This is a genomic window from Nevskia soli DSM 19509 (genome assembly GCF_000711955.1).
GTDB lineage: Bacteria > Pseudomonadota > Gammaproteobacteria > Nevskiales > Nevskiaceae > Nevskia > Nevskia soli.
Window position 1 is genome coordinate 1 of sequence record NZ_JONR01000018.1, and the last position, 115343, is coordinate 115343.

The 115343-nt window shown below is 65.8% G+C and carries 100 protein-coding genes and 1 riboswitch (1 of these 101 running past the window's edge); of the genes, 55 read left to right on the forward strand and 45 right to left on the reverse strand.

The genetic code is table 11. The features are described from left to right. Nucleotides 1-331: 331 nt before the first annotated feature. Nucleotides 332-652 (forward strand): GIY-YIG nuclease family protein, encoded by a 321-nt coding sequence (locus BP26_RS0110400; protein WP_029920517.1) that lies wholly within the window; start codon nt 332-334, stop codon nt 650-652. Nucleotides 653-722: 70 nt separating this feature from the next. Here the strand turns inward: BP26_RS0110400 and BP26_RS0110405 are convergent, their stop codons facing one another. Genes BP26_RS0110405 through BP26_RS0110420 form a run of 4 tightly spaced genes read right to left on the reverse strand, consistent with a single transcriptional unit; the run spans nt 723 to nt 7990 of the window. Further along, nucleotides 723-2210 (reverse strand): hypothetical protein, encoded by a 1488-nt coding sequence (locus BP26_RS0110405; RefSeq protein ID WP_051748820.1) that lies wholly within the window; start codon nt 2208-2210, stop codon nt 723-725. Nucleotides 2211-2256: 46 nt separating this feature from the next. Further along, on the reverse strand, nt 2257-3486 hold the full coding sequence (locus BP26_RS0110410; protein WP_084182990.1) for an efflux RND transporter periplasmic adaptor subunit: 1230 nt from the start codon (nt 3484-3486) through the stop codon (nt 2257-2259). Further along, entirely contained in the window at nt 3483-4820 is a 1338-nt protein-coding gene (locus BP26_RS0110415) for a TolC family protein (protein WP_029920520.1), read from the reverse strand. Before BP26_RS0110415 ends, BP26_RS0110410 begins: the two co-directional genes overlap by 4 nt. Further along, complete coding sequence (locus tag BP26_RS0110420; protein ID WP_029920521.1) at nt 4817-7990, reverse strand: efflux RND transporter permease subunit; 3174 nt, start codon at nt 7988-7990, stop codon at nt 4817-4819. The genes BP26_RS0110415 and BP26_RS0110420 overlap by 4 nt, the downstream gene beginning before the upstream one ends. A gap of 185 nt (nt 7991-8175) precedes the next feature. Here BP26_RS0110420 and BP26_RS0110425 point away from each other — a divergent pair, with 185 nt between their 5' ends. The 11 genes from BP26_RS0110425 to BP26_RS26595 all read left to right on the forward strand — a co-directional run bounded on the left by BP26_RS0110425 (nt 8176) and on the right by BP26_RS26595 (nt 21555). Then, nucleotides 8176-10956, forward strand: a complete 2781-nt coding sequence (locus tag BP26_RS0110425; protein ID WP_084182991.1) for a protein kinase domain-containing protein — start codon at nt 8176-8178, stop codon at nt 10954-10956. Between the two features lie 431 nt (nt 10957-11387). Further along, nucleotides 11388-13676, forward strand: a complete 2289-nt coding sequence (gene mrcB / locus BP26_RS0110430; RefSeq protein ID WP_245611768.1) for a penicillin-binding protein 1B — start codon at nt 11388-11390, stop codon at nt 13674-13676. Next, nucleotides 13673-14254, forward strand: coding sequence for a tetratricopeptide repeat protein (locus tag BP26_RS27535; RefSeq protein ID WP_051748823.1), 582 nt, complete (start codon nt 13673-13675; stop codon nt 14252-14254). Before mrcB ends, BP26_RS27535 begins: the two co-directional genes overlap by 4 nt. 123 nt (nt 14255-14377) lie before the next feature. Next, complete coding sequence (gene lepB, locus BP26_RS0110440) at nt 14378-15049, forward strand: signal peptidase I (RefSeq protein ID WP_029920525.1); 672 nt, start codon at nt 14378-14380, stop codon at nt 15047-15049. Beyond that, nucleotides 15046-15528: a DUF5063 domain-containing protein gene (locus BP26_RS28470; protein ID WP_169740685.1), complete on the forward strand. Its 483-nt coding sequence runs from the start codon at nt 15046-15048 to the stop codon at nt 15526-15528. The genes lepB and BP26_RS28470 overlap by 4 nt, the downstream gene beginning before the upstream one ends. After that, on the forward strand, nt 15525-17450 hold the full coding sequence (gene yoaA / locus BP26_RS0110445) for a DNA repair helicase YoaA (RefSeq protein WP_029920526.1): 1926 nt from the start codon (nt 15525-15527) through the stop codon (nt 17448-17450). The genes BP26_RS28470 and yoaA overlap by 4 nt, the downstream gene beginning before the upstream one ends. Further along, a complete protein-coding gene (gene tsaB / locus BP26_RS0110450) occupies nt 17447-18151 on the forward strand; it encodes a tRNA (adenosine(37)-N6)-threonylcarbamoyltransferase complex dimerization subunit type 1 TsaB (protein ID WP_029920527.1) in 705 nt (234 codons plus the stop codon). Before yoaA ends, tsaB begins: the two co-directional genes overlap by 4 nt. Before the next feature lie 462 nt (nt 18152-18613). Beyond that, nucleotides 18614-20398 (forward strand): acyl-CoA dehydrogenase C-terminal domain-containing protein, encoded by a 1785-nt coding sequence (locus BP26_RS0110455; protein ID WP_029920528.1) that lies wholly within the window; start codon nt 18614-18616, stop codon nt 20396-20398. A gap of 203 nt (nt 20399-20601) precedes the next feature. Continuing rightward, a complete protein-coding gene (locus BP26_RS0110460) occupies nt 20602-20823 on the forward strand; it encodes a DUF433 domain-containing protein (RefSeq protein ID WP_029920529.1) in 222 nt (73 codons plus the stop codon). An 8-nt stretch (nt 20824-20831) separates the two neighbouring features. Continuing rightward, nucleotides 20832-21194, forward strand: a complete 363-nt coding sequence (locus tag BP26_RS0110465) for a DUF5615 family PIN-like protein (RefSeq protein ID WP_029920530.1) — start codon at nt 20832-20834, stop codon at nt 21192-21194. 88 nt (nt 21195-21282) lie between these two features. Further along, nucleotides 21283-21555, forward strand: a complete 273-nt coding sequence (locus BP26_RS26595) for a hypothetical protein (RefSeq protein WP_036516554.1) — start codon at nt 21283-21285, stop codon at nt 21553-21555. A gap of 44 nt (nt 21556-21599) precedes the next feature. Here the strand turns inward: BP26_RS26595 and BP26_RS30860 are convergent, their stop codons facing one another. After that, on the reverse strand, nt 21600-21728 hold the full coding sequence (locus tag BP26_RS30860; RefSeq protein WP_281172715.1) for a hypothetical protein: 129 nt from the start codon (nt 21726-21728) through the stop codon (nt 21600-21602). A gap of 214 nt (nt 21729-21942) precedes the next feature. Between BP26_RS30860 and BP26_RS0110480 the strand changes: the two genes are divergently transcribed. Then, nucleotides 21943-22974: a M14 family zinc carboxypeptidase gene (locus BP26_RS0110480; protein WP_029920532.1), complete on the forward strand. Its 1032-nt coding sequence runs from the start codon at nt 21943-21945 to the stop codon at nt 22972-22974. Continuing rightward, a complete protein-coding gene (locus BP26_RS0110485; RefSeq protein WP_029920533.1) occupies nt 22971-23768 on the forward strand; it encodes an alpha/beta fold hydrolase in 798 nt (265 codons plus the stop codon). The genes BP26_RS0110480 and BP26_RS0110485 overlap by 4 nt, the downstream gene beginning before the upstream one ends. Here the strand turns inward: BP26_RS0110485 and BP26_RS0110490 are convergent. Beyond that, entirely contained in the window at nt 23755-24771 is a 1017-nt protein-coding gene (locus BP26_RS0110490) for a CE1 family esterase (protein WP_029920534.1), read from the reverse strand. The two genes, BP26_RS0110485 and BP26_RS0110490, sit on opposite strands and share 14 nt — an antisense overlap. A gap of 271 nt (nt 24772-25042) precedes the next feature. Continuing rightward, nucleotides 25043-25729, reverse strand: coding sequence for a hypothetical protein (locus BP26_RS0110495; RefSeq protein WP_029920535.1), 687 nt, complete (start codon nt 25727-25729; stop codon nt 25043-25045). A 72-nt stretch (nt 25730-25801) separates the two neighbouring features. On the opposite strand from BP26_RS0110495, the gene BP26_RS27540 reads away from it, so the two are divergent. Both BP26_RS27540 and BP26_RS26605 read left to right on the forward strand, forming a co-directional pair. Beyond that, entirely contained in the window at nt 25802-26413 is a 612-nt protein-coding gene (locus BP26_RS27540; protein WP_029920536.1) for a TetR/AcrR family transcriptional regulator, read from the forward strand. A gap of 184 nt (nt 26414-26597) precedes the next feature. Next, a complete protein-coding gene (locus BP26_RS26605; RefSeq protein WP_211254890.1) occupies nt 26598-26825 on the forward strand; it encodes a hypothetical protein in 228 nt (75 codons plus the stop codon). A gap of 25 nt (nt 26826-26850) precedes the next feature. On the opposite strand, the gene BP26_RS0110510 is transcribed toward BP26_RS26605, so the two are convergent. Next, the gene (locus BP26_RS0110510; protein WP_029920537.1) at nt 26851-27219 is read right to left on the reverse strand and encodes a GFA family protein; all 369 of its coding nucleotides are present in this window, start codon (nt 27217-27219) and stop codon (nt 26851-26853) included. Nucleotides 27220-27395: 176 nt separating this feature from the next. Between BP26_RS0110510 and BP26_RS0110515 the strand changes: the two genes are divergently transcribed. Next, nucleotides 27396-27713: an AI-2E family transporter gene (locus tag BP26_RS0110515; RefSeq protein WP_281172717.1), complete on the forward strand. Its 318-nt coding sequence runs from the start codon at nt 27396-27398 to the stop codon at nt 27711-27713. 265 nt (nt 27714-27978) lie between these two features. On the opposite strand, the gene BP26_RS0110520 is transcribed toward BP26_RS0110515, so the two are convergent. Continuing rightward, the gene (locus tag BP26_RS0110520) at nt 27979-30084 is read right to left on the reverse strand and encodes a PQQ-dependent dehydrogenase, methanol/ethanol family (protein ID WP_169740688.1); all 2106 of its coding nucleotides are present in this window, start codon (nt 30082-30084) and stop codon (nt 27979-27981) included. Between the two features lie 611 nt (nt 30085-30695). Here BP26_RS0110520 and BP26_RS0110525 point away from each other — a divergent pair. Further along, a complete protein-coding gene (locus BP26_RS0110525; protein WP_169740686.1) occupies nt 30696-32510 on the forward strand; it encodes a cellulase family glycosylhydrolase in 1815 nt (604 codons plus the stop codon). Nucleotides 32511-32681: 171 nt separating this feature from the next. Here BP26_RS0110525 and BP26_RS0110530 read toward each other — a convergent pair whose 3' ends face one another. Continuing rightward, nucleotides 32682-34175, reverse strand: a complete 1494-nt coding sequence (locus BP26_RS0110530; protein WP_029920541.1) for a hypothetical protein — start codon at nt 34173-34175, stop codon at nt 32682-32684. 10 nt (nt 34176-34185) lie between these two features. Next, complete coding sequence (locus tag BP26_RS27545) at nt 34186-34620, reverse strand: cupredoxin domain-containing protein (RefSeq protein ID WP_051748826.1); 435 nt, start codon at nt 34618-34620, stop codon at nt 34186-34188. Nucleotides 34621-34755: 135 nt separating this feature from the next. Here BP26_RS27545 and BP26_RS0110540 point away from each other — a divergent pair, with 135 nt between their 5' ends. Further along, a complete protein-coding gene (locus BP26_RS0110540) occupies nt 34756-36906 on the forward strand; it encodes an amidohydrolase family protein (protein WP_157572474.1) in 2151 nt (716 codons plus the stop codon). A gap of 119 nt (nt 36907-37025) precedes the next feature. Then, the gene (locus BP26_RS0110545; RefSeq protein WP_029920544.1) at nt 37026-37730 is read left to right on the forward strand and encodes a glutathione S-transferase N-terminal domain-containing protein; all 705 of its coding nucleotides are present in this window, start codon (nt 37026-37028) and stop codon (nt 37728-37730) included. A 20-nt stretch (nt 37731-37750) separates the two neighbouring features. On the opposite strand, the gene BP26_RS0110550 is transcribed toward BP26_RS0110545, so the two are convergent. From BP26_RS0110550 to cyoA, 8 genes are all read right to left on the reverse strand, one after another. Beyond that, nucleotides 37751-38077 carry a hypothetical protein gene (locus BP26_RS0110550; RefSeq protein ID WP_157572475.1) on the reverse strand — a complete coding sequence of 109 codons (327 nt, stop codon included), beginning with the start codon at nt 38075-38077 and terminating at the stop codon, nt 37751-37753. A gap of 124 nt (nt 38078-38201) precedes the next feature. After that, complete coding sequence (locus BP26_RS0110555; protein WP_029920546.1) at nt 38202-38753, reverse strand: response regulator transcription factor; 552 nt, start codon at nt 38751-38753, stop codon at nt 38202-38204. Further along, nucleotides 38737-40065: an ATP-binding protein gene (locus tag BP26_RS0110560; RefSeq protein WP_051748847.1), complete on the reverse strand. Its 1329-nt coding sequence runs from the start codon at nt 40063-40065 to the stop codon at nt 38737-38739. Before BP26_RS0110560 ends, BP26_RS0110555 begins: the two co-directional genes overlap by 17 nt. 68 nt (nt 40066-40133) lie before the next feature. After that, nucleotides 40134-40919: an SURF1 family protein gene (locus BP26_RS0110565; RefSeq protein WP_029920548.1), complete on the reverse strand. Its 786-nt coding sequence runs from the start codon at nt 40917-40919 to the stop codon at nt 40134-40136. Beyond that, on the reverse strand, nt 40919-41365 hold the full coding sequence (gene cyoD / locus BP26_RS0110570; protein WP_029920549.1) for a cytochrome o ubiquinol oxidase subunit IV: 447 nt from the start codon (nt 41363-41365) through the stop codon (nt 40919-40921). Before cyoD ends, BP26_RS0110565 begins: the two co-directional genes overlap by 1 nt. Further along, nucleotides 41362-41988: a cytochrome o ubiquinol oxidase subunit III gene (gene cyoC / locus BP26_RS0110575; protein WP_051748827.1), complete on the reverse strand. Its 627-nt coding sequence runs from the start codon at nt 41986-41988 to the stop codon at nt 41362-41364. Before cyoC ends, cyoD begins: the two co-directional genes overlap by 4 nt. Nucleotides 41989-41990: 2 nt before the next feature. Further along, a complete protein-coding gene (gene cyoB, locus BP26_RS0110580; protein ID WP_029920551.1) occupies nt 41991-43994 on the reverse strand; it encodes a cytochrome o ubiquinol oxidase subunit I in 2004 nt (667 codons plus the stop codon). A gap of 30 nt (nt 43995-44024) precedes the next feature. Continuing rightward, on the reverse strand, nt 44025-45110 hold the full coding sequence (gene cyoA, locus BP26_RS0110585) for a ubiquinol oxidase subunit II (RefSeq protein ID WP_051748828.1): 1086 nt from the start codon (nt 45108-45110) through the stop codon (nt 44025-44027). Nucleotides 45111-45340: 230 nt separating this feature from the next. On the opposite strand from cyoA, the gene BP26_RS0110590 reads away from it, so the two are divergent. After that, nucleotides 45341-46681 (forward strand): MFS transporter, encoded by a 1341-nt coding sequence (locus tag BP26_RS0110590; protein WP_029920553.1) that lies wholly within the window; start codon nt 45341-45343, stop codon nt 46679-46681. Nucleotides 46682-46709: 28 nt separating this feature from the next. On the opposite strand, the gene BP26_RS0110595 is transcribed toward BP26_RS0110590, so the two are convergent. From BP26_RS0110595 to BP26_RS0110650, 11 genes are all read right to left on the reverse strand, one after another. Then, nucleotides 46710-47861, reverse strand: a complete 1152-nt coding sequence (locus tag BP26_RS0110595) for a HupE/UreJ family protein (protein WP_051748829.1) — start codon at nt 47859-47861, stop codon at nt 46710-46712. A gap of 116 nt (nt 47862-47977) precedes the next feature. Then, complete coding sequence (locus BP26_RS0110600) at nt 47978-49147, reverse strand: hypothetical protein (RefSeq protein ID WP_051748830.1); 1170 nt, start codon at nt 49145-49147, stop codon at nt 47978-47980. Between the two features lie 83 nt (nt 49148-49230). Beyond that, a complete protein-coding gene (locus tag BP26_RS0110605; protein ID WP_157572476.1) occupies nt 49231-50520 on the reverse strand; it encodes a tetratricopeptide repeat protein in 1290 nt (429 codons plus the stop codon). 5 nt (nt 50521-50525) lie between these two features. Continuing rightward, entirely contained in the window at nt 50526-51176 is a 651-nt protein-coding gene (locus BP26_RS27550) for a DUF4331 family protein (protein ID WP_051748831.1), read from the reverse strand. Between the two features lie 26 nt (nt 51177-51202). Beyond that, nucleotides 51203-51865: a DUF4331 family protein gene (locus BP26_RS0110615; protein WP_029920557.1), complete on the reverse strand. Its 663-nt coding sequence runs from the start codon at nt 51863-51865 to the stop codon at nt 51203-51205. A 45-nt stretch (nt 51866-51910) separates the two neighbouring features. Then, nucleotides 51911-55810: an LVIVD repeat-containing protein gene (locus BP26_RS26615; protein ID WP_036516560.1), complete on the reverse strand. Its 3900-nt coding sequence runs from the start codon at nt 55808-55810 to the stop codon at nt 51911-51913. 2 nt (nt 55811-55812) lie between these two features. Continuing rightward, nucleotides 55813-57987 carry a FimV/HubP family polar landmark protein gene (locus BP26_RS0110630; protein WP_051748832.1) on the reverse strand — a complete coding sequence of 725 codons (2175 nt, stop codon included), beginning with the start codon at nt 57985-57987 and terminating at the stop codon, nt 55813-55815. Then, entirely contained in the window at nt 57984-59927 is a 1944-nt protein-coding gene (locus BP26_RS0110635; RefSeq protein ID WP_029920559.1) for a heme-binding protein, read from the reverse strand. The genes BP26_RS0110630 and BP26_RS0110635 overlap by 4 nt, the downstream gene beginning before the upstream one ends. Further along, nucleotides 59924-61678, reverse strand: coding sequence for a cytochrome c3 family protein (locus tag BP26_RS0110640; protein ID WP_029920560.1), 1755 nt, complete (start codon nt 61676-61678; stop codon nt 59924-59926). The genes BP26_RS0110635 and BP26_RS0110640 overlap by 4 nt, the downstream gene beginning before the upstream one ends. Before the next feature lie 5 nt (nt 61679-61683). After that, nucleotides 61684-62652 (reverse strand): hypothetical protein, encoded by a 969-nt coding sequence (locus BP26_RS0110645; RefSeq protein ID WP_029920561.1) that lies wholly within the window; start codon nt 62650-62652, stop codon nt 61684-61686. Then, entirely contained in the window at nt 62649-65051 is a 2403-nt protein-coding gene (locus tag BP26_RS0110650; RefSeq protein WP_029920562.1) for a cyclic nucleotide-binding domain-containing protein, read from the reverse strand. Before BP26_RS0110650 ends, BP26_RS0110645 begins: the two co-directional genes overlap by 4 nt. Nucleotides 65052-65148: 97 nt before the next feature. Between BP26_RS0110650 and BP26_RS27555 the strand changes: the two genes are divergently transcribed. Together BP26_RS27555 and BP26_RS0110660 are read left to right on the forward strand one after the other, a co-directional pair. Continuing rightward, nucleotides 65149-66468 carry a multiheme c-type cytochrome gene (locus BP26_RS27555; protein WP_051748833.1) on the forward strand — a complete coding sequence of 440 codons (1320 nt, stop codon included), beginning with the start codon at nt 65149-65151 and terminating at the stop codon, nt 66466-66468. Between the two features lie 81 nt (nt 66469-66549). After that, nucleotides 66550-66960 (forward strand): SRPBCC family protein, encoded by a 411-nt coding sequence (locus BP26_RS0110660; RefSeq protein ID WP_029920564.1) that lies wholly within the window; start codon nt 66550-66552, stop codon nt 66958-66960. Between the two features lie 34 nt (nt 66961-66994). Here BP26_RS0110660 and BP26_RS0110665 read toward each other — a convergent pair whose 3' ends face one another. After that, the gene (locus BP26_RS0110665) at nt 66995-67624 is read right to left on the reverse strand and encodes a hypothetical protein (protein WP_029920565.1); all 630 of its coding nucleotides are present in this window, start codon (nt 67622-67624) and stop codon (nt 66995-66997) included. Nucleotides 67625-67910: 286 nt separating this feature from the next. Here BP26_RS0110665 and BP26_RS0110670 point away from each other — a divergent pair, with 286 nt between their 5' ends. From BP26_RS0110670 to BP26_RS0110755, 17 genes are all read left to right on the forward strand, one after another. Further along, on the forward strand, nt 67911-68939 hold the full coding sequence (locus BP26_RS0110670; RefSeq protein WP_029920566.1) for an SPFH domain-containing protein: 1029 nt from the start codon (nt 67911-67913) through the stop codon (nt 68937-68939). A gap of 129 nt (nt 68940-69068) precedes the next feature. Then, a complete protein-coding gene (locus tag BP26_RS0110675; protein ID WP_029920567.1) occupies nt 69069-70637 on the forward strand; it encodes a DUF4178 domain-containing protein in 1569 nt (522 codons plus the stop codon). 146 nt (nt 70638-70783) lie between these two features. Next, nucleotides 70784-72307, forward strand: a complete 1524-nt coding sequence (locus BP26_RS0110680; RefSeq protein ID WP_051748835.1) for a polyamine aminopropyltransferase — start codon at nt 70784-70786, stop codon at nt 72305-72307. A 10-nt stretch (nt 72308-72317) separates the two neighbouring features. Next, complete coding sequence (locus BP26_RS0110685) at nt 72318-74024, forward strand: FAD-dependent oxidoreductase (RefSeq protein WP_211254891.1); 1707 nt, start codon at nt 72318-72320, stop codon at nt 74022-74024. A gap of 205 nt (nt 74025-74229) precedes the next feature. Continuing rightward, nucleotides 74230-76953 carry a DNA gyrase subunit A gene (gene gyrA, locus BP26_RS0110690; protein ID WP_029920570.1) on the forward strand — a complete coding sequence of 908 codons (2724 nt, stop codon included), beginning with the start codon at nt 74230-74232 and terminating at the stop codon, nt 76951-76953. Between the two features lie 32 nt (nt 76954-76985). After that, the gene (gene serC / locus BP26_RS0110695) at nt 76986-78068 is read left to right on the forward strand and encodes a 3-phosphoserine/phosphohydroxythreonine transaminase (RefSeq protein ID WP_029920571.1); all 1083 of its coding nucleotides are present in this window, start codon (nt 76986-76988) and stop codon (nt 78066-78068) included. A 136-nt stretch (nt 78069-78204) separates the two neighbouring features. Next, nucleotides 78205-78804 carry an LOG family protein gene (locus BP26_RS0110700; protein ID WP_051748836.1) on the forward strand — a complete coding sequence of 200 codons (600 nt, stop codon included), beginning with the start codon at nt 78205-78207 and terminating at the stop codon, nt 78802-78804. A gap of 83 nt (nt 78805-78887) precedes the next feature. Next, entirely contained in the window at nt 78888-80060 is a 1173-nt protein-coding gene (locus tag BP26_RS0110705; RefSeq protein WP_029920573.1) for a phosphoglycerate dehydrogenase, read from the forward strand. 9 nt (nt 80061-80069) lie between these two features. Beyond that, complete coding sequence (pheA, locus tag BP26_RS0110710; RefSeq protein ID WP_029920574.1) at nt 80070-81167, forward strand: prephenate dehydratase; 1098 nt, start codon at nt 80070-80072, stop codon at nt 81165-81167. Then, entirely contained in the window at nt 81167-82306 is a 1140-nt protein-coding gene (gene hisC, locus BP26_RS0110715) for a histidinol-phosphate transaminase (RefSeq protein ID WP_029920575.1), read from the forward strand. The genes pheA and hisC overlap by 1 nt, the downstream gene beginning before the upstream one ends. Nucleotides 82307-82421: 115 nt before the next feature. Continuing rightward, nucleotides 82422-83306, forward strand: a complete 885-nt coding sequence (locus BP26_RS0110720; protein ID WP_029920576.1) for a prephenate dehydrogenase — start codon at nt 82422-82424, stop codon at nt 83304-83306. 118 nt (nt 83307-83424) lie between these two features. After that, nucleotides 83425-84738, forward strand: a complete 1314-nt coding sequence (gene aroA / locus BP26_RS0110725) for a 3-phosphoshikimate 1-carboxyvinyltransferase (RefSeq protein WP_029920577.1) — start codon at nt 83425-83427, stop codon at nt 84736-84738. Nucleotides 84739-84740: 2 nt separating this feature from the next. After that, nucleotides 84741-85427, forward strand: coding sequence for a (d)CMP kinase (gene cmk, locus BP26_RS0110730; protein ID WP_029920578.1), 687 nt, complete (start codon nt 84741-84743; stop codon nt 85425-85427). Nucleotides 85428-85585: 158 nt separating this feature from the next. Next, nucleotides 85586-87265: a 30S ribosomal protein S1 gene (rpsA, locus tag BP26_RS0110735; RefSeq protein ID WP_029920579.1), complete on the forward strand. Its 1680-nt coding sequence runs from the start codon at nt 85586-85588 to the stop codon at nt 87263-87265. A gap of 203 nt (nt 87266-87468) precedes the next feature. Continuing rightward, a complete protein-coding gene (locus BP26_RS0110745; RefSeq protein WP_029920580.1) occupies nt 87469-87807 on the forward strand; it encodes an integration host factor subunit beta in 339 nt (112 codons plus the stop codon). Further along, nucleotides 87807-88106 carry a LapA family protein gene (locus BP26_RS0110750; protein ID WP_029920581.1) on the forward strand — a complete coding sequence of 100 codons (300 nt, stop codon included), beginning with the start codon at nt 87807-87809 and terminating at the stop codon, nt 88104-88106. The genes BP26_RS0110745 and BP26_RS0110750 overlap by 1 nt, the downstream gene beginning before the upstream one ends. Next, nucleotides 88106-89251 carry a tetratricopeptide repeat protein gene (locus tag BP26_RS0110755; RefSeq protein WP_029920582.1) on the forward strand — a complete coding sequence of 382 codons (1146 nt, stop codon included), beginning with the start codon at nt 88106-88108 and terminating at the stop codon, nt 89249-89251. The genes BP26_RS0110750 and BP26_RS0110755 overlap by 1 nt, the downstream gene beginning before the upstream one ends. A gap of 97 nt (nt 89252-89348) precedes the next feature. Here the strand turns inward: BP26_RS0110755 and BP26_RS0110760 are convergent, their stop codons facing one another. Beyond that, nucleotides 89349-90809, reverse strand: a complete 1461-nt coding sequence (locus BP26_RS0110760; RefSeq protein WP_051748837.1) for a M48 family metalloprotease — start codon at nt 90807-90809, stop codon at nt 89349-89351. Nucleotides 90810-90969: 160 nt separating this feature from the next. Between BP26_RS0110760 and BP26_RS0110765 the strand changes: the two genes are divergently transcribed. The 7 genes from BP26_RS0110765 to BP26_RS0110795 all read left to right on the forward strand — a co-directional run bounded on the left by BP26_RS0110765 (nt 90970) and on the right by BP26_RS0110795 (nt 96981). Beyond that, nucleotides 90970-91500 carry a CvpA family protein gene (locus tag BP26_RS0110765; RefSeq protein ID WP_169740687.1) on the forward strand — a complete coding sequence of 177 codons (531 nt, stop codon included), beginning with the start codon at nt 90970-90972 and terminating at the stop codon, nt 91498-91500. 4 nt (nt 91501-91504) lie between these two features. Further along, nucleotides 91505-93022 (forward strand): amidophosphoribosyltransferase, encoded by a 1518-nt coding sequence (purF, locus tag BP26_RS0110770; protein ID WP_029920585.1) that lies wholly within the window; start codon nt 91505-91507, stop codon nt 93020-93022. 109 nt (nt 93023-93131) lie between these two features. Then, nucleotides 93132-93383, forward strand: coding sequence for a hypothetical protein (locus tag BP26_RS0110775; protein WP_029920586.1), 252 nt, complete (start codon nt 93132-93134; stop codon nt 93381-93383). A 212-nt stretch (nt 93384-93595) separates the two neighbouring features. Then, a riboswitch (SAM riboswitch) is annotated at nt 93596-93672 on the forward strand. A gap of 48 nt (nt 93673-93720) precedes the next feature. Next, nucleotides 93721-94908 (forward strand): O-succinylhomoserine sulfhydrylase, encoded by a 1188-nt coding sequence (locus tag BP26_RS0110780; RefSeq protein ID WP_029920587.1) that lies wholly within the window; start codon nt 93721-93723, stop codon nt 94906-94908. Between the two features lies 1 nt (nt 94909). Further along, nucleotides 94910-95551 (forward strand): CoA pyrophosphatase, encoded by a 642-nt coding sequence (locus BP26_RS0110785; RefSeq protein WP_051748839.1) that lies wholly within the window; start codon nt 94910-94912, stop codon nt 95549-95551. Next, on the forward strand, nt 95544-95918 hold the full coding sequence (locus tag BP26_RS0110790; protein ID WP_029920589.1) for a MazG nucleotide pyrophosphohydrolase domain-containing protein: 375 nt from the start codon (nt 95544-95546) through the stop codon (nt 95916-95918). The genes BP26_RS0110785 and BP26_RS0110790 overlap by 8 nt, the downstream gene beginning before the upstream one ends. A 124-nt stretch (nt 95919-96042) precedes the next feature. Then, complete coding sequence (locus tag BP26_RS0110795) at nt 96043-96981, forward strand: DegV family protein (RefSeq protein WP_029920590.1); 939 nt, start codon at nt 96043-96045, stop codon at nt 96979-96981. A gap of 68 nt (nt 96982-97049) precedes the next feature. On the opposite strand, the gene BP26_RS0110800 is transcribed toward BP26_RS0110795, so the two are convergent. Then, entirely contained in the window at nt 97050-97811 is a 762-nt protein-coding gene (locus tag BP26_RS0110800; protein WP_029920591.1) for a ParA family protein, read from the reverse strand. A 261-nt stretch (nt 97812-98072) separates the two neighbouring features. Between BP26_RS0110800 and ppnP the strand changes: the two genes are divergently transcribed. Next, nucleotides 98073-98357 (forward strand): pyrimidine/purine nucleoside phosphorylase, encoded by a 285-nt coding sequence (gene ppnP, locus BP26_RS0110805; protein ID WP_029920592.1) that lies wholly within the window; start codon nt 98073-98075, stop codon nt 98355-98357. 157 nt (nt 98358-98514) lie between these two features. Here ppnP and acnA read toward each other — a convergent pair whose 3' ends face one another. Then, the gene (gene acnA, locus BP26_RS0110810) at nt 98515-101166 is read right to left on the reverse strand and encodes an aconitate hydratase AcnA (protein ID WP_029920593.1); all 2652 of its coding nucleotides are present in this window, start codon (nt 101164-101166) and stop codon (nt 98515-98517) included. A gap of 78 nt (nt 101167-101244) precedes the next feature. Between acnA and BP26_RS0110815 the strand changes: the two genes are divergently transcribed. Further along, complete coding sequence (locus tag BP26_RS0110815) at nt 101245-102567, forward strand: serine hydrolase domain-containing protein (protein ID WP_157572478.1); 1323 nt, start codon at nt 101245-101247, stop codon at nt 102565-102567. Here BP26_RS0110815 and mnmA read toward each other — a convergent pair. From mnmA to gspG, 11 genes are all read right to left on the reverse strand, one after another. Then, the gene (gene mnmA, locus BP26_RS0110820; protein ID WP_157572479.1) at nt 102564-103661 is read right to left on the reverse strand and encodes a tRNA 2-thiouridine(34) synthase MnmA; all 1098 of its coding nucleotides are present in this window, start codon (nt 103659-103661) and stop codon (nt 102564-102566) included. The genes BP26_RS0110815 and mnmA overlap by 4 nt on opposite strands. Further along, a complete protein-coding gene (locus BP26_RS0110825; protein ID WP_157572480.1) occupies nt 103658-104113 on the reverse strand; it encodes a hypothetical protein in 456 nt (151 codons plus the stop codon). Before BP26_RS0110825 ends, mnmA begins: the two co-directional genes overlap by 4 nt. A gap of 7 nt (nt 104114-104120) precedes the next feature. Beyond that, the gene (locus BP26_RS0110830) at nt 104121-104570 is read right to left on the reverse strand and encodes an NUDIX hydrolase (RefSeq protein WP_029920597.1); all 450 of its coding nucleotides are present in this window, start codon (nt 104568-104570) and stop codon (nt 104121-104123) included. 10 nt (nt 104571-104580) lie between these two features. Continuing rightward, nucleotides 104581-105375 (reverse strand): type II secretion system protein N, encoded by a 795-nt coding sequence (gene gspN, locus BP26_RS0110835; RefSeq protein WP_029920598.1) that lies wholly within the window; start codon nt 105373-105375, stop codon nt 104581-104583. Next, nucleotides 105372-105920, reverse strand: a complete 549-nt coding sequence (locus tag BP26_RS0110840; RefSeq protein ID WP_029920599.1) for a type II secretion system protein M — start codon at nt 105918-105920, stop codon at nt 105372-105374. Before BP26_RS0110840 ends, gspN begins: the two co-directional genes overlap by 4 nt. Further along, nucleotides 105917-107146, reverse strand: coding sequence for a type II secretion system protein GspL (gene gspL / locus BP26_RS0110845; protein WP_029920600.1), 1230 nt, complete (start codon nt 107144-107146; stop codon nt 105917-105919). The genes BP26_RS0110840 and gspL overlap by 4 nt, the downstream gene beginning before the upstream one ends. Nucleotides 107147-107174: 28 nt before the next feature. Then, the gene (gene gspK, locus BP26_RS0110850) at nt 107175-108245 is read right to left on the reverse strand and encodes a type II secretion system minor pseudopilin GspK (protein ID WP_029920601.1); all 1071 of its coding nucleotides are present in this window, start codon (nt 108243-108245) and stop codon (nt 107175-107177) included. After that, on the reverse strand, nt 108242-108970 hold the full coding sequence (gene gspJ, locus BP26_RS0110855) for a type II secretion system minor pseudopilin GspJ (protein WP_051748840.1): 729 nt from the start codon (nt 108968-108970) through the stop codon (nt 108242-108244). Before gspJ ends, gspK begins: the two co-directional genes overlap by 4 nt. Then, nucleotides 108967-109389: a type II secretion system minor pseudopilin GspI gene (gene gspI / locus BP26_RS0110860; protein ID WP_051748841.1), complete on the reverse strand. Its 423-nt coding sequence runs from the start codon at nt 109387-109389 to the stop codon at nt 108967-108969. The genes gspJ and gspI overlap by 4 nt, the downstream gene beginning before the upstream one ends. After that, complete coding sequence (gene gspH, locus BP26_RS0110865; protein WP_029920604.1) at nt 109386-109937, reverse strand: type II secretion system minor pseudopilin GspH; 552 nt, start codon at nt 109935-109937, stop codon at nt 109386-109388. Before gspH ends, gspI begins: the two co-directional genes overlap by 4 nt. Before the next feature lie 140 nt (nt 109938-110077). Then, entirely contained in the window at nt 110078-110524 is a 447-nt protein-coding gene (gene gspG / locus BP26_RS0110870) for a type II secretion system major pseudopilin GspG (RefSeq protein WP_029920605.1), read from the reverse strand. Nucleotides 110525-110562: 38 nt separating this feature from the next. Here gspG and rrtA point away from each other — a divergent pair, with 38 nt between their 5' ends. From rrtA to BP26_RS0110900, 6 genes are all read left to right on the forward strand, one after another. Next, nucleotides 110563-111189 carry a rhombosortase gene (gene rrtA, locus BP26_RS0110875; protein ID WP_245611770.1) on the forward strand — a complete coding sequence of 209 codons (627 nt, stop codon included), beginning with the start codon at nt 110563-110565 and terminating at the stop codon, nt 111187-111189. Between the two features lie 64 nt (nt 111190-111253). After that, nucleotides 111254-112198 (forward strand): ACP S-malonyltransferase, encoded by a 945-nt coding sequence (fabD, locus tag BP26_RS0110880; protein ID WP_029920607.1) that lies wholly within the window; start codon nt 111254-111256, stop codon nt 112196-112198. Further along, nucleotides 112195-112953 carry a 3-oxoacyl-ACP reductase FabG gene (gene fabG, locus BP26_RS0110885; protein ID WP_051748843.1) on the forward strand — a complete coding sequence of 253 codons (759 nt, stop codon included), beginning with the start codon at nt 112195-112197 and terminating at the stop codon, nt 112951-112953. Before fabD ends, fabG begins: the two co-directional genes overlap by 4 nt. Before the next feature lie 110 nt (nt 112954-113063). Next, the gene (gene acpP, locus BP26_RS0110890) at nt 113064-113309 is read left to right on the forward strand and encodes an acyl carrier protein (RefSeq protein WP_029920609.1); all 246 of its coding nucleotides are present in this window, start codon (nt 113064-113066) and stop codon (nt 113307-113309) included. 49 nt (nt 113310-113358) lie between these two features. After that, complete coding sequence (gene fabF, locus BP26_RS0110895) at nt 113359-114600, forward strand: beta-ketoacyl-ACP synthase II (RefSeq protein ID WP_029920610.1); 1242 nt, start codon at nt 113359-113361, stop codon at nt 114598-114600. Between the two features lie 33 nt (nt 114601-114633). Further along, nucleotides 114634-115343, forward strand: the 5' portion of a protein-coding gene (locus BP26_RS0110900; RefSeq protein WP_029920611.1) for an aminodeoxychorismate synthase component I. It continues 616 nt past the right edge of the window; the window shows 710 of its 1326 coding nt (coding positions 1-710); the start codon lies at nt 114634-114636; its stop codon lies off the right edge, out of view.

The following is a 115343-nucleotide window of genomic DNA, read 5'->3' on the forward strand; positions in this document are numbered from 1 at the left end:
CGGCTGGGCGATCACCACGGTGTCCTTGGCCACGTCCACACCAATATCCAGAATTTGCATCCGCCAGCCTCCGCAGTTAGGGTCATTGGGCTGGGGTGGACCCCCGCATTAGCGTGAGCTTGCAACTCATCGGCGGTCTTAAAAGCCGCTAGATTCCTCATCGACGCTCAAATGCGGGCGGGGGATGTCTCAGGAAGTCTGTGCCTCTTGTCCAGGCCAGATGCGCAGCGATGTCCCTCCACCCCAGCGCTTCTACTTTCGCAGAAACGCTGAATGGACCATACAAGCGTAGCGAAGGATCTGGCCGTCGCGCTACGACTCTCGGGAAAGCATGGGAAAGAAACACCGCTATTTCGTCTATATCCTGACGAATAAGTCGCGCGTCCTATATATCGGCGTGACTAATGATCTGATTCAGCGCCTCTACCAGCATCGGAACAAATTGGTTGAAGGGTTCACCAAGAGATACAACATCACTGAGCTTGTCTACTTCGAGGAAACCTCGAATGTGGTTGATGCAATTGCGCGTGAGAAGCAGTTGAAGGGTTGGCTGAGGGCGAAGAAAATCGACTTGATTGAGGCGAGCAACCCGGAGTGGAGGGATCTTGGGAGCGAGTTGTGCGGGCCAGATCCTTCGCTTGGCTCAGGATGACAAACAATAGAGTTCACGCATAAAAAAACGGGGCCGCATCAGCGGCCCCGTTTTACTGTTGCTGCCAGGCTTACTGGAACGGGTAGTAGCGGAACGAGGCCATGACGATGGTGTCGTTGCCGCGGCCCACGTTGCCCTTGCCGTCGTCGAAGCTGGCGTTGGTCAGGTAGCCGCCTTCGGCACCGGCCATCAGATAGCCCAGCGAGCCCTTGTAGAACTTCCACCAGAAGCCGCCGGTGATCTCGCGCGTGGTACCGACGACGCCCGAGCACTTGCCGGTGGGGCTGTCGGCGTAGTTCACGTTGCAGCCTGAATTGTCGCTGATGCCGTAACCATAGGCCGACTTCTGGTGCTCCATGCCGCCGTACACGTACAGATCCAGGCTTGAGGCCGGATGGCCGACGAGGCCGACCATCAGTTGCTGTTCCTGCAGCGCCGCTACCGCACCGTTGTTGGTGTTGTAGGTCGAATCCGCCAGCGAGCCGGAACCATAGCGGCCGTTGCCGCGGCCGATGATGCCGGACACCTGCAGGTCCAGCATCTTCGGCACCAGCGGCAGGATGGCGCCGCCGCCGATGCTTTCCGCCACCGTGGTCTGGTTGGCTTCGGTGGAAATGGTGCCCGGCGTGGACGGCGCGCGGTCGTGGAAGAAGCGCGTCAGGCTGTACACCTCGTAATGGCCGTAACCCGGATCGAACGCGGCCTTGACCACCACGTCCGGCGCGATGTCGGTGGAGTAGGTGGCCGTGCTGTTGTACAGGCTGCCGCCGGCGTTGCCGCTGTCGACGTTGGCCGGCGCGGTGCCCTTGATGATGTTGGTCGGGTTTTCCAGCGACAGGCCGACGGCGGCGAAGCTGCCGAAGTCCTTCACCACGCGGATTTCGGCATTACGGGTCCAGTTGAAGCCGGGCACGTACTGCGCGTCGATGGTGAGCGGCACGTTTTCCTGGCGCGGCGTCAGCCCGCTCTTGTACATCGTCGCCAGGCTCCAGCTCTGGCCGCCGAGCACGTAGAAGTCGTACTTCGTGTTGATCCACTTGGCATAGGCCTGCCGCACACGCAGCGTATAGCTGTTGCTCTCGTTTGAGTTCGAGGTCACGCCGGCGCTGAGGAAGTCCGTTTCGAAATAGGCTTCCGCCTGGTTTTCCATGTCGCTGGGGCCCTGCACCAGCAAGGCCAGGCGGCTCTGGCGACCCGACTCGCGGAACTCCGAAGTGTAGTAGTTCGGATTGTTCGGCATCGGTGCGCCGTTGAAGCTGGAGCCCACGTCCGCGGTCTGGTTGCGGCTACGGAAAATGCCGGCCAGTTCGGTGAAGCCGCCGACGGTGAACTTCAGCGGTCCGGCCTGGTAGCTGGCTTCGCGCTTCGGTGCCGGTGCGGTGGTTTCAGTGCCGCTGCCGCCGGACTGCATGCCCCCCGAAGTCGACGCCACCATCGTCTTCTCATGCGTGAGATCGTTCACGCCCAGATCGTCCGCCAGCACGTCGGCGTTGACCACCCCATTGACGCCCGCGCCGACACATACGGCCAATACCCTGCCGCAAAGCAGCTTGTTCATGACAACTCTCCTGTCTCGATTGGAATACCTTGGTTTGGCGTTCGCATCAGCCCTTGTTCATGTCTTCATTCACCAACTTCGCCGCGTAGCGAACGCCTTTTTCGAGACGCGGCGTGACATCGACAACCACCAACTCGCCGGCATCGAGGCCGGTCTTGATTTCCACATGATTCGGTCCCGCCAGTCCGACGCTGACCTGGTGCGTCTGCACCTGGCCGTCCTGGTCGAGTACGTAGACTTTTCCGGTGTCGCTGTCGGAGGCGTGGTCGTGCAGCGCGGACAGCGGAATGGCCAGGACTTGCGAGCGGATCTTCAGCGGCAGTTCGACCTGGGCATACATGCCCGGCGCCACCAGGCCTTTCGAGTTGTCGAAGTCGATCTCGACATGCATGGTGCGGGTCGACTCGGCCAGTTGGTGGCTGATGCGTGATACCGGGAGGTCAAAGCCGGATTGCAGCGCCGATACGGTGACCCTGGCGATATTGCCGACGGCGACGTCGGGCACGGTGGATTCCGGCACTTCCAGAACCAGACGCAACTTGTTCATTTCCGAGATATGGAAGATGGCGTTGCCGCCGGTGCCGCTGGCCGCCCCAACCAGCGAGCCTTCATCGCGCAGGCGGGCGGTGATGACGCCGTCGAAGGGGGCATAGATCTTCGAGTAGGCCTCGGTGTCGCGAACCCGCGTCTGTTCCGCCGTCGCCTGCTTGATGCTCGCCTCCGCCGCGGTCTGCGCCGCCAGTGAGCCGTCGGCCTTGGAGCGGGCCTGGTCGATGTCCTGCTGCGCGATCAGATCGGGGCGTTCATGCATCACGCCGAGCAGGCGCTGATAGATGGCCTGGTCGTCGTCATGCTGCGCCCGCGCGCGTTCGGCCTGCTGCCGCGCCACGTTCACCGCCGCATCGGCGCTGCGCAGGTCGTCGGCCAGTTCGGGAATTTCCAGCTCGGCCAGCACCTGGCCTTTCTTCACCGTGTCGCCGATGTCTACATGCAGTTTGCTGACGTAGCCGCGCACCTTCGCGTCCACGTCCACTTCCTGGTAAGGCCGGAATTCACCCGGCACCTCGATTTGTTGACGAATGTCGCGGCGGCCGACTTCCGCCACCGGCAGGCTTTCCCTCGCCGCTGCGCCATCAACGGCCGCCAGGGCCGGCGGCGACTTCAGCAGAAAGCCCGCGCCGCCCAAGACGAGTACAGCGAGCGCGATGGAAACGGCAAGGGCGGGTCTGGAACGGATGCGTCTCATGGTCTGGGTCACTGCCTGTAAGGGATTCATGCGCCAGCGCCCGCTGCGCCAATGCGGGCGCCGATCTGGTAGGCGAGCTGCGCGGCGCTGATCTGGTATTCGTAAAGCGCCTTGACATAGCCGATCTCCGCGTCCATTTCGTTGAGCTGGGCGCGGTTCAGCTCGACGATGGAACTGAGGCCGAGGCGGTAGCGCGAGGCGGCGAGTTCCAGGGCGCTTTCGGCGTTGGCTCGCAGGCGGCGCGACACCTCGATGCTCTGATAGGTGGTGCGCGCGCCGAGCCAGGCCATGCGTACGTCGCGCGTCATCGCCAGCTGCGCCGAGGCAAGGGCGTCGGCGGCCTGTTGCGCCTTGAACGCGGCCTCGTTGGCCTGGGCCCGCAAGCGCCCGCCCTCGAAGATCGGGATGCTCAGGTTGACCGCGCCTGCGATGTAGTTCTCCGGCAGGCGTGTATCGCCATAAGGCGCGGTGCCGGCGGCGCCGACCAGGCTCAAGGTCGGGTTGCCCAGTTCGCTTTGCGCCTTGGCGTTGGCGCGCGCGGCGTCGAGGTTTTCTTCCAGACTCTTCAGTTCCGGTCGGTGTTGCCGTGCCTGCTCCAGCAAGGGCGCCAGTTCGCCCGGGGGCGCCAGTTCGCTGGCACCGTCGTCGGCCAGCAGCAGGCTGTCGTTGGCGGGGATGCCGATGTCGCTGCACAGCTGCGCCATGGCATCGTCGACGGCGTTCTGCTCCTGCAGCAGCAGCAGCTTGGACTGGTCCAGGCTGACGCCGGCGAAGCCCACGTCGAGTTCGGACTTGAGCTTGTTCTTCTGCAGCAACGAGATCTGGTCGAAGAGCAGGGAGCGTTCTTTCAGCACCTTGTTGGCGACCTGCAAGGCCGACTGCGCCTCGCGGGCGCGGAAATAGTCCGCGGTGACCTGCAGCAGCAGCAGTTGCCGGCGATCCTCGTAGCGGTCCTGCTCCGAACTCAGCGTGGCGCGCGCGCTGTCGACCAGGTGGCCGGTGTGGCCGAAGTCGGTGAGCTTCTGACTGACGGTGATGCCGGCCGCAGCGCGGTCGTAGACGCTGGAGGCATTGATGGCGCCGGCAGCAAGGCGTGGATCGAGTTTTCCGGCGGGCGCGCCATCGCGGCGACCATAACCCTGCGAGCCGGCCGCGGTGACATTGGCGTCGATGCTCGGCAGGTAGTTGGCGCGCGCCATGCTCAGGTCCGACTGCGCCAGGCCGATATTCTGGTAGTCGGACTGCAGCTCGGGATTGTGCTCCAGCGCCTGGCGCTTGGCGTCTTCCAGCGTCAGCACCGATTCCTGGGCTTGCGTCAACGGCGCGGCCAGCAGCAGCGCCAGCATCAGCAGCGGGAGCTTCATGACACGGCCTCCGCTCGCGTCGCGGCCTTGTTGCGATAGGCCAGGAAGTAGGCCACCGGCACCACGAACACGGTGGTGACCACCGAGGCGCTGAGGCCGCCGACGATGGCTCGGGCCAGCGGTGCGTAAGCCTCACTGCCTTCGCCGAGCTTCAGCGCCATCGGGATCAGGCCGATGATGGTGGCGAGCGAGGTCATCAGGATCGGACGCAGGCGTGCCTGGCAGGCTTCGATCACCGCCTCGCGCAGCGGATGGCCGTCGGCGATCAGGCGCCGGGTGAATTCGACGATGAGGATGCTGTTGGAGACGACGATGCCGACCATCATCACCACGCCCATCAGCGACATGACGTTGAGCGTGGTGCCGGTGAAGAGCAGGGTCAGCACCACGCCGGTCAGTCCGGTGGGAATGGCCAGCAGGATCAGGAAGGGATCCTTGAACGAGGCGAACTGCGCGACCAGGATCAGGTACACCAGCAGGGTGGAGAGCAGCAGTCCGGTGGCGAAGCTGGCGAAGGAGCTGTTCATGCTCTTCACCGAGCCGTGCAGCTGGATGCGGATGCCTTCCGGCAATTTCGTAGTCGCGACGATCTTCTGTACCTGGCTTTCGACCCGCGACAGGTCTTCGCCCGAGGTGGCGACATAGACGTCCACCACCTTGCGCAGCTGGTAGTGATCGATCTCGGTCGGCGCCAATACCGGTTTGAGCTTGGCCACCGCGTCGAGGGTGGTGTCCTGCTTGCCGTCTTTCGAGCGCAGCGGGATCTGGCGCAGGTCGATCTGGTCCTTGATCTGGCTTTCCGGGTACTGCACCGTCAGCAGGTAGGCGTTGCCGCTCTTCGGATCGATCCAGTAACCGGGCGCGATCATGGCGTTGGAATTGAGCGCGGTGATGATGTTGGCCACCACCTCCTTCTCGGTCAGGCCCAGCTGGGCCGCCTTGACGCGGTCGACGTCGACATACAGCGCCGGGGCATCGACGTCCTGCGGCACCAGGGTGTCGCTGACGCCGGGCAGGGCGTGGATCTGGCGCGATAGCTCGTCCGCCACCTGGTGCACCGCCGTCAGGTCCTTGCCGCTGACCTGCACGTCGATCGGCGTCGGCAGGCCCAGGTTGAGTACGGCGTCGACCAGGCCGCCGGACTGGAAGTAGCTGGTCACCTGCGGCAGCTGCCGGTGGATCTGCGCGCGCACGCGGTCCATGTAGGCGTAGCTTGAGATCTTGTGGCCTTCCTTCAGGCCCACCTGGACGAAAGCCGTGTGCGAAGCGGAGTTCGGCGTGTACAGCGAGGAGAAGCCGGGTGTGGCGCCGATGTTGGACAGCACCAGGTCGAGGTCGCCCGGCTCGACTTCCTTGCGCACGATGTCCTCGATCTGCGCGACGATCGCGTTGCTGCGCTCCATGCTGGTGCCGGTGGGCGCCTTGACGTTGATCAGGAACTGGCTCGGATCGGTGCGCGGGAAGTAGGAGAAGCCCATCAGCGGCATCAGGCCGATCAGCAGTACGCCGATGCCGAGGATCAGCAGCAGGCTGCGCGCTGGCCTGGCCAGCGCCAGCACCAGGCTGTTGCGGTAGCGGCCGAGGAATTGCTGGAAGCGGAGGTTGAACCAGTGGTTGAAGCGCCGCATCCAGCTGCCGCGGCCGCTGCTGGCGCCGATCGGATCCAAATGGTGGTCGCTCAACTCGTGGCTGGCGACGTCCGAGGACTTGATCAGCTTGGCGCAGAACAGCGGTACCACCGTCATCGCCACGAGGTAGGAGGCGAACAGCGAGATCACCACCGACAGCGCCATGGCCGAGAACAGGAACTTGCTGACGCCGGTGAGCAGCGTCACCGGGAAGAACACGATGGCGGTGGTCAGGGTCGAGGCCAGCACCGGCAGCGCCACTTCCTTGCCGCCGATCTCGGCCGCTTCCTGCGGTGTCTTGCCCAGTTCCAGGTGGCGGTAGATGTTTTCCAGCACCACCACCGAGTTGTCGATCAGGCGCGAGAAGGCCAGGGCCAGACCACCCAGCACCATGGTGTTGACGGTGCTGTCGCCCAGGGACAGCACGAAGAAGGTGGCCAGCGCCGACAACGGCACCGACAGGAACACCGCCAGCGTCGCCTTGAAGTTGCCGAGGAAGATCAGGATCATCAGGCCGGTCAGCAGCATGCCGATGCCGGCTTCGTGGATCAGATTGTGGATGGCACTCTTGACGAATACCGATTGGTCGAACACCACCTTGGTGATCAGCTGCTTGGGAATGTCGACCAGCTTGCCCACCGCATCGCGGATGCCGTCGACCACCGCGATGGTATTGGCGTCGCCGCCCTGCTTCAGCACCGGCAGGTAGACCGAGCGCTGGCCGTCGATGCGTACCAGGCTGGCCTGGATGGCGCTGGCGTCCTTGGCCCGGCCGACGTCGCCGATCAGTACCGGTGCGTCGCCGACGGTCTTGAGGGGGATGTTGTCCAGGTCCTGCATCGAGTCGACCTGGCTGTTGGTGTAGAGCGAGTAGTCGTAGGGGCCGATGACCACGTCGCCCGCCGGCAGGATCAGGTTGGAGTCGTTGACCGAACGCACCACGTCCATCACGCTGAGTTGATGCGCCTGCAGCTTGAGCGGGTCGACGTAGACCATGATCTGGCGGTATTTGCCGCCGAAAGGCTGGGGCACCGAGGCGCCCGGTACGCTGGCCACCTGGTTGCGCACGTCGTACTGGGCGAGATCGCGCAGCTTCGCCTCGCTGAGGCCCTCGCCCTTGAGGGTGATCAGGCACACCGGCATGCTGGAAGCGTCGAACTTGAGGATCACCGGCGGCAGCGTTCCCGGCGGCAGGCGGCGCAGGTCGGCCATGGCCAGGTTGGAAACCGAAGACAGGGCGGCGTTGGGATCGGTGCCGGGCTGGAAGAAGATCTTGATCAGGCTGACGCCGGGCAGCGAGCGCGATTCGATATGCTCGATACCGCTGCCGAGGGTGAAAAAACGCTCGAACGGACCGGTAATCTTGTTTTCCACCTCTTCCGGCGGCATGCCGTTGTAAAAGGTGGCGACGACGACGATAGGGATTTTTACTTCCGGAAACAGGTCTACAGGCAGCTTCTGCAAGCTGGTGAGGCCGATGACTGCCGTGATCAGGCAGGCGACGATGATGAAAAACGGGTACCGGATTGAAAATCGGGACATGGACGTTCGGAAGTGAATGGCGCCGGCTGGCTGTGGGGCCAGACCACCCGGCTGCAGCAATGCCCCGGGCAGGGGTAAAGTGCGGGCCTTGCAGCGCTGTGGACGGGAGTGTCGGCGCTCTGACCGGCGCTTAGCAGGGCAAAGTCCACACGAAATTCCCACGATGCATATGTGTTGATAAGTACATGACTGAAAAAGAAAATTTGAAGCCCGCCGAAGCCGGGATCGCGCTCTGGAAATTCGCCGGCGCGGAATTCGACGAGCAGAAGTGGGAGTTGCGCGTGGCCGGCGCGGCGATCGAGCTGGAGCCGCGGCCGCTGGAGATCCTGCTGTGCCTGCTGCGCCATGCCGGCGAGACGGTGACGAAGGAGGAATTGCTGCAATCGGTGTGGGGTCACGCCTACCTCAGCGAGAACGCCCTGAGCAATGCCATCGGCAAGCTGCGCAAGGCCCTGCGCGATGACGCCCAGTCGATCATCGTCACCACCTACAAGGTGGGTTACCGCCTGGCGGTACCGGTGCTGCGGCGCGAACCGCCGTCCCGGCCGCAGGCGCGCCTCGGTCTCAAGCCCGGCGATGCCGTGCCCGGCCGGCCGGCCTGGCTGCTGGAAAGAGAGTTGAGCGTCACCCCGGGCAGCGAGGTGTGGCTGGCGGCGCCGGCCCCGGGCACGGACGGTGCCGTGAGCGAGGGCGCGCGACGGGTGTTCAAGTTCAGCCCGGACGGCTTGCGCCTGTCTTCACTCAAGCGCGAGGCGGCGCTGTCGCGGCTGCTGCAAAGTACCCTGGGCGAGCGCGAGGACCTGGTGCGGGTGCTGGACTGGGGTTTCGACCGGCCGCCGTTCTTCATCGAATGCGAATACGGCGGTCTGAGTCTGCCGGAGTGGGCGGAGGCCCGTGGCGGCATTACCGGGCTGCCGCTGGCCCTGCGGCTGGAACTGGTGGCGCAGGTGGCCGAAGCGGTGGCGATGGCCCACTCGGTCGGCGTGCTGCACAAGGACCTGAAGCCGGCCAATGTCCTTATATATGAGGACGCGGAGGGTGCGCCGAAAGTCCGCCTGACCGACTTCGGCAGCGGCACCCTGACCGATCCGGCGCGGCTGGCGGAGTGGGGCTTCACCCGCATGGGCACCGTGAACACGGTGCAGTCGGTCAGCGGCACCCCGCTGTACATGGCGCCGGAGCTGCTGCTGGGGCATTCGCCGACGGTGCAGTCGGATCTTTATGCCCTGGGCGTGATGCTGTACCAGCTCGCGGTGGGGGATCTGCGTCGTCCGCTGGCCGCCGGCTGGGAGCGCGAGATCGTCGACGAGCTGCTGCGCCAGGACATCGCCGACGCCGCCAGCGGCACGCCGGAGCATCGCCTGACCTCGGCCCACGAACTGGCCGAGCGGCTGCGTCACCTCGGCGACCGCCGGCGCCAGCATCGGCTGGCGCGGGAGCAGGAAGCCGCCGCCGTCGCCGCGCGCGCGGTGCTGGAACGGGCCCGCATGCGCCGGCCGCTGTTGATCGCCGCCGGCGCGGCGCTGAGCATCGGCCTGCTGACCAGCTTGTTCTTCTTCCGCCAGACCTTGCTGTCGCGCAACGAGGAGCGCGGCGAGGCGGAGATGGTGCGGGCGGTCAACGGCTTCCTCGACAATGACCTGCTGGCGGCGGCCAACCCCAATGTCGGCGGCTCGATGGAGGTATCAGTGCGCGACGCCATCGCCAAGGCCAGCGGCCGGATCGACGCGCGCTTCGCCAGGTCGCCGGCGATGGCGGTGGCGCTGCACCAGACAGTGGGCGGCGCTTACCGCACGCTCGGCCAGTACGCCGATGCCGAGCGCGAGTTCCGCAGCGCGCGGGTGACAGCGTATTCGGCTTTCGGCGCTGGCGCCGATATTTCCATGACCAGCGACCTGATGCTGGCGCAGGACCTTGCCTACCAGAACAAGTACGACGAGGCGCTGGCGCTGCTGGCGCCGATCGACAGCCTGGTCTGGAGCAAGCCCTACACCGACCAGATGATCCGGGTGCGGCTGTGGGACGTGCACACCCTGCTTGACGGACACCATAGCAACCTGCTGGCCGCGGCGGCTGACGCGGAACAAACGCAGACGGCGTTGAACGACATGCGCAAGCTGCATGCGCGCACCTACAAGTCCAACCTCGACTACTTCTACCTGGCCGAGCTGCACGTCGGCACCGCCTTCGAGCAGGCCGGGCAGAGCCGGCAGGCGGAGGAAATCGAGCGGGAACTGGTGACGCAGCTCACCTCCGAGCGCGGTGCCGGCGATCCGCTCACCATCCAGGCGCGGGAAAAATGGCTGACCAGCCTGATCAGCCTGGGCCGGATCGACGAAGCGGCCGGTTATCTGCCGGCGCTGGACCGCGATATGCGCGCCCTTGGCGGCCACGAAAGCCCGCTGCAGCTTGAGTTCGTGCGGGTGCAGGCGCGGCTGGCGTCGGCTCAGCAGCGCTGGGCCGATGCGATCCACGACCGCAATGCGGTGGAGAGCGGCTATGCGCGGCTGTTCGGTGTCGACAACGACAGCAGCATCGTCGCCATGATGGATACCGCAGCGACGCTGCGCGCCGCCGGCCAGGCTGAAGCCGCCGTCGGCAAGTACCTGGAAGCCTACGGCCTGGCGGAAGCGCGGCAGGGGCCGAGCGGCCTGCTGACGCAGAAGATCGCCTACGGCCTGGCCGCCGCCTGCCTCGATGCGCACAAGCCCGAGCAATCGCAGCTCTACCTGGCACACCTCAACCCGGCGGCGCTGGCCGCCGCGGCGCCCGGTCGCGACTGGACCGCACACCTGGATTACCAGCGCGGCCGGCTGGCGCAACAGGATGGGCGCGGCGATGAGGCGAAGCGGGATTTCGCCGCGGCGCTGAAGCTGGCGCAGCGCGGGAACGACACGGCCTTCGCAGCGGAACTGGAGCGGGCGCTCGACGAAGCTCCGCCGGCCGCGGGCGTCAGGAAGGGATGAATCGCGGCAGTCGGCGGGGTTCACCAACCCTATTCACAGGCCCTAGGGAGCCTCTGATGAATCCCAAGCCCTGCCGCGGTTTGCCCTTTGACACAGGGCAAGGCGCGAGGAGCGTGGTGTACTGTACGTACACGAGCGACGAGCAACGCTGCCCTGTGTCAAAGGGCAAACCGCCCGAAGGGTTGCCCCCCATTTTGCGCCATGCTGCGTTGCTCGCTCCTCATGTGCAATCAGCACACTTCGTCGCTCGCGCCTTGCCTGGCACAAAATGGGGGGCAACGGCAGGGCTTGGGATTCATCAGAGGCTCCCTAGTACAATGTTCCTTTCCACAATTCTTCGCGCCTTGCCGCAACGCTTCCGTCGCGGCGGCCAACGTTTCCACTGATCAGCCCTGATGGCGCGTCCCAAGAAAAAAGCCGGTTTCCGACTGTTGCAATCCCCACTGCTTCGCTGGCTGCTGATCGGCCTGGCCGTGGCGCTGAGCGTGGGGCTGCTGGTGTTCACCATCTTCCTGGTCAAGCTCGACGGCGATGTGCGCACGCGCTTTGCCGGCGTGCGCTGGGTACTGCCGGCGCAGGTCTATGCGGCGCCGCTGGAAATCTATCCGGGCGCCAGCCTGAGCATGGAGCAGCTGCGGCATGAGCTGGATCGCCTGGGCTACCGCGCCGGTGACGAACTCGTGGGGCCGGGCACCTACATTGCCGCCAAGGATTCCCTGCGCATCGACACGCGCGCCTTCGCTTTCTGGGATGCGGCGCAGCCGGAGCAGCGCATCGAGGTGCACGGCGACGACAAGGGCATCGGCAGCATGCGCGTGATGGGCAGCGACCAGTCGTTGGACCTGCTGCGCTTCGACCCGATGCTGATCGGCAGCATCTATCCCTCGCACAGCGGCGAGGATCGTGTGCTGGTGAAGCTGGCGGATGTGCCGGCACTGCTGCCGCAGACGCTGATCCTGGTGGAGGACCACGATTTCTACAGCCACGGCGGCGTCAGCCTGCGCGGCATCCTGCGCGCGGCCTTCGCCAACCTGCGCGCGGGGCACACGGTGCAGGGCGCCAGCACGCTGACGCAGCAGCTGATCAAGAACCTGTTCCTGTCCAACGAGCGCACCGCCAAGCGCAAGATCACCGAGGCCTCGATGGCGGTGCTGCTGGAGCGGCATGTCAGCAAGGACGAGATCCTCGAGGCCTATCTGAACGAGGTGGACCTGGGCCAGGACGGGCCGCGGGCGGTGCATGGCTTCGGCCTGGCCAGCCAGTTCTACTTCAACAAGCCGCTGAACGAGCTGCAGCCGCACGAGATCGCCTTGCTGGTGGCGATCGTCAAGGGGCCGAGCCAGTACAACCCGCGGCGTGCGGTGAAGCTGGTGACGGATCGGCGCAACCTGGTGCTGAAGATGATGTCCGAGGCCGGCAAGATCACGCCGGACGAATACCAGGACGCGATCAACCGGCCATTGGGCGTGACGCCGGGCGGGGGCGGGGGCGCGGCGCGTTACCCGGCCTTCGTCGACCTGGTGCGGCGCCAGCTCGCCGGGCTGTACCAGGAGCAGGATCTGACCAACGAGGGCCTGCGCATCTTCACCACGCTCGATCCGCGCGTGCAGGAGACGCTGGAGGCGCGCATCAGCGCCGACGTGCCGGAGCTGGAGAAGGCGCGGCGCATGGCCGAGGGCACGCTGCAGGGCGCCGGCGTGGTGACCTCGGTGGAGGGCGGCGAGGTGCTGGCGGTGGTGGGCGGCCGTGATGCCCGCTATGCCGGCTTCAATCGCGCCATCGATACGCGCCGGCCGATCGGCTCGCTGGCCAAGCCGTTCACCTACCTGACGGCGCTGGAGCAGCCTGACCGCTACAACCTGCAAACGGCGCTCGACGACTCGCCCGTGGACCTGAAGCTCCCCACCGGCCAGATCTGGTCGCCGAAGAACTTCGACCACCAGCTGCACGGCGCCGTGCCGCTGTATATGGCGCTGGCCAAGAGCTACAACCTGGCGACGGTGCACCTGGGCCTGGATCTGGGTGTAGGCAAGGTCAAGCAGACGTTTGCCTCCGCCGGCTTCGAGGATGTGCCGGAGCTGCCTTCGATCTTCCTCGGCGCCATCGACATGTCGCCGTTCGACGTGGCGCAGATCTATTCGACCCTGGCCTCGTCCGGCTACCTGACGCCGCTGCTGGCGATCCGCGCGGTGTTGACCAAGGACGGCCAGCCCCTCAACCGCTATGCCTTCAAGCTCAAGCACACGCTGCCGGAAGGGCCGGTGTACCTGACCACCTGGGCCATGCACAAGGTGATCGAGCTGGGCACCGCCCACTGGGCCACCTCGGTGCTGCCGGCCGGGCAGTATTACGCCGGCAAGACCGGCACCACCGAAGACCTGCGCGACAGCTGGTTTTCCGGCTTCGGCGCCGATCGCGTGGCGGTGGTCTGGGTGGGGCGCGACGACAACAAGCCCACCGGCCTGGAGGGCGCCACCGGCGCGTTGCGCATCTGGGCCAAACTGATGCGCGATCTCAATGCCAAGGGCATCGAGACGCTGCCGCCGGCTGACGTGGAGGAGGTGGCGGTCGACCCGGCCAGCGGCCTGCGCGCCGACCCCGGCTGCTCCGAAACGGTGATGGTGCCGTTCATGCGCAACGCCGAGCCGCAGCAGTACGCGCCGTGCGCGAATCAGTCAAAATCCACACCTATTGACTGGCTGAAGAGCATATTCAAATGAGCATCGGGAGTTTCGGGTTGGGCCGCACGATGGTGGCCGTGGCGCTGGCGGGAGCGGTGCTGTCCGGCTGTGCCACCGAGCAGGGGCAGAGCGAGAGTTCCGGTGTGGGCACGGTGTTGCCCCCGGCGCCCAGCGCGAGCGCGGTGATTCCCGGCGCCGGCACCTATCTTCCGCCGACGGTGACGCAGCCGCCGATCACCACGCAGAACTATCCCAAGACCATCCAGGACACCAACGCCGGCAAGGCGGTGCTGTCGCTGTACAAGCAGGCGCAGGACGCCCGCGCCGCCGGCCATTCCGACCAGGCCGAGGCGCTGCTGGAACGCGCCGTGCACATCGAGGCGCGCAACCCCTTCGTATGGCAGGCCCTGGCCGGCGCCCACATGGACCTTGGCCACTCCGACCAGGCCGAGAGCGCGGCGCAGAAGTCGACCAGCCTGGCGCGCGGCAATCCCTATGTCGAAGCGGGCAACTGGCGGCTGATCGCCGCGGCCCGTCAGGCGCGTGGGGATACGGGTGGGGCGATGCAGGCACAAGGCAGGGCGGACGGGATCGCGAAGGCGTTGGCGGCGAATTAGGGTTTAGCGGCGACGAACTCCCAATCGAGCGAAGCGCGTTCTGCCGTCAGGCCGCAGCAAGAATTGGCGGAATGCGCTTCGCTTGTTCCGCCCTACGGTTTTTGGTTCTTTCAGGAGTGAGCCGTGAATAACTGGATTCGCAGCAACCGGGGTTTTCTGGCTTTTCTTCTGTTGTTCGGTTTGTTCCGCACGGCCATTGCGGACTGGAATCCGATTCCTTCGGGGTCGATGCGGCCGAACCTTCTCGAAGGGGACGTGGTGTTCGTCAACCGCCTGGCGTTCAACCTGAAGATGCCGTTGACCAACGTCATCGTGGCGCGCACCGGGGAGCCGCGGCGCGGGGACATCGTCACCTTTTTCTCGCCGAAGAACGGGACGCGACTGATCAAGCGCGTGGTCGGGCTGCCGGGCGATACGGTGGAGATGCGCGACAAGGTGGTGATCGTCAACGGCCAACCGGCGACTTACGCCAGAATCGGCACCGGGATGGAGCCGCTGGCGGATGGCGGCATCGATGCGCTGCATCTGGATGAGAGCATCGGCAAGGACGAGCACATCGTGCAGTGGCTGCAGACCTCGCGCGGCGCCGCCAACGACAATTTCGGGCCGCTGGTGATTCCGGCCGATCATTTCCTGATGCTGGGCGACAACCGCGACAACAGCGCCGACTTCCGCTACTTCGGCCTGGTGCCGCGCAATCTGCTGATCGGCCGCGCTGTCACCGTGCTGGTTTCCGCCGACATCAAGGGCAACTGGGCGCCTCGGTTCGAGCGGTTTGGGGAAAAACTCGATTGAATTCTGGCGCAACTGAAAAATTCGCTGTCCTGGCCAGAAGCTATTGCAGCTGGGCGGAAGGCACACCCGAAAGTCCGAAGCAGGAAGCGATACGCGCCTTGTCGCTGCTGACGGAGCTATACGGTTGCGCGCTCACTTTGCCGGAAGTATTCGAAGATGGTGAAGTAGAAACTATCTCGCACGAAGACTATGCGCTTGTCCTTAAGAGATTTGGCGCTCTGCCTTTCAATTTTTACGCCAATTGCTTCGATCCTTTGGCGGTGCCCGTCGAGCAGCCCGTAGTAGCTGACCTTGCCGATGATCTGGCAGACATCTGGCGGGATCTGAAAAAAGGGTTGTCTCTATTTGACGCTGGACATCACGTTGCAGCCGCCTGGGATTGGCGCTTCGCGTTTCATACGCATTGGGGGCGACATGCAGCGGCGGCTTTGCATCCATTGCATTGTTGGTTGGCGCAAAACGTGGGGGATTTGCGGTGAAGTCGCAAACCGCAGGCGAACTGCTGGGCGCGAAAGGCCCGTTCTCCTATAGCCTTCCCGGGTTTCTGCCGCGCGCGGCGCAGCAGGAGATGGCGGATGCGGTGGAGCAGGCCTTGCAGGAACGTTCGGCGCTGGTGGTGGAGGCGGGGACGGGGACGGGCAAGACCTACGCTTACCTGACGCCGGCGCTGATGAGCGGCAACCGCGTGGTGGTTTCCACCGGGACCAAGAATCTGCAGGACCAGTTGTTCTTCCGTGACCTGCCGCGGGTGCGGGATACGCTGGCGGTGCCGGCGCGGGTGAGTCTGCTCAAGGGGCGCGCCAATTACCTGTGCCTGTATCGTCTGCGCAAGGCGCAGATGGATCCGCGCAGCCGGGTGCGGCGCGATCGCTTCCAGGTGGTGGACGAGTGGGCGCATCGCACCAGCACCGGGGAGATTTCCGAGTTGGGGTCGATCGGCAACGACGATCCGATTTTGCCGGCGATCACGTCGACGGCTGACAACTGCCTGGGCGCGAAGTGTCCGGATTTTGCCGAATGCCATGTGGTAAAGGCGCGGCGGGCGGCGCAGGCGGCGGATCTGGTGGTGGTGAACCATCACCTGCTGTTCTCCGATTTCCGCCTGAAGCAGGAAGGCTTCGGGGTGCTACCGGGTACGGACGCGATCATCGTGGACGAGGCGCACCAGTTGCCGGAGCTGGCGGCGCAGTTCTTCGGCGAGCGCGTGTCGACGCGGCAACTGCTGGATCTGGTGCGCGACACCGGGACCGAGATGCAGGAATTCCGCGATATGCCGGGCCTGACCGAGGCGGTGGATGCCCTGGCCATCGCGGCATCGGAGCTGGAGCGGCCGTTCCTGGAGCTGGGCGGGCGCATCGCCTGGCGGCAGTTCGGCACGCTGCCGGGCGCGACCTCGGCGCTGGGCGCGGCGCGCAATGCCCTGGGCGAATGCAGCGATGAATTGAAGCGCTACGCCGAGCGCAGCGCGGGGCTGGATGCCGTTTCGCAGCGCGCCCGCGCGCTGGTGAAGCGGATGGACCTGATCACGGCGGCGGACGAGTCGCCGGAGGCTGCGGCGACATCGGTGCGCTGGGTCGAGTCGGTGGGACGGGGCGGGGCGCTGCACACGGCGCCGGTGGAGCCGACCGAGGGCTTCCGCAGTTTCATGGCGGCCTATCCGGGCGCCTGGGTGTTCACTTCGGCGACGCTGGCGGCGGGCAAGGACTTCACCCACTTCACCGATACGCTGGGATTGACCGAGGCGCGCACGCTGCGGCTGGACAGTCCCTTCGACTACGCGCGCCAGGCGCGTTTGTACCTGCCGCGCGATCTGCCCGATCCGAATACGCCGGAGCATCCCGAGGCGGTGGCCGATATGCTGCTGCCCTTGATCGAGGCCAGCGGCGGCGGGGCTTTCGTGCTGTGCACCAGCCATCGCGCGCTGGCGCGCATCGCGGCGAAATTCCGCAAGTCGGCGTTCCCGCTGTTCGTGCAGGGCGAGGATGCCAAGTCGGTGCTGGTGGACCGCTTCAGCCGCGCCGGCAACGGCATCCTCGTCGCCACCAGCAGCTTCTGGGAAGGCGTGGACGTGAAGGGCATGGCGCTGCGCCTGGTGGCGATCGACAAGCTGCCGTTCGGGCAGCAGAACGATCCGGTATTCGAGGCGCGGCTGGAGGCGGTGCGTGCCCGCGGCGGCAATCCCTTCTCCGAGGTGCAGTTGCCGCGCGCCATCACCACCTTGCGGCAGGGCGTGGGGCGCTTGATCCGTGACGATGCGGACCACGGGCTGATTGTGATCTGCGATCCGCGCATCCGCGGCAAGAGTTACGGCAAGCGCGTGCTGGCCAGCCTGCCGGCGATGCCGCTGCTGGCGGATGCGGCGGAAGCTGCCGCCTGGCTGCGCGGGTTGAAGGCCGCATGAAACTGCTTGCGATCGATACGGCCACCGAGGCTTGTTCGGTGGCCTTGTGGCTGGACGGCGCCATCCATGAGCGTTTCGAGCTGACGGGGCGCGAGCATTCGCGGCTGCTGCCAGCGATGCTGCATGGGTTGATGGCGGATTGCGGGATTGCCTTGTCGGAAATCGACGGCATTGCCAGCGGCGTCGGGCCGGGCAGCTTCGCCGGGGTGCGCATCGGCGTGGGCTTCGTCAAGGGGCTGGCGCTGGGCCTGGACCGGCCGGTGGTGCCGGTATCCTCGCTGGCGATGCTGGCGCAAGGGGCGGTGCGGCTGCATGGCGCCGATCAGGTGCTGGCGGCGATCGATGCGCGGATGAACGAGGTCTATTTCTGCCGCTATGCGGCGGTGGATGGTCTGGCGGTGGCGCAGGGGGAGGCGGTGGTGTCGCCGCCGGATGCCCTGGAACTGCCGGCCGAAGGTATGGTTGCCGCGGTCGGCAGCGGCTGGAAGACACACCTGGAGGCCCTGCGCGGGCGCACAGGCGCCGCGCTCAGCCCGCTGGATGGGGAAGCGCTGCCGCGGGCGCGGGATGCGTTGCCGTTGGCGCGGCAGGCGTTTGCGGCCGGGCAGGGCATCGGGGCGGGGGAACTGCTGCCGGTGTACCTGCGCAACCGGGTGGCGTTGACCAAGGTGGAGCAGGAGGCGGCGCGGAAGCAGCCGTAGGGTTGCGCCGGCGGTGATCTGCCGTTTGCCGGTGCGCGGGTGGCCGCGACAGGCGGGTCGCGGACCCGCCCTACTATTGTCGGATCCGCTTCGCTTGATCCGACCTACATGGCTTTTTTTACCATGCATGCCATGTGTGCCAAGGGTTTTTGTTGGCACGCATGCGGCGAGCGTGTTGATTCCGGGTGGAAAAAGCGGCGGCCATGGGCCGCCCTACGGGTGCTGGTTCCGGATGACGGGGCGTGGAATCCGGCCAGATCCTTCGCTGCGCTTGGATGACATGGGGCGTGTTGATGCGCTTCTTTCTACCCCGTTTTCCACCCTCTTTTTTGGCGCCGAAGCTCTGGTAATCCGCCGAAACATACGCTACCGTATTGTACAAGGTAATCCGGATACCCTCAAAGTTCCGCCCCACGGGCGTGGCCCGGGTTGCTTCCCTCATCAATCGCATTGGAGAGTTTCATGGGTCAGTACACGCCGCCGCTGCGCGACATGCAGTTTGTCCTGCACGAATTGCTCAACGTGGAAGAGGAATTCAAGGCCATGCCGGCGCATGCCGAGATCGATGCCGCCACGGTGGACCAGGTGCTGGAGGAAGCCGGCAAGTTCTGCGCCGGGGTGATCTTTCCGCTCAACCAGAGCGGCGACGAAGAGGGTTGCACCTACAAGGGCGACGGCGTGGTCACCGCGCCGAAGGGCTTCAAGGAAGCCTACAAGCAGTACGTCGAGGCGGGCTGGCCGGCGCTGTCGGCGGACCCGAACTACGGCGGCCAGGGCCTGCCGGAACTGGTCAACAACGTCTTCATGGAGATGATCAACTCCGCCAACCAGGCCTGGGGCATGTATCCCGGCCTGTCGCATGGCGCCTACGCGGCGCTGCGCGCCCACGGCACGCCGGAATTGCAGAAGCTGTACCTGCCCAAGCTGGTGTCGGGCGAATGGACCGGCACCATGTGCCTGACCGAGGCGCATTGCGGCACCGACCTGGGCCTGCTGCGCACCAAGGCCGAGCCGCAGGCGGACGGCTCGTATCACATCACCGGCAGCAAGATCTTCATCTCGGCCGGCGAGCACGATATGTCGGACAACATCGTGCACCTGGTGCTGGCGCGCCTGCCGGACGCGCCGGCCGGCACCAAGGGCATCTCGCTGTTCATCGTGCCGAAGTTCCTGCCCACGGCCGAGGGCAAGCCGGGCGCGCGCAACACCGTCAAGTGCGGCTCGATCGAGCACAAGATGGGCATTCACGGCAACGCCACCTGCGTCATCAACCTGGACAGCGCCAAGGGCTGGCTGGTGGGTGAGCCGAACCGCGGCCTGCCGGCGATGTTCGTGATGATGAACGGAGCGCGCCTGGGCGTGGGCCTGCAGGGCCTGGGCCTGACCGAGATCGCATACCAGAATTCGCTGGCCTACGCGAAGGATCGCTTGCAGATGCGTTCGCTGTCCGGCCCCAAGGCCAAGGACAAGCCGGCCGATCCGATCATCGTGCATCCCGACGTGCGTCGCCTGCTGCTGACGCAGAAGGCCTATGTCGAGGGCGGCCGCGCGTTCTCCTACTGGACCGGCCTGCAGATCGACCGCGAGCTGTCGCACCCGGACGAGAAGGTGCGCAAGGATGCCGAGGACCTGGTGGCGCTGCTGACGCCGATCATCAAGGCCTTCCTCACCGACAATGGTTTCGAGTGCACCAACCTCGGCTTGCAGGTGCTGGGCGGCCACGGCTACGTCAAGGAATGGGGCATGGAGCAGTATGTTCGCGATGCCCGCATCAACATGATTTATGAAGGCACCAACGGCATCCAGGCGCTGGATCTGCTGGGCCGCAAGGTACTCAGCGATATGGGTGCCAAGCTGATGAAGTTCGGCAAGCTGGTGTCGCAGTTCGCCAAGTCCCAGGCGGACAAGCCGGAGATGGCCGAGTTCATCGGCCCCCTGGCCGCCCTGGGCGACCAGGTGACCAAGCTCACCGCCGAGATCGGCCAGAAGGCGATGAAGAATCCGGAAGAAGTCGGCGCCGCCTCCACGCCTTATCTGCGCGTGGTCGGTCATCTCGTGTTCGCCTACTTCTGGGCGCGCATGGCGCGCATCGCCCTGGACAAGCAGGCCGAAGGCGACTTCTACAAGGCCAAGCTGACGACGGCGCGCTTCTACTACGCCAAGCTGCTGCCGGAGACGGAGTTCCACCTGCGCGCGGCGCGTGCCGGTGCCGCGCCGCTGATGGAGATGGACGTTTCGATGTTCTGATGCGGTTGCGGTAAAGCAAAAAGCGGGTTGAGCCGGTGAGGTTCAACCCGCTTTTTTGCGTGCGGACGGGAGCCACCAACCCGATTGGTGCTGTTGACGGCCCCACGGCCCTATAATTGGCAAATTGCAAGGTTCTACGCTGGCAATTTGCCAGTGGTGCCTGGAAATCGGGCAAACTGGGCAATCCGGTTCGGAGAGCAGTAATGACACACGACCGTATAGCAGCCGATCCAGCCGTCCTGGCGGGAAAGCCGGTCATCCGCGGCACGCGGATTGGCGTGGACCTGATCCTGCGCAAACTCGGCGCCGGCGTCAGCGTTGCCGAGATCCTGGCAGATCATCCTCATCTTTCAGAGGCGGACATTCACGCAGCCCAGGCTTTCGCGGCGGACTACATTGCCAATGAGGAAGTGACGTTCGGTTGATGCCTGCCATGCGTCTGCTGGCGGATGAATGTTGCGATGCCGGCCTGGTCGGCGCCTTGCGGTCAGCGGGGCACGATGTGCAATCCATTGCCGAGAATTCTCCCGGGGTATCGGACGAGGTTGTGCTGTCCCAGGCGCAACGAGATCAACGCGTTCTGCTGACCGAAGACAAGGATTTCGGTGAGCTGGCCTTTTTCCGCGCCCGGCGCGCGTTCGGCATCGTGCTGGTACGGATTGCCCCAGGGGACCGGGCAATAAAAGTACAACGGCTGCTACATGCATTGGAGCAATACGGTGATCGCCTTGCCGGCGGCTACCTGGTGGTACAAAAAGACAAGACACGCTTCAGACCACTACTCCGCCTTACCTGATTCGGCTCCTGCTGGATAACGGGTCTATAGTGGGGCATGCGCCGACATCGAACGGACGCGCTGCATCCATAAAAACGGAGGAAGACGCATGTTCCATATCATGGCCCGCATCAAGGTGACCGACTTCGACGCCTGGAAGCAGGCTTACGACCGCGGCCGCAGTGTGCGCGACAGCATGGGTATCCGCGAATTCAACCTGTGGCGCAATGTCGACGATCCGCTCGACGTGGTGCTGTTGCTGCATGCCACGCATGTGGCCAAGGCCAGGGCGTATTTCGAGTCGGAGGAACTGGCGCAGCGGATGGCGGCGGCTGGAGTCGAAGAGCCGCCGGAGGTGGTTTACCTGAGCGACAGCAACTAGGGAACCTCTGATGAAGCGGGCGGCGGCCGATGGCCGCCTGGCTGCTACTGCTTGGTCAGCGCGCGGTTGGCGAGCTGGGAGCGTTGCAGGGCGGCGAATTCGAGGACGCCGAGCATGACGACGCCGAGGGTGAGGGCGGGGTAGGCCTTGAAGCTGCGAACGAATCCACGCATGATTTTTCTCCTGGCGTATCCATCACGTCTGGCTGGTCACGCTGGCTGGCGTGCCGCGTCGAAGCGCTGATTGAGGAAGGTATCAAGCGTGTGTTACGCGAATATTGCAGCTTGATGAAACCGCTGCCGGTCGCGGCTTTATTGCGGGATTGCGTCAAGAACATGACATGTTGGCCGGCTACATTGGTGGAATGTCCGCTTTCGCACCCACCGCATGAAAGTAGCCGAGCCGCCCGAATTGACCGAGCTGCAGGGACTGATCGAGGATGGCCGTTCCTGGTTCGACATCCGCGAGTTGTGCGAGGTTCAGTGCGGCCAGCGGCGCTTTCCGGTGCATTCCTTCACCCTGGGCAATCCTTCGCTGGATGTGCCGGCGGTGGGTTTCTTCGGCGGGGTGCACGGGCTGGAGCGGATCGGCGCGGAGGTGGTACTGGCTTATATGCGCAGCCTGCTGATGCGGCTGCCCTGGGACACGGTGCTGCGCGAGCAGCTCAAGGGCGTGCGGCTGGTGTTCATGCCGATGGTCAATCCGGGTGGCCTGTGGCTGGGCACGCGGGCCAATCCCAACGGCGTGGACCTGATGCGCAACTCGCCGGTGGAAGCGGTGGAGCCGGTGCCGTTCATGCTCGGCGGCCACCGCATCGGGCCGGGGCTGCCCTGGTACCGCGGTCCGCGCGGCGAGCCGATGCAGCCGGAGGGCGCGGCCCTGTGCGCCCTGGTGGAGAAGGAACTGCTGAGCCGGCGCTTCAGCCTGGCGCTGGACTGCCATTCCGGTTTCGGCGCACAGGACCGCATCTGGTTCCCCTATGCCTACACGGTGCAGCCGATCCGCCACCTGCCGGAGATGCATGCGCTGCGCATCATCTTCGACCAGAGCCATGCGCATCACCGCTATGTGTTCGAGCCGCAGAGCCGGCAATACCTGACGCACGGCGACCTGTGGGATTACCTCTACATGCGCGCCACCGAGGATCATGAGCGGATCTTCATGCCGCTGACGCTGGAGATGGGCTCCTGGCTGTGGATCAAGAAGAACCCACGCCAGATCTTCTCGCGCTCGGGCATTTTCAATCCGCTGATCGAGCACCGGCAGCAACGGGTGATGCGCCGGCATATCGCCCTGCTCGATTTCTTCACCCGCGCCGCCAGCAGCCACGAACATTGGCTGCCGGACGCGGCCGGGCGCGAGCGGCACCGCGCGCAGGCCCTGGCTTCCTGGTACAGCGAAGTCGTGAAGAAGAAGTGAGCGACGCCGCGCCCTGGGTGCTCCTGCGCGGATTGACGCGGGACAGCCATCACTGGGGGCGCTTCCCGGAACTGTTCGCGGCGCGGCTGCCGGGCGCGCGGGTGATCGCGCTCGATCTGCCCGGCAATGGTCCGCTCAACCGACAGCGCAGTCCGCTACGGGTGGAAGACATGGCGGAGTACTGCCGCGCCGAGTTGTCGCGCCGCGGCCTGGCGCCGCCGTACAAGGTGCTGGCCATGTCGCTCGGCGCGATGGTCACGGTGGCCTGGGCCAGCCGGCATGCGGATGAATTGCAGGCCGCGGTGCTGATCAACACCAGCCTGCGTCCGTTCAGTCCGTTCCACCATCGCATGCGCCCGGCCAATTACGGCACGGTGCTGCGCATGATGTTGGGCCATCCCGGTGCGCGCACCAGCGAAGCGGCGGTGCTGCGGCTCACCAGCCGCATGAGTGGGCCGGGGCACGAGGTGCTGGACGACTGGAGTGCCTGGCGCGAACGCCATCCGGTATCCGCCGCCAACGCCCTGCGCCAGATCCTCGCCGCCGCACGCTATCGGGCGCCGCGCGCGGCGCCCGCCGTGCCTCTGCTGATTCTCAACAGCGCCCGCGACGGGCTGGTCGATCCGCGCTGCTCGCAGCGGCTGGCGCAGGCCTGGCAGTGCCCGGTCGAGGTCCATCCCGGTGCCGGGCACGACTTGCCGCTGGATGACGGCGAGTGGGTGGCGCGGCAGGTCAGGGAATGGCTGTATACGGAGCGGCTTTCCTCCCAGGACTCCATTTTCAGGAGCCGGTGAAGAACTCCCACTGGGTCCGGGTGGCGTCGATGTTCTGCGTGGTGGTGCCCAGCAGCATGGTGGAGGGGGTGACCTCGCCGTCCGGCCAGTCGTGGCCGCCGTTGACGATCTGGTAGAGGATGGCGCCGCAGCCGGGAATGCGGTGCTCGATCACGCTGGTGCCGTCGTCGACCAGCATCGGCAGGGTGGTCGCGGTTTCCGCCCCGGTACAGCCATCGATGGTTTCCCAGATCGACAGACTGGCGGGGGCGGCCATCACGGTGCCGAAGCCGTTGTAAGGCACCTGCTTGTCGTCGGTGCCGGAGAACTGGATCATCTTCAGCGGTGTGCCGGATTCGCAGCTGGTGGTGGTGAGCTGCGAGGCCCCCACCATGCCGTAGCCGCTGATCAGGCCCGGCTTGTCGCAGGCGAACAGGTTGGCCATGAAGCCGCCTTCGGAGAACCCGGTCATGGAGATGCGCGCAGCGTCCACCGGCAGGTTGGCGGTGGCATCGGCGATGACATCGGTGAGGAAGACGATATCGCTCTGCGGATCGCTGAACACTTGGGAGGTATAGACACCATTGTTCCAGGTGACGCCCTGATGCGCCGGGAAGGCCAGTATTTCGCCCTGGGCGGCATGGGCACCGGCCAGCACCAGGTTGGCCATGAAGCCGGGATTGCCGCCCAGGTAGTCCAGCATGATCATCAGCGGGCCGAAAGTGGTCGGCGCGGGATCGGGAACCACGTACAACACCTGCCGTCCATCGACAGTACGGACGAAGCCCTGTGAACCCGCGGGCAGGGTGAGGGTGGCCGGCGCCGCGGCGCCGGAGAAGACGCGCCCGGACGCAGCGCCGCCGGAGCTGCCGCCGGAGCTGCTGCTGGAGCCACTGCCTGAACTGGACCCGCTGTCCGAACCGGAGCTGGAGGAGGTCGATTGACCCGGGTCGTTGGAGCCGCAGGCGCCGAGCCCCGCAAGCAGGCCGCCGGCGAGCGCCGCGAAGAGGATTTTGTCGCGCATTCCCGATATTCCGAACAAGGTGCAAGCCAGCGCAGTCCCGGTGGCCGGCGACGTCCCTGGTCGCCGGCCCCGCTGCTGTTGTATTCGATGACTCCGGTCCACGGCCCGCGCCCTGGCCGTTCCCGTGCCCCGACGGCAGGCCGACTGGACAGTGGATTCAGGAATCACGGATAACGATACCCGCTTTGGGCTTTCACCGGGCTCAGGGCCGCCAATCGGTTGAAATCGCAGGGTTGGATGGCTTGCGCGAAATCGGCAACCCGCTGCTGCTTCAAAGCAGTTTCCGCATCAACAATACGCCGACCGCGATGTTCCATAAGGACTGCACCATCACCACCAGGGTCATGCCGTGAACGTCCAGATGCAGCGCACCGAAGATCAATGCCAGAGCGGGTAGCAGGCCGACGGCGCAGCCGCAAATGCCGGCCAGGCGCGCAGGCTTGGAGCCGCGCAGCAGGTCGAACGACCAGAACAGGATGCCCGCCGACATCAATACGGTGGCGAGGCCGGCGAAGCTCTGGTTGAGGACGCGGCAGAGGATCAGCAGTTGCGCGTTGATCTGGAGGTCCGCGACGGTGGCATGCGATGTCAGCGAGGCCAGTTGGCCGACGACGAAGCCGCTCATGGTCGCGGCGACGATCATGGAGAAGATTCCCGCCGTATAGGCCACGAGTCCGGCACGGATCAGTGGACGGGCCAGACCGCGTCGCCGCGAGAATTCGGTGTAGGCGTAGAGGATGGCCAGCATCAGCCCGATGAGCCCGCCATGCACCCAGGCCGAGAGAAGGGAGAGGCGGGTGATCTGGACGACGGCCTGGGCGATGTCCGGGGTGGTGACGGCGGGATGGTGCGCCATGCCGGCGATTTCCAGCAGGGTTGCGGCAATGATGACCAGGCCGGCATTGCGGGCTGCCGCATCGCTTGACGGCGGGATGTCGCGGGAAGCGCGCTCGGGCATGTTCGTCTCCGTGTTGAGGGTGGGGCTACGATAGCGAGGCGGGCGGCGGAGTTGCGGGACAGTTCGCCTCCCATGTCCGCCAACGCGGCTGCGCCGCTTGATACGCTGCGAACCATGGCAAATACGAAAGACGAGGTTCGGGACAGGCGGGCGCAGAGGACGCGCCAGGCGCTGCTCCGCGCCTTCTTCGGCCTGGTGCTGGAACGTCGCTACGACGAGATCAAGGTGGCGGATATCCTCAAGCGCGCCGGCGTCGGCCGCTCCACGTTCTACGAGCATTTCCCCAACAAGGACGGCATCCTGGCCGGGAGCCTGCATGGCCCTTTCGGCATACTGGCGGACGCAAGCCGGGAAACGGACAACACCGCCGACCTGGTCCGGCTGCTGGAGCACTTCTGGACCAACCGTGCCGTGGCCAGAGGCATCTTCCTCGGCGCCGCGCGGCGCAAGACGGTTGCCGTTCTGGTTGAGCTGATCGAGCAAGGCTTCGAATTCGATGGCATCGGCAAGACCGGGGTGCTGCAGGTGCCGGCCCGGCTGGTGGCGATCCAGTTGGCTGAAAGCCTGCTGGGACCGGTAACGGCCTGGTTGACCGGCGAGGTGCGTTGTTCAGTCGAGGTGCTGGCGCTCGCATTGCGGCGCACGGCGGTGGCGATGGTTGCCGCACTGCGGCAGCCGCGATAGCCGCGCCCGGCGCGATTGAGGAGGAGACCGACCGCATTCCGGACGGAGCGCCGCATTCGTCGGCCGGCCAGGTTTCCCGTTCAGGGGAATGTAAAGATTTCTCAAGGAAAATCCGTCATTGGGCGAAAGCGCGTATGGTGGAGTCGTCATCCGGACGACGCGGTCGGGCCGCAAGGAGATTTCCATGAAGAAACGTATGGTTGTTGGCCTGTTATGGGGTATCTGCGGATACGTCGTCGCGGTGGAAGCGAGTTACTTCCTGACACTGCTGCTTTCTTCCAATATGCACGACCGCAGCCTGGTGGCGGCGATGAACAGTGCTTTCGTGTTCGGGCCGGGCGGGGCTGTCGCGGCATTCGCGGTGTGCATGGTGCGAATGGGGCGGCGGCGACGGTTGATCGCGGCGGTCTGAGCGGCAGCCCGGGAAGCGTGTCGCGCTACCAGAGGTTCTTGCCGTCGACGATGGTCACCGGAACGGCGTCCAGGTCGAAGTTGTCGAGCAGGCGGGCGTTGATGCCGATCCCGGGATTGGTGAAATCGGCTTTGCCGGTGGACCAGTCGGGGGATTCGCTATAGGTGCCGCAACCGCAGATGGGGCAGAAATTGTGCTTCACGGTCTTGGTCTGCCAGCGGTAGGTGGCGACGTTTTCCTCCGGGGTGGTCAGCTTGAACTGGGCCGGCTGGTAATAGGCCCATAGCGCACCGCGCTTGGAACAGAAGGAGCAGGTGCAGCGGGTGACGCTTTCCGACGCTTCGCTCAGCTCGAAGCGGGTGGCGCCGCAATGGCAACTTCCCTGTATGGTCATGGCTTGCTCCTCTGGTCTGGCATGGTGTGGGCGCAAGGGCCTTGCGCGTGGGAACCATGCCAGGGAGGAGCTGCTGACATCATCCTGTCAGGAGGCGGGCGTCGACAGGCCGCCTGGAGCGGAAATCCCGCACCCCGAAACGGCTCGCTTGCCTGGGGTGAACGGCGCCGGGTTGAATCAAATGGCAAACGCCACGGTCATACCTCCGTGAGCGCCCAGATTCCGCCTACGCCGCCGGCAGCTGGACGATGGTGCTGTTCGCTTCGGGCGGTTCGCTGGCGATCGCGGCGGTGGTGGGCATTCTCGTCACCACCTGGATGACCGGGCGCATCACCCGCATGAACCCGGCGGCGATCTTCATCTCGCTGTTGTTCTGGAGCTGGTTGTGGGGCGTGTGGGGCGCGTTGCTGGCGGTGCCGATCACCGGCATGATCAAGGTGATGTGCCAGCACGTGGAGGAGTTCGAGCCGCTGGCGGAGATGTTGAGCGAGTAGGGTGACGACTTGCAGCTTCGGTAGTGGCTCGGTGGATTCGTGTGGCGCTGCCGGGTTGTTCGTAAGGGCGAGTGCGGGGCCAGATCCTTCGCTACGCTCAGAGCCTGCCCCCGAGGTTGTAGTCGGGGGATGACAATGGCAAGGTCCGTTCGCCCTGCATGCCCAGTACGGCATGTAGTGCCGATGGGGTGGCTGGCCTCTCGATACACCGCGCTGCGCGCGGCACTCGAGGCGAACGGACCTTGTTTCTGTGGGTGGGGAAAAGCTAGTGCGCCTTCGCGGTTGTCTCCGCGACCTTGCCCGTATCCGCCGTCTTCAGCTCATCCTGCAAGTCATGCCCGCGCTTGATCAGGTACTGGTGGATGGCGTCCACGTCCTCCGGCTTGAGGCGGCCGGCGAAGGATGGCATGCCGCGGCTGGCGCGGGCGCCGTAGACGATGCCGGGGAAGACGTTGTGCTTGTCCGGGGTGAGGTAGCGCAGGTCCGGTACCACGCCGCCGCTGACGGCGCTGAGGCCGTGGCAAACGCCGCAGTTGCCGTTGAACAGGTCGCGGCCTTTGTTGACGGTAGCGGCGTCGGCGCTGAGGATGGGCGGCGCGGGCTGGACGGCGGGGGTGTGCTTCGGCGGCGGCAGGCTGGCCTTGCCGCCGAGCTTGTAGACCAGCACGCGCGATTCGGGGCGCACCTTGGCGTTGAGGGAGAGCGAGCCGTAGGCCAGCGGAAAGGCGCCGCCCCAGCCGGCGAGGACGGCGACGTACTGCTCGCCGCCGACCTGGTAGCTCATCGGGCCGGCCATGACGCCGCTGTTGGCGGGGGATTCCCACAGCTTCTTGCCGCTATCCGCAGCGTAGGCGACGAAGCGGCCGTCGGCGGTGCCCTGGAACACCAGGTTGCCGCCGGTGCTGAGGGTGCCGCCGTTCCACGGCGTCTTGTATTCCTGTGACCAGACCTGCTTCTGCGTCACCGGGTCCCAGGCCACCAGGCGGCCCTTGTAGGAATCGATCACCGGCTGGAGCTGCTTGAGGTCTTCCGGCAGGGCCAGGGGCTGGGTGCCGAGGTTCCACACGCCGGTGCGGGAGTCGAACACGGCGTCGTTGTCGGGGGCCAGCAGGGCGGCGGCTTCCTGCGCCGGGATGTAGGCGAGGCCGGTGCGGGGGCTGTAGGACATGGGCTGCCAGTTGTGGCCGCCGAGCGGGCCGGGCATGACCAGCTTGGCGCCGCTGGTCCAGTCGGAGGCGGCATCGTCGATCTGCGGCATGCCGGTTTTGAGATCCACCTTGCTGGCCCAGGTGGCGATGGTGTACTTCTCGGCGGAGAGCAGTTCGCCGGTGGCGCGGTCGAGCACGTAGAAGAAGCCGTCCTTGGGCGCCTGGAGGAGCACCTTGCGCATCTTGCCGCCGACCGGGAGGTCGGCGAGGACGATGCTTTCGTCGGCGTCGTAGTCCCACATGTCGCCCGGCACTTCCTGGTAGTGCCAGGCGTACTCTCCGGTATCGGCATTGACGGCGACGATGGAGGCGAGGAACAGGTTGGTGGCGGTCTTGGCTTCGCCGCGGGCGACGCGGTTCCACTCGACGCCGTTGCCGGTGCCGAAGTAGACCAGGTTGAGGGTCGGGTCGTAGGCGATGGCGTTCCACACGGTGCCGCCGCCGCCCTCGGCGAAGTACTTGTCGCCGGTCCAGGTCTTGCGCGCCATTTCCATGGCGGGGCTTTCGGCCGGGAGCTTGGGATCGCCGGGCACGGTGTAGAAGCGCCAGGCGAGCCTGCCGGTCTCGGCGTCGTAGGCGGAGATGTAGCCGCGCACGCCGAATTCGGCGCCGCCGTTGCCGATCAGGATCTTGTCCTTGACGACCAGCGGCGCGCCGGTGATGGAATAGCTGCGGCTGTGGTCCGGGGTGGTGTCGGTCTCCCACACTTTCTTCCCGCTCTTCGCGTCCAGGGCGATGAGGCGGCCATCGAAGGCGCCGACATAGACCTTGCCCTTGCGCACCGCCACGCCGCGGTTGCCGACGTCGCAGCAGGCGTTGGCGGCCTTTTCGCGCGGCACCTTGGGATCGTATTTCCACAGCAGCTTGCCGCTTCTTGCATCGAGGGCATAGACGAAGCTGAAGGCGCCGGTGGTGTACATGACACCGTCGACCACCACCGGGGTGGCTTCGGCGGCGCGGTCGATATCCAGCTTGTAGGTCCAGGCCAGGCCGAGGGAGGCGACATTGCCGTCGTTGACCTTGGCCAGCGGGCTGAAGCGCTGTTCGTCGTAGCTGCGGCCGCTGCTGAGCCAGTTGCCCGGGTCCGCGTCCGCGGCGGCGATGCGGGCGCTGTCCACCTGGGCGACACCTTTGGCGTAAGCGCCGCCGCTGGCAGCGAGCATTGCGGACAGGGTCAGGCACAGCAGGCTGCTGCTGGGGTTGCTCACGGCGGTTCTCCTCGGCGGTGATGCTTTAGTTATGGGCCGATTTTAGCCGCAAATGGGTAGTGGGCAGCTACTCGAACGGGTAGCAGGGCAGCAGGCGAACGGGAGGAAAGCATCTCAGGTCGGTTTTGTTCAACCCTGATCCGGCCCGCATGAAACTGCAACGAAGCTAAATCCGCCAAAGAAGGCCAGCACGAACCGGATCCGGAACAGGGTCATGTCGATGTAGGGCTTGCGCGGGCCGAACACGCCGGTGAGCGCGCGCAGGGGCAGGCGATCCCAGCCTCAAAGTTTGGGGGAACGCCGCCAATCGAATGGGTCGTTGGGGCGGGAACGGCCGGACCGCTCAGCACGAGTCAAGGCATGGAAATCGGACCGACGGTGGCAATGCATCGACTGACGGGCCTTGCAATTCTGTCGTCTACCTTCCGACCGTCAAGAGCTACCGCTCAACTCTAGGGCCGGTTACATTCCGTTCGCATGCTGGCAAGGTGTCCTTCATCGCGCAGGGGCTCCATCAGGAGCGTTTGCATCCGCATCCTGATGTTCAAACCCTGGAAGGCCGAACCATGCCCCTCTTTTCAAGAGCCGTGCTGTGTTGCATTGTCCTCAGCGTTTTTCCCTGCGGTGCCGCCGCTCCCACACCACAGCAGAGCATCACGGGATTTTCACCCGTCAGCGGCGTGCCCGGCACGGTGGTGACGCTCACCGGTACCGGCTTTACCGGATCATCCGTGGCCTGGGTCGGTGGCGCGCACAACGCCAGCCTGAAGGTGCTCAGCGACCGACAGGCGCAACTCGTGGTGCCCGCCGGAGCCAGCACCGGCAAGATCGCGGTCCTCAATTCGCTGCACGCCGCATTCTCCTGGAAGCCGTTCACGCTGGCCGCTTCCTCGCCCGCTTTTCCGCAACCCGTGATCCACAGTTTTTCACCTGTTACCGGACCGGCCGGGACGGTGGTGTCGGTTGCCGGCAGCGGGTTCACGGGCGCCAGCGCCGGCTGGATCGGCAACGCACATGACGGCAAGCTGAAGGTCGTCAACGACGGGCTGGTGCAGCTTACGGTGCCTGCCGATGCGAGCAGCGGGCAGCTGGCGCTGATGAATCCGGGCCATGCGGCATTTTCGCCTTCGGCGTTTACGGTTTCCCATGTGGTCGTTGGTTCCGGCAGCAGTTCCGGCGGCGGCTTGAGTTCCGGTAGCAGCTCAGGCTCCGGCACGACGAATTCGAGCGGCGGTGTTACGAGTTCGAGTGGCGGCAATACGGTCAGCGCCGCCAGCGCCGCGCATGCCTTACGCGTGCAAGGCGCCCATTTCGTCAATGCCAGCGGGGCGGTGGTGCAGCTGCGCGGCGTGAACTACAGCGGGTTCGAATTCGTCGCCATCCAGGGCTGGGATCCCGGCGACCCTTCGGGTGCCCAGGCCGGACAGATCGGCGGTCCGAAGTGGTCGGCGATCACGGCCTGGAAGGCCAACACGGTACGTATTCCGCTCAACGAAGCTTCCTGGCTTGGTTACAGCTGTACCGACAGCAGCGGCGTGGTCCACAATCCCGACCCGGGCGGCAACTACAAGTCCGCGGTGCAGACGCAGGTAAACCAGGCCACCAGCGCCGGCCTGTATGTGATCATCGACCTGCACTGGACCGCACCGGGCAATGCCTGCCCGATGCTGCAGACACAAATGGCCGACAGCGATCACTCGATCGCGTTCTGGACTTCGGTGGCGACCACCTTCAAGTCATATCCCAATGTGCTGTTCGAGTTGTTCAATGAGCCATTCCTGAATTTCGACTTCACCGGTAACGCCTGGAGCTACATGATGAAGGGGACCGGCGGCGCCTTCAGCGGCTATCCGGCCACCAGCAATAGCGGCAACTGGCAGGATGTGAAAAAGCCCTGGGCCATCGCCAGCTACCAGGCGATGCTCAACGCCGTCCGCGCCACCGGCGCCAGCAATGTGGTACTGGTGGGAACCATGCAGTATTCGCAGGATCTGAGCGGCTGGCTGTTGTACCGGCCGACCGATCCGCTCAAGCAGATGGCGGCGGCCTGGCATCCGTATCCCACTTACGGTACCGCCTGGGGCTCGGCTGCCTATGCACAGCCGAATTTCGCGCCCCTGATTTTCACCGAGGTGCAACTCATCCAGGCGGCGGGCTATCCGGTGATCGCCACCGAGACCGGGGACCGGAACAGTGCCGGCACGGTGGGCGCGCCATTGGTCTCGACGGTGACCACATGGGCCGATACGAATGGCGTCAGCGTGATCGGCTGGGCCTGGGATAGCTGGAGCGACGCCGATAACGTGCTGATCAAGGATGCGGCCGGAACACCCACCGACGGCTACGGCGTGGTGTTCAAAAAATGGCTGCTGGCGCACTAGGGAGCTTCTGAAGGCGGTGTACGAGCCGTTGCCCGATTACCCGCAGAGCCGCGCGCCGGCCGCACCGAACCGGGAAAACACCGGGCCTGTATAAACGGCGGCGGACATCGGCCGCTCCCCGGGATGCGGAGTGGCGATGAAGACGCGATTGTGCCGTCCTGATTGACGCGCTCAACCGCCGGAGCGGATCGGCTGCGCCAGGATCCACAGTCCGAAGGTGGTGAACAGCACCATCAGGAACAGCATCGGCAACTGGCTCAGCGTGGCTTGCCTGCGGCTGGGAAAGCAGCGCAGGGCCTGGAGATGGGCGAGATAGACGCTGACGATGTGGCCGAAGACGATGAGGCCGACCTGGGTGTGCCAGACGGTGCCGGCATTGGGGATGATGGGGGCGCGCAGCCAGTAGGCGGTGCCGAACAGGTTCCAGCCGATGCCGAAGGGATCGGAGACCAGGCTGACGATCTTGCTGCCCTGGCTGAGGATCAGGGTGTAGTAGTGGGTGATGTTGTAGACCAGGGCGATGGGCAGCAGGGTGTAGGCGAAGCGCAGGGCCAGTTCGCGCGTGGGCAGCTGGCCGCCGGCCGCGAGCTTGCTCAGGCGGATGAACAGCAGGTAGACCGCGAGATACAGGAAGGGCGAGGCCAGCAGGCAAAGCGTGGCCCAGGCGGTGTACCAGGGTTGCAGGACGGGATACGCGGCCAGGGGATTGTCGCCGACGACGGGCTTGAGCCAGCCGTAGAGATCGATCCAGAACCAGCGCATCCACGGCGCGGTGTCGTGCAGGCCGTCGAAGGCGGTGGAGGAGAGCATGAACAGCACGAACAGCATGAGACTGGCGTGCGTGGGGCTGTCGTCCAGCAGGCCGCTGAAGGGGATGCGCAGGCGCAGGCGGGCGGCGCCTTTCTCTTCGGGCCGGTAGTCCAGCGGCGCCATTTTCGCCACCAGGTGCAGGAGCACGCCGAAGAATTCTCCGTAGCGGAACCAGGCGGTGATGCCCATCAGCCAGACGCCGGCGAGGTTGATGGCGCTGTAGGCGAGCAGGATCACGGCCAGCGAGAAGGGGCGCGTGTAGCCGAACAGTTCGATCCAGATGAAGGCCATGTACAGCAGCAGGGCCGGCCACCACGTCAGTTTTTCGGGATAGCGATAGCGGCCTTGCAGGTAGGCGGGCCACAGGCGCCCGATGCCCTGCGCCAGCAGGCGCCATGGGTTGATCGCGGCATAGACCTCGCCGAACAGGGCGGTGAGGTAGGTGAAGACCAGCACGAACAGGATCCAGAACAGGGTCATGTTGATGTTGGTGTAGGGGTTGCGCGTGCCGGACAGGCCGGTGAGCACACAGAGCAGCAGGCTGCCCAGGCTGAGCACCTTGAGCAATGCCGGCACGCGCCAGCGCCGCAGCGAGCGCACCCATGCCGTATTGCCGATGTCGCGGCTGTTGCTTGGGCCGGCTTGTGCGGGATGGGCGGTGACGAAGTAGGCCACGACCAGGAAAGACACCAGCAGGGCGGCGGCAGCGCCGTAGACATAGAGCCAGAACGGGACCGGCAGGTTGTAGAGCTTGCCGAAGGAATGTGCCTGGGCCGCGCCCGGCATGCACAGGATCGCCGTCGCGATGTGCGCGGCGCAGGCGCGTTGCCGCGCCGGTGCTGGATGCTGCGGCATCACGGCTGCGTCATTGCGGCAGCACTTCCAGGGCGCCCAGTTCCAGTTGCGCGTGGTGCAGCTCGTAATCGAAGCGGCCGCTGTGATCGGCGGTGAAGCCGAGGCGTCCGGGCTCGCCGGGGAGCAGTTTGAGGTGGAGGTCGTAACCGTGCAGATGCAACTCATCCGGCTGGTCGGAGGTGACTTCGAGGACGACGGCATCACCGGCATGGACCTGGATCAGTTGCGGGCCGGAGACGCGCCGGCCCTTGTTCACCACCAGGGAGTAGACCTGGGGTACGGGCGCGGCGGGTGTTACCGGTGCGGCGGGGGGCAGTTGTTGCGGCGGGACGGCTGCGAGCACCCCGGGTGCCGGAGCGGCCACCGGCGCCGGGCGCAGCCACAGGAACAGGCCGGCCAGGAGGGCGAGGCCGAGGCCGAGAAAGAGCAGGGCGCCTTTGTTCATGGGGTGCGGAGCGAGGCCGGGACGGGGGAGGAAGATGCATTTCTACCATACCTGCCCGGCGGGGCCAGGGGTTAAAGTCCGTCACAGGGCTGTAACAAACAAAAAAGAACGGATCAAAGCATCCGGGGGGTATCGATGCGTCACTCAGGGTTTGTGCTCGGCGCCGTGGGCGTCGCCCTATTGCTGGCGGGCTGCGGCAGTTCGACCGCGCCGGCCGCGGAGGCGGGCAACAATGGCGCGCCGCAGACGCGCTACGACATGGCCAACCGCTGCTTCGCCCTGCAATCGGTGGCGCAGAACACGTACGCGGTGCACAACAGCGACGGCAGCTACACCGCTTCCGCCGCCACGGTGGCGGCCGGCGAGCCCTTCTTCATGAAGCCCACGGCCCTGGGCAAGTACATGTTCTACGCCAAGGATGCCACCTACCTGGCGGTAAGCGGCAGCGGCGTGGGCAGCGCCAAGGTGCCGGCGGAGGCGGTGGACTGGACGGTGGACCTCGATGCCGCCAATCACTACACCGTGTTTTCCGCCTCGGCCAACAAGTCGCTCACGGTGGATCCGGCTTCGCATGCGCTGACGCTGGGTGATGCCGGCCCGGCGGCGGAATTCGGTTTCGCACCGGCCACGGGCTGCACCGACTATCCCGAAGCGCAGCTCAACACCACGGGCAGCACCTTCAAGGGTCAGGGCGTGGACAAGCCGGTGCTGGGCTTCGCCGATGTGCACAACCACATCAGCGCCACCACCTTCCTCGGCGGGGCGCACTACGGCGCGCCGTTCAACCGCTTCGGCATCACGGTGGGGTTGAAGAACTGCGAGGCGGTGCATGGTCCGGATGGCGCCACCGACGTGATCGGCAATCTGGAGGGTTACAACACGCCGATCCGCCCGCACGATACGGTGGGCTGGCCGACCTTCGTCGACTGGCCGGCGGCGGCCTCGCTGACGCATGAGGGCACCTATTACAAGTGGATCGAGCGCGCCTGGATGGCGGGCTTGCGCGTGCTGGTCAGCAATACGGTGGAGAACCAGACGCTGTGCAACCTGGAGTCGAAGGTGCAGGGGCACCTGCTGCAGAACTGCAACGAGATGGACAGCGCGGCGGGGCAGGCGCAGTTCATGCACGACTTGCAGGATTACATCGATGCGCAGGAAGGCGGTCCGGGCAAGGGCTGGTTCCGCATCGTCGAGAGCCCGGCCGATGCGCGCAGGGTGATCAACGACGGCAAGCTGGCGGTGGTGCTGGGGGTGGAGATCTCGCACCTGTTCAATTGCAGCGTGACCTATCTGCCCGGCGGCGGCGAGGTGGACGGCTGCACCAAGTCCGATATCGACACGCAGCTGGACCGGCTCTACAACCTCGGCATCCGCGAGATGTTCTCGATCCACGAGTTCGACAACGCACTCGGCGGCAACGGCATCTTCAACGGCCTGGTCCTGAACGTCGGCAACTTCATCGACACCGGCCGCTTCTGGAGCACCTACAACTGCCCGGTGGAAGTGCCGTTCTCGGCTTCCAAGTCCTACAACTACAACGACGGCGCGGTGATGACCACCTCGGACCCGACCGGTCTGACCGACCCGCTGACGGCCGCGCTGCTGGCCGGCACCGGTGTGGTGATTCCGATCTACCCGGACAAGCCCCAGTGCAATGCGCGCGGCCTGACCGACCTTGGACGCTATGCGTTCAGCAGGATGATGAGCAAGAAGATCATCATGGATATCGACCACATGGAGCTGTCGATCAAGAGCGACCTGATCAGCATGGCCGAACAGCAGAGCCCGCAGTATCCGCTGCTCTCCGCCCACGGCGGCTACGGCGGCCTCAGCCAGGACCAGGCGCGGCGCATCATCAACGTGGGCGGCCTGATCTACCCCTATCACACCAATCCTCCGGACTGGATCGCGACGCTGAACCAGTCCCTGCTGCCGCTGCAGAATCCGAAGTACTACTTCGCCATGGGCTATGGCGCCGATACCAACGGCCTCGGCGCGCAGGCATCGGCCTGCACCGACTGCAAGGCGCCGGTGACGTATCCGTTCACGCTGTTCAAGGGGCCGGACTGGGGTTCGGAGTTCGCCGGTGTTGCGCCGGTGACGTTCGACCGTGAAGTCACCGGACAGCGCACCTTCGACGTCAACGCCGAAGGCCAGGCCCACTACGGCCTCAAGGCGGACTGGGTGGAGCAGCTGCGCATCGAGGGCGGCGAGCCGGCGCTGAATGCGCTGTACCACTCGGCGGAGGCTTACCTGGAGATGTGGGAGCGCACGGAGAATCGCTGAGGGGATGGGGAAGGGGCGGACGAGGTACTGCGCCGGCAATCGACTGTCGGGTACCGAGCCGCTAGAGTACGGGCACAGCCCGGGAGCTTACGTTCCCCTCCCATTGCCCGAGGATCATCGTGACGGACCTTTCCGGATTTCCCATCGATAAAAAGTGGCCGGCGCAGCATCCCGACCGCATCCAGCTCTATTCGCTGCCCACCCCGAACGGCGTGAAGGTGTCGATCATGCTGGAGGAAACGGGGCTGCCATATGAGCCGCACCTGGTGGATTTCGGCAGCAACGACCAGAACTCGCCGGCGTTCCATTCGCTCAATCCGAACAACAAGATTCCGGCGATCATCGATCCGGCGGGGCCGGGCGGGAAGCCGCTGCCCTTGTTCGAGTCCGGCGCCATCCTGATCTACCTGGCGGAGAAGACCGGGCGGTTCATGCCCAAGGATGCGGCGGGGCGTTATCACACGATCCAGTGGCTGATGTTCCAGATGGGCGGCATCGGGCCGATGTTCGGCCAGCTCGGCTTCTTCAACAAGTTCGCCGGCAAGGATTACGAGGACAAGCGGCCGCGCGATCGCTATGTGGCCGAGTCGAAGCGCCTGCTCGGGGTGCTCGAAGAGCGCCTAGCGCAGCAGGCCTGGCTGGTGTCGAACGAGTATTCCATCGCGGATATCGCGACTTTTCCCTGGGTGCGCAACCTGATCGGCTTCTATGAAGCGGGTGAGCTGGTGGGCATCGCGAACTTTCCGAATGTGGTGCGTGCGCTGGAGGCGTTTGTCGCGCGGCCGGCCGTGGTGCGGGGGTTGACGATACCGGGTCGCGGGTAGTTCGTGGCGCCGTTGCTGGTCTAGTGTTCCGGCGCGGCGTGGCCGTCCTCGGTCAGGAGATGGCACTGCGCCATCTTCGCTCTGAACTCCTGGTTCACCGCGTCGCCTGGATTGCCCGATTGCTCGCTTTTCAAGCGGGCGCACTCGGCGGCGCTCGGATGATTGGCTTGCATCTCCAGCGAAGTGCCGGCGGCGCCGGAGCTGCCGCCGAAGCGCGATGTGTTCATGTTGGGGGATGACGGGCTGATGCTGCGTGGATCGCTGTCGCTGGACTGGGCGCTGGCGATGCCGGGCCCGATCAACAACAGCGACAGCAGCAAACAGCTGCGAACTGCATTCCTTTGCATCGCGATCTCCTCGTGCCGCTGCTGGGCAACGGTTTTTTTGCTTCCGTTAAGACTGAAGGGCGGGATCGATAGTTCAACGCTATTGCAGCGGCGTTTCCTGCGGGCGGTGGCCCGGGGTGCCGGTTCAGGGCACCTGGCGCTTGGCCAGTTTGCGCGCGAGGGTGCGGCGGTGCATGCCGAGGCGGCGCGCGGTTTCGGAGATGTTGAAGCCGGTTTCGGCCAGGGCTTCGTGGATGCGTTCCCATTCCAGGGTCTTGATCGAGGTGGCGCGCGCGGCGACGGGCGCGCCGACATCGCCGGGGGTACGGCTGAAGGCGGCTTCGATGTCGTCGGTATTGGAGGGCTTGACCAGGTAGTTGCAGGCGCCGAGCTTGATCGCTTCCACCGCGGTGACGATGCTGGCGAAGCCGGTCAGCACCACGATCAGCATCTCCGGATTGTGCGCGCTGAGGGCCTGCACCACGGCCAGGCCGGAGGCGGTGCCGAGCTTGAGGTCGACCACGGCGTAAGCGGGTATCTCGGTGCGCAACAGGGTCTGTGTTTCCTCCTCGCTGGTGGCCAGCAATACGCGGTAGTCGCGGCGCTCGAAGGAACGCTTGAGGACACGGGCGAAGGACTCGTCGTCCTCGACGATCAGCAACAGGCGCTGCGGTGCCGGCTCAAGCGGGTTCGGCATTTCTTTCCCCGATGGTCAGCGCCGCCAGCGGCAGGTGGAGGGTGACGACGGCGCCGCCTTCCGCGGCGTTCTCGGCGGTGACGCGGCCGCCCAGCTTGCGCACCACGTTGACCACCAGGAACAGGCCGAGGCCGCCGCCGGGGCGGCCCTTGCTGGACTGGTAGGGCTTGCCGAACTGGGCCAGCATCTCGGCGGCGAAGCCGGGCCCGCGGTCGCGCACCGAGAGGGACAGTGTCTCGCCGTCGTGCGCCACGCTCAGGCCGACCCAGCGCGGCGAGGCTTCCTGGGCGTTGTCGAGCACGTTGAAGATGATCTGCCGCAGCGCGGAGTCGGACACGATGGGCAGGTCGGTGTCGAACTGCCGGGCGTAGTCGAGCGTGGCCGCGGGGCGCTTGATGCGCCATTCCGCCACCAGGCGGTCGACGAAGCCGGCGATGGTGGTGATCACCAATGATTCGCCGCGCGCCTCGCCGGCGGAGAGCAGGATGCCGGTGACGATGGCCTTGCAGCGCTGCACTTCGGCCTGCATGTCGCCGAGTTCCTGCAGGCGCTCCGGATCCTGCCAGAACAGGGCCATGTTCTCCCAGTCGCCGAGGATCACCGACAGCGTGGCCAACGGCGTGCCGAGTTCGTGCGCGGCGCCGGAGGCGAGCAGGCCCATGCGCACGATGTGGTCTTCCTCGGCGGCGCGTTGGCGCAGGTCGGCGAGGCGGGCGTCGCGCTTGCGCAGGTTGCGGCTGATGCGGCTCATGAACACCACCAGCAGCACGGCGTCGAGCAGGAAGCAGACCAGCATGCCGAGGATGTGCAGGCGGAACAATTCGGTGACGCCGCCCTCGGGGAGCGCCAGCGGCTGGTAGAAGGCGGTGAGGCCGGCGAAGCAGAAGCTGGTGACGGCGACGATGGTCAGGGTCGACCAGGTCTCGAGCAGCATGGCGCCGAGCGTCACCTGCAGGGGATAGAGGAAAACGAAGGGATTGGTGGCGCCGCCGCTGAGGTAGAGCAGGGCGGTGAGCGCGGCCACGTCGAGCAGCAGGCCGAGCAGCAGTTCGCCGTTGCTGACGCTGCGCAGGGTGCGCCAGCGGTAGACGCTGATCAGGTTCAGCGCCACCAGGCAGGCCACTACGGCGGACATGGGCTTCAGCGGCAGCTCGATGCGGAACTCGAGCTCGACGAAGACGATGGTCATGATCTGGCCGATCACGGCGATCCAGCGCAGCTGGATCAGCTGCAGCATGTTGTGCAGGCCGGCGGCATCGCCGGAAATGGCGGCGGCGCGGCGCGGAGGCTCGCGCATGGGGTGGGACGACATCAGGTGTTCGCCTTGGTCCGGCAAGCGGCCGCTCCGGCGCGTGGCGGCGGCGAGGGCCGCCGAATCCGCTATTTTAGCATCCTGCCTGGTTGTCGCAGCCGCCATTCGTGGCGGGCGACGATGGCCGTGCCGCCCGCCACCAGCAGGGCCAGGCCGTACCAGGTGATGGCGTAGACCAGGTGGCTGTTGTGGAAGCTGACCACGGTGAGGCCGCCCGCCGGCCAGCCGCCGGGGTTGGGCGCGGCGTCGGCGTCGAGGAAATACGGGGCGGTGTCCTGCGCCGGCAGGGCCTGCGCGGCGGCGATGGCGGCGACGTCGCGGGAGAACCAGCGGCCGGCGGCGGGATCGTTGCGGCGCAGGAAGGCGCCATGGGGCTCGCTCAAGCGCAGCAGGCCGCAAACCTGGAGTGGTCCCGCCGCCTGAGCTGCGCTGCGCGCGGCCGGTGCGCGTTGTTCCGGGGGAACGAAGCCGCGGTTGACCAGCACCAGCTCGCCGGTGGTGGTGCGCAGCGGTGTCATGACCCAATCGCCGGCGCCCAGGCGGGTGACGGCCTGGACCAGGGTTTCATGGTCGTGCAGGAATTCGCCGGACAGGCACAGCTTGCGGTATTCGTCGTCGGCCGCGTCGAGGGTGGGCCATTGTGCGCGTGTCGGTGCGGCGGCGGGTGGCGCCTGCAGGCGGGTATCCACCTTGCGGATCAGGTCCAGCTTCCAGGCGCGGCGGTGGACCTGCCAGGTGCCGAGTGCGCAGAAACCGATGAAGGCCAGCAGGGCCGCGAGGCCCAGCAGGGACAGGCGCAGGGGCGAGGCCGGTGTTGCAGCCTGCTCCACGCTGCGCTGCGCGGGCCGCCCCATCAGGGCATGTTGCGCATGTCCTGCGGGGACATCGGCATCATGTTGGCGTTCATGTGGTACATGACCCACAGCGAGCCGCTGAGGGTGATGACCACCAGCACCATGGTGAAGATCAGGGCCAGCATGTTCCAGCCGCCCTCGGAACTGGTGTTGAGGTGCAGGAAGTACACCATGTGCACCAGGATCTGCACGATGGCGAAGGCCAGCACGATCAGGGTGGTGGTCTGGTGGTCCTGGAACACCTTGCCCATCACCAGCCAGAAGGGGATGCCGGTCAACACCACCGACAGCAGGAAGCCGGTCATGTAGCCCTTGAAGCTGCCGTGCGCGGCGCCGCCGGGGCCGTGGCCATGGACGTGAGCCTCATCGTGGCCGTGGACGTGGCGGGTGTCGACGTCGGCATCGCCCGCGGCGCCGCCGTGGGGGAGTTCGGAGGCGGTGCTCATCGCAGCACTCCCATCAGGTAGACGAAGGTGAAGACGCCGATCCAGACGACGTCGAGGAAGTGCCAGAACAGGCTCAGGCAGCTCAGGCGGCGCATGTTCTCGGGCGACAGACCGCGCTGGGTCACCTGCACCATCAGGGTGACCAGCCAGATGATGCCGAAGGTGACGTGCAGGCCGTGGGTGCCGACCAGGGTGAAGAAGGACGAGAGGAAGGCGCTGCGCTGCGGCCCGGCGCCTTCATGGATGAAGTGCGCGAACTCGGTCAGTTCCAGGGTGACGAAGGCCACGCCGAAGCAACCGGTGATGGCCAGCCAGAGCAGGGTGGCGCCCTTGCGCTGCCGCGCCATCTCCAGCATGGCGAAGCCATAGGTGATGGACGAGAGCAGCAGCATCGAGGTGTTGAGCAGGACCGTCGGCAGCTCGAACAGGTCTTTCGGCCCGGGGCCGGCGGCGTAGTTGCCGCCGAGCACGCCGTACATGGCGAACAGCACTGCAAAGAGCAGGCAGTCGCTCATCAGGTAGATCCAGAAGCCGAGCATCGTCCCGTTTTCGGGGTGATGCTCCTCGGTCAGGTAGAAACCCTGGGCCGGCGGGGCGTTCATCGCATCGGTGGCTTGTGTCATGGTCAGGCCTGCTGCGCCAGCAGGCGGCTGCGGGCGTCTTCGATCCGCGCGACCTCGGCGGCCGGGATGTGGAAGTCGCGGTTGTAGTTGAAGGTGTGGACGATGGCCGCGGCGATCAGGCCGATGAAGGATGCCGCCGCCATCCACCAGATGTGCCAGATCATGGCGAAGCCGCAGACCATGGCCAGGAAGGCGAGGATCACGCCGGCGCCGGTGTTCTTCGGCATGTGGATCGGCAGGAAGCCCTGTTCCGGCCGCTGGTAGCCGCGCTGCTTCATGTCCGCCCAGGCGTCCAGTTCATGGACCAGGGGGGTGAAGGCGAAGTTGTAGTCGGGCGGGGGCGAGGAGGTGGACCACTCCAGGGTGCGGCCGCCCCAGATGTCGCCGGTGTGGTCGCGCAGCGAGTCGCGATTGCGGATGCTGACGTAGATCTGCACCAGGAAGGCGAGGATGCCGAGGAAGATCAGGGCCGCGCCGAAGGCGGCGATCTGGAACCAGATCTGCAGGCTGGGATCGTCGAAGTGGCTGAGGCGGCGGGTGACGCCCATCAGGCCGAGGATGTACAGCGGCATGAAGGCGAACCAGAAGCCGCTGAGCCAGAACCAGAAGGAGACCTTGCCCCAGAAGGCGTCCAGGCGGAAGCCGATGGATTTCGGGAACCAGTAGTTGATGCCGGCGAACAGGCCGAACAGCACGCCGCCGATGATGACGTTGTGGAAGTGCGCAACCAGGAACAGGCTGTTGTGCAGTTCGAAGTCGGCCGGCGGCACGGCGAGCAGCACGCCGGTCATGCCGCCGATGACGAAGGTGAACATGAAGCCCATGGTCCACAGCATCGGCACGTCGAAGTTGATGCGGCCGCGGTACATGGTGAACAGCCAGTTGAACATCTTCGCGCCGGTGGGGATCGAGATGATCATGGTGGTGATGCCGAAGAAGGAGTTGACGCTGGCGCCCGAGCCCATGGTGAAGAAGTGGTGCAGCCACACCAGGTAGGACAGGATGGTGATGACGACGGTGGCGTAGACCATCGAGGCGTAGCCGAACAGCTTCTTGCCGCAGAAGGTCGAGACCACTTCGGAGAACACGCCGAACAGCGGCAGGATCAGGATGTACACCTCGGGGTGGCCCCAGATCCAGATCAGGTTGACGTACATCATCGGGTTGCCGCCGAAATCATTGGTGAAGAAGTCGGTGCCGACGTAGCGGTCCAGCGACAGCAGCACCAGCACGGCGGTCAGCACCGGGAAGGCGGCGACGATCAGCACGTTGGTGCACAGGGCGGTCCAGGTGAAGATCGGCATCTTCATCAGGGTCATGCCGGGGGCGCGCATCTTGATGATGGTGACCACCATGTTGACGCCGGAGAGCAGCGTTCCGACGCCGGCGATCTGCAGCGACCAGATGTAGTAGTCGACGCCCGCATCGGGGCTGTAGGCGATGCCGGACAAGGGCGGGTAGGCCAGCCAGCCGGTGCGGGCGAACTCGCCGACGAACAGCGAGAGCATCACCAGGATCGCGCCCGCCACGGTCATCCAGAAGCTGAAGTTGTTGAGGAAGGGGAAGGCCACATCGCGGGCGCCGATCTGCAGCGGCATCACCACGTTCATCAGGCCCACCACCATGGGCATGGCGACGAAGAAGATCATGATCACGCCGTGGGCGGTGAAGATCTGGTCGTAGTGCTCGGGCGGCAGGTAGCCGGTAGAGCCGCCGAAGGCCATGGCCTGCTGCAGGCGCATCATGATGGCGTCGGAGAAGCCGCGCAGCATCATGACGATGCCGAGCACCATATACATGATGCCGATCTTCTTGTGGTCGACGCTGGTGAACCACTCGCGCCAGAGGTAGCCCCACTTGCCCATCCAGGTGATGGTGGCGAGCAGGGCGATGCCGAGGATGGCGACGACGATGAAGGTGTAGACCAGGATCGGCACATGAAACGGGATCGCGGCCCAGGTCAGGCGCCCAAAGATGAAATGGATCAGTTCGGAGTTGTCGCGCATCGGTGGTTCTCGAAGGTCCCGGAGGGCGCCTCAGTTGCCCGCGGCCGCGGAAGCAGCGGGCGGGGCGGGGGACCACAGGGGGCCGGGAGTGGCGCACAGGGCAAGCACGTAGGCGAGGCCGGTCGGCGGCTCGGCTTGTCCGGCGTTGAGCGCCGGCGGCCGGTCGTAGGCAAGGCGGCCGACGTTGTAGACGCCGGCCATGCCGAGGCCGCCCTTGGCGTCGATCTTCATCATGTCGCGCAGGCACATCTTGCCGGGCTGCACGCAGAGGTTGAGGATCAGGTCGTAAAGGCCGGGCGCCACTTCGGCGTAATGCTTCACCGGTTCGCGCTCGCTGGGGCGCGCCAGGGCCAGGTAGCCCTCGCGCGTCAGGGCGCCGCCGCCGGACTTGACCGATTGGACCCAGAGGTCGAAATCGGCCTGGCTCTTGCCGAGGAAGCGGAACCGCATGTCGGAGAAGCCGGCGCCGCTGTAGTTGGCGGAGAAGCCCTCATAGCTGCCGGGCTGGTTGATCACCGCGTGCAACTGGGTTTCCATCGCCGGCATGGCGTAGATCTGCCCGGCCAGGGCGGGGATGAAGAAGGAATTCATCACCGAGGAGGCGGTGATCTGGAATTCGATCGGCACGTCCACCGGTGCGGCCAGTTCGTTGACGGTGGCGAAACCGTAGTCCGGATAGACGAACAGCCATTTCCAGTCGAGTGCCACCACTTGCACCTTGAGGGGCCGGGTGCCTTCCGGCACCGGCTTGGCGGCGGCCAGGCGCCCCAGGGGGCGGTAGGGGTCGAGGGTGTGGGTGGCGATCCAGGTCATGGCGCCGAGGGCGATGATGATCAGCAGGGGTGCCGACCAGATCACCAGTTCCAGGCCGGTGGAGTGGTGCCAATCGGGATCGTAATGCGCCTTGGTGTTGGACTGGCGGTAGTGCCAGGCGAACCACCCGGTCAGTACCATCACCGGCACAATAATCAACAACATCAGCACCGTAGAGGCGACGATCAGGTTGCGCTGCTGCAGCGCCACGTCGCCGGAAGGGTGCAGCACGACCGCGCTGCAGCCGCTCATCAGGACGGCCAGCAGCGGCATCAACAGGCGGCGCAGGACTCTGGGCAACATGGCGCACTGTGGGGGTGTGGAGAGGTGCGCCACTATAAGAAGGCCGATCGATTTGCGCGACTGGACGTTTTGTCCAATGGTCTGGACCCCCGAAACCGTGCGAATGTTCGCTCAGAACAGGCGATCCACGACCGAAAGGCTTGTGGACCGGACCCGGCCGGCACTGTGAATTGCATGCGGCCGCCTCTATAGTAATCCAGGCTCACGATATAAACGCAGGCCGAAAGCAGATGTCCGCAATCCACAACGATACGGCAGGTTCCGCCCCGGGCGGGCTGGAACACGGCACCGGGACCGCCCGCCACGAGCCGGGCAAGGTCTCGCCCGGCGAGATCGCCATCGGCGTGATCATCGGCCGCGTTTCCGAATTCTTCGACTTCTTCGTCTTCGGCATCGCCTCGGTGATCGTCTTCCCGGCGGTGTTCTTCCCCTTCGTGTCGCCGCTGACCGGGACGCTGTATTCCTTCACGGTCTTTTCCTTCGCCTTCATCGCGCGGCCGATCGGCTCGCTGCTGTTCAGGATCATCCACCAGCGCTACGGCCGCGGCACCAAGCTGACCATCGCGCTGTTCATGCTGGGCACCGCCACCGCCGGCATCGCCTTCCTGCCCGGCTATGCAGATATCGGCGAGACCGCGATCATCCTGCTGTCGCTGCTGCGCATCGGCCAGGGCCTGGCGGTCGGCGGCAGCTGGGATGGCCTGCCTTCGCTGCTGGCGCTGAATGCACCGCAGGGGCGCCGCGGCTGGTACGCGATGATTCCGCAGCTCGGCGCGCCGATCGGTTTCGTCATCGCCGCCGGCCTGTTCGTCTTCCTGATCTCCAACCTGGTGCCGGAAGATTTCAACAGCTGGGGCTGGCGCTACCCGTTCTATGTCGCCTTCGCCATCAACGTGGTGGCGTTGTTCGCCCGCCTGCGCCTGGTCGCGACGCCGGAGTTCGCGCAACTGCTGAAGACCCGCGAACTGGAACCCGCGCCGCTGCGCGAGCTGGTGCGCGAGCACGGCACCAACGTGGTCCTCGGCTCCATCGCGCCGCTGGCCAGCTACGCGCTGTTCCACCTGGTCACGATCTTCCCGCTGTCGTGGATCATCCTGTTCACGCAGCAATCGGTGGGCGACGTGCTGCTGGTGCAGATCATCGGCGCCGCCATCGCCGTGCCCTGCATGGTGATGTCGGGCGCCATCGCCGATCGCTACGGCCGCCGCAAGGCGCTGGGCATCTTCGCCATCCTGATCGCGATCTACAGCGGCTGGACGCCGGTGCTGCTCTCCGGCAGCACCACCGGCGGCTACCTGTTCATCCTGCTCGGCTTCGCCCTGCTCGGCTTTTCCCATGGCCAGTCGGCGGGCGCGGTCAATTCCAGCTTCGGCAGCCGCTACCGCTATAGCGGCGCGGTGTTCACTTCGGACCTGAGTTGGCTCACCGGCGCGGCCTTCGCGCCGCTGGTGGCGCTGGAACTGGCCTCGCACTTCGGCGTGGGTTACGTCGGCCTGTACCTGCTGTCCGGCGCCCTCGCCACGCTGCTGGCGCTGCGCATCAACCAGACCATGGACGCGCGGGACGATTGAGGCGGGCGACCGGGACGCCGCCGGCGTCTCAGGGCAGCGGCACGCCCAGGTCGATGCCGAGGCCGCGCTCGATCAGCCAGGCCAGCCCGGCCAGCGTCACCAGCAGCGCGCCGGGAATCAGCACCAGCCGGCGGTACCACGGCGAACGGCGGCACAGGAAGCTGGGCGGGATCACCACCAGCAGGACGCCGAGTTGCGCCGCCTCCACGCCCAGATTGAAAGCCAGCAGGGCCCAGACGCGGCCGCCCGGCGGCAGGCCCAGTTCGATCAGGGCGCCGGCGATGGCGGCGCCGTGGATCAGGCCGAACGCTCCCGCCAGCCAGAACAGTTCGCGATAGACCATCGGCCACAGGTTGTTGAGGCCGGCGAACAGCACTGTGGCGGCGACGGCGCATTCCACCGGGCGCGACGGCAGGGTGAAGGCGCCGGTCGCGGCCAGGGTCAGGGTGATGGCATGGGCGATGGTGAAGGCGGTGGCCATCAGCGCGGTGTCGCGCAAGGCGATGCCGAGGCGCGGCGCGGGAATCCATGGGCTGTCCCAGCGGCGTCCTTGCCGGCGCAGCACCGCGGGCAGGAACAGGCCGGCGAGGAACAGCATGTGGTCGAGGCCGCTCCAGACGTGTGCGAGTCCGGCGCGAAAGTACTCGGTGAATACATCCAGGGCATCGCCTTGCGTGCGGATGAAGCGCAGTTCGCGCTGTTGTGGGCTGAACAGGCCGGCGCGTGACTCATCGGCGGCATCGTGTGCGTCACTGCTTTTCGCATCATGGAAATCCAGCTTGAGCAGGCCGCGGTGCAGGGCGTCGATGTCGAACAGCAGGTCGTAGCGCACGGCCAGTGCGATCGGAGTGTGCGGGCAGGCACCGGCAAGGTTGAGCACGGCGTAGTTGCCGTCACCGTGTTCGACGATCTGCAGCTGGTTCAGGCGCAGCGTGCAGGGCCGGCCGTCGGAGCGGATGGCGAGGCGCGACAGGGCATAGGCGCCGATGCGCGCCTGCGCCCGACGCACTTCGCCCCAGTCCAGTTCGCCGTCGCCGGAAGCGTCGAGGCCGATGGCGTAGTCGAGGTCGCGCAGGGCGATGTCCCAGCGGGCGTCGAGCTTGCCGCCATCGACGGAGAGGTGCAGATAACTGGTGCTGGCCTTGTGCGCCTGGGCGGAGGTGCAGAGCAACAGCAGCACTGAGGTGCATGCCAATTTTTTGATCGTACCGGCACATGCCTGTACCCAGGAATTTCGAGCGGATGATTCGACGACCCTGGATACCGGCTTTCGCCGGTATGACAGTGATTGATATTTCATGGCGCTGAACCAGGGGCTGGATGTTCAGTCAGCTTTTCCAGGTACACATCCTCCAGGCGCGTTCGCCGCATCCACTCCAGCACAGCCTGCGCCGCCTGCGGACTGTTCGCGACCGATGCGGCGCGCAGGAAGATGCGCGCATCGATCGGTTCGCGCTGCTGCTGCCAGTCCTGCTGGGCCAGTTGCAGCGCCCGCGCGGCGTCGTGCCTCAGGGCGAGCTGGTACATCGCTTCCTCGCGCAGGTGCAGACTGTCGCCGCGCTGACGCGCCTCGTCGAAGCGCAGGCCGAGGGTGGCGCTGTGTTCATCGGCCCTGACGGTCATGGAAGCATCACCCGCTTCGCCGAGGCGGCGCTCGGCCAGGGCCAGGCGCAGCAGCAGGCTGTCGATGCGGGTACCGGCGGCGAGCAGGTGGACCACCTCGGCGTCGCGGTGCTGTTCCAGCAGGCAATCGGCATAGGCGGCAAGCAGGCCGGGATCGCGTGTGCCGGCGGCGGCCAGCAAGGCCTGGGCGTCGGCGTAGTCGGCAAGCGCGGCGTCGGCCTGTCCAAGGCGGTCGGCGATGCCGGCGGCGGTGGCGAGCAGCCAGATCCGTACCGGCAGCGAGGCCTTGAGCGCCGTCTTGCGCTCCTGGTCGAGAGCGGCCAGAGCGGACGCCGCGGAGCCGGAAAGTCCTTGCGCGGCGTTAACGCAGATGCCGCCGAGCAGGGGATCGATGCGTCGGTCGAGCGCGGTGCAATCGTTCAGGGCGGCGGCGGGATCGCCTTGCATCAGGTGCAGGGTGGCACGGGCCAGTTGCGCCTGGGCCGACTCGGGGCCCGCAGCGGCAACCAGGGCGTCCAGGTCCTGCATGGCGCCGCTGAAGTCCTTGCGTACCTGGCGCAGGCTGGCGCGCAGCAGCAGGACTTCGGGTGGAGGTTGAGCCCGATCCAGCCAGGGACGCAGTGCGGATTCGGCGTAGCCGAAATAACGCGGATCGTCTTCCTGCCGCCCGACGTCGAGCGCGACGCGGGCATAGGCCAGGGAGATGGCGTAATTGCCGGGTTCCGCCAGCCATTGTTCGCGCACATCGCGCAGTTGCAGCACGCCGGGTGCGCGCGGCAGGCCGACGTGCTCCAGGACCAAAGCATCATCGGCCGGCGTGTAGGGCTGCCGGGTCTGTGCCAACGCCGCGGGGGATACTGCGCAGACCAGGGTGCATGCAAGGAAAACGCCGCGTACGAACCTGCGCGAAACATCCCGCGGCACGATCACGGCAGTGCTTCGGGCTGCGCCGGCTGGGGCAGCGGGTACATGCGGAAGGCGCGCGGATTGAGGTCGATGGCGAGGGCTTGCTGGCGATCGGCTTCCTCGCGCTGGCCCAGGGCGGCGGCGATCTGCGCGGCGATGGCGTGCGATTCGGCGGTGTTCCAGGCGGTGGCCAGCACGGCCTCGATTTCATGCTGGGCCTCGGCCGTCTTGCCGGCCTTGTACAGCGCTTCGGCCAGCAAGGTGCGCGCTTCGCCGTTGGGACGCAACTCCGCGTTGCGTTGCGCCAGGTCGAGCGCCTGTTCGGGATGGCCGAACCACAGCTCGTGTTCCAGCGCATGGGCGTATTCGGCTTCGGGCAGCAGCGCCAGGCGCTGGCGATGTACCGCCGCGGCGCGCTGGATCCAGGGCGCGGCCGAGGCCGGATCCGGCCCTACCCGGCGCAGGCGCGCCACGGCGTCCATGAATTCGGGATCACCGGTTTCGGTGACGAGGGTTTCATACAGGGCCTGCGCTTCCTCGCGCTCGCCTTTCAGGGCCAGCACCTGGGCATGCCGGCTACGTGGCAGCCACCAGCCCGGGAGGAGGCTTTCGGCGTGGTAGAAGTATTCGTCGGCCTGCTCCCAGCGTCCACGGTCCAGCAGCAGCAGGCCGTGCTGCAGTTCCAGCCAGGCGTGCAGGTAAGGCGTGTCGCTGTGGTCCTGCTTCTCGGCGCGGTCGATCAGGGCGGCGGCCTCGAAACAATCACCGGTACGCGCATACCAGATGGCGAGGCGGAACAGGCTGAACAGGCCCTCCTGGATGGCCAGCGAGCGATGGAAGCCGGCCAGGGCTTCGGCATAGCGGCCCTGCTGGAAGGCCAGTTCCGCGCTCTCGCCGGCGAAGCCGGCGGTATCGGCGACGAGGAAGCGGCTGGCCAGCCGCGCGCGGTCAGCTTCGGCCTGCGGCAGGCGATGCAGAACCAGGTTCAGATGCAGGCGGCTCAGCAACGGGGCATGTGCGTCGTCGCTGATGGCGAAGGCGTCCGCCATGGCACGGTCGGCGTCGGCGTAGTCCTGGAAGTTGCTGGTGAGGAGGGCTTTCTGCAACAGCGCCAGCGACAGGGCTTCGCGGTCCGAGACTTCATTGGGTGAGCGTTGCAATTCCTTGCGGGCGTTGACGATGGCGCCGTCGTAGAGCTGCAGCAGCCGGGCGTAGTCCACCGCCGGTTGCGTCTTGGGCTGGGCCGGCCCGCAAGCCGGCAGGCTGCACAGGCAAACCAGCAGCAGGGCCAGCCGAGCGCAGCGCCGCATCCGCATCAAGGCGGGGGGAATGGCGCTGCCAGGTAGGGAAATTCCGCCGGCAGTGGCTTGTCATTGGCGGTCGGATCCAGCGGCAGGTTGACCAGGGTGTCGACGGTGCAGGGCGCACCGTTGCACTGGCCCGGTGTGCTGATGTCGAGCAGCGCCACGGCGACCACGCGGTCCACCACCGAGTCGCTGAAATTGCGGCCGTTGGGAAAGCCGTCGGGTTGGCCCAGATCCAGGTGCAGCATGTCGGGAATGATCAGCGGCACCGCCTGGCTGATGCAGCGGCTGACGTCGCAGGTGGCGAAGCTGTCGCAGGTCCTGGCGCAGGATGCCAGGCCCGCCGCCTTGAGTTGCGGATCGAGCTGGTAGTGCAAGACCTTGACGGTGTTCGTCTCTTCCGCCGCGTAATCGCCATCGTTGATCGGATCGGTGGCATTGAACATGTCCTTGTGTGCCGGCGTGATCAGGACCGTGGCCGTGACCGGGCTACCCATGCGGTCGACACGTGCATAGGAGGTGACCGGCGCAGTGGAAAAGACGAAGTTCTGCGGATTGGAATTGCTGCTGCCACTGCCGCCTCCTCCTCCACCACCACAAGCCGACAGTGCGGCGAAGGCCAGGGCCAGCACGGCGCCGGACGGGATGCTTGAGTGCTTCATGTGACGTCTCATGGACTTGCTCCTGTTCATTGCATCAGGCGGCCGGAGGTGGCGAAGACGCAGATCTTGCTCGAGCCCTTGGTGGCGGCGGCCTGGTCCATCTCGAAGACGATGGCGGTGATGTTGCGGGCGCCGAAGGAATCGCGCTTGTTGTCGAACAGCAGTTGTCCGGTCGGCGGCTGATCCTCCGCGCCAAAGCTGGCCTCGGTGGCGGTGAAGCCGACGAAGTCGAAGAAGAACGGATCGTCCTTGAGGCCGGCGAAGAACTTGAGGCCGCTCGGCGTGGTGTTGACCGTTTCCACCGGCCCGGATACCAGGGTGGCGCCGGCGCCCGGCAGGTTTTCCAGCTGCACGCCGATCTTGCCCAGGCTGTTGAGGCCGAAGCGCACGTTGACGTCGGTGTCGGGCTTGCCGTCGCAGTTGCTGTCGATGTGATAGGTGAAGATCACCTGCGGATCGAAACGTCCGGTGGGGCCGTCGACGCGCGTCTGCGGTACCGGGGCGCCGGTGATGTTGATGGCGCCGACCAGCTTGCCGGCGGCACGAAAGATGAATACGTCGGTGATGTCCGCGGCGTGATCGCCGTGGTCGCCCTTGGTGCCCGGGGCGTCCGCATGATCCGCCGCCAGGGCCGCTCCCGACACCAGGGCGAGCCAGATGACCGCAATGCCTGCCTGTTTTCGCTGCATGACCGGACCTCCATGTTGCCTGCCGCAAGTGCGGCCGTGTGACATCTATTTCCCGTGACGGCGCGTTTTCGTTTCGGCGCGTGGGTGAGCTGTCTCCACCGCGTCGCTGACGAACCAGGGCGTGCCGTCGGCCCGCATATACATCCGCTGCATCTCTTCTACGTTGAACGGGCGCGAGCCGATGCGGCCGAACACCGCCACCTGTCCGCCGCTCTCGTCCACCGCGCGGTCGCGGTCGAGGCCGCGCGACAGCGACAGCGCCGGCTTCGGGGTCTTGTAGTGGGCGATCAGCACCGGCTTGGGATCGGGTGAGAAGCCGTAGAACCTGGGTTGCGTGTCCGGCGCGGTGAGCTGGATCACCTGGAGTCCGTTTCGGCCGTCGGCGACATAGGCGAAGAGGGAGGCGTTGGTCGAACCGACCACCACGTCATGCGCGTCGTCGAGCTTGCCGCCGGCGTCGAACAGCTGGTACAGCTTCGGCTTCTCCGGATTCTCCACGTCGATGATGGCCAGGCCCTGCTTGCCGGCGGCGACGTAGGCGAAGGTGCGGGCGACATAGACGCGGTGCGCATCGCCCAGCGCCACGCTGGCGCCGTCGATCAGCTTCGGCGCCTGTGGATGGGTAATGTCCACCACCTGCAGGCCCTGTCCGGTGACGGCGAACAGGTAGCGGAATTGCACATAGGTGCTGCGCAGATCCTGCATCGGCAGCGTCGCCGCCACTTCCGGCTTGAGTGGATCGGCCAGGTTCAGCACCACCAGGCCGGCGTCGGCGGCTATATAGACCCAGTCGCCGGCGATGGTCACGTGCCGTGCACCCTTGAGTAGGCCATCAGGGTTGTAGGTCAGGGCGCGTTCGAGGAAATTGTCGCGCGGATCGCCGTCCTGCAAGGTGTCGACGTTGGTCAGGATCAGGCCTTCGACGCGGTCGGTGATCAAGGCGTAGTGGTAGATCGGGTGGAACGCCTGTTCCTGGTTGTCCTGGCGCATCTTCCCGGTGTTGCGCAGCAGGTTGATCGGCTGGTTGGTGGGCAGGGCGACGCAGCTCGCGTCTTTCGAGGCGATGTGGGTGTCGTGCCCCAGCGGCGAGAACGGCGCGGTGATGATCTTTTCGGAGATGCCCTTGTTGCCGATCCCGGCCACGTCGTAGGCCTGCATGCCCTTCCTGCCTTGCGCCACATAGAGATACTCGCCGCGCAATTGCAGGCAGCCCACCGCGTCGCCGGTGCCATGGGTGTACGCGTGCTGCAATTCCTGCCCGTTCTTCTGGTGTTCGGCGAACCAGTCGGGATAGGCGTAGCGATGCAGGTAGCTGCCGATCACCGCCTGCGGCTCGTCCCATTCCGTCACCTGCACCGCGGCCAGCGCGCCGTCGAGGCCGGTATAGGCGTGGTAGCCGATGAAGTTGACGAAGCCGGTGCCCAGGCCCAGCAGCGAGGTGATCCAGGCGTTGTTGTCGTTGGCCTGCGCCAAGTGACAGTCGGAACAGGTCTTGGTCTCGACCGTGCGTTCGGTATGCGGGTAGTGCGGCGCGAAGGCCTGGCTGGAGAAGCCGCTGGCCGCCACCGGCGCCTGCTGCACGTAGATGTGTTCGCGGTTGGCGTTGGTGGAGGACAGCACCAGGGCCGAGGAACTGCGCACCGGCGCGATGCGGTAGCCCTTGGCCTCGCCGTGCTTGCCCAGCATGAAGAAGTCGTCGCGCGCCACCTGCGGGTTGTAGGTGGCGAAGTTGCGCGATTCCTCGCCGTCGAACTTGTGGCGGTCGGATTTCCAGTTGGCCTGGATCGGCAGGTGGCAGCCGAAGCAGGAGGTGGTCCAGGAACTGTGGCAGCTGACGCAGAGCATCTTGCTGTCCTGGTGGGCACGGCTGGCCGGGGACACGGCGGCCCCCCAGGCGAAGGTTTGCGTGTCGGTGCCCATCAGCTTGGCGCGGGCGGCCTTGGCGTTGTAGTCCTTGCTGGTCGGCGTGACGCTGTCCTTCACCAGGTGCACGCGCCACTCCAGGCCCGGCGTCACCGAGGAGCGTTGCCACAATTCGCCGTTGAGCCACTCGAAGCGCAGGCGCCCGTCCTGGGTGCGCATCTGCGCGAGGTCGGTGCCGGCCGGCGGCGCCGGGGCCTGGGTACCGTCGGCGTAGACGCAGACATAGGTCGGCACCGCGGGCGGCGGGATGTTGGCGACCTTGATCGAGGCGCCGGCCTGCAGCGTGGAGCCGGCCGGGCACTTCGGCGCGGGCGCCGCCGGGCCGGAACTGCGCAGGGTGGGGTAGTTGTCCACCGTGCCGTGGCAGTCCTGGCAGTCGATCTCGATGGCCTGCGCCACCTCGCCGTAGAGGTGGCCGTTGCCGTGCATGTCCTGCGAGAAATGGCAGTCGGTGCACTGCATGCCCTTCTCGACGTGGATCGACATCAGCTGCACCGCCTTGTGCGGGTTGGCGGGATCGAATTTGTGCGGATCGTCGTCGGCGACGATTTTGCCGTCCTTGTCGAGCAGGTCGCCCTTGCGGTCGCGCTTGAAGATGGCGCGGAAGTTCCAGCCGTGGCCGTGGTAGTCGGCGAACTGGGTGTCCTTCAATTGCGGGTTCAGGCCGGAGACGTTCTTGAGGAATTCCGGATCGCTCCACTTGCCGCGGATCGCCGCCTCCTCCGGATTGCGCTCATTGATCTGGCGGATTTCGTGGTCGGTCGGGTACTTCTGCTTCTCCGGCCACATGCTGGGTGCGTCGGACTCGTAGTCCCACATGGTGTAGCCGAGCATCGAGTTGAGGAAAATGTTCGGCTGGTGCATGTGGCAGACCATGCACTGCTCGGTGGGGATGGAGCGGGTGAAGACGTGTTTGAGCGGATGGCCGGACTCGTTCTTCGGAATGGTCGGATCGACGGTCTGGGTGGTGCCTTCGTTGCCGAACTTCGCGTACGGGCCGGAGTGCAGCGGGTCGCGGTCGTTGGCGTAGACCACGTGGCAGCCGGCGCAGCCGCTGGAGCGGTAATCGCCGGCCTGCTCGTTGGTGCCGAGGAACCACATGTAGGGATCGTTGAGGCGCGTCTTGGTGAGGTTGATCACCGGCACGGCGATGCGGTTGCCGGTGCCCGGGCCGCGGTTGGACTGGCGGAAGTCAGGGCGGCCCGGTTCCTCCAGCTTCTGGATGCTGCCGCTGGAATCGGGCAGGCCGGTTTCAGGGAACAGGCTGGAGATGTTGCGGCCGCCGCGCTCGAAGATGCGGAACACATCGCCGGGCGGCACCACTTCCCAGGGCGGCAGCGGGAACAATTTTGCCAGCACGCCCTTGGCCGCCATGTTGGCGTCCGGCGTGCCGGAGGGATCCTCGATCGAGGCGGCCTGGCCGTCGCGGGTATAGGTCTCGCCGATGATGGAGCGCTTGAACGGCAGGATGCCGTTGTTGTACGAGGCGCCCTCGAAGAACATGGCGCTGTTGCTCATCAGGCTGCGTTCGGCCGCCTCGATCAGCGGCAGGTGGCAGGCACCGCAGGCCTCGCGCACCACGCGGTAGTCGCTGGGATTCATGAAACGGATGAATTCGGGCGACTCGCGGTTGAGCAGGGTGTAGCTTTCCGGCGGGTTGGCGCTGGAGGGGTAGCGCCAGGATCCCGGATTGCGCGGCTGCACATGCGCCTGGTCCAGTGTCTTGCGGTAGGCCGGCTGGTCCTGCCGGATGCCGTCACCCAGCGCGATCCTTGCATCGCCACCGTGGCAGTCGGTGCAGCCCAGCACCACCGCCGGGTTGACGTGCATGCTGGCGTGGTCGGTATCGGTGTGGCAGGAGCGGCAGCCTGCGCTCTTGTCCTGCGCCTGCTGCGCGGTCTGGAAGCGCGGTGCGGCGGGCGATTCCGGATAGGCGATGTCGCGCGGCTGTTCCTTGTCGTAGGCGTGGGCCGTGCCGGCGACGGCCAGTGCAGCGAGCAACAGGGCGGGGAGGCTGCGCATGGTCAGTAAGTCAGAACCAGGTTGCCAAGCACCGAGTACTGGTACTTGTCGGGAAACAGGGCGCGGTAGCCGTCGTCCGGGATGAGCATGGCGCCGGACAGGCGGAAGATGATGTTTTGTGTGAAGAAGGGCCGGTAGATCAGGGCGGTGGAGAGATCCCAGCCGATGCTGTTGGAATGCAACTCCTGGTTGCGCGCCAGCGCCACGGTCTGCGCGCTGTCGAACCAGAGGTGATTGAAGTTGCCGGACAGGCGCAGTTGCGGCATCAGGTCGGCATCGGCGCCGAGGCCGAGCAGGATCAGGCCCGGGTTCTCGAAGTTGGACTGGCCGAAGTCCTTGCTGGAGCGCAGGTCGGCCAGTTCGCCGTTGCGCTGCGACAGGGTCACGCCGCCGCCGCCGATCAGCGGCACCGCCTGGCGGATCCAGAAGCTGGTATCGGCGCCGGCGATGATCGGGTTCTCGAAGATGGCGTCGAAGCCGGTGGCGGTGTTGTTGTAGGGATTGTGGTCACCGCTGGCGTAGACGGCGCTGGCGCGCAGGCGCAGCCAGTCCAGGTCGTAGGAGGCCTCGGCCGCACCGAACTTGCCGCGGATGCGCTGTACGTTGTCGGCGAACACGCCGCGGTCCTGGCGGCCGATGGACAGGTAAGTGGACATGGTCAGATTGAGGCGGCCGAAATGGCCGTCGCCGTTGTAGCCGAAGTAGGTCACCTGGTACTTGCGCGGCGTTTCGGTGCCGATGGCGGCCGGACGCTGCAGGAAGCCGTTGTCGTCGTAGAACTGCTCGCCGTTTTCGCGGTTGCGGTTGTGCACCACGGTGAGCTGCGAGGTGAAGGCCAGCACCGGGAAGTCCTGGCGATACAGATTGAAGACGTAGGTGTCGTCGTTACGGGGCTTGACCTGTACGTCGTTGAGGCCGCTGTTGGTGTTCTTCTCCAGGCGACGGATCCAGGCAACGTTGTATTGCCAGCGGTTGTTGTCGCGGGTGCCGAAGAAGCGCAGCGCCAGCTGGTTGTCCTGGAACAGGAAGCCGCGGAAGTCGGTGGAGAAGGGCTGGATGCCGAAGCGCACGCTGTCGAAATCGTAGCGGTCCGAGACGTTGCGCAGGTGGTAGTCGACAAAGGCCTCCTGCAGGCCGATGAACTGGTCCGAACGGTAACGGCCCTTGCCCGGATCGATATTGAGTGCGCCGGCTTCCTCGGCCGTGGTGTAGTTGTAGTTCAGCACCGGCGTCAGGTGCAGCTCGTACTCGGGCGGCTTGAAGGTGGTGTCGCCCTTGATGTACACCGCCGACAGGATCAGGTTGGCGTTGAACAGGGTTTGCCGCTGGCCGCCGAAGATGCCGTTCTCGTTGGGATCGTTGCTGCCCTGGGGGCCGACCGGTACCGGCAGGCGGCGATACTCGTAGAGCGTATCGGCGATGACGTTGAGGCTGAGGAACTCGTCGCCGTGACGGATCGGCTTGTCCGCCTTCCAGGTGTTCTGGTTGTAGGGGTCGTACCAGTGCTGCGGCACCAGGCCCAGGGTGTTGAGCAGGCGCCAGCGGTCGGGGATCGGCGCGATCTCCCATTCCTTCCAGGCTTCCGGCGCCGCCACCGGAGCGAGGCGGCCCATGCGGTTCGGATCGGGCAGCGGCTCGGTATCGCCCGGCACCCGACGCTGCTCACCGGTGCGGCGGCGGATGTCGGGGACGCTTGCCACCGGTGCGGTGGTCGGCATGGCGGCGGGCGGCGGCGCCATGGCGACTTCGCTCTTCAACTCCGGTCGCGGCATCGGCCGCGGCAGGGCTGCGGAGGCGTCGGTCGGCGCCGCGGCCGCGGCCGCGGCTGCGTGTGCGTGTGCGGGTGGTTCCGTCGCCGCGTGATATACCGCATAGGCTTCCGCCGCCGGGATGGCGACGATGTCCTGCGCTTCCGGCACGCGCAACACGCTGCCGGGCCTGATGTGTTCGGGCGAGCCGGCGAAGGCGTCCGGGTTGGCGCGATACAGGGCGGTGATGGTCTGGTAGGTGCAGAGCCGGGTTTTCTCGGGGCGCAGGGCGTAGGCGATCTGCGACAGGCTTTCCTTCGCGTGCACCGGGCCGTAGGTCTGTCCCGCCGCATAAACCTGCGTGGTCACCGCCAGCAGGGTCCCGAGTGCGCTGTACAGCACCAGGCTTCGCGCCGCGGCACGTTTCATTTGCCGTCGCACGGCGCTTGCTCGTTGCTGTCCAGGAACGGCGCCTGCGGGCATTCGACGTAGCGCACCTTCTGACCCTGGATATTGAGCTGGTCGATGCGCCTGGCGATGGGGGCGTTGCCGAGGGTGCCCAGGGTTTGTCCGGCGTTATAGACGCCGAGGAAGGCGACCATGTCGTCCTGGTCGATGCCGTCGCCGGAGACGCCGACCGCACCGATCAACTGGCTGCCGCGATAGATGGGGACGCCGCCGGCGAAAATCTGCAGGCCGTCGCCGAGTGCAGCCGGCACGGTGGTGTTGAAGCCGGCCACCGGCCCCGGAGGGCCGGCGCAGCTGGGACCGACATCCGGGCCCGCGCCGAGACCGAACAGCACGTGCTGGGCAATGCGCTCGTAGACCAGGTCCAGTTGCAGGCCGGTGGAGAAGGGGCTCCATTGGGCGTAGGGCTTGCTCAGCGGGCCATTGGGATAGCCGTCGATGCCGTCGGGAAAGAACGGGCGCTCAAAGTTGCCGATAGAGCGGGCGCCGTACGCATAAGTGCCGTCGAGGGCGTTGACGCCGATCAGCGCGGTCATCGCCCGGCTGTAGTCGGCGAACTGTATGGTGGCGTCGCCGGGGCTGCCCTGCGGCTTGATGTAGGTGACGGAACCGGCCGCCTGCAAGGCCGCCGCCGCACCGGGCGAGGACAGGAACATGGCGGTGCGCGCTTTCTGCAGTGCCACGTCGGTTCCGAACACCGGCGCGTCGCGCGTGCGCAGCACGCCGAGGATAGCGCCCTTGGTGTCCACCACCACGAACGAGCCGCGCATCTGCGAACCCAGCGGCCGGCGGATCTGCGCGCGGGTGCGGTTGGCGACGGCGATGCCGTCCTTGAGCAGCTCGGTGACTTCGGTGGCGCTGAGCAGGCCGTCGCTGCCGGCACGCGGCGGATAGCGTGGGGTGCCGTCGGCGTTGACCAGGCGGAACGCGTCGAGCCCGCTGAAAGCGCCTTCGGTAGCTGCGGCGTAGCCCGACTGCGCGGTGCCGAAATCGGTGCCCGCCAGGATGGTGGCGGCGGAGTAACCGCCCACCGCTTCCAGGGCGCCGGAAGCGCCGGCTGCGCTGAAGCTCAGTGTATTGCGGCCGCCGGTAAGGGTGTCGGCGGTTTCCACGTCGGTATAGCGCAGGGTCTTGCCGCCGACGGTGATGCGGTCGGCGCGGCGATCGGCCGGGGCATCGAAGCCGGCGGTGGCGGCGATGGCGATCAGTTCATCAACGCTGCGGTCGCGATCCGTGATATCGAGGTCAAGGCTGTAGAAGCCGTCGGAGATGATGCCGACGCCGCCGACCACGGTGCCGTTCTTGTACAGCGGGAAGCCGCCGGGGTCCGCTGACAGCCCCAGCGGCGAGCGCTTGGGGCCGATGTCGGCGATGGCGCCGCCGCTGTAGCGCGTATTGAAATCCGAACAGGGCAGGGAGCTGAACTGCACGCCGAACAGCGGACCGCCCGGCTGCCCCAGCTCACCGGGGTTGAAGTGTTCCTGCACGATCTGGCTGGCGGTGCGGGTGGAGAAGGCGTTGCCCTCGGAGCTGAGGTAGGCGCCGGTAATGGCCTTGGCGATCGCGGCCAGCGGCGACGGCACCACGCCCAGGCCGTCGAGGCCGGTGCCGGTATCGCGCTGCGAATCCACCGTGACGCTGTTCCTGGCGTTGCTCATCTTGAACACGGCGAGCACATTGCCGACACGGTCGGTGACGGCGATGACGGCACCCACCTTCTGCGCCTGCGCCTCCGCTACGGCCTGGGCGATGACGGTCTGCACCTCGGCGATCTCCAGGCGCTGCGGGATGTCCTGCTGGCAGTTGCCGCTGCAACCGCCGCTCGGGCCGCCGCCGCCGCAGGAGGACAGCGTCAGGCACAGACCGAGCAGGAATTCCGGCAAGCAGCGGCGACGGATCATGGCGGGTGCTCGGCCAGCGCGGGCGGCCCAGCGGGCTTGCTCGCCATGCCCATCAGGTGATCCTTCGAGATGTGGTAGCCGTGGCATTCGATGCAGGTGGAAGGAATCCTGGAAACGGTTCCGGGATCGCCATGGCAGTCGCGGCAGCGCGTGATCTCCGGCAGCAGCACATCGGTGCTGAGCGTGGACTTGCGGGCGGCGTGGCAGCTCTCGCATTTCTCGGTACGGTGGGCTTGATGGCTGAAGCTGGCGTGGTCGAGCCGATGCTGCGCCAGCATCACCGGCGCCACGCTCCACGGCAGCGCCGGATCGCCGGTGCGCGTCACGCTGTGGCAGTAGCCGCAGACGCGCTTGTCGAACACCTCGTCGATGACGATGGCGGACTGCTGGTCGGCCCATTCCAGCGCGGCCCGCGCCTGCGGCGGCGTCAACTGCTCGCCCGGCTTGCGCCGCAGCTGCACGATCGGCGGGGCGCCAGGTTTCTTCACGCCACCGGCCAGTGCGGCGCGCGCGTAGTAGTCGCGGATCACACCCACCACCTGAGCCGGCTGCCCGTGCGGCACCGAGCGGTCCGGATCATCGGGGTCGAAGTCCAGGCGATGGCATTCGGCGCAGTGCTTCTGCATGTCGATGGGCTTGAACGACACGCCGGAAGAATCAGGTTCGTGGCAGCTGGGACAACCCAACACCTGCTTGCCGGTGGGTGACTTGATGCCCTTGGGATCGAGGTGCTTGTCGTGCGGATACTTGAGATTGGTGTCGGAATGCAGCGTCATCGCCTGTTCCGGGCTGGCTTCGATCCAGGCGAACGTGCGCGTCACCGAGTCGTAGCGCGCCACCTTCGGCGTGAACACCGGATGGTGCTGCGAGAAATCTGCGGCCGCTTGCAGCCTGAGGTCGGGAAAACGCTGCTGCGGCTGCGCGTGGCAGGCGGTGCACTGCGCGCTGTCGCGCATCACCAGTGCCAAGTCTCCCTTGTGCTCGTGGTGGCAGTCCTCGCAGCGTGCCTTGGCGAAGTCGTCCAGCCGCAGCCAGCGCGCATCGCTGGCATGTGCTTTTGTATCCTTGTGGCAGCTCAGGCAGGCTTCGTTGGGCACGCGCTCGAAGGCTGCCTTGTGGCACTTGGCACAGTCGTTCTGGAAGTAGGCATGTGCACTGCTCGATTGGCCGGGCACCCACAAGTGATCGGTCGGTATCGCCGCCGCCAGACCGGTCGGCGGCCTGGGCGGCTGGTAGTCCGCCTGCGCCGGCACGGGCGGCGGGGTGTGGTGGAAGCGCAGCCAGGCCGGCAGGGCGAAGCTCAGCAACAGCACCGGCACGAACAGCAGCCAGGCCACGCGCCGCCGCGTCCACAGCACTTCACCCAGGGTCATGCCCAGGCGCGTCTGCCGCTGGCTTTTCTCGTCGCGCGCCGAGACTTTTTCCTCGACATCGATCTGCAGGTCGATATCGCCGGTGCCGGGCAGGATGGTCAGCTGGTAGCGGCCGATCAGGACGACATCGCCGCCGCGCAGCTTGTGCTCCCTGGTCACGGCGCCGTTGACCAGCATGCTGGCGCCGGGCCTGGTCACCAGCATGGCATTCTTGCCGCTGCGCACCAGCTCGGCATGGGCCAGCGCGATGCGCAGATCCGGCAGCTCGATGTCCTGGTCGGTGCCGCGGCCGATGCGCAGGCGCTGGCTCTCCAGCGTGCGGTCCTGCGAGACGTTTTCGCCGCTTTGCCGGGTCCAGGTGCGGATCAGGAAGCGCACGGGGCCTACCAGTAGATGAAGACGGAGAGGATGTGCGCGAGCAGCGCCGCCAGCAGGGCGAAGGTCAGCGGCACGTGGATGTACAGCCAGACCTGCATCTGCGCGTGCAGGCGAATGTCGCGGTTGATGCGACCGGCGATGTCGCGCCGGCGCGCCACCAGGTCGAGCAGCTTCTGGGCGCTTTCGTTGTCGTGGCTGCCGCCGACCAGTTGGCCGGCCATGAACGAGACCGTGGATGATTCATCCGGCCCCAGCGACCGCATGCTGGGCTGTGCGCGCAGCTTGGTGGCCATGAAGCGGGTGGTCATGCCCAGCTCCTTTTCGACCTGGGCGAACGCCTTGCGTAGCGGTTCGCGCGGGCCGAACAACTGCGCCCGCAGGCCGCCGCCGATGCGGATGCGGTCGATGGATTGCACGATGATCTGGTGCACCTGGGTGTCGAGCGCGTCGGCCAGCTTCAACGATTGTTCGTTCAGTTCGTCCAGTTCCGCCAACCAGGCTTCGCGCGTGCTCTGGTCGCGGTTGACGGTGATCAGGGTGGGATAGCGGGCGTAGACGATGGTGCCGTAGACGCCGCTGGCGATGACCAGCAGCATCAGTACATAAGAGAGCGTGTGCACGTTCCAGCCGAAGTGGAAGCCGGTGTGCAGGGTGGCGATGGTGATCAGGGACAGGCCCAGGTAGACATGGGCCGAGAGCCAGCCGCGCACGGTGCCCAGGCGCGAGCTGTAGTCGCGCTTGCGCCAGCCCAGCAAGGTCAGCCAGACGATGAGCAGGGCGCCGACCGTGCCGAGGGTGTAGCCCAGCCAGGTGCCGCCGTTGGGCCCGTCGGCGGGGTCGTCCCACCAGTAGACCGCCACCGCCAGCACGCACAGCAGCGAAGCCAGCTTGAAGTAGCGGAAGCGGGCATGGGCGAGGAAGCCTTCGTGGATCGCCGCCGTCGGTACCGTCCTGGTTTCGGCGGCGGTGCTCATTCTTTTCTCGCCACGCGCAGGAACTGCTCGGGGCTGACGCGCCGCGCCGCGCCGGTGGGACAGGCGCGGACGCAGGCCGGGCCGCCGGGAAGGCTCTTGCACATATCGCACTTGGCGGCTTTCTTCGGCACGTCGCCGTGATCGTGGTGCGCGTGGTCCTGCAGGCCCGGCTCGCGGCCGCCGAACAGCATCCAGCGCCACAGGCTCGGCCTGGTCTTGCTCTCCACGCCCATCTGGATCACGCCGTAAGGGCAGTTGCGCTGGCAGTTGCCGCAGCCGATGCAGGCGTCGCTGATGAAGACCTCGCCGTTGGGGGCGCGCTTGATCGCGTCCGGCGGGCAGTCCTTCATGCAGTGCGGGTGCTCGCAATGGCGGCAGGAGGTGGGCACGTGCAGGTTTTCGAAAGTCGGGCCGGCTTCGCGGTTGAGGCGCGACAGGCCGCCGTGGGTATCGGTGCAGGCTTTCTCGCACTGGTCGCAGCGCACGCACAGCGACTCGTCGATGAGCAGCACGTCGGTGGCCTCGCCGACGCCCTGCGCCATGAGGAAGCCGATGACGCCGCCGCGCTCGGGCTGCTGCAATGCGGAGACGTTGCGCGCCAAGCGGTTCTTGTAGATTTCCTCGACCCGCGCCTTCACCGGCGGGTCCTGCGCCAGCATCGCCTTGAAGGCTTCGCCGTCGATGCGGATGGTTTCGGTGGCGACGGCGGCGGTCACCGTGGCTGAACGGGGAATGTTGCTGACCAGGGCCATTTCGCCGACGTATTGCCCGGCCGGGACATAGGCCAGCACCACATCGCGGCCGTCCATATGGCGCGAAATGGTGACCGAGCCCTTGCGGATCAGGTGCAGGCAGTCGCCCGGCTCGCCCTCGCGGAACAGGTGCTCCCCGGGCTTGAAGGCCAGCACCGAGGCGGTGGCAATCAGGCTCTGCAAGGCAACGGGCGGACGCTCCGGGGCGATCGCGGCCTGGATGGCGCGGCTCAGGAACGATTGGTCGAGCACCCGCTTCACCGCGGGGATCGAATAGATCAGCTTGTTCATCGATCGGCGCGGCGTTTCCACCAGCATGCAATTGGGGCCGGCGTGCACCGTGGCGGAGCGGCGCCGGCCCGAGATCAGGCTCATCTCGCCGAAGAATTCCCCGGGGCCCAGCGTGACCGTGCGCGTCGCCTTGCCGCCTACCAGCTCGATGTCGACCTGGCCGTTGACGATGGAATAGAAGCTGTCGCTGTAAGCGTTGCGCTCGAAGATCACTTCGCCCTGCTGCGGCAGGCGCAGTTCGGAGTCGAGCAGGAACTCGCGCAGCTGCAGGCGCGTCAACGGCGCCAGCACCGGCACCCGCCGCTGCACCAGTTCCAGCGCCGCGTCCACCGTGCGGAAGCCGGGCATGGCGCCGAACTTGCCGCGCAGCAGCGGCTCATCCGCCGGCTCGACGTTGTGGCCCTGGATGAACTCCACCACCTCGTAGCCCTGGTTCATCGCCTGCTTGATCAGCGGGAAGCCGGCGAGGGCGCCGATGATGTACAGGCCCGCCACGTTCGACTCGTAGGTGGCGGAAACCGCCGGCAGGCTGGTGACATCGGCAGTGGGGAAAGCCACGCCGCAGCCTTCCACGAACTTGCGCGGCGGCGTGGCGCCGAGGCGGGCGATGACGCGGTCGCAGGGCAGGTGCACTTCGCCAGACGCGGTGTTCAGTATGATCAGGCCGCGCGGACGTCGCCCCGGCTGGTCTTCGGCCTTGCGCGGGCCGCTGTTGTAGAAGCACTGGATGCGGCCGTCGGCAATGGCCTTGAGGATGGCGGCGTTGTTGGCGGCCTTGGCGCGGTCGAATTCGTCGCGGCGGTTGACGACGATGACCTTGTTGCGTTCGCACAGGGCCATGGCGTTTTCGATCGCCGCGTCGCCGGCGCCGATGACGACGATGGTCTCATCGTTGTACTCGTCCGGGTCATCGAGCTGGTACTGCACGAACGCCGCGTCTTCGCCGGGGCAGCCGAGCTTGCGGATGTTGCCCTGCAGGCCGATGGCCAGCACCACGTGCTCGGCCCGGATGACGCTGTCGTCGGCCAGTTTGAGGCAGAACGCGCCGCGTGTGCCGCTCACCCCGGTAACTTCGCTGCGCAGGCGCCGGTTGACCTTGAGGCCGTCGCTTTCGCGGTTCCAGGTTTCCAGGATCTGCTCGCGCTTGCCGGCGGCGAACGAAACCGGGCTGCGCAGCGGCAGGATGGCCGGTTCGGCCATCACGTATTTGCCTTTCTGGTAGCGGTAGATGGTATTGGAGAGGTGCGCCTCGGCTTCGAGCAGCACATGGGACAGGCCAAGCTCCGCCGCGCGGGCAGCCGCGGACAGTCCGGCGGGGCCGGAGCCGATCACTGCGATTTTGAATGACTCTCCCATACCCCCCATACGCGTGGTTTGAGCGCGCGTCCCCTGTCCGTACTATGCTTGAAAGTAACAAAGGGCACCAATGGCTCACACCACGCGTATAGGGGGTATGCGTCAGCTGCTCGTGCGTTGGATCACGGTGCTGCCCCTGCTGTGGTCCACGATGGCCGGCGCCGACGGTGATGGCGACAAGCATCTTGGCGTCGCCAGTTGCGCCGGCAGCACCTGCCACGGCTCCACGCGTCCCTTCGCCGACAGCCGCATCCGCCAGGACGAATACTTCATCTGGCAGCGCAAGGATGCGCACGCCCGCGCCTACGACAATCTGCGCTCCGAGCGTTCGCAGGCCATCGCGCGCAAGCTCGGCATCGCCGATGCCGCCACCGCGCCGCGTTGCCTGGTGTGCCACGTCGACAATGTTCCCGCGGCGCAGCGCGGCGAGCGCTTCCAGTTGAGCGACGGCATCGGCTGTGAGGCCTGCCACGGCGGTTCCGAACACTGGATCGGGCCGCATGCCGCCGGCTACAAGACGCTGGACGAGCGCACGGCGGCCGGCCTCAAGCCCCTGTGGGATCCAATCGCCCGCGCCAGGCTGTGCGGCGACTGTCATATCGGCAGCGACTCGCACCCGATGAGCCACGCCATCATGGCCGCCGGCCATCCGCCGCTGCTGTTCGAGCTGGACACCTTCGGTGTGCTGGAACCGCCGCACTGGCATGTGGATGCCGCTTACATCCAGCGCAAGGGTCCGCAGGACCCGGCGCGCAACTGGGCCGCCGGTCAAGCCGAGGGTGCGCGCACGGTGCTGGAGAACCTGGGCGGCCCGCGTTTCGGCAACGGCATGTTTCCCGAACTGGCCTTCTTCGACTGCAACGCCTGCCACCACTCCCTGGTGAAAGCCGATCGCGCCCGCCCGCAGCGCAGCGGCGGCTTGCAGGCCGGCGCCGTGCCGCTGGCCGATGCGCAACTGGTGATGCTGATCCGCTGGCTGGAGGTGAGCGACGCCGGCGCGGCGCGCAAATGGCACGACCAGTGGGTGGCCTTGCAGGGCGCCGGCCAGCGCGGCCCGGCCGAAGTCCGCAGCCAGGCCAAGGCCATGCTGGCCACGCTCGACGGCAGCATCGAGCCGCTGCTGCGCAACCACACGCTGGACGAGGCGCAACTGCGCAAATTGCTCAGGAGCATCGTCGGAGACGCGCGCGGCGCACACGTCGGCGACTTCAGCGATGCCGAACAGACCGCCATGGCGGTGTCGGTGCTGACCACCGCGCTGTCCGAGCGCGGGGCGCAGCAGGTTTCCGCCGGCCTGCGCGCCGCGGTAGACGAACTCTACGCCCAGGTGATGAACCGCGACGACTTCCAGCCGGAGCGTTACAGCAAGTCGATCGAGCGGGTTGCGGCGGCGCTGGGGTTGCCGGGAGCGGGTTGAGCCGCAAACGCAGTGGCTGGATCTTGTGATCCTGCGGGCTCAAGTTGCATGCTGCCGTCCCGGACAACCAGAGCGGACGCCATGTGGACGCATGAAGACAGCATCGAAACATCCGCCGCTCCTTCGCGTGTCTGGAAGCTCTTTTCCGACGTGGCGCGGTGGAAGGACTGGAACGCCGGGATCGAGGCGATCGAGATTCATGGTCCGTTCGCGGCGGGCACGACGTTCACGATGAAGCCACCGGGGCAGGATGCCTTCACCAGTACACTGGTCGAGGTGCGGGAGAATGAGGGTTTTGTCGACGAGGCGGTGGTGGAGGACGTGCGGGTGCTGGTGAATCACGGCCTGCTGCGGCTTGCTTCCGGCGGCGCGCGCATCACCTATGGCACGCGGATCACGGCCCCGGGGGCGGAGACATTCGGGCCGATGGTGACTTCCGATTTTCCCGAAGTGTTGGCGGCGCTCAAGGCAGTGGCGGAGCGGGCGGAATAAGACGGGGCAGCGCGAGGGGGCGCCGTTAATGCAATTAACGCGGGCTGTTGGCGATGGCTTCGCAGTTCACGCTGGACAGAGTGACATTCGCCCTGCTAGAGCGGATGGTCCACGGCAAGTAGTTCGCCCTGGCGCGCAGGGCCGCATGCGCCGCGGCTTTGGCTCTCGTCTCAAATCGCTCAGACCAGTGCCGACAAAGCGCCAGCATTTGCGCGCCGTAGTGCCTGAATCGTTCGGGCACTTCCTTGCCGGTGCGCTCCAGCCATTGCCGTGATTCGGCGCCGATGCTGGCGTCGGTGAGTGACAGCAGTTTCTGCAGTTCGCCGATGGCGAGGAACAGGACGCCGACCGATGCAAGCATCAAGAGGAGGCCGTTGGCCAGATTCCTGTAGGGCTCGAATTTCGCCAAGCCCGGTTGCCGTGTCCGACCGCGGCCAAGGCCGGATCGACGTCCCGCATTGGCATCGGAGGATTCCAGCCTGCGCTTGCCGACCACATTGCCGCTGCGACCGACGACGAACACGCTCACGCCCTTGTCGCAGGAACCCGTTCCGACGAACCAGCCGGTATCTTGTCCGCACCGGTCCGAAAAGGCGCCGGCGAGACGCTGCTCGATCGCCGCCGGCCGTGCGACCGGTTGGGCGCTGGCTTCAGACCAGTCCATACAGAATGCGTGACAAGGCACGCGATGTCGGTGGGCAACCGGATGAAGCAGGCCCGAGCTTGCGATACATGGGTTAGCCTCCTTGCGCCCTTGTGCAAATCAGAACCTGTGCGTCATGTTTAGTTCCGGCTTGCCGCCGCGCATTGAAACGGTTCCGCAAGGCCTTGATCTGCGAACCAATTCACCTTCTGAGTCGTGACATTGCGGAGGGCGCCCGGAGAGGCGGCGGCGCTATGCTATCTTCATCGCCCCGATGCGGAATTTCCGCGCCCTTCAGGAATGACACATGGCCTTAATGGACTTCCTCAAGAAACAATTCATCGACGTCATCGAGTGGACCGAGGATGGCGACGAGGTGCTGGCCTGGCGTTACCCGATGCAGGACCGCGAAATCCAGAATGGCGCCTCGCTGACGGTGCGCGAGTCGCAGTTCGCGGTGTTCGTCAACGAGGGCAGGATCGCGGACGCCTTCGGGCCGGGCCGCTATACGCTCAATACCAACACGCTGCCGCTGCTGACCAATCTGCGCAACTGGGACAAGCTGTTCCAGTCGCCCTTCAAGAGCGATGTGTATTTCTTCAGCAGCCGCCAGCGGCTGGACCAGCGCTGGGGCACCAGCCAGCCGGTAACGCTGCGCGACAAGGAGTTCGGCGCGGTGCGGGTGCGCGCCTTCGGCAACTACGCCTTCCACATCGCCGATCCGAAGGTGTTCCATGCGCAGGTTTCGGGCACGCGTGATGTGTACCGCATGGCCGATCTCGACGGCCAGCTGCGCGGGCTGGTGGTGCAGGAGATGGCCAATGGCGTGGCCGCTTCGGGCATCGCCTTCCTCGACCTCGCCGCCAATCAGAACATGTTCGCCAAGGTGCTGACGGATGCGCTGGCGCCTGCGTTCATGGCGCTGGGCCTGAAGCTGGATACGCTGACGGTGCAGAGCCTGTCGCTGCCGGACGAACTGCAGAAGATACTCGACCAGCGCATCGGCATGGGCATGGTCGGCAACGACATGGGCAAGTTCATCCAGTACCAGACCGGGCAGGCGATTCCGAAGATGGCCGACGGCGTGGCTGGTGGCGGCGGGATTGCCGGCGATGCGATGGGGCTGGGCGCCGGCGTGGCGCTGGGCCAGGTGCTGGCGCAGAACCTTCAGAAAGGGCTGAGCGGCGCCGCGGCGCCGGCCGCTGCGGCGGAGTCGGTGAAGGCGGACGACGTGGTCGCCACCATCGAGAAGCTGCACGACCTGAAGACCAAGGGCATCCTCAGCGATGCCGAGTTCGATGCGAAGAAGGCGGAGTTGCTGAAGAAGCTGACCTGAGGGGGCTTGCCGCCGAGGAAGCAATAGCGCGCATCCGCGGCGCGGCGGGAGGATCGGCCAGATTCTTCGCTGCGCCCAGGATGACGGACAAAGACAAGTAGACCGCAGCAAGCAACCAGATCCCCGACCGTGGCTCAACCACCAGGCTCCGGCCCGACCAATCCCGCCGGACCGCAACGCCACTGGCAGGCGCCGTGCCCCAATTGCGGCGCGCCGGTGGAATTCCAGTCCGCCGCTTCGCCGGTGGCGGTGTGCTCGTTCTGCCGCAGCACGGTGGTGCGCGACGGTGAATCGCTGCGCAAGATCGGCGAGAGCGCCGAACTGTTCGATGACCATACGCCGCTGCAGCTCGGTGCGTCCGGGCAGTTGCAGGAGCGCGCCTTCACCCTGGTGGGACGGCTGCAATACGGCTACGGCACCGGCGTCGAGCAAGGTGGGGACGGCAAGATCGACGGCAGCTGGAACGAATGGCATGCGCTGTTCGCGGACGGTGCCAGTGGCTGGCTGTCGGAGGACAACGACCAGTATGTGATGGCCTTCGACGTGCGGCCGGATGCGCCGCTGCCGCCGGCGGAGTCGCTGCGGCCGGGCCTGCGCCTGGGGCTGATCGCCAAGCAATGGCAGGTCGCCTCGCTGGTTCGCACCAAGCTGCTCGCCGCGCAGGGTGAGTTGCCGGCGCCGCCGGCCCTGGGACAGGTGTACACGGTGGCGGACCTGCGCAATGCGCAGAACCAGGTCGCCACCATCGACTATGCCGACGCGGCGCATCCGGTGCTGTCGGTTGGCTTGTCGGTGCGCCTGGCCGATCTACGCTTGCGCGGGCTGCGTGAGGAGCCCGGTGCCGATACGAAGATGCTGGCCAGCCGCGGCTTCCCCTGTCCGAATTGCGGCGCGCCGGTGGCGCCGAAGCTGGCCGGCACGCTGAGCATCAGCTGCAATGCCTGCCATAGCGTCATCGACCTGTCGCAGGGTATCGGCGGGGAGCTGCAGGCCTTCGAGCAGCGGCAGCGCTTCAAGCCGAAGATTCCGCTGGGCAAGTCGGGGGTACTGGCCATCGCCGGCCTGCCGCCGCTGAGCTGGCAGGTGGTGGGCTTCGCCCAGCGCCGCGGCGTAGGCAACGGCACTTTCACCTGGGCCGACTACCTGCTTTACAACGCCGCCGAAGGCTTCGCCTTCCTCAACGATACCGAGGACGGCTGGGTGGGCTGGCGCACCATGACCGGTGTGCCGGAAGGCGGCGGCGAGCGTGGCGCCAATGTGGTCGGGTGGAACGGCGTGCGTTACCGCCTCACCGACAGCTATCTGGCGGAAGCCCTTTATGTGGAAGGCGAGTTCTACTGGAAGGTGCAGCAGGGCCAGCGCCTGCGCAATGCCGATTACAGCGGCACCGGCGCGGCTTCCGGCCGGCGCCTGTCGCGTGAGGAAAGCGACAACGAGGTGGTGTGGTCGCAGGGCGGGTTGATCCCCGCCAGCAGTATCGCGGATGCCTTCGGCCTGCCGCCGGAGTTGCGCAGGCTGATCCGGCCGGATGTGGCGCCGACCTCCGGCAGCAATATCTCGCTGAGCACGGTGGTCGTGATCGTGCTGATCCTGCTGCTGCTGTTCCTGTTGCCGCGCTGCGGCGGCTACGGCGGGGGTTACTACGGCACGGCGGGCGGCGCCTACGGCGGCTACAGCAGCGGTGGCGGCCATAAATAGCTTGCGCGTGCCGACCGCGAGCCTGGTTCGACATGAATTCCGGCGATCGTGAGGGCGGCGAGGGATCGGGCCAGATCCTTCGCTCCGCTCAGGATGACACCTGGACTGATGCCGGGGCGGGAGATGGTGCCCCCGCACCGCATCCGATGGAATTGGTGTTGCTGGCCTCGGTGTTCGTGGTCGCGGCCTGCGGGCTGATCTACGAGTTGGCGGCGGGCACGCTGGCTTCCTATCTGCTCGGCGATTCGGTGCTGCAGTTCTCCACCATCATCGGTACCTACCTGTTTGCCATGGGCGTTGGCTCCTGGCTGTCGCGCTTCCTCGATTACCAGTTGCCGGCGCATTTCCTGCGCATCGAGCTGCTGGTGGGCGGCGTCGGCGGGCTGATGCCGGCGGCGCTGTTCCTGCTCAGCGCCTATGCGCCGTCGCCGTTCCGCTGGGTGTTGTATGGAATGGTGTGGGGCGTGGGTGTGCTGGTGGGGCTGGAGATTCCGCTGGTGATGCGGCTGCTGACGCGGCAGTACGCGTTGAAGGACCTGGTGTCGCAGGTGCTGACCTTCGATTATCTCGGCGCGCTGGTGGTGGCCATCGCCTTTCCGCTGCTGCTGGTGCCTTACCTGGGCCTGATCCGCACCGGGCTGCTGTTCGGTCTGCTCAATACCGCGGTGGCGGTACTGGCGCTGTGGCTGTATCGCGGGCAGTTGATCCATCTGCGTGCGCATGTGGCGGCGGCGGCGGGCACTGCCGTGGTGCTGCTGGCGGCCTTTGCCGGCGCCGACCGCATCACCTCCTGGGCCGAGGACCGCTTCTATGCGGACCATGTGATCTACGCGGCGACCACGCCGTACCAGCGCATCATCATCACCCAGGGCCATGCGGGGCATGACGACAGCGTGCGTCTGTTCCTCAACGGCAACCTGCAGTTCTATGCCCACGATGAATACCGCTACCACGAGTCGCTGGTGCATCCGGCCATGGCCGGCTTCGGCGCCCCGCGGCGGGTGCTGATTCTCGGCGGCGGCGACGGCATGGCGGCACGCGAGGTGCTGAAGTATCCGAGCGTGGAGAGCGTCACCGAGGTGGAACTGGACGCCAACATGACGCGGTTGTTCTCGCAGCAGCCGCTGCTGCGCCGGCTCAACCACGACTCGCTGCTCTCGCCCAAGCTGAAAGTGATCAACGAGGACGCCTTCCAGTGGCTGCAGAAGCGGCTCGACGATCCGGCGGCGGAGCCGTACGACATCATCGTCATCGACTTCCCGGACCCGAGCAATTTCTCCATCGGCAAGCTCTACACCACCAGCTTCTATGCGCTGGTGGACCGCAATCTCTCCGCCAGCGGCTACGCCGTGGTGCAGACCACCTCGCCGTTGATCGCGCGCAAGAGTTACTGGACGGTGGCGGCGACGCTGGAAGCTGTGGGGCTGCGTATCGCGCCCTACCACGCGCATGTGCCGAGTTTCGGCGAGTGGGGCTTCATCATTGCGGGACATCGTCCCTATCACTTCCCGGAGACGCTGCCGGAGGGGCTGCGCTTCCTCTCGGCGCCGACCTTGCCATTGCTGTTCGACTTCCCGCCGGACATGTCGCGGGTGCCCGCCGAGCCGAACCGCCTGTCCAACCAGGTACTGGTGCAGACCTTCGACGCCGAGTGGGGGCAGCTGCCTTGAAGGTGCCGGCTTGAAGGGCCGCAGCCGGCGGCGCTTCCTGCAGGGCGCGCTCGGCGCCCTCGGCGGCAGCGCCGCCGCAGCGGGCCTGCCCAGGTTCCCCGGGCGCGGCAATTTGCAGGAGGATGAGGGTCGGGGCGTCTGGCAGGGTCTGCTGGATCGGCTCGGCCTGCATCCGAAGGCGGATTTCAGCGGCGGCTTCGTCGGCCAGCAGGTCGAGCGCGGGCACTTGCTGCGCGACTACCGCGGCGCGCCGGCGCCGAGCGAGAGGCGCCGCACCAGCGTCGCCATCGTCGGCGGCGGCATTGCCGGACTTGCCGCCGCGCGCGCCTTGCAGCGCGCGGGTATCGAGGACTACCAGCTGTTCGAGCTGGAAGACGAGGCCGGCGGCAACAGCCGCGGCGGGGTGGTGGGCGGCTACGCCTGTCCCTGGGGCGCGCACTACCTGCCGACACCGGGGCCGTACGCGGAGGATGTGGCCGAGCTGCTGACCGAGTACCGCCTGCGGCGAGAGGTCGGCGGCAAGGCCGAATACGACGAGATGCAGCTATGTCACAGCCCGCAGGAGCGCCTGTACATCGCCGGCGGCTGGCAGGACGGGCTGCTGCCGGTGCGCGGGCAGGATGCGGCGGCCTTCGTCGACTATCGCCGCTTTGCCGAACTGGTCGCGGCGGCGAACCGGCCGCGGGCCTTCACCATTCCCACGGCGAGCAGCCGTTGGGACGAGACCCTGGCGGCGCTGGACGGGCAGAGCTTCCGGCAGTGGCTGGACGCGCAGCAACTCGGCGCACCGGCGTTGCGCTGGTACCTGGACTACTGCTGCCGCGATGACTACGGCGCCGGCATCGACCACGTCTCGGCCTGGGCCGGGCTGCATTACTTCGCCAGCCGCCACGGCTTCACCGCGCCGGGACAGGACAGCGCCAGCAGCAATGAGCTGGATCGCGACGACCTGCTGACCTGGCCCGAGGGCAATGCCTGGCTGGCGCGCCGGCTGGCGGTGCCGCAACGCGAGCGCACGCAGACGGGCGCGCTGGTGCTGCGGGTGGAGGAGGGCCGGCAGCAGGTGGAACTCGACGTGCTGGACCTGCCCAGCCGCCGCCTGGTGCACTGGACCGCGCAGCGGGTGATCCTGGCCGCGCCGCTGTTCGTCGCGGCGCGCCTGCTGGCCAACCCGTCGTCGGCCCTCCTGGAGGCCGCCAGGAGCCTGCCGCACGCGCCCTGGCTGGTGGCCAATCTGCACATCGACAGCCCGCTGATCGAGCACCAGGGCAACGCGCCACTGTCCTGGGATAACGTGCTCTACGGCAGCCCCGGCCTGGGCTATGTCGATGCCATGCACCAGAGCACGCGGCCGTATGCGGATGCCACGGTGCTGACTTACTACACGGCGCTGGGCAACGATCCTTCCGCCGGGCGCCACGCCCTGCTGGAGCGGCCTTGGGCGCAGTGGTGCGAAATGGTGCTGGCCGACCTGGAGCAGGCGCATCCGGATATCCGCAGCAAGGTGCGGAGGATCGAACTGATGCGCTACGGCCATGCCATGGCCATCCCGGCGCCCGGCGTACGCGGCAGCGCCTGGCTGGCGGCCCTGCGGGAGCCGCGGGGGCGGGTGGCGCACGCCCATTCCGACCTGTCGGCCTACTCGGTGTTCGAAGAGGCGTATCACTGGGGGCTGCGGGCCGGCGATGCGGCGGCTGTGGCGCTGCATCGGGGGTAGGGCGGAGGGCCCGCAACCAGGCCCTGATCCCATCCTGGATAGGGGGTCCCTATTGACACGGCGGCAGCGCGTATTGGCGGGATCGCGGGCCGATTTCCGGGTATCCCCAAAACCGGGTGAATTGTTGCTGCTGTGTTAAAATCGCGAGATCAAAAAAATCCCGCGTCCGCATACCGCTGCGCTTGCTGCGGCCTACTGATTGCGCATGACCGAATTCGCCAAAGAAGTACTCTCAGTCAATCTCGAAGACGAGATGAAGCGCTCCTATCTCGATTACGCCATGAGCGTGATCGTGGGGCGTGCCCTCCCCGATGCCCGCGACGGCCTCAAGCCCGTCCACCGCCGCATCCTGTTCGCCCAGCAGCAGCTGAGCAACCACTGGAACCGCTCGTACATCAAGTGCGCCCGCGTGGTCGGCGACGTCATCGGCAAGTACCATCCGCATGGCGACACCGCGGCCTACGATGCGCTGGTGCGCATGGCGCAGGAATTCTCCATGCGCTACCCGCTGATCGACGGCCAGGGCAACTTCGGCTCGGTCGACGGCGACATGGCGGCGGCGATGCGTTACACCGAGTGCCGCATGGCGCGGCTGACCTCGGAAATGCTGGCCGACATCGATTCCGAAACGGTCGACTTCGTCCCCAACTACGACGAGAAAGAGACCGAGCCCTCGGTCCTGCCGACGCGCATCCCGCAGCTGCTGGTCAACGGCTCCTCCGGCATCGCCGTGGGCATGGCCACCAACATCCCGCCGCACAACCTGAGCGAGGTGCTGGACGCCTGTATCGCGCTGATCGACAACCCGGACCTGGACCTGGCCGCGTTGATGAAGCTGGTGCCGGCGCCGGATTTCCCCACCGCCGGCCTGATCGTCGACGCCAGCGGCTTGGTCGATGCCTACGCCCACGGCCGCGGCCGCGTGGTGCTGCGCGCGCGCACCCATATCGAGGAATTCGAGCGGGGCGGCGGCGAGCGCGAGGCGATCATCGTCACCGAGCTGCCGTACCAGGTGAACAAGGCGCGCTTGCTGCAGCAGATCGTCGACCTGGTGAAGGACAAGCGCGTCGAGGGCATCGCCTCCGACGGCCTGCGCGACGAATCCGACAAGGAAGGCATGCGCGTGGTGATCGAGCTGCGCCGCGGCGAGAACGCCGAGGTGCTGCTCAACAACCTGTACCAGCACACCCAGCTGCAGACCTCGTTCAGCATGAACATGGTCGCGCTGGACGGCGGCCAGCCCAAGACCCTGGGCCTCAAGGCCCTGCTGGAGATCTTCCTGCGCCATCGCCGCGAGGTGGTGACGCGGCGCACCCAGTTCCTGCTGCGCAAGGCGCGCGAGCGCGCCCATGTGTTGGAAGGCCTGTCGGTGGCCCTGGCCAATATCGACGAGATCATCGCCCTGATCCGGCATTCGCCCGGCCCGGCCGAGGCGAAGACCGGGCTGATGAGCCGCATCTGGCTGTCCGGCCAGGTCAGCGACATGCTCGCGCGCGCCAGCGCCGACGCTTCGCGCCCGCTGGATCTGCCGGTCGGCTTCGGCCTGGTGGAAGGCGGCTACCGCCTGTCCGAGGCCCAGGCCCAGGCCATTCTGGAACTGCGCCTGCAGCGCCTGACCGGCCTGGAACAGGACAAGATCCACGAGGAATTCCGCGAGCTGCTGGAATCGATCCTCGGCTACCTGGAAATCCTCGGTTCCGAGACGCGCCTGCTGGAAGTGATCCGCGAGGAGTTGCTGGCGATCAAGGAACAGTACGGCGATGCCCGCCGCACCGAGATCAGCGAATTCGCCCTCAACATCAACCGCGAAGACCTGATCGCGCCGCAGGAAATGATCGTGACCCTGTCGCACCAGGGCTACGTCAAGTCGCAGCCGCAGTCCGAGTACCAGGTGCAGCATCGCGGCGGCCGCGGCAAGACCGCGGCGACGACCAAGGACGACGATTACGTGCAGGGCCTGTGGTCGGCGCATACGCATGACTGGCTGCTGTGCTTCTCCAGCAACGGGCGGCTGTACTGGCTGCGCGTGTTCGAACTGCCGGCCGGCAGTTCCGGTTCGCGCGGCAAGCCGTTCGTCAACCTGCTGCCGCTGGAAGAAGGGGAGCGCATTACCACGGTGCTGCCGGTGAAGACCTTCGACACCGGCCAGTATGTGTTCATGGCGACGCGGCGCGGCACGGTGAAGAAGACCCCGCTGGTGGATTTCTCGCGCCCGCGCGCCGCCGGCATCATCGCCGTGGACCTGCGCGTGGACGATGCCCTGGTCGGCGTGGCGCTGACCTCCGGCGAAAGCGATGTACTGCTGTTCTCCGATGCCGGCCGCGTCATCCGCTTCAATGAAACCGATGTGCGTTCGATGGGACGCGGCGCCACCGGCGTGCGCGGCATGCGCCTGATCAAGGCCGGCGCGACGGAAGAGGAAGAATCCGCCGTGGTCGAAGGCGACGCCGAGGGTGAGACCGAGGCCGAAGCCGAGAGCCCCGCCGCCGCGGCGACCAGCGCGCGCGTCATCGCGCTGATCGTGGCGCGCCAGGGCGACATCCTCACCGTGTCCGAGCAGGGCTACGGCAAGCGCACGCCGATCGACGGCTTCCCGCTGCGCGGTCGCGGCGGCCAGGGCGTCATCGCCCAGGCGCTGTCGGACAAGACCGGCAACCTGATCGGCGCGGTGGAAGTGGACGATACCCACGACATCATGCTGATCTCCGACGGCGGGCGCCTGATCCGGGTCGCGGCCAAGGAGATCAAGACCCTGGGCCGCAATACCCAGGGCGTGCGTGTTGCCCGTCCGACCGATGGCGACCGCCTGGTCAGCCTGGATCGCATGACGCCGGAAGTCGAGGCGGAAGCCGGAGCGGCGGAGTCGGGTGATGGGCCTGCCGAGGGTCCGTCCGAGACGCCGCCGGATGGCGCCGAACCTGCCGCTTAAACTACTTTAACTTTATTTGGTAATTGACTGAAATGAGTAGAGTATTCAACTTCAGCGCCGGTCCCGCCACGCTGCCTTTGAGCGTGCTTGAGCAAGTCCAGTCAGAGCTGCTCGACTGGCACGGCAGCGGCATGTCGGTGATGGAGATGAGCCATCGCGACAAGGACTTCATGTCCATCGCCGCCGAGGCCGAAAAGGATCTGCGCGAGCTGCTCGCCGTTCCGGCCAATTACAAGGTGTTGTTCATGCAGGGCGGCGCCATGGGCCAGTTCGCTGCGGTGCCGATGAACCTGCTGCGCGGCAAGACCAGCGCCGACTACGTCGTCACCGGCTCCTGGAGCACCAAGGCGATCAAGGAAGCGGCGCGGTACGCCAAGGCCAACACCGCCGCCAAGCCGGCCGAGGGCAAGTTCAACCACGTGCCCGAGCGCTCCACCTGGAAGCTCGATCCCGATGCGGCCTACGTCTACTACTGCCCTAACGAGACCATCGAGGGCGTGGAATTCGGCTGGGTGCCGGAAGTCGGCACGGTGCCGCTGGTGGCGGATTTCTCCTCGACTTTCCTGTCGCGGCCGCTGGACGTGTCCAAGTTCGGCCTGATCTATGCCGGTGCGCAGAAGAATGCCGGCGCGGCCGGCATCACCTTCGTCATCGTGCGCGATGACCTGATCGGCCAGCCGCTGCCGGCGACGCCTTCGGTGTTCGACTACAAGCTGATGGCCGACAACGAGTCGATGTTGAACACGCCGCCGTGCTTCGCCTGGTATGTCAGCGGCCTGGTGTTCAAGTGGCTGAAGAGCGAGGGCGGGCTGGCCAAGGTGGGCGAGCGCAACCAGCGCAAGGCCGCGCTGCTGTACGACCTGATCGACAGCCAGTCGTTCTACCGCAATCCGGTGGCGAAGCAGGACCGTTCCTGGATGAACGTGGTGTTTACCCTGGCCAATCCGGAGCTCGATGCCGACTTCCTCAAGGGTGCGGCCAAGGCCGGCCTGCCGGGCTTGAAGGGCCATCGTTCGGTCGGCGGCATGCGGGCCAGCATCTACAACGCCATGCCGGAAGCGGGGGTGCAGGCGCTGGTCGACTACATGAAGGAATTTGCGCGGACGCGGGGGTGAGGAGCTGCGCGAATGACTCAATGTCATTCGCGTGGCACCGAACGCCCGGCCAGGGATGACCGGGCAGGGGCTTGATTAAAGGCGCTAAAGTCCCGCCAAGGATGGCGAGTCTGACTTTAAAGAGGATGGCTTTTCAATGCGTTCCGTTGCGGTGTACTGCGGGTCCAGTCCCGGCTTCAATCCGGTTTTCCGGGCGGCCGCAGAGGCATTGGGCCGTACCCTGGCTCAGTCCGCTTGCACCCTGGTCTACGGCGGCAGCCATGCCGGCCTGATGGGCGCGGTGGCGGATGCGGCGCTGGCAGCTGGCGGCAAGGTCATCGGCGTCATTCCGGATGCGCTGGTCAGCCGGGAAGTGGCGCATCGCGGCCTGTCCGAGCTGCAGGTGGTGGGCAGCATGCACGAGCGCAAGGCGCGCATGGCCGAGCTGTCCGAGGCCTTCGTCGCGCTGCCGGGCGGTATCGGCACGCTGGACGAGATCGTCGAGATGTTCACCTGGACCCAACTCGGGATCCATCGCAAGCCTTGCGCTTTCCTCAATATCGGCGGCTATTACGACAGCCTGCTGGCTTTTCTGCGCACCATGGTGGCGCAGGGCTTCCTCCGGCAGGCGCAGGTCGACCAGCTGGTGGTGGCGGAGCGGATCGAAGATCTGCTGCCACACCTCGCCGCCGCGCAGCCGCATCCCGCCGGGCGCCTGGCGGATATCGACCGGGAGCTTGCCCAAACCAGGCCGTGAGATTTCGCTCCGGGCGCGCGGAACGGCACAATAGCGCCCCCTGTGAGGCCAAAACCGGCCTCGCCCAGCACCAGGAACCACCGATGTTCAAGGTCAAGACGCTCAACAACATCTCCGTGTACGGCCTGGAGCGGCTGCCGCGCGACCGTTACGAGGTGGCCTCGGACATCCAGAACCCGGATGCGCTGATGGTGCGTTCGGCCGACCTGCACAAGGCCGAGATCCCGGCTTCGGTGAAGGCCATCGGCCGCGCCGGCGCCGGCACCAACAACATTCCCGTCGCCGCCATGTCGGCGCGCGGCGTGCCGGTGTTCAACGCCCCCGGCGCCAACGCCAACGCGGTGAAGGAGCTGGTGCTGGCCTCGATGCTGCTGGCGGCGCGCAACATCGCCCCGGCGCTGGAGTTCGTGCGCGGGCTGGAAGGCAGCGAGGACGAGCTGCACAAGCTGGTCGAGGACGGCAAGAAGAACTATGTCGGCTTCGAACTGCCGGGCCGGTCGCTGGGCGTGATCGGCCTCGGCGCCATCGGCGTGAAGGTGGCCAATGCGGCGCTGGAACTGGGCATGGAGGTCTATGGCTACGATCCGGCGATGACCGTGCACAACGCCTGGCAGCTCAACTCCGGCGTGCGCCAGGCGCTGTCGGTGGACGATCTGGTGTCGAAGTCGCAGTTCATCTCGGTGCATGTGCCGCTGCTCGACGCCACCCGCAAGCTGATCAACGCCGAGCGCATCCGCCTGATGAAGAAGCCCGGCGTGGTGCTCAATTTCGCCCGCGCCGAGATCGTCGACGAGGACGCGGTGCTGGCCGCCCTGGCCGCGGGCACCATGCGTGCCTATGCCTGCGATTTCCCCAGCGGCAAGTTCAAGGGCAACCCGAAGGTCATCGCCACGCCGCACCTGGGCGCGTCCACCGGCGAGGCCGAGGACAACTGCGCCATCATGGTGGCCGACCAGCTGCGCGAGTTCCTGGAGTCCGGCAACGTGCGCAACTCGGTGAATTTCCCCGAGGCGGTGATGCCGCTGCCGGCGGGCAAGCAGCGCCTGTCCATCGTCAACGCCAACGTGCCCAACATGGTCGGCCAGATCACCACGGCGCTGGCGCAGCACCACATCAATATCGCCGACCTGCTCAACAAGTCGCGCGGCGAGTTGGCCTATACCCTGGTCGACGTCGACCAGGCGATTCCGGCCGAGCTGGTCGCGGATATCGCGAAGATCAAGGGCGTGCTGGCGACGCGCGTCATCGTTTCGTAGGAAAAGATCATGTCCACAGGCAATGAAGAGCTGGGCAAGGCGCGTGAGAAGATCGACGCCATCGATGCCGAGCTGCAGAAGCTGATTTCGCAGCGGGCGCGGGTGGCGGAGGAAGTGCGGGAAATCAAGCTGCGCAACGGCGGCGCGGCCGGCGACCATTACCGCCCGGCGCGCGAGGCGGAAGTGCTGAAGCGCGCCATGGCGCGCAACGAGGGCCCGTTGCCGGACGAGATGATGGCGCGCCTGATGCGCGAGATCATGTCGGCCTGCCTGGCGCTGGAGGCGCCGCTGTCGGTGGCCTACCTCGGCCCCGAGGGCACTTATACCCAGGCCGCGGTGTACAAGCATTTCGGCCACCAGGTGGCGGCGCGCGCGGTGTCGGCCATCGACGAGATCTTCCGTGACGTGGAGTCCGGCATTGCCTCCTATGGCGTGGTGCCGATCGAGAATTCGACCGAGGGTGTGGTCAGCAGCACGCTCGACCTGCTGGCCAATACGCCGCTGTCGATCTGCGGCGAAGTGTGGTTGCCGGTGCACCACCAGTTGCTGAGCCGGCATGAGCGGATCGAGGATGTGCAGGTGGTGTATGCCCACCCGCAATCCTTCGCCCAGTGCCGCCGCTGGCTCGATACGCGCCTGCCGGGCGCGGCGCGTGAGCCGCTGGCCAGCAACGGCGCCGCCGCCAAGCGCGTGGCGGAGAGCGGGCAGGGCGCGGCCATCGCCAGCGCCGCCGCCGGCGAGTTGTATGGCTTGCGCGTGCTCGCCGCCAACGTCGAGGACGATCCCAACAACACCACGCGCTTCCTGGTGATCGGCCGGCAGAATCCGGAAATCACCGGCGCCGACCGCACCTCGCTGGTCTGTTCGGCGCCGAGCGGCGGCGAAGCGGGCGCGCTGTTCCGCCTGCTCGAGCCCTTCGCCGGTGCCGGCATCAATCTCAGCAAGATCGAATCGCGTCCCAGCCGCCGCGGCGTGTGGGACTACAACTTCTTCCTCGACCTCGAAGGCCATCGCGCCGAAGCGCATGTGGCGCAGGCGCTGGAGGAAGTGCGCAAGCGTTCGGCCTTCTTCAAAATACTCGGCTCCTACCCCCGGGCGGTGATGTGATGAGTGGTAAGAAGGAAGTGCTGCCGTTTTTCGAGTTCGTCGCTCCCGGCGTGATGGAGCTGCACCCTTACGAGCCGGGCATGCCGGTGGAAGAACTGCAGCGCCGGCTCGGCGTCAGCAATGCCATCAAGCTGGCCTCCAACGAAAACCCGCTCGGCCCCAGCCCGAAGGTGAAGGCGGCCCTGGCCGCCGCCTCGGAAGGCAATCTGGCGCTGTACCCGGATGATGGCGGCTTCCGCCTCAAGGCCAGGCTGGCGGCGCTGCATGGGGTCGGCCCCGAGTCGATCACCCTGTGCAACGGCTCCAATACCCTGCTCGACCTGGTGGCGCGCGTGTTTCTCGGTCCGGGCCGTGCGGCGATGTACTCCAAGTACGCCTTCGCCGTGTATCCCCTGGTGACGCTGGCGCAGAGCGCCGAGTCCATCGTGGTGCCGGCGTTGCCGGATGACAGCGCCATGCCTTACGGCGACGATGTCGAAGCGATGGCGCGCATGCTGCGCCCGGACGTGGCGGTGATTTTCATCGCCAGCCCCAACAACCCGACCGGCACCTGGGTGGAGCCAGCCGCCTTCGAGCGCTTCATGGCCCAGGTGCCGGCACACACCGTGGTGGTGCTGGATGAGGCTTACCATCACTTCCAGGATCCGGCGACGCGCATCGACAGCGACGCGCTGATGCGCCGTTATCCCAACCTGATGATCACGCGCACCTTCTCCAAGGTGCATGGTATCGCCGCGCTGCGCATCGGCTACGGTGTGGCCCATCCGCAGCTGACCGACCTGCTGCACCGCGTGCGCCAGCCGTTCAACAACGGTTCGCTGGCGCTGCTGGCCGCGGAACTGGCGCTTGAAGATACCGCGCATGTGGCCCGTTGCGTGGAACTCAACGCGCAGGAGCGCAAGCGCGTGACGGCGGCGCTGCAAGGCATGGGTCTGCGCGTGCTGCCGACGCAGGCCAATTTCGTCACGGTGGATTTCGGCAAACCCTCGGCGCCGATCCACCAGGCCTTGCTGGAGCAGGGCGTGATCGTGCGGCCGATGGGGTCGTACCTGTTGCCGAACTTCCTGCGCGTCAGCATCGGCACCGAAGCCGAGAACGACCGCTTCCTCGCCGCGCTGAAGAAAGCCGTTCAGGCATGAGACGCCGCTCGTGGAATTTTGAAAGGCATGGCCTGTCCTCATGCCTGCGCCGACTCGCGACGCCAGGATCCCCACGCTACGCGCGGGGGCCCTCCACGCTGCTCGCGGCGGTTCGATGAGCACGCACGCGCCGATCCGCCGTCTCGCCGTCGTCGGCCTCGGGCTGATCGGCGGCTCGCTGGCGCGCGCGCTGCGCGCGGCCGGCGCCGTCGGTTCCATTTCGGGTTTCGATACCGACGCGGAGCAGGTGCGGCAGGCGCAAACCCTGGGCGTGATCGACATCGCCGCCGCCAGCGCCGAGCAGGCGGTGAAGGGCGCCGACGTGGTGCTGGTCGCGGTGCCGGTGCTGGCCACCGGCGCGGCCCTGCGCGCCTGCGCCCCGGCATTGACGCCGGAGATGATCCTCACCGATGTCGGCAGCACCAAGCAGTCGGTGCTGGCGGCGGCGCGGGAGGTGTTCGGCGAGGTGCCTCCGCGCTTCGTGCCGGGACATCCGATCGCTGGCACCGAGAAGAGCGGCGTAGCCCATTCGCTGGCCGACCTGTTCCGCGGTCATCGCGTGATCCTGACGCCGCACCAGCGGCAGGACGCCGCTGCACAGGAACAGGTGGCCTGGCTGTGGCAGGCCGCCGGCGCGCGCGTGGTGACCATGGAACCGCAGCGCCACGACCAGATCTTCGCCGCCACCTCGCATCTGCCGCACCTGCTGGCCTACAGCTTCGTCGACATGCTGGGGCGGCTGGAGGGTGCTGAAGCCGACCTGTTCCCCAATGCCGGCGGCGGCTTCCGCGATTTCACGCGCATCGCTTCCAGCAGCCCGCGCATGTGGCATGACATCCTGCGCGCCAACGCGCAGCCGGTGGCGGAATTGCTGCGCCGGCAGATTGCCGAGCTGCAGGAACTGCACCAGTTGATCGAAGAGCAGCGCTGGGATGCCCTGCTGGGGATTTTCGAGCGCGCCCGCGCCACCCGCGAGCGGCATCTGGCCAGGATCGAGTGATTCCTTTTCATCCATCGTCGGGTTGATGGCTGTTGTTATCCCTGTGCAGTGGAAATGGACTAAGCTGCCGCGCCCGCAAAAAGCCGCAACCCGATTTCCCGTTTCGACCGAACTGCCCATGTCCGAAGTCACCTTCAATGTCCTCCCCGGCGGCGCCTTTTCCGGCAGTGTGCGCGTGCCCGGCGACAAGTCGATCTCCCACCGCGCGGTGATGTTCGCTTCGCTGGCCGAGGGCCAGTCGGAAGTGCGCGGCTTCCTCACCGGCGAGGACTGCCTGTGCACCATGAAGGCCTTCCGCGCCATGGGCGTGCGCATCGACCAGCTGGCTGAGACGCACCTGCGCGTGCACGGCGTCGGTCTGCACGGCCTGCGCGAGCCGGCGCAGGCGCTGGATCTGGGCAACTCCGGTACCTCGATGCGGCTGATGAGCGGTCTGCTGGCGGCGCAGGCGTTTCCCACCACGCTGCTCGGCGACGAGTCGCTGTCGCGGCGGCCGATGCGGCGCATCGTCGATCCGTTGCGCCAGATGGGGGCGCAGATCGAGACCACGGCGCGCAATACCGCTCCGTTGCGCATCCAGCCGGTTGACGGCGGCCTCCATGCGATCACCTACAAATCCCCCGTGTCCAGCGCCCAGGTCAAGTCCGGCATCCTGCTGGCGGGGCTATACGCCAAGGGACGCACCGAGGTATTCGAACCGGAGCCTTCGCGCGACCACACCGAGCGGATGCTGCGCGCCTTCGGCGTGAAGGTGGAGGCGGAGCCGGGCAGGGCGGCGCTGCAGGGCGGGCAGACCCTGCGCGCCTGCGACGTCGAGGTGCCAGCCGACATTTCCTCGGCTACCTTCTTCATGCTCGGCGCGGCCATCGTGCCGGGCTCGGAGCTGCTGCTGACGGATGTCGGCATCAACCCGACCCGCACCGGTGTGATCGAAATCCTGCGCCGCATGGGTGCGGACATCGAGTTGCTCAACCAGCGCCAGTTCGGCGGCGAGCCGGTTGCGGACCTGCGCGTGCGCGGGCGCCGCCTGCACGGCATCGACATCGGCGGCGAACTGGTGGCGCTGGCCATCGACGAGTTTCCCGCGGTGTTCGTCGCCGCGGCCTGCGCCAGCGGCGAGACCGTGGTCACCGGCGCCGAGGAGCTGCGGGTCAAGGAAACCGACCGTATCCAGGCCATGTGCGACGGCCTCCAGGCCCTGGGCATTTCGGCGCTGGCGCAGCCGGACGGCGCACGCATCACCGGCGGCCGCATGCAGGGCGGCACGGTGGATTCCCGCGGCGATCACCGCATTGCCATGTCCTTCGCCATCGCCGGGCTGCGGGCGGAGCAGCCGATCCGCATCCTCGACTGCGCCAACGTCAACACCTCGTTCCCCGGCTTCGCCAACCTGGCCGCTTCGGCCGGGCTGCGCATCACGGTGCAGGGCTGAGCATGGGTGCCTTGCCGCCGGTCATCGCGGTCGACGGGCCCAGCGGCGTCGGCAAGGGCATGGTGACGCGCTGGCTGGCGCATGAACTGGGCTGGCACCGGCTCGACAGTGGCGCGCTCTACCGCATCCTGGCCCTGGCGGCGCAGCGGGCCGGAATCCCCCATGATCAGCCCGCAGCGGTGGCCGCATTGGCCCCGGGCCTTGATATCCGTTTCGTCGGCACCACTGAAGCGGACGAGGCGATTCTCGTTGATGGTGCGGACTGGACTGCCGACATCCGGGCCGAATCGACCGGCGGCCTGGCCTCGCATATCGCTTCGGCCGAGGCGGTGCGGGCGGCGTTGTTGCAGCGCCAGCGCGATTTCCGGCGGGCACCGGGCCTGGTGGCCGACGGGCGCGACATGGGCACCGTGGTGTTCCCCGACGCGAGGCTGAAGATCTTCCTGGACGCCAGCGCCGAGGCCAGGGCGGAGCGCCGCTGGCGTCAGTTGAGCCAGGCTGGTGTAAATGCTAAACTGTTAGACCTGTGTGATGAAGTGCGCGCCCGAGACGAACGCGACCGCAAACGAGCCATAGCGCCGCTTGCCCCTGCCGCCGACGCCATAGTCGTGGATTCCACGCAGATGAAACCGGACGAAGTTCTGGCGGAAGTCGGGCGTTTGCTGCGTAATCGCGGCATTTCTCCCTGATTTCGTGTCGTTCAGCACCGTTCGCGTATCTGGATCAGGAATTCGCAGGAAAGATTTGGCAGCAAAGGATTTGGGTTGCAAGGATGCCGCCCATTCGTAATCGGACCCCGGTGGCAGGACGCCGCCAGGAAGTTGTCAACCAACCAAGAGTGTTTTGAATGATCGAGAGTTTTGCTGAACTGTTTGAACAAAGCCTGAAGGGCGGCCAGTCGATGCAGCCCGGCACCATCGTCAGCGCGATCGTGCTGGAAGTGAAGCCGGACGTCGTGATCGTCGACGCAGGCCTCAAGTCCGAAGGCGTCATCCCCATCCAGGAATTCCAGATCGACGGCGCGGAAGCCACGGTAGCCGTCGGCGACCGCATCGAAGTCGCCCTGGAAACGGTTGAGGATGGTTTCGGCGAAACCCGTTTCAGCAAGGAAAAGGCCGAGCGCATCCGGACCTGGGACCGCCTCACCAAGGCGTTCGAGGGCAAGGAAACGGTCATCGGCACCATCACCGGCAAGGTCAAGGGCGGTTTCACCGTCGATATCGGCAACGTCCGCGCATTCCTGCCGGGCTCGCTGGTCGACGTCCGTCCGGTGCGCGACACCGCCTACCTGGAAGGCAAGCCGCTCGAGTTCAAGGTCATCAAGCTCGACCGCCTGCGCAATAACGTCGTCGTCTCCCGCCGCGAAGTGCTCGAAGCCGAGTACAGCGCCGAGCGCGACATGCTGCTGGAAAAGCTGCAGGAAGGCGCGATCCTCCGCGGCGTGGTCAAGAACCTCGTCGAATACGGCGCGTTCGTGGACCTCGGCGGCATCGACGGCCTGCTGCACATTACCGACATGACCTGGAAGCGCATCAAGGATCCGGCGGAAGTCGTCACCGTCGGCACCGAAATCGAAGTCAAGGTCCTGAAGTACGACCGCGAGCGTCGCCGCGTGTCGCTGGGCCTGAAGCAACTGGGCGCCGACCCCTGGGTCGATATCGCCCGCCGCTATCCGGAAAAGACCCGCCTGTTCGGCAAGATCACCAACATCACCGACTACGGCGCGTTCGTCGAGATCGAGCCGGGTGTCGAGGGTCTGGTGCACGTTTCCGAAATGGACTGGACCAACAAGAACGTCAACCCGGGCAAGGTTGTGCACCTGGGCGACGAAGTCGAAGTCATGATCCTGGACATCGACGAAGAGCGCCGCCGCATTTCGCTGGGCATGAAGCAGTGCCAGCCGAATCCGTGGGAAGAGTTCGCGCAGAACTTCCAGAAGGGCGACCGCGTCCATGGCGCCATCAAGTCGATCACCGACTTCGGTATCTTCATCGGCCTGGACGGCGGCATCGACGGTCTGGTGCACCTGTCCGACCTGGACTGGAACGAAGCCGGCGAGCAGGCCGTGCGCCGCTACAGCAAGGGCCAGGAAGTCGAAGCCGTGGTTCTGGCCATCGACGGTTCGCGCGAGCGCATCTCCCTGGGCGTGAAGCAGATGCAGCAGGATCCGCTCACCATGTTCCTGGCCGACAACCAGAAAGGTTCGATGGTCAAGGGCATCGTCAAGGCGGTTGATGCCAAGGGCGCCAACATCGAGCTGGCTGGCGGCGTCGAGGCCTACATCAAGGCCGGCGACCTGTCCCGCGACCGCGTCGAGGATGCCACCACGGTTCTGAAGGAAGGCGACACGCTGGAAGCGCGCTTCATCGGCGTGGACCGCAAGAACCGCATCGTCACCCTGTCCGTCAAGGCCAAAGAAATCCAGGAAGAGGAAGAGACCGTGGCTGAGTACAGCCGCAACGCCTCGACCGGCAAGACCAGCCTGGGCGACCTGCTGAAGGAACAGATCGGCGGCAACGATCGTTGATCTTCAAGCGGTAAGTAGTTGAATGAAAAGGGTCATGGAAACATGGCCCTTTTCTTTTGGGTGCTTGCCGAGCGCATCGGCTCCCGATCTGTGACGGAGGTCCGCTTCCGGGCGAAAAAAGCCTGCGTCAAGGAAAACAAACACTTGCAAGGCTTCGGTTTTTTCTTTATTGTAAAATCAATCGCTTAAGCCTTGCTGAGCCCATGACCAAGTCTGAGCTGATCGAATCGCTCGCCCTCAAGCAAACCCATCTGATGCAGAAAGATGTGGAGCTTGCGGTCAAACTCGTCCTCGACCATGTCAGCAACGCGCTGGCGCGGCAGGAGCGTGTTGAAATCCGCGGCTTCGGCAGCTTTGCACTGCACAGCCGCCCGGCGCGCGTCGGCCGCAACCCCAAGACCGGCGAGGCGGTGCGCATCCCGGCCAAACATGTGCCGCACTTCAAGCCCGGCAAGGAAATGCGCGAACGCGTCAACCTGACCCGCCAGGAGGAAGACGCCGCCGCGGCTGCCAAAGCCGCTGCCGCGGCCGGCCAGGCGTAATGTTGCGCATCCTGGTGGTGATGGTGCTGCTGGCGGTGTTCATCGCCGGCGCCGCCCTCGGTTATTTCAACGCCACCCCGGTGGATTTCAACTATCTGTTCGGCATAGCCCAGGTGCGCGTGGTGGTGCTGATCGTCGCCACCTTTGTCGTCGCGGCCCTGCTCACCCTGCTGCTCTGCGCCGGGCGCATTCTCAGCCTGTCGGGAGAGGCGCGGCGCCTGCGCCGGCAACTGCGCGATGCAGAAACCGAGCTGAAAAACCTGCGTAACCTGCCGCTAACGCCCCCTACTTCGCGCTAATGTTCGACAGCTATCTGGCCTGGCTGCTGCTGCCGCTGGGCGTGGCGCTGGGCCTGGCCTGGGCGCGAAACCGTCCCGCCTCCGGCGCCGAGCCGCAATCCCGCGAAGACACCCTGGCCGGACTCAATAGCCTGGCCAACGACAATGCCGACCAGGCCATCGCGGCCTTGAGCCGCGCCGCCGACGCCGAGCCCGCGGCCGAGCTGCAGCTCACCCTCGGTGGGCTGTTCCGCAAGCGCGGCGAGATCGATCGCGCCATCCAGCTGCATGAATCCATCCTGGCGCGCAGCGACCTGCCGCAGAAGATCGCCGATGCGGCGCGGATCGAACTGGCGCAGGACTATCTCAAGGCCGGCTTGCTGGACCGTGCGGAATCCCTGCTGCAGGGCATGGAAGGCACCAGTGCCCAATTGGCGGGGGCGCTGGAGCTGCTGCTGGACCTCTACGAGCAGGCGCGCGACTGGCCGCAGGCGATCGAGACGGCGCGCCGCCTGCAAGCGGTAAAAGGGCAGGGTGTGGGGTCTCGCATCGCGCAGTACTGGTGCGAGTTGGCCGACGCGGCGCAGCACCGCGGCGATACCGCCGAAGCGGCAGCCGACCTGCAAAAAGCCCTGGAAGAGAATCCCGAATGCGCCCGCGCCAGCCTGGCGCAGGCTGCGTTGGCGGAAGCCGCCAAGGACTGGGAGGGCGCCATCAAGGCTTACTGGCGCGCGATGCAGCAGGACGGGCGTTTCTTCAGCGAGGTGGCGCCCGCCATGGAACGTTGCTACGCCGCTGAAAACGACAAGCGCGGCTATGCCGGGTTCCTCGACGAGGCGGAAACCTCGCTCGCCGAATCCGCTGCACCGGCATTGCTCAAGGCACGCTGGTTGCAGTCGCAGGGACAGGATCTGCGGGCCTATTTCGGCGAGCACCTGGCACGCAAGCCGACCCGCCAGGGCATGCTGTTATGGCTGGACAGCGGCATCGGGACGGACGGCGCCCCGCCGTGGCTGGAGACCATGCGCGAATCCCTGAAGAAGTCCCTGCAATCCCGCCCCCGCTACACCTGCACCAGCTGCGGGCTGCAGCCGAGCATGCTGTTCTGGCAATGCCCCAAGTGCAAGCGCTGGGAGACGGTGGTGCCGGTGGAGGAGAAGCTTTGAAGCAGTGGTCAGTGGCTAGTGATCAGTGGCTAGTAACAGCAAGCACCGAACCGGGTTTCAACTAACCACTGATCACTAGCCACTGACCACTGCTTTTTCACCCCTGCCGCTGCAACGCCCTCAGCTCGTCTTTCGGGATGCTGTCGATCAACTGCTTGCGCCGTGCCAGCAGCTTGGCGCGATCGTCGCTGTTGATACTGGATACGCGCAGGCCGGCATTGAGCTGCTCCACCGCGCCGCGCAGGTCGCCCCGCTCGAACAGGTAGTTGGCCAGCTGGTATTGCGCTTCGGCGGTGTTGCCGCTGGCGCGGGCGGCGGCAGAGAGCAGCCGATAGGTATCGGGACGCGAGCCCTGGGTCTGGTTGTAGCTGAGCAGCACCTGGCGGGCCTGATCCGGCTTGCCGGCATTGATCAGGGCTTCGCCGTATTTCTGGATGCCCGGCGAGTAGCGCGGGTAAGCGGCGAAATTGCGCGCATAGATGTTCAGCGCGTCCTGGGTCTTGCCCATCTGCATCAGGATTTGCGCCTGCAGCAAGGCGATATTGGGCTGGCGGGGATAGGCATCGATCAGCGGTTGCAGGGCCGCCAGGGCTTGCGGGTTCTGGTCGAGATTGGCCAGCGCAAAGGCATAGCCATAGTGGTTCTCCGGCGTGTCCTTGCCGGACTGGAGTTCGCCGGCGAAGTAGCCCTGCGCCTCGTTGGGCGAGTCGGTTTCCAGCACACGGGTACGGGCCCGCATCAGGCTGAATTCGATCGAATCCTTGACCACGCGGGGGCCATATTGGGCGGCGCGTTCGGTGGCGTCGGCAATGCGGGCGGTATTGACGGGGTGGGTCAGCAGGATTTCGGGCAGACGGTTGCCGTAGAGGCGGGTCTGCTGCGACAGCTTGCCGAAGAAGGTGGCCATGCCCATCGGGTCGTAGCCGGCGGCGGCCAGCTTGCGGATGCCGAAACGGTCGGCCTCACGTTCGTCGTCCCGGGAATAGGCGACCTGGCGCTGGTAGTTGATGCCCTGACCGACCGAGATTGCGCCGAGCACGACGTTGGGGTTGGCGGAGCCGGCGATGATCGCCGCCAGCACGCCGATCCAGGTGGCGATGTCGGCTACCTGGGTGTCGCCGGCGGCGCGCGCCATGTGGCGTTGGGTGATATGCGATTCCTCGTGCCCCATGACTCCGGCCAGTTCGCTCTCGTTGGAGGCAGCGACGATGGTGCCGGCATTGATGTTGACGTAGCCGCCGGGCAGGGCGAAGGCGTTGATGCGATTGTCGGCGATCAGGTAGAAATTGAAGGCCGGCGGGGTCGCTGAACTGGTATCCGCGGCCGCCAGCTTCCAGCCGAGATTGGACAGGTATTCCGTGATTTCGGGGTCGTCGACGATGTAGTCGTACTGATACATCTCGGCCACGACTTCGGCGCCCAGCTTGGCTTCCTCGGCGGGCGATAGCGCCAGATCGGCCGGGTTGCCCAGTTGCGGCAGGTCGATGTCCTTCTGCGACAGGGCGGGCAGGGTGGTGAGCGCGAACACGGCGCCGAAGACAAAGGCAAATTTGAGCATGAAAGGGCCGCGGGACTCCATGGTCCGAAGTTTACGCTTAGAGCCGGTCTCGCGTGGGGAAGTTTCGCCGGCCAGGGGGCGGTATTTACCTTTATTTAGCCCACGGCGTCCCCGCCGAAATGTTAAAATTACGTTACCGCTTCAGCGGACTCGTATGCGCATGACTTGGGTGGATTACGTATTTGTCGGGATCGTCCTCATTTCGGTGCTGATGGGCGCTCTGCGGGGTTTCATCCGCGAGGCGCTGAGCCTCGCCACCTGGATCGGCGCCTTCGTCGCCGCATTGCGCTACGGCCCGGAATTCGCGGAACGCTTGAAGTCGACGATCAGTTCGGTTCCGATCCGTGCCATTGCCGGGTATGCAGTCCCGTTTTTCGGCGTCCTGCTGGTCGGCGGGCTGCTGATCTGGCTGATTTCCTGGGCGGTGCGCGGCGCCGGACTGGCGCCGGTGGACCGGATGCTGGGCTCGGGCTTCGGCCTGCTGCGCGGCGGCTTCATCGTGGTGGCGCTGGTGATGCTGGCCGGCTTCACCGCGCTGGGGCGCGAGCCCTGGTGGCATCAATCGATATTGGTTCCGCAGATTCAACCACTTGCAGCAGACATACAGGGCTTGATTCCAGCCAAATGGTTCGCATATTTGCAGGCGCAGCAGAGTCCCTCCCCGGTCACCGTTCCCCAGCGAGAGAAATGATTCCATGTGCGGCATAGCCGGCGTCGTCGCCAAGCAACCCGTCAATCAGGAACTCTATGATGCCCTGACCATGCTGCAGCATCGTGGGCAGGACGCGGCGGGCATCATCACCAACGAAGGCGACCGCCTGTACCTGCACAAGGACAACGGTTTGGTCCGCGACGTGTTCCACTCCGACGACACCATGATCCGCCTGCGCGGCAACATGGGCGTCGGCCACGTGCGTTACCCCACCGCCGGCTGCAGCACCTCGGCAGAGGCGCAGCCGCTGTATACCAATACTCCGTTCGGCATCTGCCTGTCGCACAACGGCAACCTGACCAACGCCGAGCAGCTCAAGCACGAGCTGTTCGTCGAGGACCGCCGCCACCTGAATACCGATTCGGATTCGGAGGTGCTGCTCAACGTCTTCGCCCATGAGCTGATGATGTGCGGCACCCTGCGGGTCACCCCGAACGAGGTGTTCGAAGCGGTGTCGCGGGTCCATGTGCGTGCGCGCGGCGCCTACGCCTGCGTCGCCCTGATCAGCGGCTATGGCATCGTTGGCTTCCGCGACCCCTACGGCATCCGCCCGGTGGTCTACGGCCGTCGCGAAGGGCCCTATGGCACCGACTACATGATCGCTTCCGAGTCGGTGGCGCTGGATGCCGCCGGTTTCGAACTGATCGCCGACATCGCCCCGGGCGAGGCGGTCTACATCACTCTCGACGGCAAACTGCACAAGCGCCAGTGCGCGCAGAACCCGGTCTATTCGCCCTGCATTTTCGAACACGTCTACCTGGCCCGTCCGGACTCGGTGATGGACGGCATCTACGTCTACAAGGCGCGCCTGCGCATGGGCGAGAAGCTGGCCGACAAGATCCAGCGCGAGTGGCCGGATCATGACATCGATGTGGTGATCCCGATTCCGGACACCAGCCGCGTCGCCGGCGTCGAGTTGGCCATCCGCCTGGGCGTGAAATACCGCGAAGGCTTCGTCAAGAACCGCTACATCGGTCGCACCTTCATCATGCCGGGTCAGGCCCAGCGCAAGAAATCGGTGCGGCAGAAGCTCAATCCGATCGACCTCGAGTTCAGCGGCAAGAACGTGCTGCTGGTGGACGATTCCATCGTCCGCGGCACCACTTCCAAAGAAATCATCCAGATGGCCCGCGATGCCGGCGCGAAGAAGGTCTATTTCGCCTCCGCCGCGCCGCCGGTGCGCTATCCGAACGTTTATGGCATCGACATGCCGACTTCCAGCGAGCTGGTGGCCCATGGCCGCAGCCACGCCGAGCTGGAACAGCTGCTTGGCGCAGACCGTCTGATCTACCAGGACCTGGAAGACCTGATCGAGGCCGTGCGCCACAAGAACTCGAAGATCCAGCGTTTCGATACCTCGGTCTTCACTGGGGAGTACGTGACGCAGGACATCAACGAGGACTACCTCAATCAGCTCGAGTTGTTCCGCTCCGATGCCGCCAAGGAAGCGCGGCGGGTGAGGGCTGGAAACGTGGTAATCGAGCTGCACAACGCCCGCTGAGCCAGTGCGCTGAACAGCCCCCGTACCTTCGGGTATCCGGCGGAGTTGTACGGCAGTTGGTGAACTGGCATTCTTTCTCGGTAGCATTCAACTATTGGGGAAAATAGCAATGCGTAGCAATGCGGTTTTACTGGCACTGGCCATCGGTGCGACCTTGAATATGAGTGGCTGCGCCAATACCGCGACCAGCGGCGACTCGACCGCGCAGGAGGCCGCGAGCGCCGATCAGGCCAAGGAAGCCGAGACCTTCTGCCAGACCGACGAGGATACCGGCTCGCGCCTGGCGCACCGCACCACCTGCGCCAATACCAATAGCACCGACGCGCAGCAGGCCGGTCGGGCCCTGCAGAAGGGCAACTAGCGAGCGCCTAAGGCCGGTTTTCCTCCCAACCTTTCCGGCCAGTCATTGAACAGGGAACTGGCCGGCGTCTGGCTAGGCAATTGGCGCGACTGATAAACGGCTCGTTTCCAGCTGGGGCGCCCGCTACCGCGTGACTCGCATATGAATCGACTCCGAATCCAGGGACGGGATTGGACTATCCGCCACTTGCCGTAACCTGTCGCTTGGTCGTAAAGTTACAGTGCGCCGATTTGTAGCCAGCTTGCGGGGCGCGTAATAAATACTGCTAAAAGGGCGTAAAAAGCCCGTTTAGCGCTCGCTTGCGGGCTTTTTTGTTGCATTACGGAATGGTTGAACGATGAACGACGAGATTGACCCGGCATGGGGCAGCGCCACCCTCGGCGTGCGCGCTGCCGAACCGCGCACCGGTGAACGCGAACACTCCGCCGCCCTGCATCTTACTTCCTCCTTCGTCTTCGACAGCGCCGCCCAGGCTGCGGCAGTGTTCACCGGGCAGGAGCCGGGCAATATCTATTCGCGCTTCACCAACCCCACCGTCCACGCCTTCGAACGGCGGCTGGCGGCGATGGAAGGCGCCGACAGCTGTGTGGCCACCGCCAGTGGCATGGCGGCGATCATGTCCATGCTGCTGGCCCTGCTGAAGGCGGGCGATCACCTGGTGGCATCGCGCACCCTGTTCGGCTCGACCATCAACCTGCTCAATAATGTGTTCAGCCGTTTCGGCGTGAGCGCGACTTATGTCGATCCGGCCGATATCGGCGCTTGGTCGGCGGCGATCCGGCCGAACACCAAACTGCTGTTCGTCGAAACTCCCAACAACCCGCTCACCGATATCGCCGATATCCGCGCCCTGGCCGATGTGGCGCACGCGGCCGGCGCGCTGCTGGCGGTGGACAACTGCTTTCTCACCCCGGTGCTGCAGAAGCCGCTGCGGCTCGGCGCCGACCTGGTGATCCATTCCGCCACCAAGTATCTGGACGGGCAGGGACGCTGCGTCGGCGGCGCCGTGGTCGGCGATGCCGAGCACGTCGGCAAAGACGTGTTCGGCTTCATGCGCACCGCCGGCCCCTGTATGAGCCCGTTCAATGCCTGGGTCTTCCTCAAGGGCCTGGAAACCCTGGGCTTGCGCATGCGCGCCCATTGCGAGGCCGCGCTGAAGCTGGCGCAGTGGCTGCGGGAGCAGCCGGCAATCGCACGCGTCTACTATCCCGGTTTGCCGGACCACCCGCAACATGAGTTGGCCAAGCGTCAGCAGCGGGGCTTCGGCGGCATCGTCGCGTTCGAGGTGAAGGGTGGCCGCGAGGCGGCGTGGAAGATGATCGATGCGGTGAAGATGATCTCCATCACCGCCAACCTGGGCGATACCCGCACCACCATCACCCATCCGGCCAGCACCACCCACGGCCGCATCAGCGCCGAGGCACGACAGGCAGCCGGCATTGGCGAGAGCCTGATCCGGGTCGCGGTGGGGCTAGAGGATATCGAAGACATCATCGCCGACCTGGCCCGGGGGCTGGATGCTTGAGATGGCCGAGACCGGATCCATGCCGCCCTTGCTCGATCGTCTGCGCCGGGTGCTGCTCGGCAGCAGCGAGGCGCAGCGGCCGATCGCCCAGCTGGATCTGCCGCTCAACCTGCAGCGCTTCTTCACGCCGGAGGCGCTGTCGCGCCTGCGTGCCGCGGCGGTGCTGGTGCCGGTGATCGACCATGCCGCGGGCCCGACCATTCTGCTGACGCGCCGCGCCGAGAACCTGCGCCATCACAAGGGCCAGATCAGCCTGCCTGGCGGCGGCCGCGACGCGGCCGACGCCAGCCTGGCCGCCGCAGCCCTGCGCGAGGCGCAGGAAGAGGTAGGCCTGGATCCCGCGCTGGTCGACCTGGTCGGCTATCTTGACGACTATCCCACCATCACCGGCTACCGCATCACCCCGGTAGTAGGCTTGGTGCGCCAGGCCTTCGACCCGGTAATCGATCCCGGCGAGGTGGCGGAGACCTTCGAACTGCCGCTGGAAGTGTTGCTGGCCGAGAACGCCTTCGAGCGGAAATCGCTGCTGAGGGATGGCTTCAATGTGCTGGTGCGCGAGATCAATCACGACGGGCGCCGCATCTGGGGCGCCACCGCCGGCATCCTGTGGGAGCTGCGGCAGAAGATGCTCGGCCATGACTGAGCCGCTGGTCGAGGCCCTGCGCCTGCAGCGGGCCGCCGCCGCAGAGGGTTTCGACTGGACCGACCAGGCCGGCCTGTGGGACAAGCTGGCGGAAGAGATCGTGGAGCTGCAGCAGGCGCCGGATGCCGCCAACCGTGCGGAGGAGTTGGGCGATCTGCTGTTCATGGTGGTGAATCTGTCGCGCCACCTGGGCGTGGATGCCGTTGCCGCCCTGGCGGCGGCGAACGCCAAGTTCAGCCGCCGCTACGGCTATGTTCGGCAACACTTGCCGGAACTGCCTCTCTTGGGTGACCCCCGGCGACTGGAACGCATGGAGCAGCTGTGGCAGGAAGCCAAGAAACTGGAGCGGCTGGAAAAAAACGATTAAGCTTCAGTTGATTAGGCGATATAGTTAAGAATTAAAAATCGGTCGATGGTGATTTGCGCGGTCCCGATCAGGCACATTCCAAAAATAGCCGGGGACCAGAAATTCGCAGCCGGGGAGGATCGGCATGAGAATCGGGCTTGTGGTGGACTCGGCGTGCGACCTGCCGCAGGACTTCTGCGCGGAGCACAACATCGTGGTCCTGCCGGTGACGATCCACGTGGGCAACGAGGAATTCATCGACCGCCGAGATCCCCAGGCGACACTGGAGTTCTACCGCCGTCACCTGACCAACGCCGCGCATGCCGAGACCGCTCCGCTTGGCGTGGAGCAGATCAAGAACCTGTTCCTCGAGCGCCTGGTGCTCGATTACGATTTCGTGTTCTGCCTGACCGTGGCCAGTTCGCGCAGTACGATCTTCGAAAACGCCACCCAGGCCTCGCTGTCCATCCTGTCCGAGTACAAGCCGGTGCGCGCCGCCGCCGGCATGCCGGGGCCCTTCGCGCTGCGCGTCATCGACAGCCAGAACCTGTTTGCCGCCCAGGGCGTCCTGGCGGCGGAAGTGGCTCGCATGATCCGCGAGGGGCATACCCCCAACCGCATCCGCGAGCGGCTCGATAGCCTGATTCCCTCGCTCTACATGTATGGCCTGCCCAGCGACCTGTATCACCTGCGCTCGCGCGCCCACAAGAAGGGCGACAAGAGCGTGGGCTGGTTCAAGTACGCAGTGGGCAGCGCGCTGGACATCAAGCCGCTGATCCGCGCCAATCGCAACGAAACCGCTTCGATCGCCAGCATCCGGCATTTCGACGAGGGTTCGCGCCGTCTGTGCCAGTTCGCCGCCGACCGCATCCGCGCCGGGCTGCTTACCCCCACGCTATGCGTCAGCTATGCCGGTGATCTGGAAAAACTGGAGAAGCTGCCCGGCTACCAGGAGCTCAAGGCGGTGGCACGGGACTACGATGTCGCACTCTATGCCAGCGTCGCCAGCATCACCGCCTGCATCAACGTGGGCGAGGGCGCGCTGAATATCGGCTTCTGCGCGGCAGAACACGAGTTTAAATAAAGGAGAACTGTGGACATCCTGTCCGAGAACCAGTCATCCCTGACTGGACTGTTCAAACAAGCAACATCTCAATCCAGGGCGTCGTAGAGCGCGACGTATTCCTGCGTCACGCGATGGCTGGGGTCGAGCTGGATCATCGGCATGTGCCGTTCGTGCGATTCCTTGACTCGCACCGAGCTTGACAGGGTCTGCTCCAGCACCGGCTGGCCTTCTTCGCGCAGTTCCGCCACCACCCGCGCCGGCAGCTTGGCCCGGCCCTGGAACTGGTTGACCACGATGCCCTCGATCTCCAGGCCGTCGTTGTGGTCGGCGCGGATCTCCTGCAGATTGTCGAGCAGGGTATACAGCGCCTGCCGGGCGAATTCATCGCAGTCGAAAGGAATCAGGCAGCGGTTGGCGGCGATCAGGGCGGAGCGGCTGTAGAAGTTCAGCGCCGGCGGGGTATCGATGAACACCGCGTCGTAGCCCTTGAGCTTGTCCAGCGCCTGGCGCAGCTTCTGCACCTTCTGCTTGGCTTCGAGCTTGACCTGAAGGTCTTCCAGGCGCGGATCGGAGGCCACCACGTCGAGATTCTCGTACGGGGTGTTGGTGGCGTAGGTCACGAACGGCGGGGTTTGCAGCGAGAAGCCCAGGGTCGATTCGAAGAAGTCGCCGATAGTGCGGTCGGCCTTTCCGGCTTTGCCGCCCAGCAGGTACTGGGTCGCATTGCCCTGGGTATCGAGGTCGATCACCAGGGTGCGCAGGCCGCGCGAAGCGGCGATGGCGGCCAGGTTGCAGACGATGGTGGTCTTGCCGACACCACCCTTCTGGTTGAAAACAACGCGACGAATCATCCGGGTACGACTCCGAGCCTGGTCAAAAATGGTTGAACTGCCTGCATTATCGCCAGTTTCGTGCCGGAACTGCGAGATTGGGAGGGGTGGCTTTTGCAAAAAGCCGCCAGCGGCTACGATGCCCGCCCCGGAGGCGCTCCGGGTTTTCCATCATCTGCGCGGGGACCACGTCCCCGGCATTTCGGGCTTTTCTCATAGCCAACACGGGGAGCACGTCCCCGGCATTTTGGTTTTTTCACGATACATACGGGGATTTCCATGCTGAAACACAACAGCTATTTCAACGGCTCGGTGCAGTCCATCGGCTTCGAACGCAACGGCCTGCGCGCGACGGTCGGCGTCATCGCCGGCGGCGAGCAGCACCATTTCAACACGGCGGCGGCCGAACGCATGACCGTGATCAGCGGCCTGCTGCGCGCCAACCTCGGCGGCAGCTGGGCGAGTTTCCCGGCTGGCACTTATTTCGAGGTGGGCGCCAATGGCGGCTTCGATGTGCAGGCGGTGGGTGGGCCGGCTGCCTACCTTTGCGAATTCCTGCCTTAAGGCGACGATCTCGCTGCCATTGTCATTCCCCGCGAAGGCGGGGATGACAGAAAAAAAACAGGGGCGCCGAAGCGCCCCTGTTTTTTTAACGTTTGCTTGTTTCAGCAGTCCAGGCAGGGATGCCTGGCAGCTTAGACAGGGACGTCTACTGTGTCCATCAAGCCGCGAGCTGACGCAGCATGTAATGCAAGACGCCGCCGTTCTCGTAGTACTCCCACTCCTTCGGCGTGTCGATGCGGACGCGCGCCTTGAAGCTGACGGTCTTGCCGTCGCCCTTGACGGCGTTGACGGTGACTTCCTTGGCGCCGTGCTTGAGACCTTCGATGCTGAACACCTCGGTGCCGTCCAGGCCCAGGGTCTGCGCGTTCTCGCCGTTGACGAAGTTCAGCGGGGCCACGCCCATGCCGACCAGGTTGGCGCGGTGGATGCGCTCGAAGCTTTCCGAGATCACCGCCTTGACGCCCAGCAGGATGGTGCCCTTGGCCGCCCAGTCGCGGGAGGAGCCGGTGCCGTACTCCTTGCCGGCCAGCACCACCAGCGGGACCTTCTCCGCCTGGTACTTCATGGCGGCGTCGTAGATTGACATCTGTTCGCCGTCCGGCAGGTGCTTGGTCACGCCGCCTTCCACGCCCGGAACCATCTGGTTCTTGATGCGGGTGTTGGCGAAGGTGCCGCGCATCATGATTTCATGGTTGCCGCGGCGCGAGCCGAAGCTGTTGAAATCGGCGCGCTGCACACCGTGCTCGACCAGGTACTTGCCGGCCGGGCCGTCCTTCTTGATGTCGCCGGCGGGCGAGATGTGGTCGGTGGTGATGGAGTCGGCCAGCAGCGCCAGGCAACGGGCGCCGGTGATGGTCGGGATGCCCGGCTTGGTCTTGGTGATGCCGTCGAAGTAGGGCGGATTCTGCACGTAGGTGCTCTTTGAATCCCAGGGATAGGTCTCCGACTTGGCGACCTGGATCGACTGCCAGCGCGTGTCGCCGAGGAACACCTCGCCGTAGCTCGCCTTGAACAGTTCGGCGGAGAGCGACTTGGCAATGGTTTCCTGGATTTCCTTCTGCGACGGCCAGATGTCCTTGAGGTAAACCGCCTTGCCGTCCTTGCCGGTGCCGATGGCATCCTTGGCCAGATCCATGTCGACGGTGCCGGCGAAGGCGTAGGCGACGACCAGCGGCGGGCTGGCGAGGTAGTTCATGCGCACGTCCTGGTGGACGCGGCCCTCGAAGTTGCGGTTGCCGGACAGCACCGCGGCGACTGACAGCTTGTTGTCGCCGATGGCCTTGCCGATCGGCTCGTTGAGCGGGCCGGAGTTGCCGATGCAGGTGGTGCAGCCGTAGCCCACCAGGTTGAAGCCGGCGCCTTCCAGTTCGGTCAGCAGGTTGGCCTTCTTCAGGTACTCGGTGACCACCTTGGAGCCGGGGGCCAGCGAGGTCTTGACCCAGGGCTTGGTCTTCAGGCCCAGCGCCAGCGCCTTTTTCGCCACCAGGCCGGCGGCGATCAGCACGGCCGGATTGGAGGTATTGGTGCAGGAGGTGATGGCGGCGATGACCACGGCGCCGTCCTTGAGATCGTACTGCTGGCCGGCATCGCTGACCTTGGCCGGTCCGGCGGAGGGACGCAGTTTCTGCTCGCCTTCAAAGGCCTTCTTGTAATTCGGCTGCACGTCGGTCAGCAGCACGCGGTCCTGCGGACGCTTGGGGCCGGCCATCGAGGGCTGGATGCTGGCCAGGTCCAGGTGCAGCACATCGGTGTATTCGGCTTCGGCCGTTTCCGGCGTCCACCACAGGTCCTGCGCCTTGGCGTAGGCCTCGACCACGGCGATCTGCTCTTCGGTGCGGCCGGTCAGGCGCAGGTAGTTGAGGGTTTCGACGTCGATCGGGAAGATGCCGCAGGTGGCGCCGTATTCCGGGGCCATGTTGGCGATGGTACAGCGGTCGGCGGTGGCGAGGTTGCCCAGGCCGGGGCCGAAGAACTCGACGAACTTCTCCACCACACCGCGCTTGCGCAGCATCTCGGTGATGGTCAGCACCAGATCGGTGGCGGTGGCGCCTTCCGGCAGCTTGCCGCTGAGGCGCACGCCGATCACGTCGGGCATCAGCATGGTGGAGGGCTGGCCGAGCATGGCGGCTTCAGCCTCGATGCCGCCGACGCCCCAGCCGAGAACGCCGATGCCGTTGACCATGGTGGTGTGGGAGTCGGTGCCGAAGCAGCTGTCCGGATAGAGCAGGCCGTTCTTGTCGAACACAACGCGGGCCAGGAACTCGATATTGACCTGGTGCACAATGCCGGTATCGGGCGGCACGACCTTGAAGTTGTCGAAGGCTTCCTGGCCCCAGCGCAGGAAGCTGTAGCGTTCCTTGTTGCGCTGGAACTCCAGCTTGGCGTTCAGGTCGAAAGCATCGCTGGTGCCGTAATGGTCGACCATCACCGAGTGATCGATGACCAGTTCGGCGGGACACAGGGGATTGATCTTTTTGGCGTCACCACCCAGGCTCTTCATGGCGTCGCGCATGGCGGCGAAGTCAACCACGCAAGGAACACCGGTAAAATCCTGCAATACGACGCGGGCCGGCATGAAGGCGATTTCCTTCTGCGGCAGCTTCCTCAGGTCGGCGCCAGCCAGCGCTTCGACATCGGCTTTGGTAATGTTGACCCCGTCTTCGTGACGGACGAGGTTTTCCAGCAGGATCTTGTAGGAGTAGGGCAGGCGGGAGAGCTTGAACTGCGGCTCAAGGGCTTTGAGATTGCAATAAGTATAGGATTTGTCGCCGACTCTGAGGCTGGACTTGGCTTTGAAGCTGTCCGACATGGTTCTTCTCCTGAAAAAGATCTGTACACGCACGCGCAGGGCGTGCCACGGCGGCGCGAATTATAGCAAGGAGGGCTCGTGAAAAAGTTCGGAATGATGGTATTTACGCTGCTTTTGGCGGCTTGCGGCAATGGAACGGTCGATTCGCCGTCCATTTCAGGGTTCAAGGCCAGTGCGGCGGCGGTCAATAGTGGTGCAGCGGTGACCCTGAGCTGGTCGGTCAGCAATGCCACCCGGGTGGTTTTGCAGCCGGGCGCTGTCGATGTCACCAGCCGCAACACCTATGTCGTCAACCCGACGGCCACCACCACCTACACGCTCACCGCCAGCAGCAGCGTCGCCAACGTGCAGGCCAGCACCTCGGTGCGGGTCTATGACTGGAGCAAGGTGAACAGCGCGTTGGACGGATTTGTTTCCACTGCCAGCAGCCCACCATCGGGCTCGGTGGGAGGCTACAGTTTCCTGCTGTTCAACAGCAGCGGCACGCTCCTGACCCGTGCCGGCGGCGACCATAGCCTGTCCACGGTCGAGATGCTGGCTTCCGCCAGCAAGCTGCCTTCGTCCTCGGCAATCCTGACCCTGGTGGACCAGGGCAAGCTCAACCTGGACACACCGATCGCCACCTATCTGCACAATGCCGGCGATCCCATTACCTGGCCCAGCGACAAGGCGGCCATCACCATGCGCATGCTGCTGGCGCATACCTCGGGCCTGCCCGGACTTGCCGACAATCAGCCGAACTGCCTCAACCAGCCCGCCGCCAGCACCTTGCAGCAGTGTGCGCAGGACATTGCCAACGCCACGCTGGTGTCCCAGCCGGGCGCCGAATTCAACTACGGCGGCGCGGACTACCAGGTTGCGGGCTACGTCGCAACGCTGCTCTCCGGGGCCGGCAGCTGGCAGGCCTTTTTCAACGCTGCCATCGCAGCGCCGCTCGGCGGCATTCCCAGCTACAGTTACGGTAATCCCGCGCTGGTCAGCAATCCGCGCATCGCCGGAGGCGCGGACAGCAACGTCACGGACTACGCCACCATCCTGCGCATGGTGCAGGGCGGCGGCAAATTCAATGGCAAGCAGGTGCTATCGGCGACTTCGATCAATGCGTTGCAGAGCAATGAAATCGACGGATTGCCGAATACCTTCAATCCGTTCCCGGCCAGCGCGGCGAACAGCTACCCGGGTTATGGACTGGGCTTGTTCATCTCTGCGCCGGCGCTGTACCAACCCAGTCCGGGGCCGGAATTCAGCGATCCGGGGCTGTTCGGCGCCGCGCCCTGGTTCGACAATGGACTCAACTACGGTGCGGTGATCCTGATCAATCAGGACACGACGACCGGCCTGGACATGTGGAACGCGGTACGGCCGCTGATCATCCAGCAGCTTACCGGCAGCACCAGCTAGGGTTGGGGATTCGAGGCGGCGGCGATCTCGCCGCCGCCCAGGCATTCCTCGCCGTCGTAGAGCACCAGGTATTGCCCGGCCGCAGCCGCACGTTGCGGCTGGGCAAAATCCGCGATTACCGCGCCATCTTGCCGCAGCTGCACCGTGCAGTCCTGCAGCGCCTGGCGGTGACGGATACGTGCCTGGAAAGTCTTGCCGAAATGCTCAGGCCGGCGCATCCACTGGAACGGCGCGGTTTCGATGCGCCGCGACATCAGCCGCGGATGGTCGGCTTCCTGCGAGACCAGCAGCGTGTTGCGCGCGGCATCCTTGCCGATCACATACCACGGCGCCTCGCGTGCCCCGCGCTGGCCGCCGATGGCCAGCCCGCGGCGCTGGCCCAGGGTGTAGTACATCAGACCGCGATGCTCGCCGATGACCCGGCCGGTGGTATCTTCCATCGGGCCGGGATCGGGCTGCAGGTACTGGGACAGGAAATCGCGGAATTCACGTTCGCCGATGAAGCAGATGCCGGTGGAATCTTTGCGCCGGTGATTGGGCAGGCCGGCGCGGCGGGCGATTTCACGCACCATCGGCTTGGTCAGGCCGCCAATGGGAAACAGCACTCGTTCGAAATGCTCGCGCGCCACGGCGGCGAGAAAATAGCTCTGGTCCTTGTTGTCGTCCGCGGCGCGCAGCAGGCGCGGCCCGTCGGGAGTCTGCTCGATGCGCGCGTAGTGGCCGGTGGCGACGAAGTCCGCGCCCAGGCGCATGGCGTGTTCGCGAAACGGCTGGAATTTCACTTCGCGGTTGCACAGCACATCGGGGTTCGGCGTCTTGCCGGCCTGGTAGTCGGCGAGAAAATGATCGAATACGCGCGCGCGGTATTCGGCGGAGAAGTCGACGCGGTGCAGGGGAATCTCCAGTTCCTCGCATACCGCCCGTGCCGACTGGAAGTCATCCGCGGAGGTGCAATAGCCTTCCTCGTCCTCGGTCCAGTTGACCATGAACAGGGCCGACACGCGGTAGCCCTGTTCCTTCAGCAGCCAGGCCGTTACCGCGGAATCGACGCCACCGGAAAGGCCGACCACGACATGCGCCGCTGTGTTGCTCATGCCTGCCATCCGGAGGCCGCGGCGCGTGCCCGGAACAACGCGCTTGCCAGGGGGACGAAGAGCAGCACCTTGACCGCATCGATGGCGTAGAACACGTTCATCGCTACCGGCGCATCAGGAATTTCACTGCTCATGGCCATGTAATCCAGGCCCATCCATAGCACCGTCGGCGCCACCACCATCAGGGCGGCGGGCAGCAGGCGGCGCGCATACAGGCGCGCCAAGGCCCAGGCGAAAGGCAGGCCGGTCAGCACCACGATCAGGGTGTTGAGGATCTGATCCCACACCCAGAAGCGCAGGTGTTTTTGGCCGATCCACTGCATGAAGTGGGGCATGGGCAACGCTGCTCCCACGCCCACGACTTCCAGCAGCAATACGGTGTAGAGGGCGGCGCCGAGGAGCAGGACAATGACGCCCAGCAAGGGATTGCGATCAAAAGGGCTTGCAGCCATGCCGCAATTATCGCAGATGGTGTACCAGGTCGAGCGGATAACGCTTGCCGGCAAGATAATCGTCGATGGCGAGCAGCACCATCGGGCTACGGTGCCGGTCGACGCAGGCTGCAAGCTCCTCGCGGCTCATCCACACCGCGCGTTCGATGCCTTCGTCGAGCGGCCGCTGCGGGTGATGACGCAGGGCCCGGGCCGCGAAGGCCACGCGCAGGAAGCCGTGGTCGAGATGGACCGGTTTATAGGCATAGAGACCGACCAGATCGGTCGGCGCCACATCCCAGGCGCTTTCTTCCAGGGTTTCCCGCACCGCCGCGTCCTGCAGGGTTTCGCCTTCCTCCCAATGTCCGGCCGGCTGGTTCAGTACCAGGCGGCCGTCATCGGCGCGTTCTTCCACCAGCAGGAATCGCCCCGCGCGCTCGACCACACAGGCGACGGTGATATGCGCGTTCCAGCCCATCAGTTCCCCGTCAGCCCCGGGGAGCGGGCAGGGTGCCGCGGTTGCGCAGGTGATAGTAGCCGCGCGTATCCGGCTGCCCGAGGCCGCCGGATTGCAGCATGTTGCGCAGGTTCGGGTCGGCGTTGTCCTTGGCCTTGACCTGGAGGTCGTAGTCGTAGCTGCGATCCGCCAGCATGTGCACCTCGCCGCTGGCGTCGAGAGGGCCACCCAGGGTTTCGATGACGATCTTGATGCTGTCGTTGCCGGAGGTGCCGGCCGGCGGGGGCTGGTTGCTCAAGGTCGCCTTGAAATCGCCCAGCGGCAGTGGGTCCTTGCCCAGGGTGAAGGCCAGGCCATGCAATTCCGCGGTGCCGGTGACCGCCGTGGGAAAGCCCTTGCGCAGTTTGAGGCTGCCGATATCGAAGCGGGCCTGGCCGTCGACCGGAACGAAGGGGAAGCCGGCGATCGCAGCCAATGCCTTGACGCCGCCGCCGCCTTGGGCGCCGGCGATATTGACGCCGCCGAACACCAGGGCGACGCGGCCCTTGAGATTCAGATCCTGGCCGCCGCCGTCGATGTGGAAGCTGGCCCGGAGCAGCGGCAGCCACCAGGGCTGGAAGTCCCAGTGCAGGTTCTGCAGCAGGGGGCGGCCGTTGATGCCCACGGTCTGCACCTTGCCTTGGTCGAGGCTGCCCTCCAGCCCGTACAACTGGACGGCCGCCGCCTTGGGGGCGAACCAGGCATAAAGGTTCGCCGCGGGCGCGGTAAGCAGCAGGGTCCAGGCGAATGCCAGCACGCCGATCAGGATCAGGGTGCGTGTTTTCATGATCCGCGCTTCAGTGACAGGCGCACGCTGACCACCCCGGGCGCCGGGCGCCGCTCGATGGCGACATTGTCGATACGCACGGCGTAGCGGGTTTGCAGGTCATCCATCCAGCGCAGCACGGCGTCGAACGGCACATCGTCTATCCACACCCGCACCTGGTTTTCGCCGTCCGGGTTGATGCGCGACAGTGGTTTGCCGAGGATTCCGTCCTTGCTGGCCTGATCCACGGCGGAGAGCAGGGAGACTTCGGGACCTACCAGCGGTGCGCCGCCGGCCGGGTGGACCGCCTGGGCCAGTGCGCCGATCTGTTCGATGCGGCTGGCCAGGGTGCGCGCCGACTCCAGCTCCTCGGCCCGATGGGCGCGGGCCAGAACAAAGGGCTGCCATAGTCCCAGGTAGATCACGGCCAGCAGGGCGACCACGCCGCCCACGGCGACGATCAGCTGTTCACGCGGCTGCAGGGCCTCGAAGCGCGCGCGCAGGGGGGCCAGCTGCCGGTTGAGTTCCGCCAGTTGCGGTTCCAGCCGTTCGCGCAGGGATTTCATGAGCAGTGGCCCGCGGAAAGCTTGAGGCGGATCTTCGCCCCGGCTTCGCCGGAATCGGCCGACTGCACGTCGAGCACGGCGCAGCGGTGGCTCGCGTACCAGCCGCGCAGCTTCTCCAGCACCTGCAGGTCGGTACCGCTCAGGTCGAGAAACAGGGCGCCTTCGCGATACTCGGCATTGTTGAGGGTCAGACCCGGCGTGGCGACAAGGCTGTCCGCTGCCTGTTGCAGCAGCGACAACGGACCACCCTGGCCGCCGCCATGGCCGAGGATCTGTGCCTGCTGCTCGACCTGGGTGCCGAGTGACACCGCGGCGACACGCTGGCCCGGGAATAATTGGTTGAAGCGCAGCTCATTGGCGCTTTGCTGGGCTGCCGCGGCGTGCTTGAAGCGTATGGCTTCGACCGTGTTGACGACGATGCCCAGCACGAAGGCGGCGGCAAGCAGGCTCGCGGCGAAGCGCCAGGGGCGCCAGAAGCGGTCCAGGCTCTCGCGTTGGGAATAGGAACCTTGCAGCAGGTTGATGGCCTGCGGCAGGCGCAGGTTGCGCACCATCGCTTCCAGCGGGTGGCTGAAGCCGGGGAGCAATTCCAGCGGCCGTTTCAGGGTGGTGTAATCGACCTGTTCGCCGCGTGACGTCAGCACCCGCAGTGAGTGCGGCGCGCCATTTTCGGCCAATTGCAGAAACAGTTCGAAGTCTTGCGGTACGCAGCTGAAGCCGCTGTAGGCGCCGGTGCGCGCCGTCAGTTGATCGGGCTCGGGCAGCACGGTCCAGGGACCGCCGTTCTCCCAGGGCAGTGCCAGGGTTTCGGGGATCAGCGCATCGGGCAGGGTGTCCCGCTCGCGGAACGGCGCCAACCACTTCTGCATGTCTTCGTGCGAGGCCACCGCAACCGGAAAGGCGCCGTCCGGCTGACGTGGTCCCAGCGAGAAATGCAGCGTTTCGATGTCGTCGGCGAACTGGTCTTCGAGCACGAAGGGGGCGGCCTGCAACACCTTCGCCGGCTGCCGCGCGGGAACCTTGACCTGGGTCAGCCGTACTTCCGCCCCCGGCACGAACACCACCAGCTTGCGGCCGGCGGCCTGCGCGATCACCTCCGACAGGGGGGCTTCGCGCACGAACACGCTGGCGGGCGCGCCACCCAGGCCGTCGGTCGCCACGACGGTGTAGGGGGTCGGCGCATCGCCCGAGGGCTGGCGCAAGCGGATGTACAGGGTTTCGCGCACGGTCAGGCGGCGGGCTAGGATTGCGGAGTTATTCGGTATTGGTGCTATGGGCCAGCACTACGGGCGTTCCGCTGCCCGGCCGGTAGATCACACTGTACAACGCGAGCCGACCGCTGCCAATGAAAACCTCGGCTTGGAGTTCGAAATAATTGCTGGTGACGCCTGTTTGTACAGGGACGATGGCGCTATTGTTACCGTTGCTGGTCGGACTCGGGATGAAGCCGTACTCACCGCCGGCACTGAGGTCAGCGGTACTGCTGATGGGCTGGAGTTTCCGCGCGGCGATGAATTTTTCCACCGCTGCCTTGTTCGTAATGTTCGGAGCCAGCGACAGCAGTACCGGCTCCGGGGCGGTGTTGACGTTGATCGGGGTGATGGTCCCGGTCCCGCCCCCCGCAGCTGCCGCCGCCGCGGCAGCTGCGGCAGACGTGGGGGTGGCAGGCGCTACCGGCAGGGCGGTGACGTAGGGCAGCAGGGCCGCGTACAGCTCCTTGGTCATGCCCCTGACCAGCATCAGCTCGCTGACGCTGCGCATCGGCTGGTTGGCGGCGCGATAGGGCGGATCCTGCGACAGATAATCCTGATCCTCGGCGCCGTCCGTGCCGGCGCGCTGGTCGTCGGCGTCGATCCAGTCGCGGATGGCATAGCCGATGCCGTGATATTTGGAGGCATCGAAGTTCGGCAGGTTGTCGAGCAGGCGGTCGAACTGCTGGATGTAGACCATCGCGCCGGTGGCCGCGGCATTGTTGCTGCTGTTGAACTGGCCGACGCCGATATTGTTGAGGTTGAAGCGGCCCTGCAGGTCCTCGATGTGACCGCGGATGCCGCCGCCATCGATCGGCAGGAAGTCGACCGGCTGCGCCCAGAGGCCGTTGAAACCCACGGTCTTGCTGTTGAGCTTGGCGTCCTTGATCAGGATGCCCTTGACCCAGGATTCAATGCCGGTGCCGTACCACAGCTCGGCCTCGGACTGGACCAGGTTGGCGCTGCGGTGCACTGCGATGTTGGACGCCTCGAACATTGCCACCGCGGCGATGCTGGCCAGGGCGACGACGAAGATCGCGGTAATCAGGGCGATGCCGCCTTGTCGTTTCATCATCCTGTCACTCCGCCGCTGCTGGAGCCGGAGCTGGAACCGCCGCTCAAGCCATCGGGCCCGAAGCGGAACAGCAGCCGTATCTCGCCCCAATCGCGCGTGCGCAAGGTCAGTTCCGCCGCCACCGGCGGCAGGATCGCCGCGGCATTGCTGCCGCTGCTGCTCAGGGTGGTGCCGTTTGCCGGCCATTGCTCCTGCCAGGCATAGCGGCTGTCCAGGAAACGCCATCGTACCTGCTCCACGTGCTCCAGCAGGCTCAGGTCCACCGGGTCGGTCTGCGAGGCCCGGTCCAGCACGCGCCAGCTGCGCCGTATCAGCCGGAAGTTGTCGGACTGGCTGTCGTCGAGGAAATAGCTGACGCGCTCCAGCGTGGCGCGAGGCAGCAAGGCCGGATTGCTCCAGCCGCCGCGGGTGAATTCGAGACGCTTGTTGGTGCTGTCGTAGATGAAGGCGGGCAGCGCCTGGCCGTTACCGTCGCGAACGGTGCGGGCGGAACCGTTGACGAAATCCTCGCGCAGGCGAACGTAGGCTTTCTGGTATTCAGCGGTACGGGCCAGCGACTCCTCGATGTGGCGGCGCGTGCCGAGCACGCTGCTGAGGCCGCCGTAGGCCATGATGGAAAAGACGCCGAAGATCAGGATCACCACCAGCAGTTCGAGCAGGGTGAAACCGCGCGCGATCCTGCGCGGCTTGCGGTTCGGCAGGTGAACAGGGGCAGGGTGGTTCACTGCTGCTGCCGTCCCGCGGCGGAAAGAAAGGTGCTCAGTTCGATGTAGCTATGTTTCTGCGAATCCGATTTCTTTTCCACGCGGATGTTGACGCGACGCAGGGTGGGATCCTGGGTGCCCACGACTTCGGAACGCCAGGTCCAGGTGTCACCGCCCATCTGCACGTCGTCGCTGCCGGTTCCGACCTGGGGCCACACCGGCAGCATCTCGATCTCGGCCAGGCGGTTGCGCGCCACCCACAGCGCCAGGGTCTTGTCGCGCAGGCCTGAAGCGGAGCGGGCGTAGCTGGAGCCGCCGGAAATGATCGCGGTCAGCGCCAGGGCCAGCACGGTGACGGCAACCAGTACTTCCAGCAGGGTGAAGCCGGCTTGCGAGGAATGCCGGCTCCTTGCACCGGATGCGGATCCGCTCGCCGTCACTGCAGGGACCTGCGTTCGTGCTGGATGCGGCCCAGCGCGTCCGATTCGATATGGAAGTACGACAGGTAGTTCTGTGCCTTGACGTCAACGGCGAACGCGCTGCTTTCGCCGCCCGGCAGCAGCACGATCTGCGGCTGGATCTTCTGCTTTTCGTCGGCCGAATTCGCTCCTGGCTTGGCGTCCTGCGCCGGCGGCACCATACGGCCTTCTACGTGCAGCTCCGCATAGAAGGGTGCGAGCAGTGGACGTGGCCGCAAAGCGCCTTGGCCGTACTCGACCCAGCGGCCCTTGTCGTCGAAGGTGAGGAACTGGTAGCCGCTGGTGGTGAAGCGCAGGCCGATGGGGATGCCCTTCATCTGCGATTCTTCCTGGGCGAGCTTCACCAGTTGCTCGAAACGCTGCGATTCGGTTTGCAGGCGGTCGTCGAGCTGGCGGTTGCCCATCTTCAGGCCGACAAAGGTTGCCAGTATCCCGATGATGAAGATGACGATGAGCATCTCGATCAGGGTGAAGCCGGCAGCTTTGCTTCGGTCGAAGGGGTGCCGCATGGATCAGGCTCTCAAAGCGGCGTATTCAGCAAACGCACCCAGGCCATCCCTGGCGGGACCGAGCGGCTGAGGGAAGGCCCGGCCCGACCATCCATGATCGGGCGTTCGCCAGGAGGCGAAGCAAAGCTTCGCCTCCTGACTCACCCACCCAGGTTCCAGTTGCCGATGTCGGCGTTGACGCCATCGCCGCCGGGCGCGTTGTCGGCGCCGAGGCTGAAGATGTCGATTTCGCCGTGCAGGCCCGGATTGAGATACTGGTACGGATGCTGCCAGGGATCCTGCGGCAGGCGGTCGATGTAGCCGCCCGGTTTCCAGTTGCGCGCGGCGGGTTCGCCCTGGGGCGGAGCCACCAGCGATTCCAGGCCCTGCTGCGTGCTGGGATAGACGTAGTTGTCGAGCTTGTACAGGTTGAGCGCCGATTGCATCGCGGCGATATCCTGTTTGGCCTTGGTGATGCGTGCCTTGTCCGGTGCGTCCATGACGCGCGGCACGACGATCGCGGCAAGAATGCCGAGAATCACCACGACGACCATGATTTCAATTAGGGTGAAGCCCGCCGCGCGGCGGCGCACAATATGTTTGTTCATGATTTTGTAATGAAAATTAGCCGCAATAACCAGGGTTTATGATAGCAGAGCCGTCTCCAAGTTCCCCGGCGGTGTGGGGGCCGCCCGCCGCACTGTCGATGGTATGCCTGTTGCTGACCCTGGCCGGTCCGCAACTGTCGCAATTCCTGCGTTATGATCGCGCCGCCATCGCCGCCGGAGAGTGGTGGCGGTTGTTCAGCGGCAATCTGGTTCATCTCGGGTACTGGCATCTGCTGCTCAACGTACTGAGCCTGGTGTTGCTGGTCCTGCTGTGCCCGGAGCGCCTGTCGGCGGCGGAATGGTTGCGCCGCCTGTTGGTGATCGGTACCGGGATGAGTCTGTGCCTGTACTTTCTCGCGCCCAAGGTGCAGACCTATGTCGGCCTGTCCGGGCTGGTCTATGGCCTGTTCGCACTGGGCCTGGGACGGCAGGCCTGGCGGCGCGATGAAATCGCCATCGTCTGCCTGGTATTCCTGGCGGCGCGAATCACCTGGGAACTGGTGAAGGGCGCCCCGGCCTCCGAAACGGAACTGATCGGGGGTGGCGTGGTGGCGGAATCGCATCTGTACGGGATCTGCTGCGCCCTGGTCTATGCCCTGGCGGCAGCGGCGTGGAACAGGATGCGCCGCGGACCGGGCGATGGTTTGAATCGGGCAGTGAATTGATCAGTACGGCTGCGGATGGCCGGGTCGAGTGGATAGGATGTCGTTTTCAGGGAGATCCCGCTGCATGAAGTACGCGTTGTTGTTCCCGGGTCAGGGTTCGCAAGCGGTCGGCATGCTCGCCGCGCTCGGCGCCGGTGAGCCGCTGGTCGACGAGACCTTCAATGAAGCTTCCGCCGTGCTCGGCTGGGATGTGTTGCGCCTGGTCCGGGAAGGTCCGGAAGAGGAGTTGAACCGTACCCAGCGGACCCAACCGGCACTGCTGGCCGCGGGCATCGCGGTATGGCGCGTCTGGCGCGCCGGCGGCTGCGCGCCGCCGGCGGTGATGGCGGGACACAGCCTGGGCGAGTACACAGCCCTGGTGGCTGCGGGATCGATCGCTTTCGGCGACGCGCTGCGGCTGGTCGAACTGCGCGGCGAACTGATGCAGAACGCAGTCCCGGCGGGCGAGGGCGCGATGGCCGCGATCATCGGCCTGGAAGACGCCGAAGTGGAAAAGATCTGCGCAGCGTTTCCCGGCCCCGGAGCCCTCGAACCGGCCAATTTCAATGCGCCGGGGCAGGTGGTGGTGGCCGGCAGCAAGGTCGGCCTGGACTGGCTGCTGGAGAACGCCAAGGAACTCGGCGTGCGCAAGGTGGTGCCGCTGCAAATGTCGGTGCCCTCCCATTGCTCGCTGATGCGCACCGCCGCGGCGCAACTGGCCGAAAGCCTGTTGAAGGTCGAGGTGCGCTCCCCGGCATTACCGGTGATCCACAATATCGACGGCAAGCCGCGCACCGAGCCGGACGCGATCCGCGACGCCCTGATCGGGCAGCTGCACCATCCGGTGCGCTGGTCGCAGAGCATCGGCGCGATGGCGCAATCCGGGGTCGGCGCGTTTTTCGAATGCGGACCCGGCAAGGTCCTGACCAATCTCAACAAACGTATTCTGGGCGCCGGCACTTATATTGCACTGGAAGAGCCGGAAGGCATCCAGAAAGCGCGCGCCAGTTTCGAAACGGAGCAAGCATGAGCACAGCGGCAAGCGGGCGTTTCGGCGACAACGCGGTGGCCCTGGTCACCGGGGCCAGCCGCGGCATCGGCAAGGCCATTGCCACGCGCCTGGCCCAGGACGGGGCGCGGGTCATCGGCACCGCCACCAGCGCCGCCGGCGCCGAGGCGATCGGCGCGGCCTTGCAGGCCTGGAACGGCGCGGGACGGGTGCTGGACGTGCGCGATCCGGCCTCGATCGAGGCCGTGGTCGGCGAAATCGGCAAGACCTTCGGTCCCATCACCATCCTGGTCAACAACGCCGGCGTGACCCGCGACACGCTGCTGCTGCGCATGAAGGACGAGGACTGGACCCAGGTGCTGGAAACCGACCTCAGCTCCGTGTTCCGCCTGTCCAAGGCGGTGGTGCCGGGCATGATGAAGCAGCGCCACGGCCGCATCATCAGCATCGGCTCGGTGGTGGGCACCATGGGCAATGCGGGGCAGGCCAACTACGCGGCTGCCAAGGCCGGCCTGATCGGCTTCTCCAAGTCGATGGCCCGCGAGATCGGCTCGCGCAACATCACCGTGAACGTGGTGGCGCCGGGTTTTGTCGAAACCGACATGACCAAAGAGCTGAAAGAGGACACCCGTGCTGCATTGCTGCAGCAAATGGCGGTGCGCCGCCTCGGCATCCCCGAAGACATTGCCGCCGCAACCGCTTTCCTGGCATCCAGCGAAGCCGCCTACATCACCGGCGAGACGCTGCATGTCAACGGCGGCATGTATATGATTTAATAGAAATCAATCGTTTAATTTAAAAATTATAGTTCGATCCGCTGGCGACACGTGCAGCGAATCTGGCTACACTAAGCGACGTTTTTTACCACCCCGAACGAGGGAGTCTCATGAGCAGCTTGGAAGAGAAAGTCAAGAAGATCATCGCTGAACAGCTGTCGGTCAGCGAAGACCAGATTACCCCCGAGGCTTCGTTCGTCGAGGATCTCGGCGCCGACTCGCTCGACACCGTAGAACTGGTGATGGCGCTCGAAGAAGAATTCGAGATCGACATCCCCGACGAAGAGGCCGAAAAGATCGTCACGTTCGCCGACGTGCTGAACTACATCAAGTCGCACACCAACCAGGCTTCCTGATTCACCGGAAGGCGCAGCAAACCCCTCTCTCCAGACCCAGATCACCGCCATGACTCGACGCCGCGTGGTCGTCACCGGCATGGGCATTGTTTCGCCCGTCGGTTCCGATCTCAATACTGCCTGGTCGAACATCCTTGCCGGCAATAGCGGCATCGGGCCGATCACTGCGTACGATGTTTCGGCATACAGCACCCGGTTCGCCGGGCTGGTCGCCGGGTTCCGTGCGGAAGACTGGATGGGGCCGAAGGAAATCCGCAAGACCGATCCTTTCATCCATTACGGCGTCGCCGCGGCCAAGCAGGCCGTGCGCGATGCCGGGCTGGAGATCACGGATGCCAATCGCGACCGCATTGGCATCTGTGTCGGTTCCGGGATCGGCGGCATCGGTTCGATCGAGGAAGAGGTCGGGGCGCTGCTCAAGGGTGGACCGCGGCGTGTTTCGCCGTTCTTCGTGCCGTCGAGCATCATCAACATGATCTCGGGTTACATCTCCATCGACCTGAAGATCACCGGTCCCAACTTCGCCGCGGTCAGCGCCTGCACTACCTCGGTACATGCGATCGGCTGTGCCCTGCGCATGATTCAGGGCGGCGATGCGGAGGTGTTCATCGCCGGCGGCGCGGAAGCGGGATCGAGTCCGGCGGGCATGGCGGGTTTCTGCCAGGCACGGGCGCTGTCCACGCGCAACGATGCGCCGCAGCAGGCGAGTCGTCCCTGGGACAAGGACCGTGACGGTTTCGTCCTCGGTGACGGTGCCGGCGTCGTCGTGCTGGAAGAATACGAATTCGCCAAGGCGCGCGGCGCGCGCATCTACGGCGAACTGGTCGGCCTCGGCATGTCTGGCGATGCCTACCACATCACCCTGCCGCCGGAAGACGGCAATGGCGCGCGGCGCGCCATGCAGAATGCATTGAAGGACGCCGGCCTCAACCCGGAAGACGTGGATTACATCAATGCCCACGGCACGTCCACCCCGGCGGGCGACCAGGCCGAAAGCACCGCCATCAAGGGCGCTTTCGGCGACTACGCCAAGAAGGTTCCGGTGAGTTCGACCAAGTCGATGACCGGCCATCTGCTCGGCGCCGCGGGTGGCATCGAAGCGGTGTTCTCGCTGCTGGCGCTGCGCGACCAGGTGATTCCGCCGACCATCAACCTGGACAATCCGAGCGAAGGCTGTGACCTGGACTACGTGCCGCATACAGCGCGCAAGGCCAAGCTGGATGTCGTGATGTCCAACTCCTTCGGTTTCGGCGGCACCAACGGCACGCTGATATTCAAGCGCTTCCAGTAACCGGCCCCAGGGTCTGTTCACAATCAGACCCTGATGCTGCTCGCTGAAATTCCAGGCAGGTTCGATCTTCTGTCGCTGCACCGGCAGGCGCCGGAGCGCTATCCCTTTCTGCTCGAAAGCGTGGCCGGGCATCCCCTGGCGGGACGTTACGACATCCTTTTCGCCTTTCCGCAGCAGGCGCTCGAAAGCGGACGTGACGGCCTGGATCATGCCGCCTTCTTCGAACGGCTCAACGCCCAGTCGGCCGCGCAACGCTGCGCGCCCACGCACGGCCTGCCGTTCTGCGGCGGCTGGTTCCTGTTTCTCGGCTACGAAGCGGCGCGCGGCGTGGAAGCGCGCCTGCAATTACCCGATGCGCCGTACCGCCTGCCGGATGCGCTGGCGGTGCGCTGCACCGGCGCCGTCATCATCGACCGCGAAAACGATCGCACCCTGCTGCTGGCGGAGAGCGATCCGGCGCAGCTGGAACAGCTGCAGGCGGAATGCGCCGGGCTGACGGCGTCCCCCGAGCCGCCCGCAGGTTCATTGCTCACCCGGATCGACGAGGATCCGGAACCGCAGTTCCTGCGCGGCGTCGAGGCGATTCTCGAATATCTGCATGCCGGCGATATCTTCCAGGTCAACCTGTCGCGCGCCTGGCGTGCGCGGCTGCGCGAGGGCATCGGCCATCTCGATGTCTACGCCCGCCTTCGCCGCGCCAATCCGGCGCCGTTCGCCGGCCTGCTGCGCTGGCGCGACAGCGC

Coding starts and splice junctions, on each gene's coding strand:
- BP26_RS0110400 (WP_029920517.1), top strand. CDS start 332: ATGGGAAAGAAACACCGCTATTTCGTCTATATCCTGACGAATAAGTCG.
- BP26_RS0110405 (WP_051748820.1), bottom strand. CDS start 2,210: ATGAACAAGCTGCTTTGCGGCAGGGTATTGGCCGTATGTGTCGGCGCG.
- BP26_RS0110410 (WP_084182990.1), bottom strand. CDS start 3,486: ATGAATCCCTTACAGGCAGTGACCCAGACCATGAGACGCATCCGTTCC.
- BP26_RS0110415 (WP_029920520.1), bottom strand. CDS start 4,820: ATGAAGCTCCCGCTGCTGATGCTGGCGCTGCTGCTGGCCGCGCCGTTG.
- BP26_RS0110420 (WP_029920521.1), bottom strand. CDS start 7,990: ATGTCCCGATTTTCAATCCGGTACCCGTTTTTCATCATCGTCGCCTGC.
- BP26_RS0110425 (WP_084182991.1), top strand. CDS start 8,176: ATGACTGAAAAAGAAAATTTGAAGCCCGCCGAAGCCGGGATCGCGCTC.
- BP26_RS27535 (WP_051748823.1), top strand. CDS start 13,673: ATGAGCATCGGGAGTTTCGGGTTGGGCCGCACGATGGTGGCCGTGGCG.
- tsaB (WP_029920527.1), top strand. CDS start 17,447: ATGAAACTGCTTGCGATCGATACGGCCACCGAGGCTTGTTCGGTGGCC.
- BP26_RS0110455 (WP_029920528.1), top strand. CDS start 18,614: ATGGGTCAGTACACGCCGCCGCTGCGCGACATGCAGTTTGTCCTGCAC.
- BP26_RS0110460 (WP_029920529.1), top strand. CDS start 20,602: ATGACACACGACCGTATAGCAGCCGATCCAGCCGTCCTGGCGGGAAAG.
- BP26_RS0110465 (WP_029920530.1), top strand. CDS start 20,832: ATGCGTCTGCTGGCGGATGAATGTTGCGATGCCGGCCTGGTCGGCGCC.
- BP26_RS26595 (WP_036516554.1), top strand. CDS start 21,283: ATGTTCCATATCATGGCCCGCATCAAGGTGACCGACTTCGACGCCTGG.
- BP26_RS30860 (WP_281172715.1), bottom strand. CDS start 21,728: ATGCGTGGATTCGTTCGCAGCTTCAAGGCCTACCCCGCCCTCACCCTC.
- BP26_RS0110480 (WP_029920532.1), top strand. CDS start 21,943: ATGAAAGTAGCCGAGCCGCCCGAATTGACCGAGCTGCAGGGACTGATC.
- BP26_RS0110490 (WP_029920534.1), bottom strand. CDS start 24,771: ATGCGCGACAAAATCCTCTTCGCGGCGCTCGCCGGCGGCCTGCTTGCG.
- BP26_RS0110495 (WP_029920535.1), bottom strand. CDS start 25,729: ATGCCCGAGCGCGCTTCCCGCGACATCCCGCCGTCAAGCGATGCGGCA.
- BP26_RS27540 (WP_029920536.1), top strand. CDS start 25,802: ATGTCCGCCAACGCGGCTGCGCCGCTTGATACGCTGCGAACCATGGCA.
- BP26_RS26605 (WP_211254890.1), top strand. CDS start 26,598: ATGAAGAAACGTATGGTTGTTGGCCTGTTATGGGGTATCTGCGGATAC.
- BP26_RS0110510 (WP_029920537.1), bottom strand. CDS start 27,219: ATGACCATACAGGGAAGTTGCCATTGCGGCGCCACCCGCTTCGAGCTG.
- BP26_RS0110520 (WP_169740688.1), bottom strand. CDS start 30,084: ATGCTCGCTGCCAGCGGCGGCGCTTACGCCAAAGGTGTCGCCCAGGTG.
- BP26_RS0110525 (WP_169740686.1), top strand. CDS start 30,696: ATGCCCCTCTTTTCAAGAGCCGTGCTGTGTTGCATTGTCCTCAGCGTT.
- BP26_RS0110530 (WP_029920541.1), bottom strand. CDS start 34,175: ATGCCGCAGCATCCAGCACCGGCGCGGCAACGCGCCTGCGCCGCGCAC.
- BP26_RS27545 (WP_051748826.1), bottom strand. CDS start 34,620: ATGAACAAAGGCGCCCTGCTCTTTCTCGGCCTCGGCCTCGCCCTCCTG.
- BP26_RS0110540 (WP_157572474.1), top strand. CDS start 34,756: ATGCGTCACTCAGGGTTTGTGCTCGGCGCCGTGGGCGTCGCCCTATTG.
- BP26_RS0110550 (WP_157572475.1), bottom strand. CDS start 38,077: ATGCAAAGGAATGCAGTTCGCAGCTGTTTGCTGCTGTCGCTGTTGTTG.
- BP26_RS0110555 (WP_029920546.1), bottom strand. CDS start 38,753: ATGCCGAACCCGCTTGAGCCGGCACCGCAGCGCCTGTTGCTGATCGTC.
- BP26_RS0110560 (WP_051748847.1), bottom strand. CDS start 40,065: ATGTCGTCCCACCCCATGCGCGAGCCTCCGCGCCGCGCCGCCGCCATT.
- BP26_RS0110565 (WP_029920548.1), bottom strand. CDS start 40,919: ATGGGGCGGCCCGCGCAGCGCAGCGTGGAGCAGGCTGCAACACCGGCC.
- cyoD (WP_029920549.1), bottom strand. CDS start 41,365: ATGAGCACCGCCTCCGAACTCCCCCACGGCGGCGCCGCGGGCGATGCC.
- cyoC (WP_051748827.1), bottom strand. CDS start 41,988: ATGACACAAGCCACCGATGCGATGAACGCCCCGCCGGCCCAGGGTTTC.
- cyoB (WP_029920551.1), bottom strand. CDS start 43,994: ATGCGCGACAACTCCGAACTGATCCATTTCATCTTTGGGCGCCTGACC.
- cyoA (WP_051748828.1), bottom strand. CDS start 45,110: ATGTTGCCCAGAGTCCTGCGCCGCCTGTTGATGCCGCTGCTGGCCGTC.
- BP26_RS0110590 (WP_029920553.1), top strand. CDS start 45,341: ATGTCCGCAATCCACAACGATACGGCAGGTTCCGCCCCGGGCGGGCTG.
- BP26_RS0110605 (WP_157572476.1), bottom strand. CDS start 50,520: ATGCGGCGCTGCGCTCGGCTGGCCCTGCTGCTGGTTTGCCTGTGCAGC.
- BP26_RS27550 (WP_051748831.1), bottom strand. CDS start 51,176: ATGAAGCACTCAAGCATCCCGTCCGGCGCCGTGCTGGCCCTGGCCTTC.
- BP26_RS0110615 (WP_029920557.1), bottom strand. CDS start 51,865: ATGCAGCGAAAACAGGCAGGCATTGCGGTCATCTGGCTCGCCCTGGTG.
- BP26_RS26615 (WP_036516560.1), bottom strand. CDS start 55,810: ATGCGCAGCCTCCCCGCCCTGTTGCTCGCTGCACTGGCCGTCGCCGGC.
- BP26_RS0110630 (WP_051748832.1), bottom strand. CDS start 57,987: ATGAAACGTGCCGCGGCGCGAAGCCTGGTGCTGTACAGCGCACTCGGG.
- BP26_RS0110635 (WP_029920559.1), bottom strand. CDS start 59,927: ATGATCCGTCGCCGCTGCTTGCCGGAATTCCTGCTCGGTCTGTGCCTG.
- BP26_RS0110645 (WP_029920561.1), bottom strand. CDS start 62,652: ATGAGCACCGCCGCCGAAACCAGGACGGTACCGACGGCGGCGATCCAC.
- BP26_RS0110650 (WP_029920562.1), bottom strand. CDS start 65,051: ATGGGAGAGTCATTCAAAATCGCAGTGATCGGCTCCGGCCCCGCCGGA.
- BP26_RS27555 (WP_051748833.1), top strand. CDS start 65,149: ATGCGTCAGCTGCTCGTGCGTTGGATCACGGTGCTGCCCCTGCTGTGG.
- BP26_RS0110660 (WP_029920564.1), top strand. CDS start 66,550: ATGTGGACGCATGAAGACAGCATCGAAACATCCGCCGCTCCTTCGCGT.
- BP26_RS0110665 (WP_029920565.1), bottom strand. CDS start 67,624: ATGGACTGGTCTGAAGCCAGCGCCCAACCGGTCGCACGGCCGGCGGCG.
- BP26_RS0110670 (WP_029920566.1), top strand. CDS start 67,911: ATGGCCTTAATGGACTTCCTCAAGAAACAATTCATCGACGTCATCGAG.
- BP26_RS0110680 (WP_051748835.1), top strand. CDS start 70,784: ATGGAATTGGTGTTGCTGGCCTCGGTGTTCGTGGTCGCGGCCTGCGGG.
- gyrA (WP_029920570.1), top strand. CDS start 74,230: ATGACCGAATTCGCCAAAGAAGTACTCTCAGTCAATCTCGAAGACGAG.
- serC (WP_029920571.1), top strand. CDS start 76,986: ATGAGTAGAGTATTCAACTTCAGCGCCGGTCCCGCCACGCTGCCTTTG.
- BP26_RS0110700 (WP_051748836.1), top strand. CDS start 78,205: ATGCGTTCCGTTGCGGTGTACTGCGGGTCCAGTCCCGGCTTCAATCCG.
- BP26_RS0110705 (WP_029920573.1), top strand. CDS start 78,888: ATGTTCAAGGTCAAGACGCTCAACAACATCTCCGTGTACGGCCTGGAG.
- pheA (WP_029920574.1), top strand. CDS start 80,070: ATGTCCACAGGCAATGAAGAGCTGGGCAAGGCGCGTGAGAAGATCGAC.
- hisC (WP_029920575.1), top strand. CDS start 81,167: ATGAGTGGTAAGAAGGAAGTGCTGCCGTTTTTCGAGTTCGTCGCTCCC.
- BP26_RS0110720 (WP_029920576.1), top strand. CDS start 82,422: ATGAGCACGCACGCGCCGATCCGCCGTCTCGCCGTCGTCGGCCTCGGG.
- aroA (WP_029920577.1), top strand. CDS start 83,425: ATGTCCGAAGTCACCTTCAATGTCCTCCCCGGCGGCGCCTTTTCCGGC.
- cmk (WP_029920578.1), top strand. CDS start 84,741: ATGGGTGCCTTGCCGCCGGTCATCGCGGTCGACGGGCCCAGCGGCGTC.
- rpsA (WP_029920579.1), top strand. CDS start 85,586: ATGATCGAGAGTTTTGCTGAACTGTTTGAACAAAGCCTGAAGGGCGGC.
- BP26_RS0110745 (WP_029920580.1), top strand. CDS start 87,469: ATGACCAAGTCTGAGCTGATCGAATCGCTCGCCCTCAAGCAAACCCAT.
- BP26_RS0110750 (WP_029920581.1), top strand. CDS start 87,807: ATGTTGCGCATCCTGGTGGTGATGGTGCTGCTGGCGGTGTTCATCGCC.
- BP26_RS0110755 (WP_029920582.1), top strand. CDS start 88,106: ATGTTCGACAGCTATCTGGCCTGGCTGCTGCTGCCGCTGGGCGTGGCG.
- BP26_RS0110760 (WP_051748837.1), bottom strand. CDS start 90,809: ATGCTCAAATTTGCCTTTGTCTTCGGCGCCGTGTTCGCGCTCACCACC.
- BP26_RS0110765 (WP_169740687.1), top strand. CDS start 90,970: ATGACTTGGGTGGATTACGTATTTGTCGGGATCGTCCTCATTTCGGTG.
- purF (WP_029920585.1), top strand. CDS start 91,505: ATGTGCGGCATAGCCGGCGTCGTCGCCAAGCAACCCGTCAATCAGGAA.
- BP26_RS0110775 (WP_029920586.1), top strand. CDS start 93,132: ATGCGTAGCAATGCGGTTTTACTGGCACTGGCCATCGGTGCGACCTTG.
- BP26_RS0110780 (WP_029920587.1), top strand. CDS start 93,721: ATGAACGACGAGATTGACCCGGCATGGGGCAGCGCCACCCTCGGCGTG.
- BP26_RS0110785 (WP_051748839.1), top strand. CDS start 94,910: ATGGCCGAGACCGGATCCATGCCGCCCTTGCTCGATCGTCTGCGCCGG.
- BP26_RS0110790 (WP_029920589.1), top strand. CDS start 95,544: ATGACTGAGCCGCTGGTCGAGGCCCTGCGCCTGCAGCGGGCCGCCGCC.
- BP26_RS0110795 (WP_029920590.1), top strand. CDS start 96,043: ATGAGAATCGGGCTTGTGGTGGACTCGGCGTGCGACCTGCCGCAGGAC.
- ppnP (WP_029920592.1), top strand. CDS start 98,073: ATGCTGAAACACAACAGCTATTTCAACGGCTCGGTGCAGTCCATCGGC.
- acnA (WP_029920593.1), bottom strand. CDS start 101,166: ATGTCGGACAGCTTCAAAGCCAAGTCCAGCCTCAGAGTCGGCGACAAA.
- mnmA (WP_157572479.1), bottom strand. CDS start 103,661: ATGAGCAACACAGCGGCGCATGTCGTGGTCGGCCTTTCCGGTGGCGTC.
- BP26_RS0110825 (WP_157572480.1), bottom strand. CDS start 104,113: ATGGCTGCAAGCCCTTTTGATCGCAATCCCTTGCTGGGCGTCATTGTC.
- BP26_RS0110830 (WP_029920597.1), bottom strand. CDS start 104,570: ATGGGCTGGAACGCGCATATCACCGTCGCCTGTGTGGTCGAGCGCGCG.
- gspN (WP_029920598.1), bottom strand. CDS start 105,375: ATGAAAACACGCACCCTGATCCTGATCGGCGTGCTGGCATTCGCCTGG.
- BP26_RS0110840 (WP_029920599.1), bottom strand. CDS start 105,920: ATGAAATCCCTGCGCGAACGGCTGGAACCGCAACTGGCGGAACTCAAC.
- gspK (WP_029920601.1), bottom strand. CDS start 108,245: ATGATGAAACGACAAGGCGGCATCGCCCTGATTACCGCGATCTTCGTC.
- gspH (WP_029920604.1), bottom strand. CDS start 109,937: ATGCGGCACCCCTTCGACCGAAGCAAAGCTGCCGGCTTCACCCTGATC.
- gspG (WP_029920605.1), bottom strand. CDS start 110,524: ATGAACAAACATATTGTGCGCCGCCGCGCGGCGGGCTTCACCCTAATT.
- rrtA (WP_245611770.1), top strand. CDS start 110,563: ATGATAGCAGAGCCGTCTCCAAGTTCCCCGGCGGTGTGGGGGCCGCCC.
- fabD (WP_029920607.1), top strand. CDS start 111,254: ATGAAGTACGCGTTGTTGTTCCCGGGTCAGGGTTCGCAAGCGGTCGGC.
- fabG (WP_051748843.1), top strand. CDS start 112,195: ATGAGCACAGCGGCAAGCGGGCGTTTCGGCGACAACGCGGTGGCCCTG.
- acpP (WP_029920609.1), top strand. CDS start 113,064: ATGAGCAGCTTGGAAGAGAAAGTCAAGAAGATCATCGCTGAACAGCTG.
- fabF (WP_029920610.1), top strand. CDS start 113,359: ATGACTCGACGCCGCGTGGTCGTCACCGGCATGGGCATTGTTTCGCCC.